113 protein-coding genes and 4 tRNA genes (2 of these 117 cut by a window edge) are annotated in these 114,140 nt (G+C 63.4%); 32 read left to right on the top strand and 85 right to left on the bottom strand.

Features of this window, described 5'->3' with window-relative positions:
• The 21 genes from nuoL to CFR80_RS02610 form a co-directional block, all read right to left on the bottom strand.
• On the bottom strand, positions 1-1,911 hold the 5' portion of the coding sequence (gene nuoL, locus CFR80_RS02710; RefSeq protein WP_010512948.1) for an NADH-quinone oxidoreductase subunit L. 27 nt of this gene lie to the left of the window's left edge; the window shows 1,911 of its 1,938 coding nt (coding positions 1-1,911); it begins with the start codon at positions 1,909-1,911; its stop codon lies off the left edge, out of view.
• Between the two features lie 5 nt (positions 1,912-1,916).
• A complete protein-coding gene (gene nuoK, locus CFR80_RS02705) occupies positions 1,917-2,240 on the bottom strand; it encodes an NADH-quinone oxidoreductase subunit NuoK (RefSeq protein WP_010506353.1) in 324 nt (107 codons plus the stop codon).
• Entirely contained in the window at positions 2,233-3,006 is a 774-nt protein-coding gene (locus CFR80_RS02700) for an NADH-quinone oxidoreductase subunit J (RefSeq protein ID WP_110507070.1), read from the bottom strand. Before CFR80_RS02700 ends, nuoK begins: the two co-directional genes overlap by 8 nt.
• A 78-nt stretch (positions 3,007-3,084) precedes the next feature.
• Positions 3,085-3,573, bottom strand: coding sequence for an NADH-quinone oxidoreductase subunit NuoI (gene nuoI, locus CFR80_RS02695; RefSeq protein WP_010512946.1), 489 nt, complete (start codon positions 3,571-3,573; stop codon positions 3,085-3,087).
• On the bottom strand, positions 3,573-4,595 hold the full coding sequence (gene nuoH / locus CFR80_RS02690; protein ID WP_010512945.1) for an NADH-quinone oxidoreductase subunit NuoH: 1,023 nt from the start codon (positions 4,593-4,595) through the stop codon (positions 3,573-3,575). Before nuoH ends, nuoI begins: the two co-directional genes overlap by 1 nt.
• A 5-nt stretch (positions 4,596-4,600) precedes the next feature.
• Positions 4,601-6,667 carry an NADH-quinone oxidoreductase subunit NuoG gene (gene nuoG, locus CFR80_RS02685; protein WP_010512943.1) on the bottom strand — a complete coding sequence of 689 codons (2,067 nt, stop codon included), beginning with the start codon at positions 6,665-6,667 and terminating at the stop codon, positions 4,601-4,603.
• Between the two features lie 5 nt (positions 6,668-6,672).
• Complete coding sequence (gene nuoF, locus CFR80_RS02680) at positions 6,673-7,998, bottom strand: NADH-quinone oxidoreductase subunit NuoF (RefSeq protein WP_039734604.1); 1,326 nt, start codon at positions 7,996-7,998, stop codon at positions 6,673-6,675.
• Positions 7,999-8,003: 5 nt separating this feature from the next.
• On the bottom strand, positions 8,004-8,654 hold the full coding sequence (locus tag CFR80_RS02675; protein ID WP_029329215.1) for a complex I 24 kDa subunit family protein: 651 nt from the start codon (positions 8,652-8,654) through the stop codon (positions 8,004-8,006).
• A 5-nt stretch (positions 8,655-8,659) separates the two neighbouring features.
• On the bottom strand, positions 8,660-9,916 hold the full coding sequence (locus CFR80_RS02670) for an NADH-quinone oxidoreductase subunit D (RefSeq protein WP_010512940.1): 1,257 nt from the start codon (positions 9,914-9,916) through the stop codon (positions 8,660-8,662).
• A 7-nt stretch (positions 9,917-9,923) separates the two neighbouring features.
• Positions 9,924-10,598 carry an NADH-quinone oxidoreductase subunit C gene (locus CFR80_RS02665; protein WP_010512939.1) on the bottom strand — a complete coding sequence of 225 codons (675 nt, stop codon included), beginning with the start codon at positions 10,596-10,598 and terminating at the stop codon, positions 9,924-9,926.
• Positions 10,591-11,172, bottom strand: coding sequence for a NuoB/complex I 20 kDa subunit family protein (locus CFR80_RS02660; protein WP_010512938.1), 582 nt, complete (start codon positions 11,170-11,172; stop codon positions 10,591-10,593). Before CFR80_RS02660 ends, CFR80_RS02665 begins: the two co-directional genes overlap by 8 nt.
• Before the next feature lie 23 nt (positions 11,173-11,195).
• Positions 11,196-11,561 (bottom strand): NADH-quinone oxidoreductase subunit A, encoded by a 366-nt coding sequence (locus tag CFR80_RS02655; protein ID WP_010506373.1) that lies wholly within the window; start codon positions 11,559-11,561, stop codon positions 11,196-11,198.
• A 286-nt stretch (positions 11,562-11,847) separates the two neighbouring features.
• A tRNA-Asp gene (locus CFR80_RS02650) sits at positions 11,848-11,924 on the bottom strand.
• A 32-nt stretch (positions 11,925-11,956) separates the two neighbouring features.
• Positions 11,957-12,031: transfer RNA gene (locus tag CFR80_RS02645), tRNA-Val, on the bottom strand.
• 86 nt (positions 12,032-12,117) lie between these two features.
• Complete coding sequence (locus tag CFR80_RS02640) at positions 12,118-12,405, bottom strand: HU family DNA-binding protein (protein ID WP_007399823.1); 288 nt, start codon at positions 12,403-12,405, stop codon at positions 12,118-12,120.
• A gap of 173 nt (positions 12,406-12,578) precedes the next feature.
• Positions 12,579-15,068, bottom strand: a complete 2,490-nt coding sequence (lon, locus tag CFR80_RS02635) for an endopeptidase La (RefSeq protein WP_010512937.1) — start codon at positions 15,066-15,068, stop codon at positions 12,579-12,581.
• Between the two features lie 163 nt (positions 15,069-15,231).
• Positions 15,232-16,491 (bottom strand): ATP-dependent Clp protease ATP-binding subunit ClpX, encoded by a 1,260-nt coding sequence (gene clpX / locus CFR80_RS02630; protein ID WP_010512935.1) that lies wholly within the window; start codon positions 16,489-16,491, stop codon positions 15,232-15,234.
• Between the two features lie 131 nt (positions 16,492-16,622).
• On the bottom strand, positions 16,623-17,258 hold the full coding sequence (locus CFR80_RS02625; RefSeq protein WP_010512934.1) for an ATP-dependent Clp protease proteolytic subunit: 636 nt from the start codon (positions 17,256-17,258) through the stop codon (positions 16,623-16,625).
• A gap of 264 nt (positions 17,259-17,522) precedes the next feature.
• On the bottom strand, positions 17,523-18,860 hold the full coding sequence (gene tig / locus CFR80_RS02620) for a trigger factor (protein ID WP_010512933.1): 1,338 nt from the start codon (positions 18,858-18,860) through the stop codon (positions 17,523-17,525).
• 95 nt (positions 18,861-18,955) lie between these two features.
• Positions 18,956-19,040: transfer RNA gene (locus CFR80_RS02615), tRNA-Leu, on the bottom strand.
• An 80-nt stretch (positions 19,041-19,120) separates the two neighbouring features.
• The gene (locus CFR80_RS02610) at positions 19,121-20,581 is read right to left on the bottom strand and encodes an NAD(P)H-hydrate dehydratase (protein ID WP_010512932.1); all 1,461 of its coding nucleotides are present in this window, start codon (positions 20,579-20,581) and stop codon (positions 19,121-19,123) included.
• Positions 20,582-20,722: 141 nt separating this feature from the next.
• Between CFR80_RS02610 and CFR80_RS02605 the strand changes: the two genes are divergently transcribed.
• The 3 genes from CFR80_RS02605 (at position 20,723) to CFR80_RS02595 (ending at position 24,268) form a co-directional block, all read left to right on the top strand.
• Complete coding sequence (locus CFR80_RS02605; RefSeq protein ID WP_010512931.1) at positions 20,723-21,175, top strand: CopD family protein; 453 nt, start codon at positions 20,723-20,725, stop codon at positions 21,173-21,175.
• Positions 21,176-21,386: 211 nt separating this feature from the next.
• Positions 21,387-22,964, top strand: coding sequence for a DEAD/DEAH box helicase (locus CFR80_RS02600; protein ID WP_010512930.1), 1,578 nt, complete (start codon positions 21,387-21,389; stop codon positions 22,962-22,964).
• 29 nt (positions 22,965-22,993) lie between these two features.
• Positions 22,994-24,268, top strand: a complete 1,275-nt coding sequence (locus CFR80_RS02595) for a class I SAM-dependent RNA methyltransferase (protein WP_110507069.1) — start codon at positions 22,994-22,996, stop codon at positions 24,266-24,268.
• A gap of 99 nt (positions 24,269-24,367) precedes the next feature.
• Here CFR80_RS02595 and CFR80_RS02590 read toward each other — a convergent pair whose 3' ends face one another.
• The 9 genes from CFR80_RS02590 to CFR80_RS02550 form a co-directional block, all read right to left on the bottom strand.
• Positions 24,368-24,745, bottom strand: a complete 378-nt coding sequence (locus tag CFR80_RS02590) for a HesB/IscA family protein (RefSeq protein ID WP_010512928.1) — start codon at positions 24,743-24,745, stop codon at positions 24,368-24,370.
• Positions 24,746-24,766: 21 nt separating this feature from the next.
• Positions 24,767-25,228 carry an SUF system Fe-S cluster assembly protein gene (locus CFR80_RS02585; RefSeq protein ID WP_010512927.1) on the bottom strand — a complete coding sequence of 154 codons (462 nt, stop codon included), beginning with the start codon at positions 25,226-25,228 and terminating at the stop codon, positions 24,767-24,769.
• 7 nt (positions 25,229-25,235) lie between these two features.
• Complete coding sequence (gene sufU / locus CFR80_RS02580) at positions 25,236-25,664, bottom strand: Fe-S cluster assembly sulfur transfer protein SufU (RefSeq protein WP_010512925.1); 429 nt, start codon at positions 25,662-25,664, stop codon at positions 25,236-25,238.
• Positions 25,665-25,678: 14 nt separating this feature from the next.
• Positions 25,679-26,929: an aminotransferase class V-fold PLP-dependent enzyme gene (locus tag CFR80_RS02575; protein ID WP_010512924.1), complete on the bottom strand. Its 1,251-nt coding sequence runs from the start codon at positions 26,927-26,929 to the stop codon at positions 25,679-25,681.
• Positions 26,929-28,203, bottom strand: coding sequence for a Fe-S cluster assembly protein SufD (gene sufD / locus CFR80_RS02570; RefSeq protein ID WP_010512923.1), 1,275 nt, complete (start codon positions 28,201-28,203; stop codon positions 26,929-26,931). The genes CFR80_RS02575 and sufD overlap by 1 nt, the downstream gene beginning before the upstream one ends.
• Positions 28,200-28,973: a Fe-S cluster assembly ATPase SufC gene (gene sufC, locus CFR80_RS02565; protein ID WP_010512922.1), complete on the bottom strand. Its 774-nt coding sequence runs from the start codon at positions 28,971-28,973 to the stop codon at positions 28,200-28,202. Before sufC ends, sufD begins: the two co-directional genes overlap by 4 nt.
• A 15-nt stretch (positions 28,974-28,988) precedes the next feature.
• A complete protein-coding gene (gene sufB, locus CFR80_RS02560) occupies positions 28,989-30,479 on the bottom strand; it encodes a Fe-S cluster assembly protein SufB (protein WP_010512921.1) in 1,491 nt (496 codons plus the stop codon).
• 19 nt (positions 30,480-30,498) lie between these two features.
• Entirely contained in the window at positions 30,499-30,960 is a 462-nt protein-coding gene (locus tag CFR80_RS02555; protein ID WP_010512920.1) for an SUF system Fe-S cluster assembly regulator, read from the bottom strand.
• A 122-nt stretch (positions 30,961-31,082) separates the two neighbouring features.
• Positions 31,083-32,378: a DUF445 domain-containing protein gene (locus tag CFR80_RS02550; protein ID WP_010512919.1), complete on the bottom strand. Its 1,296-nt coding sequence runs from the start codon at positions 32,376-32,378 to the stop codon at positions 31,083-31,085.
• Positions 32,379-32,531: 153 nt separating this feature from the next.
• Here CFR80_RS02550 and CFR80_RS02545 point away from each other — a divergent pair, with 153 nt between their 5' ends.
• Positions 32,532-35,336 carry a phosphoenolpyruvate carboxylase gene (locus CFR80_RS02545; RefSeq protein ID WP_010512918.1) on the top strand — a complete coding sequence of 935 codons (2,805 nt, stop codon included), beginning with the start codon at positions 32,532-32,534 and terminating at the stop codon, positions 35,334-35,336.
• The gene (locus tag CFR80_RS02540; protein ID WP_110507068.1) at positions 35,317-36,189 is read left to right on the top strand and encodes an MBL fold metallo-hydrolase; all 873 of its coding nucleotides are present in this window, start codon (positions 35,317-35,319) and stop codon (positions 36,187-36,189) included. Before CFR80_RS02545 ends, CFR80_RS02540 begins: the two co-directional genes overlap by 20 nt.
• 472 nt (positions 36,190-36,661) lie before the next feature.
• Here the strand turns inward: CFR80_RS02540 and fusA are convergent, their stop codons facing one another.
• The 4 genes from fusA to CFR80_RS02520 all read right to left on the bottom strand — a co-directional run bounded on the left by fusA (position 36,662) and on the right by CFR80_RS02520 (position 41,652).
• Positions 36,662-38,749, bottom strand: a complete 2,088-nt coding sequence (gene fusA, locus CFR80_RS02535; protein WP_010512915.1) for an elongation factor G — start codon at positions 38,747-38,749, stop codon at positions 36,662-36,664.
• 214 nt (positions 38,750-38,963) lie between these two features.
• Positions 38,964-39,263 carry a 50S ribosomal protein L28 gene (rpmB, locus tag CFR80_RS02530; protein WP_010512914.1) on the bottom strand — a complete coding sequence of 100 codons (300 nt, stop codon included), beginning with the start codon at positions 39,261-39,263 and terminating at the stop codon, positions 38,964-38,966.
• Positions 39,264-39,444: 181 nt separating this feature from the next.
• On the bottom strand, positions 39,445-39,711 hold the full coding sequence (locus CFR80_RS02525; protein WP_010512913.1) for a hypothetical protein: 267 nt from the start codon (positions 39,709-39,711) through the stop codon (positions 39,445-39,447).
• 99 nt (positions 39,712-39,810) lie between these two features.
• A complete protein-coding gene (locus CFR80_RS02520) occupies positions 39,811-41,652 on the bottom strand; it encodes an ABCB family ABC transporter ATP-binding protein/permease (RefSeq protein WP_010512912.1) in 1,842 nt (613 codons plus the stop codon).
• 111 nt (positions 41,653-41,763) lie between these two features.
• On the opposite strand from CFR80_RS02520, the gene CFR80_RS02515 reads away from it, so the two are divergent.
• The 3 genes from CFR80_RS02515 to CFR80_RS02505 are packed head-to-tail and all read left to right on the top strand — an operon-like array spanning position 41,764 to position 45,918.
• Positions 41,764-42,615: an NUDIX hydrolase gene (locus CFR80_RS02515; RefSeq protein ID WP_029329211.1), complete on the top strand. Its 852-nt coding sequence runs from the start codon at positions 41,764-41,766 to the stop codon at positions 42,613-42,615.
• Positions 42,616-42,641: 26 nt separating this feature from the next.
• Positions 42,642-44,723, top strand: coding sequence for a S9 family peptidase (locus CFR80_RS02510; RefSeq protein WP_010512910.1), 2,082 nt, complete (start codon positions 42,642-42,644; stop codon positions 44,721-44,723).
• Positions 44,724-44,763: 40 nt separating this feature from the next.
• Positions 44,764-45,918, top strand: a complete 1,155-nt coding sequence (locus tag CFR80_RS02505; protein ID WP_029329210.1) for an AI-2E family transporter — start codon at positions 44,764-44,766, stop codon at positions 45,916-45,918.
• Between the two features lie 93 nt (positions 45,919-46,011).
• Here CFR80_RS02505 and CFR80_RS02500 read toward each other — a convergent pair.
• The 7 genes from CFR80_RS02500 to CFR80_RS02470 form a co-directional block, all read right to left on the bottom strand.
• Positions 46,012-46,085: transfer RNA gene (locus tag CFR80_RS02500), tRNA-Pro, on the bottom strand.
• 84 nt (positions 46,086-46,169) lie between these two features.
• The gene (locus CFR80_RS02495; RefSeq protein ID WP_010512908.1) at positions 46,170-46,952 is read right to left on the bottom strand and encodes a MerR family transcriptional regulator; all 783 of its coding nucleotides are present in this window, start codon (positions 46,950-46,952) and stop codon (positions 46,170-46,172) included.
• Complete coding sequence (locus tag CFR80_RS02490) at positions 46,949-47,272, bottom strand: integration host factor subunit alpha (RefSeq protein ID WP_010512906.1); 324 nt, start codon at positions 47,270-47,272, stop codon at positions 46,949-46,951. Before CFR80_RS02490 ends, CFR80_RS02495 begins: the two co-directional genes overlap by 4 nt.
• Before the next feature lie 99 nt (positions 47,273-47,371).
• A complete protein-coding gene (locus CFR80_RS02485; RefSeq protein ID WP_048855713.1) occupies positions 47,372-48,343 on the bottom strand; it encodes a beta-ketoacyl-ACP synthase III in 972 nt (323 codons plus the stop codon).
• Between the two features lie 81 nt (positions 48,344-48,424).
• Positions 48,425-49,516 carry a phosphate acyltransferase PlsX gene (plsX, locus tag CFR80_RS02480; RefSeq protein ID WP_110507067.1) on the bottom strand — a complete coding sequence of 364 codons (1,092 nt, stop codon included), beginning with the start codon at positions 49,514-49,516 and terminating at the stop codon, positions 48,425-48,427.
• Positions 49,517-49,682: 166 nt separating this feature from the next.
• Positions 49,683-49,886, bottom strand: a complete 204-nt coding sequence (gene rpmF, locus CFR80_RS02475; protein ID WP_010506434.1) for a 50S ribosomal protein L32 — start codon at positions 49,884-49,886, stop codon at positions 49,683-49,685.
• Positions 49,887-50,059: 173 nt separating this feature from the next.
• Entirely contained in the window at positions 50,060-50,590 is a 531-nt protein-coding gene (locus CFR80_RS02470; protein WP_110507066.1) for a YceD family protein, read from the bottom strand.
• 189 nt (positions 50,591-50,779) lie between these two features.
• Here CFR80_RS02470 and CFR80_RS02465 point away from each other — a divergent pair, with 189 nt between their 5' ends.
• A complete protein-coding gene (locus CFR80_RS02465; RefSeq protein WP_029329209.1) occupies positions 50,780-51,349 on the top strand; it encodes an outer membrane protein assembly factor BamE in 570 nt (189 codons plus the stop codon).
• 26 nt (positions 51,350-51,375) lie between these two features.
• Here CFR80_RS02465 and CFR80_RS02460 read toward each other — a convergent pair whose 3' ends face one another.
• Both CFR80_RS02460 and rpsU read right to left on the bottom strand, forming a co-directional pair.
• Positions 51,376-52,773 (bottom strand): sensor histidine kinase, encoded by a 1,398-nt coding sequence (locus CFR80_RS02460; protein ID WP_010512901.1) that lies wholly within the window; start codon positions 52,771-52,773, stop codon positions 51,376-51,378.
• A gap of 92 nt (positions 52,774-52,865) precedes the next feature.
• The gene (gene rpsU, locus CFR80_RS02455; RefSeq protein ID WP_010506446.1) at positions 52,866-53,069 is read right to left on the bottom strand and encodes a 30S ribosomal protein S21; all 204 of its coding nucleotides are present in this window, start codon (positions 53,067-53,069) and stop codon (positions 52,866-52,868) included.
• A gap of 239 nt (positions 53,070-53,308) precedes the next feature.
• Here rpsU and def point away from each other — a divergent pair, with 239 nt between their 5' ends.
• The 4 genes from def to CFR80_RS02435 are packed head-to-tail and all read left to right on the top strand — an operon-like array spanning position 53,309 to position 55,755.
• On the top strand, positions 53,309-53,839 hold the full coding sequence (def, locus tag CFR80_RS02450; protein ID WP_010512899.1) for a peptide deformylase: 531 nt from the start codon (positions 53,309-53,311) through the stop codon (positions 53,837-53,839).
• Positions 53,836-54,459 (top strand): COQ9 family protein, encoded by a 624-nt coding sequence (locus CFR80_RS02445; protein WP_010512898.1) that lies wholly within the window; start codon positions 53,836-53,838, stop codon positions 54,457-54,459. The genes def and CFR80_RS02445 overlap by 4 nt, the downstream gene beginning before the upstream one ends.
• A gap of 16 nt (positions 54,460-54,475) precedes the next feature.
• Complete coding sequence (locus CFR80_RS02440; protein WP_232275511.1) at positions 54,476-55,021, top strand: MarR family winged helix-turn-helix transcriptional regulator; 546 nt, start codon at positions 54,476-54,478, stop codon at positions 55,019-55,021.
• Positions 55,018-55,755, top strand: coding sequence for a response regulator (locus tag CFR80_RS02435; protein ID WP_010512896.1), 738 nt, complete (start codon positions 55,018-55,020; stop codon positions 55,753-55,755). Before CFR80_RS02440 ends, CFR80_RS02435 begins: the two co-directional genes overlap by 4 nt.
• Positions 55,756-55,935: 180 nt before the next feature.
• Here the strand turns inward: CFR80_RS02435 and leuB are convergent, their stop codons facing one another.
• The 16 genes from leuB to ispH all read right to left on the bottom strand — a co-directional run bounded on the left by leuB (position 55,936) and on the right by ispH (position 70,250).
• Entirely contained in the window at positions 55,936-57,054 is a 1,119-nt protein-coding gene (gene leuB, locus CFR80_RS02430) for a 3-isopropylmalate dehydrogenase (protein WP_010512895.1), read from the bottom strand.
• Between the two features lie 60 nt (positions 57,055-57,114).
• Positions 57,115-57,738: a 3-isopropylmalate dehydratase small subunit gene (gene leuD, locus CFR80_RS02425; RefSeq protein WP_110507065.1), complete on the bottom strand. Its 624-nt coding sequence runs from the start codon at positions 57,736-57,738 to the stop codon at positions 57,115-57,117.
• 2 nt (positions 57,739-57,740) lie between these two features.
• Positions 57,741-59,144: a 3-isopropylmalate dehydratase large subunit gene (leuC, locus tag CFR80_RS02420; RefSeq protein WP_010512892.1), complete on the bottom strand. Its 1,404-nt coding sequence runs from the start codon at positions 59,142-59,144 to the stop codon at positions 57,741-57,743.
• A gap of 139 nt (positions 59,145-59,283) precedes the next feature.
• A complete protein-coding gene (rplS, locus tag CFR80_RS02415; RefSeq protein ID WP_048855707.1) occupies positions 59,284-59,679 on the bottom strand; it encodes a 50S ribosomal protein L19 in 396 nt (131 codons plus the stop codon).
• A 31-nt stretch (positions 59,680-59,710) separates the two neighbouring features.
• Positions 59,711-60,457: a tRNA (guanosine(37)-N1)-methyltransferase TrmD gene (trmD, locus tag CFR80_RS02410; RefSeq protein WP_010512890.1), complete on the bottom strand. Its 747-nt coding sequence runs from the start codon at positions 60,455-60,457 to the stop codon at positions 59,711-59,713.
• Positions 60,454-61,005: a ribosome maturation factor RimM gene (gene rimM, locus CFR80_RS02405; RefSeq protein WP_110507064.1), complete on the bottom strand. Its 552-nt coding sequence runs from the start codon at positions 61,003-61,005 to the stop codon at positions 60,454-60,456. Before rimM ends, trmD begins: the two co-directional genes overlap by 4 nt.
• A 45-nt stretch (positions 61,006-61,050) precedes the next feature.
• A complete protein-coding gene (gene rpsP / locus CFR80_RS02400) occupies positions 61,051-61,395 on the bottom strand; it encodes a 30S ribosomal protein S16 (protein WP_010506467.1) in 345 nt (114 codons plus the stop codon).
• A gap of 58 nt (positions 61,396-61,453) precedes the next feature.
• Complete coding sequence (gene ffh / locus CFR80_RS02395; RefSeq protein ID WP_010512888.1) at positions 61,454-62,848, bottom strand: signal recognition particle protein; 1,395 nt, start codon at positions 62,846-62,848, stop codon at positions 61,454-61,456.
• A gap of 189 nt (positions 62,849-63,037) precedes the next feature.
• A complete protein-coding gene (locus CFR80_RS02390; RefSeq protein ID WP_010512887.1) occupies positions 63,038-63,559 on the bottom strand; it encodes a periplasmic heavy metal sensor in 522 nt (173 codons plus the stop codon).
• A gap of 143 nt (positions 63,560-63,702) precedes the next feature.
• Positions 63,703-64,488, bottom strand: coding sequence for a phosphate ABC transporter ATP-binding protein PstB (gene pstB, locus CFR80_RS02385; RefSeq protein WP_010512886.1), 786 nt, complete (start codon positions 64,486-64,488; stop codon positions 63,703-63,705).
• Positions 64,485-65,396 (bottom strand): phosphate ABC transporter permease PstA, encoded by a 912-nt coding sequence (gene pstA / locus CFR80_RS02380; protein ID WP_048855705.1) that lies wholly within the window; start codon positions 65,394-65,396, stop codon positions 64,485-64,487. The genes pstB and pstA overlap by 4 nt, the downstream gene beginning before the upstream one ends.
• Positions 65,397-66,359, bottom strand: a complete 963-nt coding sequence (pstC, locus tag CFR80_RS02375; RefSeq protein ID WP_010512884.1) for a phosphate ABC transporter permease subunit PstC — start codon at positions 66,357-66,359, stop codon at positions 65,397-65,399.
• A gap of 179 nt (positions 66,360-66,538) precedes the next feature.
• Positions 66,539-67,444: a nucleoside hydrolase gene (locus CFR80_RS02370; protein WP_010512883.1), complete on the bottom strand. Its 906-nt coding sequence runs from the start codon at positions 67,442-67,444 to the stop codon at positions 66,539-66,541.
• Between the two features lie 322 nt (positions 67,445-67,766).
• Entirely contained in the window at positions 67,767-68,267 is a 501-nt protein-coding gene (rnhA, locus tag CFR80_RS02365) for a ribonuclease HI (protein WP_010512882.1), read from the bottom strand.
• Entirely contained in the window at positions 68,267-69,235 is a 969-nt protein-coding gene (locus CFR80_RS02360) for a homoserine kinase (protein ID WP_010512881.1), read from the bottom strand. The genes rnhA and CFR80_RS02360 overlap by 1 nt, the downstream gene beginning before the upstream one ends.
• Positions 69,236-69,248: 13 nt before the next feature.
• On the bottom strand, positions 69,249-70,250 hold the full coding sequence (gene ispH / locus CFR80_RS02355; protein ID WP_010512880.1) for a 4-hydroxy-3-methylbut-2-enyl diphosphate reductase: 1,002 nt from the start codon (positions 70,248-70,250) through the stop codon (positions 69,249-69,251).
• A 250-nt stretch (positions 70,251-70,500) separates the two neighbouring features.
• Here ispH and CFR80_RS02350 point away from each other — a divergent pair, with 250 nt between their 5' ends.
• The 4 genes from CFR80_RS02350 (at position 70,501) to CFR80_RS02335 (ending at position 75,112) form a co-directional block, all read left to right on the top strand.
• A complete protein-coding gene (locus CFR80_RS02350) occupies positions 70,501-71,079 on the top strand; it encodes a hypothetical protein (RefSeq protein WP_010512879.1) in 579 nt (192 codons plus the stop codon).
• 9 nt (positions 71,080-71,088) lie between these two features.
• A complete protein-coding gene (locus tag CFR80_RS02345) occupies positions 71,089-73,026 on the top strand; it encodes an OPT family oligopeptide transporter (RefSeq protein WP_010512877.1) in 1,938 nt (645 codons plus the stop codon).
• Between the two features lie 62 nt (positions 73,027-73,088).
• The gene (locus CFR80_RS02340) at positions 73,089-74,762 is read left to right on the top strand and encodes a M3 family oligoendopeptidase (RefSeq protein WP_029329204.1); all 1,674 of its coding nucleotides are present in this window, start codon (positions 73,089-73,091) and stop codon (positions 74,760-74,762) included.
• Positions 74,763-74,818: 56 nt separating this feature from the next.
• A complete protein-coding gene (locus CFR80_RS02335; protein ID WP_010512875.1) occupies positions 74,819-75,112 on the top strand; it encodes a hypothetical protein in 294 nt (97 codons plus the stop codon).
• Here the strand turns inward: CFR80_RS02335 and CFR80_RS02330 are convergent.
• Both CFR80_RS02330 and CFR80_RS02325 read right to left on the bottom strand, forming a co-directional pair.
• Complete coding sequence (locus CFR80_RS02330) at positions 75,107-76,057, bottom strand: SAM-dependent methyltransferase (protein ID WP_010512874.1); 951 nt, start codon at positions 76,055-76,057, stop codon at positions 75,107-75,109. The genes CFR80_RS02335 and CFR80_RS02330 overlap by 6 nt on opposite strands.
• Complete coding sequence (locus CFR80_RS02325; RefSeq protein WP_010512873.1) at positions 76,054-76,431, bottom strand: DUF423 domain-containing protein; 378 nt, start codon at positions 76,429-76,431, stop codon at positions 76,054-76,056. The genes CFR80_RS02330 and CFR80_RS02325 overlap by 4 nt, the downstream gene beginning before the upstream one ends.
• A gap of 549 nt (positions 76,432-76,980) precedes the next feature.
• Here CFR80_RS02325 and CFR80_RS02320 point away from each other — a divergent pair.
• Together CFR80_RS02320 and CFR80_RS02315 are read left to right on the top strand one after the other, a co-directional pair.
• Positions 76,981-77,547, top strand: coding sequence for a DUF4142 domain-containing protein (locus CFR80_RS02320; RefSeq protein ID WP_010512872.1), 567 nt, complete (start codon positions 76,981-76,983; stop codon positions 77,545-77,547).
• Positions 77,548-77,592: 45 nt separating this feature from the next.
• The gene (locus tag CFR80_RS02315) at positions 77,593-78,165 is read left to right on the top strand and encodes a cob(I)yrinic acid a,c-diamide adenosyltransferase (protein ID WP_110507063.1); all 573 of its coding nucleotides are present in this window, start codon (positions 77,593-77,595) and stop codon (positions 78,163-78,165) included.
• Positions 78,166-78,183: 18 nt separating this feature from the next.
• Here CFR80_RS02315 and CFR80_RS02310 read toward each other — a convergent pair whose 3' ends face one another.
• A complete protein-coding gene (locus CFR80_RS02310; RefSeq protein ID WP_010512868.1) occupies positions 78,184-78,750 on the bottom strand; it encodes a gluconokinase in 567 nt (188 codons plus the stop codon).
• 426 nt (positions 78,751-79,176) lie between these two features.
• Here CFR80_RS02310 and CFR80_RS02305 point away from each other — a divergent pair, with 426 nt between their 5' ends.
• Both CFR80_RS02305 and CFR80_RS02300 read left to right on the top strand, forming a co-directional pair.
• The gene (locus CFR80_RS02305) at positions 79,177-79,842 is read left to right on the top strand and encodes a hypothetical protein (RefSeq protein ID WP_010512867.1); all 666 of its coding nucleotides are present in this window, start codon (positions 79,177-79,179) and stop codon (positions 79,840-79,842) included.
• A gap of 15 nt (positions 79,843-79,857) precedes the next feature.
• A complete protein-coding gene (locus CFR80_RS02300) occupies positions 79,858-80,337 on the top strand; it encodes a hypothetical protein (protein ID WP_010512866.1) in 480 nt (159 codons plus the stop codon).
• A 16-nt stretch (positions 80,338-80,353) separates the two neighbouring features.
• Here the strand turns inward: CFR80_RS02300 and CFR80_RS02295 are convergent, their stop codons facing one another.
• The 3 genes from CFR80_RS02295 to gluQRS all read right to left on the bottom strand — a co-directional run bounded on the left by CFR80_RS02295 (position 80,354) and on the right by gluQRS (position 83,728).
• Positions 80,354-81,580: a pyridoxal phosphate-dependent aminotransferase gene (locus CFR80_RS02295; protein WP_010512865.1), complete on the bottom strand. Its 1,227-nt coding sequence runs from the start codon at positions 81,578-81,580 to the stop codon at positions 80,354-80,356.
• A 4-nt stretch (positions 81,581-81,584) separates the two neighbouring features.
• Positions 81,585-82,787 (bottom strand): pyridoxal phosphate-dependent aminotransferase, encoded by a 1,203-nt coding sequence (locus CFR80_RS02290; protein ID WP_010512864.1) that lies wholly within the window; start codon positions 82,785-82,787, stop codon positions 81,585-81,587.
• 62 nt (positions 82,788-82,849) lie between these two features.
• A complete protein-coding gene (gene gluQRS, locus CFR80_RS02285; RefSeq protein WP_010512863.1) occupies positions 82,850-83,728 on the bottom strand; it encodes a tRNA glutamyl-Q(34) synthetase GluQRS in 879 nt (292 codons plus the stop codon).
• A gap of 221 nt (positions 83,729-83,949) precedes the next feature.
• Here gluQRS and CFR80_RS02280 point away from each other — a divergent pair, with 221 nt between their 5' ends.
• Positions 83,950-84,510, top strand: coding sequence for an HNH endonuclease (locus CFR80_RS02280; protein ID WP_010512862.1), 561 nt, complete (start codon positions 83,950-83,952; stop codon positions 84,508-84,510).
• Positions 84,511-84,537: 27 nt separating this feature from the next.
• Here CFR80_RS02280 and CFR80_RS02275 read toward each other — a convergent pair whose 3' ends face one another.
• Positions 84,538-84,852 (bottom strand): hypothetical protein, encoded by a 315-nt coding sequence (locus CFR80_RS02275; RefSeq protein ID WP_010512860.1) that lies wholly within the window; start codon positions 84,850-84,852, stop codon positions 84,538-84,540.
• Positions 84,853-85,238: 386 nt separating this feature from the next.
• Here CFR80_RS02275 and hpnR point away from each other — a divergent pair, with 386 nt between their 5' ends.
• Together hpnR and CFR80_RS02265 are read left to right on the top strand one after the other, a co-directional pair.
• Entirely contained in the window at positions 85,239-86,783 is a 1,545-nt protein-coding gene (gene hpnR, locus CFR80_RS02270; RefSeq protein ID WP_010512859.1) for a hopanoid C-3 methylase HpnR, read from the top strand.
• Between the two features lie 499 nt (positions 86,784-87,282).
• Positions 87,283-87,492: a heavy-metal-associated domain-containing protein gene (locus CFR80_RS02265; RefSeq protein ID WP_029329201.1), complete on the top strand. Its 210-nt coding sequence runs from the start codon at positions 87,283-87,285 to the stop codon at positions 87,490-87,492.
• Between the two features lie 128 nt (positions 87,493-87,620).
• Here the strand turns inward: CFR80_RS02265 and CFR80_RS02260 are convergent, their stop codons facing one another.
• The 11 genes from CFR80_RS02260 to CFR80_RS02210 form a co-directional block, all read right to left on the bottom strand.
• Complete coding sequence (locus CFR80_RS02260) at positions 87,621-88,064, bottom strand: SufE family protein (RefSeq protein WP_010512857.1); 444 nt, start codon at positions 88,062-88,064, stop codon at positions 87,621-87,623.
• 101 nt (positions 88,065-88,165) lie between these two features.
• Entirely contained in the window at positions 88,166-89,479 is a 1,314-nt protein-coding gene (gene hslU / locus CFR80_RS02255; protein ID WP_010512856.1) for an ATP-dependent protease ATPase subunit HslU, read from the bottom strand.
• Complete coding sequence (gene hslV / locus CFR80_RS02250; protein ID WP_010512855.1) at positions 89,479-90,072, bottom strand: ATP-dependent protease subunit HslV; 594 nt, start codon at positions 90,070-90,072, stop codon at positions 89,479-89,481. The genes hslU and hslV overlap by 1 nt, the downstream gene beginning before the upstream one ends.
• Before the next feature lie 66 nt (positions 90,073-90,138).
• Positions 90,139-92,106: a response regulator gene (locus CFR80_RS02245; protein ID WP_010512853.1), complete on the bottom strand. Its 1,968-nt coding sequence runs from the start codon at positions 92,104-92,106 to the stop codon at positions 90,139-90,141.
• Between the two features lie 36 nt (positions 92,107-92,142).
• Positions 92,143-94,014, bottom strand: a complete 1,872-nt coding sequence (locus CFR80_RS02240; protein ID WP_010512852.1) for a response regulator — start codon at positions 94,012-94,014, stop codon at positions 92,143-92,145.
• Positions 94,015-94,024: 10 nt separating this feature from the next.
• Positions 94,025-95,116: a chemotaxis-specific protein-glutamate methyltransferase CheB gene (gene cheB / locus CFR80_RS02235; protein WP_010512851.1), complete on the bottom strand. Its 1,092-nt coding sequence runs from the start codon at positions 95,114-95,116 to the stop codon at positions 94,025-94,027.
• On the bottom strand, positions 95,113-97,239 hold the full coding sequence (locus CFR80_RS02230) for an ATP-binding response regulator (RefSeq protein WP_010512850.1): 2,127 nt from the start codon (positions 97,237-97,239) through the stop codon (positions 95,113-95,115). Before CFR80_RS02230 ends, cheB begins: the two co-directional genes overlap by 4 nt.
• Positions 97,240-97,249: 10 nt before the next feature.
• On the bottom strand, positions 97,250-98,932 hold the full coding sequence (locus tag CFR80_RS02225; protein ID WP_010512849.1) for a methyl-accepting chemotaxis protein: 1,683 nt from the start codon (positions 98,930-98,932) through the stop codon (positions 97,250-97,252).
• Positions 98,933-98,938: 6 nt separating this feature from the next.
• Positions 98,939-99,475 (bottom strand): chemotaxis protein CheW, encoded by a 537-nt coding sequence (locus CFR80_RS02220; protein WP_010512848.1) that lies wholly within the window; start codon positions 99,473-99,475, stop codon positions 98,939-98,941.
• The gene (locus CFR80_RS02215) at positions 99,475-100,851 is read right to left on the bottom strand and encodes a CheR family methyltransferase (RefSeq protein WP_010512847.1); all 1,377 of its coding nucleotides are present in this window, start codon (positions 100,849-100,851) and stop codon (positions 99,475-99,477) included. The genes CFR80_RS02220 and CFR80_RS02215 overlap by 1 nt, the downstream gene beginning before the upstream one ends.
• A complete protein-coding gene (locus CFR80_RS02210; RefSeq protein ID WP_232275509.1) occupies positions 100,848-101,507 on the bottom strand; it encodes a chemotaxis protein CheW in 660 nt (219 codons plus the stop codon). The genes CFR80_RS02215 and CFR80_RS02210 overlap by 4 nt, the downstream gene beginning before the upstream one ends.
• 84 nt (positions 101,508-101,591) lie before the next feature.
• Between CFR80_RS02210 and CFR80_RS02205 the strand changes: the two genes are divergently transcribed.
• From CFR80_RS02205 to CFR80_RS02185, 5 genes are all read left to right on the top strand, one after another.
• The gene (locus CFR80_RS02205) at positions 101,592-101,996 is read left to right on the top strand and encodes a hypothetical protein (protein WP_010512844.1); all 405 of its coding nucleotides are present in this window, start codon (positions 101,592-101,594) and stop codon (positions 101,994-101,996) included.
• 20 nt (positions 101,997-102,016) lie between these two features.
• Positions 102,017-102,688, top strand: coding sequence for a cell division ATP-binding protein FtsE (locus CFR80_RS02200; protein ID WP_010512843.1), 672 nt, complete (start codon positions 102,017-102,019; stop codon positions 102,686-102,688).
• A complete protein-coding gene (locus tag CFR80_RS02195) occupies positions 102,688-103,614 on the top strand; it encodes a cell division protein FtsX (protein WP_010512842.1) in 927 nt (308 codons plus the stop codon). The genes CFR80_RS02200 and CFR80_RS02195 overlap by 1 nt, the downstream gene beginning before the upstream one ends.
• Positions 103,593-104,282, top strand: a complete 690-nt coding sequence (locus tag CFR80_RS02190; RefSeq protein WP_010512841.1) for a YdcF family protein — start codon at positions 103,593-103,595, stop codon at positions 104,280-104,282. Before CFR80_RS02195 ends, CFR80_RS02190 begins: the two co-directional genes overlap by 22 nt.
• 79 nt (positions 104,283-104,361) lie before the next feature.
• The gene (locus tag CFR80_RS02185) at positions 104,362-105,108 is read left to right on the top strand and encodes a lysophospholipid acyltransferase family protein (RefSeq protein ID WP_010512840.1); all 747 of its coding nucleotides are present in this window, start codon (positions 104,362-104,364) and stop codon (positions 105,106-105,108) included.
• Positions 105,109-105,282: 174 nt separating this feature from the next.
• Here CFR80_RS02185 and phaR read toward each other — a convergent pair whose 3' ends face one another.
• Positions 105,283-105,828 (bottom strand): polyhydroxyalkanoate synthesis repressor PhaR, encoded by a 546-nt coding sequence (gene phaR / locus CFR80_RS02180; protein ID WP_010512839.1) that lies wholly within the window; start codon positions 105,826-105,828, stop codon positions 105,283-105,285.
• A 429-nt stretch (positions 105,829-106,257) separates the two neighbouring features.
• Positions 106,258-106,989, bottom strand: a complete 732-nt coding sequence (gene gloB, locus CFR80_RS02175; protein ID WP_010512837.1) for a hydroxyacylglutathione hydrolase — start codon at positions 106,987-106,989, stop codon at positions 106,258-106,260.
• Positions 106,990-107,087: 98 nt separating this feature from the next.
• Between gloB and CFR80_RS02170 the strand changes: the two genes are divergently transcribed.
• The 3 genes from CFR80_RS02170 to CFR80_RS02160 are packed head-to-tail and all read left to right on the top strand — an operon-like array spanning position 107,088 to position 109,416.
• A complete protein-coding gene (locus CFR80_RS02170) occupies positions 107,088-107,840 on the top strand; it encodes a methyltransferase domain-containing protein (RefSeq protein ID WP_050017489.1) in 753 nt (250 codons plus the stop codon).
• A gap of 34 nt (positions 107,841-107,874) precedes the next feature.
• Entirely contained in the window at positions 107,875-108,552 is a 678-nt protein-coding gene (locus CFR80_RS02165) for a phosphatidylserine decarboxylase (RefSeq protein ID WP_010512835.1), read from the top strand.
• A gap of 6 nt (positions 108,553-108,558) precedes the next feature.
• Entirely contained in the window at positions 108,559-109,416 is an 858-nt protein-coding gene (locus CFR80_RS02160; protein ID WP_181418152.1) for a CDP-alcohol phosphatidyltransferase family protein, read from the top strand.
• A 22-nt stretch (positions 109,417-109,438) separates the two neighbouring features.
• On the opposite strand, the gene CFR80_RS02155 is transcribed toward CFR80_RS02160, so the two are convergent.
• The 6 genes in view from CFR80_RS02155 to CFR80_RS02130 are tightly spaced (at most 9 nt apart) and all read right to left on the bottom strand, a layout consistent with a single transcriptional unit that may run on beyond the window.
• Positions 109,439-109,888, bottom strand: coding sequence for an NADH-quinone oxidoreductase subunit B family protein (locus CFR80_RS02155; protein ID WP_010512833.1), 450 nt, complete (start codon positions 109,886-109,888; stop codon positions 109,439-109,441).
• A 9-nt stretch (positions 109,889-109,897) separates the two neighbouring features.
• Positions 109,898-111,364, bottom strand: a complete 1,467-nt coding sequence (locus tag CFR80_RS02150; RefSeq protein ID WP_010512832.1) for an NADH-quinone oxidoreductase subunit D-related protein — start codon at positions 111,362-111,364, stop codon at positions 109,898-109,900.
• Complete coding sequence (locus CFR80_RS02145; RefSeq protein WP_010512830.1) at positions 111,361-112,431, bottom strand: hypothetical protein; 1,071 nt, start codon at positions 112,429-112,431, stop codon at positions 111,361-111,363. Before CFR80_RS02145 ends, CFR80_RS02150 begins: the two co-directional genes overlap by 4 nt.
• Positions 112,428-112,973 carry a hypothetical protein gene (locus tag CFR80_RS02140; protein WP_010512829.1) on the bottom strand — a complete coding sequence of 182 codons (546 nt, stop codon included), beginning with the start codon at positions 112,971-112,973 and terminating at the stop codon, positions 112,428-112,430. The genes CFR80_RS02145 and CFR80_RS02140 overlap by 4 nt, the downstream gene beginning before the upstream one ends.
• A gap of 2 nt (positions 112,974-112,975) precedes the next feature.
• On the bottom strand, positions 112,976-113,944 hold the full coding sequence (locus CFR80_RS02135) for a hypothetical protein (RefSeq protein WP_010512828.1): 969 nt from the start codon (positions 113,942-113,944) through the stop codon (positions 112,976-112,978).
• A gap of 4 nt (positions 113,945-113,948) precedes the next feature.
• A protein-coding gene (locus CFR80_RS02130; RefSeq protein WP_232275507.1) for a hypothetical protein crosses the window boundary here: on the bottom strand, positions 113,949-114,140 show its final stretch. Its footprint extends 1,545 nt past the window's final position; the window shows 192 of its 1,737 coding nt (coding positions 1,546-1,737); the start codon falls outside the window, past its right edge — the gene reads right to left on this strand; the stop codon is at positions 113,949-113,951.

Below are 114,140 nucleotides of genomic sequence, written 5' to 3'. Positions count from 1 at the left end.
CAGTACCACCAGCCCGATCAGCATGGAAAAGGCATAGACGGCCATGGACCCGGTCTGGATGCGCACGGCCTGCCCCGCGCTGCCTGCGGTCAGGCGGGCCAGCCCTTCGGGTATGCCCTCGACCACGTCCTCATCCACGCCCTTCCACAACAGGCGCGCAATCGCGCGATAGGGACGGATGATGGCCACGTCATACAGTTCGTCGAAATACCATTTGTTCAGCAGGAACAGGTAAAGCGGACGCAGGCTGCGTGCGAGAGCCGCTGGAATGCCGGGGCTTGCGATATAGCAGACATAGGCCACGACAATGCCGAATACGGCGGCGAATGTCGGCACCAGCGCGATGAAGCCGGGCGTCTGTTCAAGGCGTTCAATCACGTCATGGCCGGGAATGGCGGCAATCGCCCCATTCCAGAACGCGGCCTGATGGCTACCGATATAGAATGGCGCCAGCACCACGCCCGCAACCACCGCGCCAACCGACAGCAGCCCCACCGGCACCAGCATGGATGCCGGGCTTTCATGCGCGCCGTCATGCAGGTGCGCATCCCGTGGCGTGCCGTGGAACACAAGGAAGATCAGGCGCCAGCTATACAGCGCGGTCAGGAATGCGGTCACACACCCCATGACCCAGCCATAATGGGCCATGCCGCTGTCCGACATCCATGCGGCCTCGAGGATCGCATCCTTCGACCAGTACCCGGCGAACGGAAAGATACCCGCCAGCGCAAGGCTGCCAATCCACATGGCAGCATAGGTGAAGGGGATCTTCCGCCACAGCCCGCCCATGCGGAACATGTCCTGCTCATCATGCACGGCATGGATCACGCAGCCCGCGCCAAGGAACAGAAGCGCCTTGAAGAACGCATGCGTGGTCAGGTGGAACATTGACGCCTGATACGCCCCCACGCCAACGGCCACGAACATGTAGCCAAGCTGCGAACAGGTGGAATAGGCAATGGTGCGCTTGATGTCAGGCTGGACCAGCCCCACGGTTGCGGCAAAGAAGCTTGTAGTGCCGCCCACCAGCACGATCAGGTCGCGCGTGACGGGTGCAAGGCTGACCAGCGGCGACATGCGCACCATAAGGAAGATGCCCGCCGTCACCATGGTCGCCGCGTGGATCAGGGCGGAGACCGGGGTCGGCCCCTCCATCGCATCGGGCAGCCACGTATGCAGGAACAGCTGCGCCGACTTGCCCATGGCCCCGATGAACAGCAGCGTCGCGATGACTTCAAACAGCGGATGCGTGCCAAACAGCACGAACGTATCATTCACATGGTAGGGGATGGCGGCGAAAATATCGTCATACGACACGCTGCCCAGCCGGATGAAGACCAGCGAGATACCGACAAGGAAGAACAGGTCCGCCACGCGGTTGACCACGAACGCCTTGATGGCGGCGGCACAGGCCGATGGCCGGTCATACCAGTAGCCAATCAGCAGGTAACTCGCCAGGCCTACCCCTTCCCAGCCGAAGAACAGCTGCAGCAGGTTGTCCGATGTCACCAGCATGAGCATCGCGAACGTGAACAGCGACAGGTAGGAAAAGAAGCGGTACACCGGCCGCGCCTCATGCGCCATGTAGCCCACGCTGTACACATGCACCAGCAGGGACACCACCGTGACCATGGCCACCACGCTGACCGACAGCATGTCCATGCGCAGCTGCCAGTCGGCCCGGAAGCCGGCGGCATGGATCCAGTCGGCCACGGGCACGACAAACGTGCCCACGTCGCCCATCTCGAACCCCAGCACGCCAATGGCCGACAGTGCTGCGCAGGTCATGAGCGCAATGGTGGTGAACCGCGCCGCGTTATCACCCATGAGGTGCCCGAAACAGCCCGCCACCAGGAAGCCGATCAGGGGCGCGAACACCGCCACTTCAAAAAGGAAGGATGCCGTCTGCATTTCCCTTACCCCTTCATCATCGTGATATCATCGACTTCGATCGAGCCGCGATTACGGAAATAGACCGTGACAATGGCCAGCCCGATGGCGGATTCCGCCGCCGCGATGGTCAGTACGAACAGCGTCATCACCTGCCCCGACAGGTCGCCGGTGGCAGCTGAAAACGCCACGAAATTGATGTTGGCCGACAGCAGGATCAGTTCGATCGACATCAGGATGATGATGACGTTCTTTCGGTTCACGAAAATACCGAACACGCCCAGCACCAGCAGGATCGCGCCAATGCTCAGGTATGGCGCCAGGCCAATGCCCTCAATCGCGCTATGCATCGTCCTGTCCTTTCGTACCTGCCGCGGGGGGAATGATCACCAGCGCGGTCTGTGTTTCTTCTTCCTCTCCCTGTTCACGCCACGCTTCGGTGCCATAGCTGCCGGGCACCGACGCCACGTCATATGACGTGTGCGGGCGCAGGAAACCGCCCTGCGCCGCCACCCCCGCGCCCAGCGGAACCTGCAGCATTTCCAGACTGTCGGCCGGCGTGCGGTCGTGCTGTCGGTCGATGTCCTGCCGGCGTCCGGTGGGCCGGTCACGCAGCGTCAGCACGATCGCGCCGATCATGGCCACCAGCAGCACCAGCGCGCAGGACTGGAACAGGAAGATGTAATGAGTGTACAGCACGTCCCCCAGTGCCGCGGTATTGGTGCGCTCGGGCGAGGACGGGACAAGGTGTCTGATCTGACCTATGTTGGAGGCCACCCGCCAGTGGGTGAACGCCATGATCAGTTCAACCAGCAGCACGCCGCCAACCACGCCGCCAATGGGCGCATAGCGCTGCACGCCCTCACGCATCTGCGCGAAATTGACATCCAGCATCATGACCACGAACAGGAACAGCACCGCGACGGCGCCGACATAGACAATCACCAGCGTCATGGCGAGGAATTCGGCCCCCGCAATCAGGAACAGCCCCGCCGCGTTGAAGAACGCAAGGATCAGGAACAGCACCGAATGCACGGGGTTGCGCGCGCACACCACCATGGTGGCGGACAGGACCAGCACCGCCGCAAAGACGTAAAAGACAATCTGGGTCATCATGGGTGAGCTTCCTGCCGCATGGATGTTTCCTCCTGCTGGCATGGCGGGGGCGGCCTGCGCCGCATCCGCCGTGCGGTGTCAGCGGTACGGGGCATCAAGCTCGAGCCTGCGGGCGAGAACGCTTTCCCAGCGGTCGCCATTGGCCAGGAGCTTGTCCTTGTTGTACATAAGTTCTTCGCGCGTTTCGGTCGCGAACTCATAATTCGGGCCTTCGACAATCGCATCGACCGGGCAGGCTTCCTCGCACAGGCCGCAATAGATGCACTTGGTCATGTCAATGTCGTAACGCGTGGTCCGGCGCGAGCCGTCATCACGCGGTTCGGCCTCGATGGTGATGGCTTCGGCGGGACATGTCGCCTCGCACAGCTTGCACGCAATGCAGCGCTCCTCCCCGTTGGGGTAACGGCGCAGCGCGTGTTCGCCACGGAAACGCGGTGACAGCACGCCCTTTTCATAAGGGTAATTGATCGTGGCCTTCGGCTTGAAAAACGCCTTCAGTGTCACGCTCATGCCCGTCACCAGTTCGGACAGAAGCATGGACCGGGCGGCTTTGCTTAAGGTACCCATCAGCCTGCTCCTCCGGGCAGAAGGCCCGTTACCATCAGGAACCCCGCGCTCAGCACCATCCACGCCAGCGAGAACGGCAGGAATACCTTCCACCCCAGCCGCATGAGCTGGTCATAGCGATAGCGGGGAAATGTCGCGCGCACCCAGATGAACACGAACAGGCAGAACAGGATCTTCGCGATCAGCCACAGCGGCCCCGGTATCCACGTAAAGGGCGCGATCCCCAGCGGCGGCAGCCATCCCCCCAGGAACAGGATGCTGACCATGCCCGACATAAGGAACATGTTCGCGTATTCCCCCAGGAAGAACAGGCCAAACGCCAGTGCGGAATATTCGACGAAGAAGCCTGCCACCAGTTCGCTTTCGCCTTCCGGCAGGTCAAATGGCGCGCGGTTGGTCTCGGCCAGGGCCGAGATGAAAAACACGATGAACATCGGGAACATGGGCAGGCAGAACCACACATTGCGCTGCGCCAGCACAATGTCATTGAGATTGAGGCTACCCACCGCCAGCAGGACCGACACGATCACCAGCCCGATGGATACTTCATACGACACCATCTGCGCGGCAGAGCGCAGGCCGCCAAGGAAGGCGTATTTTGAGTTGGACGCCCACCCCGCGATCAGGATGCCGTAAACACCCAGCGAGGAAATCGCGAGCAGGTACAGCACGCCCACATTGATGTTGGCGATAGCCAGCCCGTTACCCGTCGGGATTACCGCCCACGCCACCATGGCCAGCGAAAACGTCAGGAATGGCGCGAACAGGAACAGCATCCTGTTCGCACCCGACGGGATCACCGTTTCCTTCGTCAGCATCTTGATCGCGTCGGCAAAGGCCTGCAGCACGCCGAACGGACCGTTCACGTTCGGCCCCTTGCGCAACTGCATGGCGGCCATCACCTTGCGTTCGGCCAGTGTCAGGTACGCAACCCCCAGCAGCAGCGGCACCAGCACCGCCAGCGTTTCCAGCACGATCAGCAGAAGCTGGCCAGGCGTGGTGTGAAAGAAGAAATCTGCCATCTTGCCTACTCCGCCGCCTCGATTGCGGGATGCACGTAAATCCCCGAACAGGTTTCCATGGTGGGACTGGCGCGACACACGGCATGGGTCAGGTAATAATCGGCAATGACCGGGCGGAACGGGTCGCTGGACACGGACACCGGCCCCGCCTGTGGCGCGGTGGTGTCTGTCGTGCCGTGGCGCACCCACGCCGGTTGCCCGAATACGGGATTGGCCCGCGCCATGCGTGCACGCAGGGCCTCCAGCGTGTCATAGGGCAGCTTGCGTCCCGCCACTTCGGAAAACGCCCGCAGGATGCGCCAGTCTTCCCGCGCGTCACCGGGCGGCATGATGGCACGGAAGGCTTCCTGCACCCGCCCTTCGGTATTGGTGTAGGTCCCCGGCTTTTCGGCATACAGCGTGCCGGGCAGGATCACATCCGCCCGCGCGGCCCCCGCGTCGCCATGATGTCCCTGATAGATGACAAATGTTTCCGGGCCGATACGGTCGGTCGCGAATTCATCCGCGCCCAGCAGCCACAGCACATCCACCCCGCCATCCAGCATGCCGGCCACGTCACGCCCCCCGGTTCCGGGGACAAGGCCAAGGTCCAGTCCCGCAACCCGGCTGGCGGCCGTATGCAGGACATTGAAGCCGTGCCAGCCGGCGGTGATCGCCCCCACCTGCACCGCCAGGTCCCAGCATGCCTTTGCAATTGCCTGTCCATCGGGGCGGGTCAGTGCGCCGTGACCGACAATGACCATGGGGTTTTTCGCGTTTTTCAGCACATCGGCGAACGGCAGTTCACCTGCGGCCAGCTTCGCCAGCGTGTCCGGCCCCTCGCCCAGGACCGTGGCAGCATAGGTCGGGTCGGCATTGGGCGCGCCGATCATGGCGATGGGAAAGCCACCCCGTCCGGCAGCAAGGAAGCGCTTGCGGATGCGGGCATTCAGCACCGGGGCTTCCTGCCGCGGAATGGTGCCTACGATCAGCAGCGCGTCCGCATCCTCGATGCCGGTAATGCCGCTGTTGAACGTATAGAAGTCGCGGCGCGACGTATCGTATTTCGCCCCGTCCTGACGGCAGTCGATATTGCTGGACCCCAGTGTTTCCATAAGATCCTTCAGCGCCATCATGCTTTCGGCATCGCACATGTCGCCCGCGATCGCGCCAATGCGCTCCCCCGGTACGTTTTTCAGCCGCGTGGCGATGGTGGAAAAGGCATCCTGCCAGCTTGCGGGCTGGAGCCTGCCGTCCACCCGCCCCCATGGCCGGTCAAGGCGACGGCGGCGGAAGCCATCGACCACGAACCGGCCCTTGTCCGACAGCCATTCCTCGTTCACCTCGTCATTGATGCGCGGCACGATGCGCAGCACCGCCGCCCCACGGGCATGCATGACGATATTGGTTCCCACCGCGTCACAGACATCGATCGAGTCCGTGCGCCTGAGTTCCCATGACCGGGCGGTAAAGGCGTAGGGCTGCGATGTCAGTGCGCCCACGGGGCAGATGTCAATCAGGTTGCCCGACAGTTCGGATGTCAGGGCCTTTTCAACATAATTGGTGATTTCCAGGTTTTCACCGCGCGAAACCCCGCCCAGTTCGGGCACGCCCGCGATTTCGGTCGAAAACCGGATGCAGCGCGTGCACTGGATGCAGCGCGTCATGACCGTCTTGACCAGCGGGCCGAGATATTTGTCGGTCACCGCCCGCTTGTTTTCACGGTAGCGGGAATGGTCCGCGCCATAGCCGAATGCCTGATCCTGCAGGTCGCATTCACCGCCCTGGTCACAGATGGGACAGTCCAGCGGGTGGTTGATCAGCAGGAATTCCATCACCGCGCGGCGGGCGCGGCGCACGACTTCGGTATCGGTGAAGATATGCATCCCCTCCCCGATGGGGAAGCCGCAGGACGCTACCGGCTTGCGCCCGCCCGATACCTCGACCAGGCACATCCGGCAGTTCCCCGCCACCGACAGGCGTTCATGATAACAGAAACGCGGGATTTCCTTACCCGCCGCCTCGCACGCCTGAAGGGCGGAGGAACCTGCGGGCACTTCGACCGGAAGACCGTCAACGGTTACTTTTACCACTGTTCCTACTCCGCAGCTTCAACCAGGCCCGCAGGCACCTGCACGGGCCGCGTGCCGCCATGGGCGGCCTTGTAGGCATGGATGCGTTCTTCCATGACCGGACGGAACCGGCGGATCAGCCCCTGTATCGGCCATGCCGCCGCATCACCCAGTGCGCAGATGGTGTGTCCCTCTACCTGCCGGGTGACCTGTTCGAGCATGTCGATTTCCTCGATCTCGGCGCGACCTTCGACCATGCGTTCCATGATACGCATCATCCATCCCGTGCCCTCGCGGCACGGCGTGCACTGGCCACAGCTTTCATGTTTGAAGAATTTCGAGAACCGGGCGATCGCCGCGATGATGTCGGTGGATTTGTCCATCACGATCATGCAGCCGGTGCCAAGGCCGGAGCCTTCGGCGCGCAGGCTGTCGTAATCCATCAGAACGGTGTCGCACACATCGCGCGGCAGCATGGGCACCGAACAGCCACCGGGGATGACCGCCAGCAGGTTGTCCCACCCGCCCCGCACACCGCCGCCATGCTTTTCGATCAGATCCTTCATGGGGACGCCCAGCTCTTCTTCAAACACGCACGGCGTGTTGACGTGGCCCGATATGGCCATAAGCTTGGTGCCTGCGTTGTTGGGCCGCCCCAGCCCCGAAAACCATGCCGCCCCCCGCCGCAGGATGGTGGCGGAAACGGCAATGCTTTCGACATTGTTGACCGTGGTGGGGCAGCCATACAGACCCATCGCCGCCGGGAAAGGCGGCTTCATGCGCGGCTGGCCCTTCTTGCCCTCCAGGCTTTCCAGCAGGGCGGTTTCCTCGCCGCATATGTAGGCACCGGCACCGCGATGGATGTAGAAGTCGAAATCCCAGCCCGACCCGCAGGCGTTCTTTCCGATCAGGCCGGCTTCATACGCCTCGTCAATGGCGTGCTGAAGGTGCATGGCCTCGTTATAGAACTCACCACGGATGTAGATGTAGGCCGCATGCGCGCCCATGGCGAAGGATGCGATCAGCGCGCTTTCCACCAGCTTGTGCGGGTCGTGGCGCAGGATTTCGCGGTCCTTGCAGGTCCCCGGTTCCGACTCATCGCCATTGATGACGAGGTAATGCGGCCGGCCGTCATTCTTCTTGGGCATGAACGACCATTTGACCCCGGTGGGGAAACCGGCCCCCCCGCGCCCACGCAGGCCGGATGCCTTCATCTCGGCAATGATGGCGTCCGGCCCGCGCGCCAGTATGTCGGCCGTACCGTTCCAGTCGCCACGGGCACGGGCGCCAGCCAGCCGCCAGTCATTCTGGCCATACAGGTTGGTGAAGATGCGGTCCTTGTCCTGCAGCATGATCCTTACCCCTGCCCCTGCGGCTTGTGCGTCGCGTCATCCACCAGCACCCTGCGCCCACCGGCGGGGGCGGAGTTCAGACGATCGATGGTGGGGCCGGGCGTGGGGCGTTCACCACGTTTCAGCGCCTCGATCAGTTCTTCCGTGCGCGGGCCATCCAGATCCTCGTAATAATCATCATCAACCTGCAGGATCGGGGCGTTGGCGCAGGCGCCAAGGCATTCGACCTCCGTCAGGGTGAACAGGCCGTCGGCGCTGGTCTCTCCAAACGCCCGGATGCCCGTTGCCGCCTTGCACGCCGCCGTCACGTCATCCGACCCGCGCAGCCAGCACGACGTGGTGGTGCAGACCTGCAGGTGGTACCGGCCGATCGGCTTCGTATTGAACATGAGGTAGAAGGTCGCGACCTCGTAAACACGGATCGGGGCCATTTCCAGCCGCGCGGCCACCACATCCATGGCCACGCGGGGGATCCATGCGCTGCCGGTCTGGCGGCCCATCTGCTTCTGCACGACATACAGCAGCGGCAGCACGCCGCTTGCCTTGCGTTCAGGCGGATACTTGGCAAGGATGGTCGCGATCTGCTGTTCGCTCTCGGAATCAAATTCGAACCGGGTCGGTTCCGCGCCTTCGGGCGCGCTGGGCTGGACGGACATGTCGGTCACCTGTCAATCTCACCAAATACCAGGTCGAGCGACCCGATAATGGCCACGGCATCCGCCAGCATGTGCCGGCGCGACATCTCGTCGATTGCCTGGAGATGGGAAAAACCCGTGGGCCGGATCTTGCAGCGATACGGCCGGTTGCTGCCATCGGCCACCAGATACACGCCGAACTCGCCCTTGGGGGTTTCGGTCACGGTGTAGGTGGCGCCCGGCGGGACGTGATAGCCTTCGGTAAACAGCTTGAAGTGATGGATCAGTGCTTCCATCGACCGCTTCATTTCGCGGCGCGGCGGCGGCGTGATCTTGTGGTCACGCACCTTCACCGGGCCGGGGCGGATCTGTTCAAGGCACTGGTTGATGATGCGCACGCTTTCGCGCATCTCCGCCACGCGGATGAGGTAACGGTCGTAACAGTCGCCCTGACGGCCCACGGGCACGTTGAACTCGACCTTGTCGTAATTGTCATAGGGCTGGCTGCGGCGCAGGTCCCACGGCACGCCCGAGGCACGCAGGCACGGACCGCTGAAGCCCCAGGCCAGGGCCTGTTCGGTGGTGAAGACGCCAATGCCCACCGTGCGCTGTTTCCAGATGCGGTTGCTGGTCAGCAGCGATTCAAGGTCGTCAATCCATTTGGGGAAGGTACGCGCCCAGTCGGCAATGCGCTCCTCCAGCCCGGCAGGCAGGTCACGCGCCACGCCACCGGGGCGGACGTAATTGGCATGGAACCGCGCGCCGGATGCGGCTTCATAGAACTCGATCAGCTTTTCGCGTTCCTCATATCCCCACAACGCGGGCGTCAGCGCGCCGCAGTCCAGCCCGAAGGAGGTCAGATTGAGGATATGATTCAGGATCCGCGTGATCTCGGCAAACATGACCCGTATCCACTTGGCGCGTTCCGGGGCCTCGATATTCAGCAGCTTTTCTACTGCCAGCGCGAAGGCCTGCTCCTCGCACATCGGCGAGACGTAATCGAGGCGATCGAAATACGGCAGCGCCTTGGGATACGTCTTGTATTCGATCAGCTTTTCCGTGCCGCGATGCAGCAGGCCGACATGCGGAATGGCCCGGGCGACGACCTCGCCCTCCATTTCCAGCACCAGCCGCAGCACGCCGTGGGCGGATGGATGCTGTGGCCCGAAATTCAGTGCGTGAGAATCAATTTCCACCACATGGCGCTTCACCTCTCCATCCGTATCTTCGGGCAGAAGGCTGTCGGGGATATCCGTATCACTACGAAGGGTTACGTCGCTCATCTGTCGCCTATCCCTGTCGTTTCATGTCCTGGCGGTCGGCATGCGCCTTTTCGTCACCCGGCAGGGTCAAGATGCCTTCCCATGGGGATTCGAAATCGAAATTGCGGAAATCCTGCACCAGATCGACCGGCTCATAGACCACCTGCCGCCGGTCCTCGTCGTAGCGAAGCTCGACATAACCGGTCAGCGGGAAATCCTTGCGCAGCGGATGCCCTTCAAAACCGTAATCGGTCAGGATGCGTCGCAGGTCCGGCTGATCGGTAAACAGCACGCCGAACAGGTCGTAGCATTCGCGTTCCCACCATGTGGCCGCAGGCCACAGCTGGTGGACGGACGGCACGGGAGATGTTTCATCCGTCGTCACGATCACGCGGATGCGGTGGTTATGGGTAACGGACAGCAGGTTGTAGACCACGTCGAACCGTTCGGCCCGGTCGGGAAAGTCCACGCCGCAGATATCCATGACCTGCTGGCAGGCATAACGCGGATCATCACGCAGCATGGTCATGAGATCGAGCAGACGATGCCGCGTGGTGCGTACCACCAGTTCGCCCTTCTCGATCCCTGCCGAGATGATGCCCGGCACGGCCGTGGACAGGCGAAAGGCAATGGCGCCCAGCGGGCCTGACACGGCGCGCGGTCCGGCCACGGCAACGGGGGGAGTGTTTGCGGGATCAGCCACGGCGGATTGTCCCTGTCCTGCGAATTTTCTTCTGCAGTTGCAGAATGCCGTAAATCAGCGCCTCTGCCGTGGGGGGGCAGCCGGGGACATATACATCCACCGGCACGATGCGGTCGCACCCGCGCACCACTGAATAGGAATAATGGTAATACCCGCCACCATTGGCGCATGACCCCATGGAGATGACCCAGCGCGGCTCGGCCATCTGGTCGTATACCCGGCGCAGGGCGGGCGCCATCTTGTTGGTCAGCGTGCCGGCGACGATCATCACGTCCGACTGGCGCGGCGACCCACGCGGGATGATGCCCATGCGATCCAGGTCGTAACGCGGCATATAGGCATGGATCATTTCCACCGCGCAGCATGCCAGCCCGAAGGACATGGGCCACAGGCTGCCGGTGCGGCCCCAGTTCACCAGCTTGTCCAGACTTGCGACTACAAAGCCCTTTTCGGTGATTTCACCGGTAATGCCCTTGATCACCGCATCCTGCTGCGGTCCCGGCGGCAGCATTTCGCGGTTCCATGCAATGCTGTCCGCGGGCCGGTCCGGCCCGGATGTATCGTTGGTGCCCATTGGCGCGCCTCCCCTTGTCATGTTCAATCCCAGTCCAGCGCGCCCTTGCTCCATTCATAGATGAAGCCAACCACCAGAACGCCCAGGAAGCCCATCATGGACGCGAACCCGAACCACCCGATCCGTGACAGGCTGACAGCCCACGGGAAGAGGAATGCGACCTCCAGGTCGAAAATGATGAACAGGATCGCGACCAGGTAGAACCGCACGTCAAAACGATGACGTGCATTGTCGAATGCCTCGAAACCACATTCATATGCGGACGTTTTCTCGGCGTAGGGCTTCTGGTGCCCAAACAGCAGCGAACTGCCCAGCATCGCCCCTGCGATCACCACTGCAATGCAACCGAATATAAGTACGGGCAAATAATCAGCGATAACGGAATGCATCTTCCGTGTTCCCAACCTGTTAATACGCCACCGGGTGTCTTTATCGACTTATCTCTGGCTTTCAGGATGCTAGACCCAACATGGTGCAGGGAACAGTTACTTAACCGTGTTCTTGGGTGAACATTACTGTGAGGACATGTTCCAGGGCATTTACGTCAACATCACGTGATCATTACTTTAATGGCACGAATTGTTGTTGTCATTTTTCCGTGTAGGAAACGGGCACAAAAAAAACGCCAGCGCGGCTGCGTCTGGCGTGGTAGGGATATGATAAATTGTGCCGTAATGGCGCGAGTGACGGGGCTCGAACCCGCGACCTCCGGCGTGACAGGCCGGCGCTCTAACCAACTGAGCTACACCCGCGTGGTGCATGTTCCCACAGGCATGGAAACATATGGTGGGCGATGACGGGATCGAACCGCCGACCCTCTCGGTGTAAACGAGATGCTCTACCGCTAAGCTAATCGCCCGCGACCCTACTAAGCGATTGCAAAAAAAGGGGCAACCCAAAAAATGGATTGCCCCTTCTTTTTTTGTCCGGAAAAAACAGCCAGCCTTACTTGCTGACGGCTTCCTTCAGGTTCTTGCCCGGCTTGAAACGCACGGACGTGGAAGCCGGAATGTCCAGCGGCTCACCCGTGCGGGGGTTGCGCCCCTTGGCCGCCTTGCGGGTGGCGGTCACGAACGTACCAAAACCAACCAGACGGACTTCCTGCTTGCTTGCCAGCGCCTTTTCGATCGCACCGAAAACCGCATCAACCACTTCGCCAGCCTTTGCCTTGGCCAGATCGGCTTCCTCGGCTACCGCAGCGACGAGTTCCTGCTTGTTAAGTGGCTTCTCCATTTTACGCCTTTCTTTGTACTGTGCGCCTACGCAATCATTCAAAAGTCGCGCCGCATTTCTGCACGCACTATGCCGCTGTTTTTTCTCACGTCAACCGACAGAATTCGGGGAATGACAGAGAAATTCCGTCATTCCCCCCCATCATGACATTTTTGCGACCCTGCGCGCCCTGACTAATGCGTCAGCGCGGGGGCTGCCGTGCCTTCCGTGGCGCCGGAAGTTACCGGTTCCGTCCACTCGATCGGTTCGGGCTTGCGGACCAGCGCCTGCCCGATCACCTCATCCACATGCGAGACCGGAAGGATGGTCAGCGCCCTGGTCACGACTTCGGGAATGTCCACCAGGTCCTTCTCGTTATCCTTGGGGATGAAGATGGTGGTCAGCCCCGCCCGGTGGGCCGCCAGCAGCTTCTCCTTCAGGCCACCGATTGGCAGCACACGCCCGCGCAGGGTGATTTCCCCCGTCATGCCCACGTCACGGCGCACGGGAATGCCCGTCATGACGCTGACGATGGATGTCGCCATGGCGATACCGGCCGAAGGGCCATCCTTGGGCGTGGCCCCTTCGGGCACATGCACGTGCAGGTCACGCTTTTCAAACAGGTCGGGGCTGATGCCAAAGGTCACGGCGCGACTGCGGACATAGGACAGCGCCGCCGCGACGCTTTCCTTCATCACATCGCCCAGCTTGCCGGTCAGCTTGATGTTCCCCTTGCCGGGCACCATCACACTTTCGATGGTCAGGATCTCTCCTCCCACCTCGGTCCATGCCAGCCCGGTCACGACTCCGACCATGTCTTCCGACTCGGTCTCGCCATGGCGGAAACGCTTCACGCCTGCGTATTTCTCAAGGTTCTCAGCCGTGATTTCCACGGTCTTGGCCTTGCCCGTCACGATTTCCGTCACGGCCTTGCGCGCCAGGGTCGCGATCTCGCGCTCCAGGTTACGCACGCCCGCTTCACGGGTGTAGCTGCGAATCAGTTCCCGCAGCGCATCATCGGTCACCGACCATTCGCCCGGCTTCAGATTATTCGCCGCCGTCTGCTTGGACAGCAGGTGACGCTTGGCGATCTCGACCTTTTCATCTTCCGTGTAACCGGACAGACGGATGATCTCCATGCGGTCCAGCAAAGGCTGGGGCATGTTCAGGCTGTTGGCCGTGGTGATGAACATCACATCCGACAGGTCGTAATCGACCTCCAGATAATGATCACCAAAAGTTGAATTCTGTTCCGGGTCCAGCACTTCCAGCAGCGCTGAAGACGGATCACCACGCCAGTCGGCACCGAGCTTGTCGATTTCATCAAGCAGGAACAGCGGATTCGAGGTCTTGGCCTTCTTCATCCCCTGAATGATCTTGCCGGGCATGGAACCGATATAGGTTCGACGGTGGCCGCGGATTTCGGCTTCGTCGCGCATGCCGCCCAACGACATGCGGACATACTGACGCCCCGTCGCCTTGGCAATGGACTTGGCCAGCGAGGTCTTGCCTACGCCGGGCGGTCCCACCAGACACAGGATCGGCCCCTTCAGCTTCTGCGCGCGACTCTGCACCGCCAGATATTCGATGATGCGTTCCTTAACCTTCTCCAGACCATAATGATCGGTATCCAGCACCTTCTGGGCTTCGGACAGGTCATGGCGCACCTTGGAGCGCTTTTTCCACGGGATGCCCAGAATCCAGTCGAGATAATTGCGCACCACCGTCGATTCAGCGGACATCGGGCTCATGCTCCGCAGCTTCTTCAGCTCGGCCACAGCCTTCTCGCGCGCTTCCTTGCTCAGCTTGGTCTTGGCGATCTTTTCCTCAAGCTCGGCGGTCTCGTCCTTGCCGTCCTCGCCTTCGCCCAGTTCCTTCTGGATCGCCTTGAGCTGCTCGTTCAGGTAGTACTCGCGCTGCGTCTTTTCCATCTGCCGCTTCACGCGGTTACGGATACGCTTTTCCACCTGCAGTACGCCGATTTCGGCTTCCATATGCGCGAAAACCCGCTCCAGACGCGCATTCACGTCCTGGATCTCGAGGATTTCCTGCTTTTCGGGAATCTTCAGGTTCAGATGGCTGGCAATGGTATCCGCCAGCTTCGACAGGTCATCAATCTGGTTAAGAGAGACCAGCACCTCTGGCGCGATCTTCTTGTTCAGCTTGATATACTGCTCGAACTGACCGATCAGCGTGCGGCCGATGGCCTCGGCTTCCTTGCCATCGGTTTCCTGCTCCGGCACGTCCTCGATCTCGGCCTCGAAATGGCCGTCAACCTCATGCAGGGCGGTAATGTGGGCGCGGCGGCCACCTTCGACCAGCACCTTGACCGTGCCATCGGGCAGCTTGAGCAACTGCAGGATGGTGGACACGGTGCCATAGCGATAGATGTCGTCGGGCGCGGGGTCATCCTGCGCCGCATTCTTCTGCGCGACCAGCAGGATCTGCTTGTCGCTGCGGGTCACGGCTTCCAGCGCACGCACGGATTTTTCACGTCCCACGAACAGCGGCACGATCATATGCGGGAAAACAACGATATCGCGCAGCGGCAGCACGGCGATCGTGTCGTGTGCGCTGGTTGTTTCTTCCGTTTCGTGCTTGGCCACGGGCGGATTGGCTACCATGTTGTTATCCGTCGTTTCCGTCCCCTCGGGCACGGGGTTCAGCCTGTCAATTTCAGACATGTTGTTTTTTTGACCTCCTGTATGGACGATCCCGGATGGGCACCCGAACATTGCGGCCTGCCCATCCGTCGCGCCGCATATGCGACAACTTCACTTCATGTTGTCACGACGCGCCATCATCACAAGTCCGGTGATGGCATTTCGGCGAAAACCGGCCCTGCCGTCAGGCAGACTGTTCGGCGGGCTCGTTTTTCCCATACACATAGACAGGCTGCGCCTTGCCTTCGGCCACTTCCTTGTTGACCACGATTTCCTCGACATTTTTCAGGCCGGGAAGCTCGAACATGGTCGACAGCAGGATGCTTTCCAGAATGGCGCGCAGGCCACGTGCCCCCGTCCTCCGCGCAATGGCACGCTGGGCCACCTGGCGCAGGGCGTCCTCGGTAAAGGTCAGCTGCACGTCTTCCATCTGGAACAGACGGGCATACTGCTTGACCAGCGCGTTCTTGGGCTTGGTCAGGATCTCGATCAGGGCTGCCTCATCCAGATCCTCCAGCGTCGCGACAACGGGCAGACGGCCGATGAATTCCGGTATCAGGCCGAATTTCAGCAGGTCCTCGGGCTCCACATCGCGCAGCACGGCACCCATGCGGCGTTCGTCCGGCGACTGCACATCCGCGCCGAAGCCGATGCCCGACCCCTTGCCACGCGCGCTGATGATCTTGTCCAGCCCGGCAAACGCACCACCGCAGATGAACAGCATGTTGGTGGTATCGACCTGCAAAAATTCCTGCTGCGGATGCTTGCGCCCGCCCTGCGGCGGCACTGATGCAACGGTGCCTTCCATGATCTTCAGCAGCGCCTGCTGCACGCCTTCGCCACTGACGTCGCGGGTGATGGAGGGATTGTCCGACTTGCGCGAAATCTTGTCGATCTCATCAATGTAGACAATGCCGCGCTGCGCCTTTTCCACGTTGTAATCCGCGGCCTGCAGCAGCTTGAGGATGATGTTTTCCACATCCTCGCCCACGTAGCCGGCTTCGGTCAGGGTTGTTGCGTCAGCCATGGTAAAAGGTACGTCAAGAATACGGGCCAGCGTCTGCGCCAGCAGCGTCTTGCCCGAACCGGTCGGCCCGATCAGCATGATGTTGGATTTTGCGATCTCGACATCATTGTTCTTCTGGGCGTGGGCCAGGCGCTTGTAGTGGTTATGCACCGCGACCGACAGCACCTTCTTCGCATGGGCCTGGCCAATGACATAGTCATCCAGGATCTTGCAGATTTCCCGCGGTGTCGGCACGCCATCGCGCGATTTGACCAGATGCGTCTTGTGTTCCTCACGGATGATATCCATGCACAATTCGACGCATTCATCGCAAATGAACACGGTGGGACCGGCGATCAGTTTGCGGACCTCGTGCTGCGACTTGCCGCAGAACGAGCAGTAAAGCGTATTTTTGGAATCGCCGGATTTGTTATTCATAACCGCTCCTATTCCCACGCGGGGGAACTTCTCCATACCTTGCGGCCGGGTGGTACCGCCCCGGCACACCGCAGGTGATTTTCACCCACAGTGGCAGGAAGCGCGCCCGTATGCGCGCTTCCTTATGCAGATTACTCCGCAGGTTTTGATGCAACGTTACGACGGACCACTTCATCCACAATCCCGAATGCCTGCGCTTCTTCCGCCGACATGTAGCTGTCGCGTTCCAGCTTCTGCTCGATTTCCTCAAGCGTGCGGCCGGTATGCTCCTTGTAGATCTCGTTCAGGCGCTTGCGGATGGTCAGGATTTCCTGCGCCTGGATTTCGATGTCGCTGGCCTGTCCCTGCGCACCGCCAGAGGGCTGATGCACCATGACGCGGGAGTTCGGGAGCGCGAATCGTCGTCCCTTTTCCCCACCGGCCAGCAGCAGCGACCCCATGGACGCGGCCTGCCCGATGCACACGGTGCTGACGGGGCAGCGGATGTACTGCATGGTGTCATAAATCGCCAGCCCCGCCGACACCACGCCACCCGGGCTGTTGATGTAGAACGAGATTTCCTTGGTCGGGTTCACGCTTTCCAGATAAAGCAGCTGCGCCGACACAAGGGCTGAAACCTGATCATAGACAGGCCCGGTCAGAAAGATGATCCGTTCCTGCAGAAGGCGGGAATAGATGTCGAATGCCCGTTCCCCGCGGGAGGTCTGCTCCACCACCATGGGCACCAGAGCGTTATTGAAGATCTCTACGGGATCCCGATCCCTCATAGCCATATTCCCGATCCTGAAAAGCAAGGGCCCACCCCGCGCACGGCTGGCGGCAAATGATGCGCGGACAGCACGGACGCAGCCGGACCCTTCCCGGTTACTTATGACAAAATAGAGACAAACACGCCAGATACCACCCCACCCGCGTCATTTTGCCATGAACGGGGGTGACAAACTGTGCGTACTCACCTGTCCGCAAACACATACGGCGCACGGAAGTCCCCTTCCGCGCGCCGTATGCGCCATCTATGCCGCGAAAGCGGATCAGACGTCAGCTTCCGGCATTTCGGCCAGTTCTTCCGGCGTCACGTCCTTGTCCTCGACCTTCGCCAGCTCGACAATGTAGTCGATGACCTTGTTTTCGAAGATCGGGCCACGCAGGCCATCAACAGCCTGCGGGTTCTTGGAGAAGTACTCGAACACGGCCTGTTCCTGACCGGGATAGCGCGAGGCTTCGGCGCGAACCGCGTGCACGATTTCTTCCTGCGTCACGGTGATGTTGTTCACGCGACCGATTTCCGCCAGCAGAAGGCCCAGCTTCACGCGGCGTTCGGCAATCTTGCGATAGTCGGCGCGCAGCGTGTCCTCGTCCTTGTCCTTGTCTTCCTCATCCAGGCGACCGGCCTTGCGGTCTTCCTCGATGCGGTTCCAGATCTGGGAGAACTCGGCATCGACCATGCCTGGAGGGGCTTCGAAATCGGTCTTTTCAGCCAGCTTGTCCAGCAGTTCGCGCTTCAGGCGCAGGCGGGACAACTGTTCGTATTCCTGACCAACCTGCTTGCTGATCAGTTCACGCACCTGTTCCAGCCCGTCGAAGCCGAGCTTCTTGGCCAGTTCATCATCAATCTTGGCCTCGACCGGACGGCGGAGTTCCTTGAGCTTGATGTCGAAGGTGGCTTCCTTGCCCGCAAGGTGTTCCGCGCCGTAATCGGCGGGGAAGGTCACGGTGATCACCTTTTCGTCACCGACCTTCATGCCTTCGATCTGCTCGGCGAAACCGGGAATGAAGCCCGCGCCGCCCAGTTCGACACTCACGTCATCGGCGGAACCGCCTTCGAACGCCGTACCGTCGACCTTGCCCACGAAGTCGACCACGGCCACGTCGCCGGTGGCGGCGGGACGGTCTTCCTCAACCTTCTCGAACTCACGCTGGCGGCTTGCGATTTCATTCAGCGCCTTGTCCACGGTCTCGGCGTTCACCTCGGACTTGAGGCGCACGAGCGACAGGTCGGACAGGTCGGGGATGGTGATTTCGGGCAGGACCTCGAATTCGACCGTGAACTTCAGGTCTTCCTTGCTGCCCGGCTCGCTGCCGGAAACCAGGTCAACCTTGGGCTGCATGGCCGGGCGCAGGCCGCGCTCATCCAGCAGGGTGCGGGTTGCTTCGCTGACAACCTGCTCCAGGACCTCGCCCTGAACAGATTCGCCAAAACGCTGCTGAAGGATGCTCATCGGCACCTTCCCGGGGCGGAAGCCCGGCAGCTTCATGGACTGTCCAACTTCTTTCAGGCGCGCGGTGCGCTTGCTCTCGATTTCCGCAGCAGGCACCGTAACGGTGAACCCGCGCTTCAGGCCATCGGAAAGCGTTTCAGTAACCTGCATCTGCCAGGCCATCCTCTCGGTCAGAACGTGTCAAAGAACGCAATAGGCCGGTCTGGCCACCACGTCTGCTCGCATAACGCGACTTGCCGGCATCTTGGTACGGGCGGAGGGACTTGAACCCCCACGACTTGCGTCACCAGAACCTAAATCTGGCGTGTCTGCCAATTCCACCACGCCCGCACTGTGCCCAGGCTGTAAGCGCGGGGCTTTAGCGCACCATTGGCCATGGGGCAATATCCCACGCGGCCCGAATGGCGTTTTCAGCCGAAAACTTTTTGCGCGGCAGCCTCCGCCCGTGCCCGTGCCGCGCCCAGGTGGCGGTCAAAATCCTCGGCGATCGGCCATTCCCCGGCATGCAGGGCGGCATCGCCATGCATCCACACCCCTGCGCAGGCCGCATCCCAGCGTGGCATGCCCGCCGCCAGCAGGGCCGCGATGATTCCCGTCAGCGTATCGCCCGACCCTGCCGTGCCCAGCATGGGGGTGGCGTGGCTGTTGATCGCCACACGCCCGTCGGGACTGGCGATGATGGTGTCCGGCCCCTTCATGACGGCAACGGCCCCCGTGCGCACCGCTGCCTGCCGTGCCGCCGCCACACGGTCCGCGCCGGGCTTGCCGAACACGCGCGAGAACTCACCGATATGCGGGGTGATGATGGCTGCCCCCTTCAGCCGATCGGGCTGGCCTGCCGCCATGGTGAACGCCCCGGCGTCGGCGATCACGTCGCGGCCCGCACGCACCAGCGCGGGGAAGGTCGCCGCCACCTCATCCACCGACAGGCCGGGACCGCAGACCCATACATGCCTGCGCGAATCCTGCAGCAGCACGTCCAGCGCGCCGGAATCCACGATCAGCCCCGGCGGCGCGGTCATGCGGTAGACCTCCGCACCGTCACCCACGGCCAGCCGCACCAGCCCCGCGCCCGCCGCCCGCGCACCCGCCGCCGACAGCCGGGCCGCACCGGGCATTTCGCGCCCGCCACATATACTGACAACGCCGCGGCTGTATTTGTAACTGGTCGGCCCACAGGCGGGCGTGCGCCACAGGCCCGGCGCGTTATGCCAGGTGCGAATCGGCACCGACGCCACCGCGTCCTCCCCAATGCCGATATCCGCCAGCATGGTCCGGCCACACAGCGTATGGCCGGGCAGCAGCAGGTGCCCCGGCTTGAGCCTGCAGAACGTGACCGTCATCTCCACCTGGGGCGCGTATCCCCGGACCGCGCCGGTCGCGCCGTCCACGCCCGTTGGCATGTCGATCGCCACCACACGGGGGGCAGCCTTCAGCACGCAGGCCACGTCCGGGCCGATATCCCGGCTCAGCCCCGCGCCGAAAACCGCATCGACCACCAGATCGAAGCGGGCGGCATTCTCAGGCGTGAACGCCACGACCGGCCCACGCCACAACGCGGCCGCGGCAGCCGCGTCCCCGCCGGGATGCGGAGGCGCCATGGCCGCAACCGAGACCGGCCACCCTTCCTCCGCCAGCCTGCGCGCGGTCACATACCCGTCACCACCGTTGTTGCCCGGACCACACAGCACCAACACGCGGCATGGGCGCATGTGCCGGCGGATGGCGCGGGCCACGGCCCGGCCCGCGTTTTCCATAAGCGTCGCGACCGGCACATGGCGCGCGGCGGCGGCATCGATGTGCCCCATTTCATCGGGCGTGGGCAGCAGCAGGTGGCGTGCGGCCATATGTGCTGTTTCATCCATGGTCATGATGTCCTTACCCCTTTCGGCAACTTTGGCTGCGTGAGTGGCCTTGCGCATGATACAGGAATGGGGAAACAAGCATTCCGGATCCTGTCCCGTGGCACGGATTGTTCTTTCTTTATCCATCTACCCCCGCAAGGAGGCGTCATGTCCTATTCCATAGTCTGGAGCCTTGTGCTCGCACTCCACATAACCGGCATGGCGGCCTGGGTTGGCGGCATGATCTATGCGGCCTTCGTGCTCAAGCCCAGCCTCGGCCTGCTGGACGGAACGCAGCGCGCCTCCGTCCACCTGCAGACGCTCGGCCGCTTCTTCCGTATCGTATGGCATACCATGCCGACGGTGCTGATTACGGGGTGGCTCCTGATTTATCACGATGGCGGGTTTGCGGTGGTGCCATGGCCGATCAACCTCATGCAGCTGTTCGGGCTGATCATGGCGGGCATATTCGCCCGTATCTATTTCGGCCCCTACCAGAAGGCGCGCCGGGCACTGCGCCCGCAGCAGGGCACGTTCGACTCGATCCGCTCGCTGGTCATGCTCAACACCGGCATCGGCGTGCTGACCATCATCTGTGGCTGCCTGGCCCATCCATTCTGAAATCAGGGAGAAACCCCTCACGTCCCCTTGATTTCCGTTGCAAATATGGGTAGGCACGGGGAATGTGGCACATCAGGGTTTCCAACCCCGACATGCCGCACTCCCCTTCCCTGCATTGCTGCAGGTACATCAGGGACGGCAGCCTGATACAGCGCGACACGGTGGCAATCGGACGGGGCCATATTCATCTGCTGATACGTTCGAGAGTAATTTGAGCGCCAAAAAAACGTCCTCCGCCCCGGCCCGCTCCGCAAAGAAGGCGGCAGCCCCAGCCCCCGCCGCCAGCACGGACGGGGTCGCCCCTACTGACACCCCCGCACCTGCAGATACCGCGGAACAGGAAGCACAGCCCCTGTTTTCGGAACTCGGCCTGTCCGAGCCCATCCAGCAGGCCATTGATGAGATGGGATACCGTCATCCCACCCCCATCCAGGCGCAGGCCATTCCGTATGTGCTGATGGGCCGCGACGTCCTTGGCGTTGCGCAGACCGGGACCGGCAAGACCGCGTCCTTTACCCTGCCCATGCTGGAAATTCTGTCGGGGTCGCGGGCACGCGCACGGATGCCGCGTTCGCTCATCCTTGAGCCGACGCGTGAACTGGCACTGCAGGTCGCGGAAAATTTCGTCAATTACGGCAAGCACCTCAAGCTGACCCATGCGCTGCTGATCGGCGGCGAAAGCATGGCGGAACAGAAGGAAGTGCTGAACCGTGGCGTTGACGTGCTGATCGCCACCCCGGGGCGGCTGATCGACCTGTTTGAACGCGGCGGCCTGCTGCTGACCCAGACCCGGCTGCTGGTGATCGATGAAGCGGACCGCATGCTGGACATGGGCTTCATCCCCGATATCGAGAAGATCGTGGCCATGCTGTCGCCGCTGCGGCAGACCATGTTCTTTTCCGCCACCATGGCGCCGGAAATCCGCAGGCTTGCGGACATGTTCCTGCGCAACCCCAAGGAAATCACGGTCAGCCGCCCCTCCTCCGTCGCCTCGACGATCGAGACGGGGCTGGCCATTGTCGACGCCAAGGAAAAGCGCCGCGCACTGCGCAAGCTGCTGCGTGCGTCGGACATGCAGAACGCCATCGTGTTCTGCAACCGCAAGCGCGATGTCGATGTACTGTGCAAATCCTTGGTCAAGCATGGATTTTCGGCAGGCCCGCTGCATGGCGACCTCGCCCAGTCGCTGCGATTTTCGACACTTGAGGCGTTCAAGAGTGGCGAACTGAAGATCCTGGTCTGTTCCGATATCGCAGCGCGCGGAATCGACATTGGCGGCCTGTCGCATGTGTTCAATTTCGACGTGCCGTTCCATGCCGAGGATTACGTCCACCGAATCGGCCGCACCGGTCGCGCGGGCCGCACCGGCCATGCCTACACGCTGGCCACGCCAGATGAGGAGGCACTTGTCATGGCAATCGAGAAACTGACGGGCAAGCCCATTCCCCGAATCGAAATCCCCGGCGTGGAAACGCTGGACTGGTCGGAAGAACCCCGCACGGGCAATGGCCGCCGCAAGTCCACCCGCAAACCCGCCGCCGCAACCGAGCCGCCTGCCGCAACCCCGGCTGCCCCCACGGCCACGACCGGGGACGCGCCCGCACCGCGCAAATCGCGCCGGTCGCAGGGGGGCACGGCAGGGTCGTCTGCCACCCAGCCTTCCACGCGTCGCGAGTCCGGGCTGCTGCCGTCGGCCCCCGACCAGCCGGTTACCGGTTTTGGCAATGATGTCCCGGCCTTCATGCAGTTGCCGCGCCGGGAAAAGTCCGTCATCCCAGCGGACGAATAGGCACGCAGCCAGCAGGCGATAAACAGGGAATGGAGAACGCGGTGACGAATGCCATCCGGGTGGTGGCACTCGGCAATGATGGGGATGGCATGGCCCAGACCCCACAGGGACGGATATTCGTGCCCGGCACGGTACCGGGTGATGAAATCCTGCTGGCGGCCCAAAATGGCACGCACGGCACGCTTGATCGCATTGTGGTGCCCGGTGCCGACCGCGTGGATGCCCCCTGCCATCTGTTCGGTGCCTGTGGCGGGTGCCGGCTTCAGGACATGGCGCTCCCTGCCCTGCTGGAATGGAAAACCGGTCGCGTGACCGAAACCCTGCAACGGGCGAGGTTTGATCCCATTCCCGCCCTGCAGGCCCATCAGGTCAGCCCGCATGGCAGGCGCCGGGTCGATCTGGCCTTCCGCCGGGCCGAAAAGCAGATCGTGCTGGGGCTGCATCGCCGCCGTGGCGATGTGGTCGACATGAGCGAATGCACATTGCTCGACCCCACGCTGTTTGCCCTGCTGCCCCCCCTGCGCGCCATGCTGCATTCGCTTCCGGCCGTGCGTGCAGGCGGTGACATCCAGATCAACCTGCTGGATAGCGGCCCCGACCTGCTGATTACGATGGACGGCACGCCAGACGCCAACGACCGGCGCATTCTGGCGCAGTTTGGCAAAAAGCATGGCATCCCCCGCATTTCCCTGCAGGGACGGCCACCGGAAACGCTGGCGCTGACCGGCCCGGTCTTCCATCATTTTGATGACGTGCGTGTCGTTCCACCACCGGGTGCGTTCCTGCAGCCCGCACGGGCGGGTGAGGCCTTTATCAAGTCAGCCGTTCTGGCGGGTCTGCCACGCAAGGGGCTGAAGGCGGGCATAATCGAATTATATGCAGGTTGTGGCACGCTTTCCTTCTCACTGGCTGAACACGCGAAGGTCCATGCCTATGACGGTGATCGTGCGGCCCTTGCCTGCCTGAAGCAGGCCAGCGGCGGCACGCGCGTCCTGCCCGCGCTGCGTGACCTGAACCGGCAGCCGGTCATGGCGACCGACCTGGCCAAGGCTGCGGCAGTGGTACTGGACCCACCCCATGCCGGGGCCGGTGCGCAGATTGCCCAGATCGCGGCGGGCAGGCCGCCATGCGTCATTTATGTCAGCTGCAACCCTGCGGCCATGCTGCGGGATCTGACGCCATTACGTGACGCAGGCTACCGTCTGGCCAGTGTCACGGTCATTGATCAGTTTCTGTGGTCAGCAGAGGTCGAATCCGTGTGCGTGCTGACCCTGCCGGGGGCAAGCCGCCGTAACCGGCGGTAAACCTGCAAAAGGTTTTGGTGAAGCTGTTTTCAGAAAGCTTCAGGGAACGCCACCTTCAAAAAAGCGGCACCCAGAAACTTCTGTCTGTTCATCGATACGTCAGACGTGGAAGCTTTCCCCACACCCGCAGCGCCCCTTTTCATTGGGATTGCTGAAGGTGAAACCTGACTCAAGCTGCTTGACTTCATAGTCCATGACCGACCCGATCAGGAACAGTGTTGCCTTGCGGTCCACCAGCAGGGTCACCCCCTTGTCCACCACCACTTCATCACCCGGCCCGGCCTGCTCGACAAAGCTCATGTCATAGGCATGACCCGAGCAGCCTTTGGTCGAGACGGCAATACGCAGCAGGTGTCCGGCGTGGTTGGTCTGGTACAGTTTTTCCAGCCGCTGCGCCGCCCGGTCCGTCAGGGTCATGAGTGGCGGCAGGGCACGGCGCGGCGCGGCAGTTGTGGTCGTGGCGTTTTGTTCAGTCATGGCACGTTCCCCTTGCTGGGTTCAGAACATGTTCAGGGCAAGACGCGCATCTTCGCTCATGCGCGACATGTCCCATGGCGGCTCCCACACGATTTCAACCGTGGCGGTGGTAACCGTATCGATCTTTTCCACTGCTTCCTTGACCTGCGCGGGCAGTTCCTGCGCACTGGGGCAGTTGGGGGCTGTCAGCGTCATCTCGACCTTGACCGATCCATCATCATGCAGGTCGATGGCGTAAATCAGGCCGAGTTCGTAGATATTGACCGGAATTTCCGGGTCATACACCGTAGCGATTGCGGCGATGACCGTCTCCTCATCGGGTACGCTGGCATCCTTCGGGGGATCAGCGGGCTTTTCCCCGTCCGGCGTCCATGTCGATACGGGTTCCGCGTGCGGGGTGGGCGTTCCCTCGACCTCAAGGGAGAAATGCCCGGCTCCCTCTGCCATGCCGATGGCAGGCTCTACCTGATTTTTCTCGTCCATGAGACCTTCACCTGTCTTTATCATCATTGAGCATCTCGATCAGTGCCGACCACGGCAGCATCGCGCAGCGGATACGTGAGCGATGCCGGTGCAATGGCGCAAAAACCGAAAGGTCGCCCAAACCCTCCGGGGCGATACCTGTTTCAACGGTCGTCACAAGTTCGGCATGCAACTGGCTGACATGCGCGGGCTTCTGCCCCGTTACCCGTTCGGCCATGAGGTCGGCAGAGGCTGCACAGATCGCACATCCCCGCGTTTCATGCCGTACTGCCGCAATCCGTCCCTGCGCATCGACACTGGCCTGCAGCTTCACCCGGTCACCACACAGGGGGTTTGATCCTTCCCCATGCCTGTCCGCGCCTGTCAGTGGACCAGCGTAACGCGGCGTCCTGGCCCGTTCCAGCACTACGGTGCGATACAGATCATCCTGCGCCATGCCCACTTACGCCATCAGACAAAAAAGCCGCGGATCTGTTCCAGCGTGGCGGCCAGGAAGTCGATTTCCTCCGGCGTGGTGTAAATACCGAAGCTGGCACGCGCCGTGGCCGTAACCCCCAACCTGTGCATCAGCGGCTCGGCACAATGGTGGCCGGCCCGCACCGCGATCCCGTTGCGGTCCAGAAGGGTGGCGATATCATGCGGATGGACATCGTCCATTGTGAATGAAATCACCCCGCCCCGGTCTGGCGCGGTCCCGATCACCTTCAGTCCGCTGACATTGCCCAGAGCCTTCAGCGCATGGGCCGTCAGGGCTTCCTCGTGCGCACCAATCGCATCGAAGCCGATGGATTCGATATAGGCAAGGGCTGCACCCAATCCAATGGTCTCGATAATGGCGGGGGTGCCTGCCTCGAACTTGTGCGGGACACTGGCCCATGTCGAGCGTTCGAACGATACGGTGGAAATCATGTCACCGCCGCCAAGAAAAGGCGGCATGGCATCAAGGATCTCGCGTCGTGCCCACAGCACACCAATGCCGGTCGGACCATACAGCTTGTGGCCGGTCACGACATAGAAATCGGCATCCAGTGCACGTACGTCCACCCGGCGATGGACGGCAAGCTGGCTGCCATCGAACAGCACCTTCGCCCCGGCTGCATGCGCCATGTCGGCAATGGCGCGGGCATCGGTGATCGTGCCCAGTACATTGGACATATGGGTGATCGCCACCAGCGCCACCCGTCCGTCGGACAGGTTGCGCTCCAGCGCGTCCATATCCAGCGCGCCGTCATCGGTAATGGGCGTCACGCGCAGTTCGACACCCGTGCGGTCCCGCAGCATCTGCCACGGCACGAGGTTGGCATGGTGTTCCATTTCGGACACCAGCACCACCTGCCCCGGCTTCAGCAGCGAACCGAAGGAATGGGCGACAAGGTTTATCGCCTCGGTGCTGTTGCGGGTGAAAATGATTTCCTCCCGCGCACCGGCGCCAAGAAAGGCCGCTACCTGATCGCGAACGGCTTCGTACGCTTCCGTCGTGCGTTCGCTCATCCAGTACAGGCCACGGTGGATATTGGCATACTGGGTGCGCATGGTGTCCGCCATGGCATCAATGACCTGCCGTGGCTTCTGCGCCGAAGCCGCACTGTCCAGAAACACAAGGTCCTTGCCATGCACCTTCTGCGACAGGATCGGGAAATCGGCCCGGATCCGGCGCAGGCTGCCCGCGATATCCGTGGGGCCGGTGACAGTCTGGTCCATTATGCGACCTCCCGCGTCCACCATGCCTCTACGGCAAGGTTCAGGCTGTCCTTCAGCCGCTGGTCATCAATCTGATCCACGACATCATGCAGGAAGGCGCGGATCAGGATGGACCGCGCGGTCGCATCCGGGATGCCACGGCTACGCAGATAGAACAGCTGGTCATCATCCAGCGCGCCAACGGTGGCGCCATGGCTGCACTTCACGTCATCGGCGTAGATTTCCAGTTCCGGCTTCGCGTCGATTTCCGCGCCGTCAGACAGCAGAAGCGCCTGGTTCATCTGGTAGCCATCGGTCTTCTGGGCAATCCGCTCGACAAGGATCTTGCCCTGAAACACCCCGCGCGCCTGATCGGACAGGACGTTCTTGATCGTCTGGCGTGATACGCAGTCCGGGGCGGCATGGGTAATCACGCTGGTCAGGTCGCCATGCTGGTGGCCGGACAGAAGCTGCGCGCCGTTGACATGCACGCTGGCCCCCGCCTGCGTCAGTCCGGCATGGACTTCATGCCGTGACAGGCTGGCCCCCAGCGTGAGCGTGAAGCTGTCATACACGCCCCCCGCGGCAACGCGGGCATGGCTGACCGCCAGATGCACCGCCTGTTTGCCTTCCGCCTGGATGCGGGCGTGCGACAGGTAACCCTGTTGCGCAACGGCAATGTCATAAAGCGGATTGTGCAGATACTGCCCACGACCGACCGACGCATCCAGCAGCGCCAGCCTGCCCCCCGTTTCCACCACAATGCGGTGGCGCGGGTGAAAGGACACCGGCGCGGCCTCCTGCGTCATGCCGATGCTGACCAGCAGCAGGCAGCCCGCATCCACGCCTTCCGGCACGACCAGTTCCAGCCCGTCGCGCGCAAGGACGGTATTCAGCGCGGTGGTGACATCCCCCGCCGGGTCGATCCCGTCATCAGGCAGCGTGCCTGCGGCCAGCGTCGAAATCTTGACGCCCGTGGGCAGTCGCGACCGGCCGACATCGAAATATCCGTTCACGAACACGACACGGCTGGCAGCCGCGCCAAGGCCGGAAATGGTCTCGACTTCCGCCAGCAGGGTATCGACGGCGCTGCCATCCACCGCCTGCGGCGCGGCTGCGAACGGCACATCGGCCAGCGCGCGCAGGGATGTGTATTTCCACGCTTCCACCCCCGCACGCGGCAGGCCGGCATGGCGCAGGAAATCAGCGGCTTTCTGCCGCTGTGCATTGGCCTTTACGTCACCCCGGTCGAGAAAGGCAGCAGCGTTGACCCCGACCGGTGCAATGGCGTTCACGCCGCCTCCGACAGGAACTGGGCGTAACCCTGCGCCTCAAGCTGCTTGGCCAGTTCGGGACCACCACTGTGGATGATCCGGCCCTTCGCCATGACATGGATGCGGTCGGGCACGATATAATCCAGCAGCCGCTGGTGATGGGTGATGACCAGCGCCGAGAAATCGGGGGAGCGCAGGGAGTTCACCCCTTCGGCCACGATGCGCAGGGCATCGATGTCCAGCCCGCTGTCCGTTTCGTCCAGAATGGCGAAGGACGGCTGGAGCATGCGCATCTGCAGTACTTCGTTGCGCTTCTTCTCCCCGCCCGAAAAGCCGACATTGACGTTGCGCTTGAGCATCTCGTCCGACATGGACAGATGCTTCGTCTCCTTGCGCACGGCCTTGAGGAAGGCCACGGCGTCCAGTTCCTCCTGCCCGCGCGCGCGGCGCACGGCGTTAACGGCGGTGCGCAGGAAGTTGGCATTGTTCACACCCGGCAGTTCAACCGGTGTCTGGAACGCAAGGAACAGGCCGAGGGCCGCGCGCTCTTCGGGTTCCAGCGCCAGCAGGTCCTGCCCCCTGAAGGTGGCGGAACCGGCGGTCACTTCATAATCCTCACGCCCCGCCAGCACGTAGGACAGGGTGGACTTGCCCGAACCGTTCGGCCCCATGATGGCGTGCACCTCGCCCGCGGGAATTTCCAGGTCAACGCCACGGAGGATGTCCTTGTGGGTCTCCCCGTCCGAAATACGGGCGCACAGGCCATTGATGCTTACGAATTGCTTGCTCACGTCTTTCAATCCCTGTTAGCCCACGCTGCCTTCTAGGCTGATCTGCAGAAGCTTCTGTGCTTCCACCGCGAATTCCATCGGCAGTTCCTTCAGAACGTCCTTGCAGAACCCGTTCACGATCAGACCCACCGCATCTTCTTCCGACAGGCCGCGCTGGCGGCAGTAGAACAGCTGGTCTTCTGATATCTTGGATGTCGTTGCCTCATGCTCCACGCGCGCGGACATGTTGCGGCTTTCGATATAGGGCACGGTATGCGCCCCGCACCGATCCCCGATCAGCAGGCTGTCGCACTGGGTGAAGTTACGGCTGCCCGATGCCTTGGGCATCATGCGCACCAGCCCGCGATAGGTGCTGTCGGACTGGCCCGCGCTGATGGTCTTGGCGATGATGGTCGAACGCGTATTGCGCCCGATATGGATCATCTTCGTGCCGGTATCAGCCTGCTGATGGTTGTTGGTCACGGCGACGGAATAGAATTCGCCCACCGATCCCTCACCCTGCAGGATGCATGACGGGTATTTCCACGTAATGGCCGAGCCGGTTTCCACCTGCGTCCATGAAATTTTGGACCGCGCGCCACGGCACGCGCCGCGCTTGGTCACGAAGTTGTAGATGCCGCCCTTCCCGTTTTCATCGCCGGGGTACCAGTTCTGCACGGTGGAATACTTGATCGAGGCATCTTCCATCGCCACCAGTTCCACCACGGCGGCATGAAGCTGGTTTTCATCGCGCATGGGCGCGGTGCAGCCTTCAAGGTAGGAAACCGAAGCCCCGTCCTCCACCACGATCAGGGTCCGCTCGAACTGCCCCGTATTGCGGGCATTGATGCGGAAATAGGTGGACAGTTCCATCGGGCAGCGCACGCCCCTGGGCACGAACACGAAAGAACCATCAGTGAACACGGCAGCATTCAGCGCAGCATAGAAATTGTCCGTCACCGGCACCACGCTGCCCAGGTATTTGCGCACCAGTTCGGGATGTTCCTGCACCGCTTCGGAAATGGGGCAGAAGATCACGCCCGCTTCCTGCAGCGTCTTGCGGAAGGTGGTGGCGACGGACACGCTGTCGAACACGGCGTCAACCGCGACCGGTGCGCGTGCCTCCTGTCCTTCGGGCACTTCCACGCCTGCCAGCATCGCCTGCTCATGCAGCGGGATGCCCAGCTTCTCATACGTACGCAGCAGTTCGGGGTCGACTTCCTCCAGCGACTTGGGGCCGGGCTTCTTGCGCGGGGCGGCGTAGTAATGCACGTCCTGATAGTCGATGGGCGGATAATGGACCTTGGCCCATGTCGGCTCACGCATTTCCAGCCATGACCGGTACGCCTTCAGCCGCCATTCCAGCAGCCATTCCGGTTCGTTCTTGCGCGTGGAGATCAGCCGGATCGTATCTTCATTCAGGCCCTTGGGCGCGATATCCATTTCGATATCGGTCTCGAACCCCCATTTATAGGTGTTCTGGCCCAGGGTTTCGACCGTCTTGCGGGTTTCGGCTACTGCCGGCATGTGTCTTTCCTCCCCTGTTTCAGGCCGTGGCCGCGGGCCCGCCGGGCATGGACGGCGCCTGCAGGCCGCCCAGTCTGTCAATGACTGTATGGTTTTTCATGTCCGCCAGCGTAATGGCGGACAGGGCGTTGCGGATGGCAGCGTTGACCATGTCCCACTGGCCACCCAGGCCACAGGTGGAACGGGCGTCACAATCCCCGCCATCCACGCATGTCGTCAGCGATATGGGGCCGTCGATCGCCTGGATCACGGATGCGATCGAGATTTCCTCCAGCGGGTGGGCAAGCCTGTAGCCGCCACGCGCCCCGCGCTGCGAGGTCACGATGCCCTGTGTCGCCAGAATCTTGAGCACCTTGGCCACGGTGGGTTCGGGGATGCCCGTCGAACGCGACAGGACAGGCGAGGTCGTGACCTCGTTCTTCTGCCCCAGCCGGACCAGAGCCACGACGGCATAATCGGTCAGTTTCGACAGTTTCAGCATTCCGCTCTCCCGTCCGTTCCGGTGGCCATGGCTAATTGGACCGGAACAGTACTGTTTCCTGAAGTTTCAGATGGGCTACCAGCCGCGCGTCGTCAAGTCCAATCGTACCCTGCGGTCATGCCTTATCCGATCCCGGTTCCGAATATCAGCTGTAATAGCACGGACAGCCCACACCCGGCCAGAAACCCGACCAGCGTGCCATTCAGCCTGATATACTGCAGATCCTTGCCAACCCGCAGTTCCAGGCGGTCGCTCAGGCTTTCTGCATCCCAGCCATTCACGACCGAGTAAATAAAACGCGACATGCGGTCCCGCAGGAAGGGCAGGCTGCCCATGATCATGCCGCGCGCGCCATCCTCGACCCGTTTGCGCATGCTGGCGTCATGATACATCTGGTCCGCCAGACGCTGCAGCGCATCACGCACGAGCGAGGACAGCCACCCGGTGTCCCCCTTGCTCATGTCCTCCTCGATCAGGCGACGCAGGCGGCGCCAGACGTCGCTGCTCCATCCGCGCACGCTGTCGTGCGTCAGCACGCCCATCACGGCGTCCGTAATTTCGCGCCGGCGCACGGGGTCCTGCTCGATACGGTCGATCTCGGTGCGGACCCACGTGGTGAATCCCTCACGCAATTCTGAATTCTGCGGGTCGATCCGGTCCAGTTCCTGTCCCGCCGCCAGAAGCACCTTGGTCGCGATCGACCCGCCAATGGCCCAGCCCAGTACGCGACCACCCTGTTCGCGCACGCGTTCCTCGATCATCATGCGCAGGGCGGGTTCCTTGGCCTTGATCCCCTCTTTCAGCCGCGACAGCAGGAATGACAGCACTTCCTGATGGCAGTCCCCTTCCACCATCGCACGCAGGCTGCGAGTCACGACGGGGGCGATTTCCTCCCCCCCCAGCAGGGTCGGCAGCAGACGGGCGATGGCGGAACTGGCCCGCCCGTCCTCCAGCCGGTCCAGCACGTGCGGCACGGACCCCAGCACGGCGCGGTTGACCATGTCCAGCGTCTCCGGCTCCTGCAGTATGTTGCCGATGATGGAGGGCAGGTCGATGCGGCTGAACGCGGCCGCGACTTCCTGTTCCGTGAACACGTTGGTCGAGACGAACCGCCCCAGCGCCTGCGCCAGGCGCTCCTTCTGCGCGGGCAGGATGGCGGTATGCGGAATCGGCAGGCCCATGGGCCTGCGGAACAGCGCGGTCACGGCAAACCAGTCGGCAAGGCCGCCCACGACCCCGGCCTTGGTGCCCGAACGCAGGATTTCCAGCCACGGACGTTCCGCAAGCCAGCCCATCTGCGGCAGGGCGTACCCCGCGACCGTAAGTCCCGCCATGACTGCCAGCAGGCCGGTCGCAGACCGCTTGTGACGTTGCAGCGTACGCCGCGCGTCCTGATCCGTTTGTGGAATACCGTTCATGAAGTCCTTGATACCATTGTCTCCCCTCCAGCCCAAGCAACACTCGGTGTAACGCGCCAAATAGGCGTGAATATGCCATGGTGGACATTGCGGCCCGCCGCCGAACATGGGATTTGGGGAAACCATGACGTTTTTTCATGACAGGACAACACGATGACCGAAGCCGCCGCGCGGACTGTCTCTGACCTGCTGCACCAGGCGGAGCGACTGATTACCAGCCATGACGAGACCGCAACCGGCAGCCCGGTCATGGCGCTGGCGCGTCAGATCGGCCGGCAGATGGCCGGTGGCACCCTGTCGATGGACACGGTGGAGGAAATCGTGCGCCTGCTGCGCGACCGGGCCTTTGCCGGGCGCGCGCACCATATCGCCGCCTATCTGGACGGCCCCGAGGACGGGGCGGTGGCCACGCGCATGCGTGACGTCGCCCGTCGCATCGTACAGCCGGACCCCGATGACAGCCCCGTGCCCATCGCCCGCTTCCGCGCCGCGATCGAACGCAGCCGCTTCGCCGCCGTGTTTACCGCGCACCCCACATTCGCGCTGGCCAACCCGGTATACGAGGCGCTGGCGGACCTTGCCTCCGCCAATCCTGCCACGGCCCCGGCGCACGTGCCCGCCTTCCTGACCCACCGCCGCGTGGGACCGCCCACGCTGGATGAGGAGTTCACGCTGGCGACGCAGGCCATCCTGCGCGGGCGCAACGCGCTGGACCGGCTGAACACCATCCTGCTGTCCGAAGCGCGGACCCACTGGCCGCAGCTGTGGGCCACGCTGGCGCCGCGTCCCATCATCATGACCAGTTGGGTCGGCTACGATACCGACGGGCGCACCGATATCGGGTGGTGGGACACGCTGCGCCTGCGGCTGCGCATGAAGCAAATGCAGCTTGCCCGCCTGCATGACCAGATCGAACCCGTGACAAGCTGCGCCAACGACCTGCTGCCCCGCATCCAGACCGCGCTGGACACCGTGGCCGCCCAGATCGCCGCCTGCCCCACCGGGCCGGAACCCGAGGCGGTGTCCCGCTTTGCCGATGTGCTGATCACCCGCAGCGCCGATGCGCTGACCAGCACCAACGACCTGAACGCCGCCTTCAGCGAAGCGATCGACGCCGCCGCCCCTGATGACAAGATGGCGCTGGTCGTGGCGCGCGCGGGCTTCATGGCGCATGGCCTGTCGGCGGCGCATACGCATACGCGCCTGAACGCGACACAGCTGCATAACATCGCCCGCCAGCGTCTGGGCATTACCGACAACCCCGACATCCCGGCCCAGCGCCGCGCGCTGATCAGCCGCATGAACGAAGCGCTGGAAACCGTGACCCCGATCGAGATCGACTTCGGATCGCTGCTGATGGAACAGGCCAGCGCGGGACGGCTGATGATGACGGTGCGCCAGATCCTGCGCCACATCGACCGCACCAGCCCCATCCGCTTCCTGATTGCCGAGACCGAGACCGGCTACACCCTGCTGACCGCGCTATGGCTGGCGCGGTTGTACGGGGTGGAGGACATGATCGAGATCTCGCCCCTGTTCGAGACGCAGGAAGCACTGGAAAACGGCGAGCAGATCATGGAGGAGGCCCTGCGCTCCCCCCACTGGCGCGCCTACCTGCAGCGCACGCGCAAGCTCAGCCTGCAGTTCGGCTTTTCCGACTCCGGGCGGTATGTGGGCCAGCTGGCCGCGACCTACCTGATCGAACGGCTGCGCATCAAGGTATGCGACCTGCTGCGCAAGTGGGACCTGGCGTTTGTGGAGGTCATCTTGTTCGACACCCACGGCGAAAGCATTGGCCGTGGCGCGCACCCCTACCGGCTGGCGGACCGTTTCGACTACCTTTCCCCGCCGCATGCCCGCGCGCGCTTCACCCGTGCAGGGATCCAGATGCGCGAGGAAACGGCCTTTCAGGGCGGGGACGGCTACCTTCTGTTCGGCACGCAGACACTGGCGGATGCCACCGTCAGCATCATTGCCGAACATGCCTTCGCCACCACCACGCTGGACCGCGACCCGGTTTATGACGAACCCGATTTTTCGGCCGATTTCTTCGCCACCATCGCCAATGGCATGACCGGGCTGGTGGAAGACCCTGGCTACGCTGCCCTTCTGGGCGCGTTCGGGCCATCGCTGATCGACAAGACCGGATCGCGCCCGTCCGCGCGACAGAGCGACGCGGCATCGACCGTGACCCGCATCAAGCACCCCAGCCAGCTTCGCGCCATTCCCAACAACGCCATCCTGCAGCAGCTTGCATGGTGCGCGAACACATTGCAGGGGCTGGGCACGGCGGCGGCGCGCCATCCCGAAACGTTCGAGAAATATCTGGCTGAAAGCCCCCGTTTCCGTCGCGCCATGGACTTTGCCGCCCACGGGCTGGCCCATTCCGATCACGGCGTGCTGCGTGGTGTCATCCGGCTGCTGGACCCCGATATGTGGCTGGAACGCGCCACCACGCAGAAGGACCCGGCCCGGCAGGAAGCCTGCCTGTCGCTTATGCACGGGCTGGAAAACCTTGATTTCTGGGCCAGCACGCAGGCCATGTTCCGGCGTATCCAGTCCGATCACCTCGCACTGCGCCGCGCATGGCCGGATGCCCCGCGCATGCAGCCCGATGAACTGCTGCTGCATGCCATCCGCATCGCGATCATCGAGCAGATCTGGATGCTGTCCACGCGCGTGCCCTATTTCTCACCCCGGCATGCGTTTTCGCGTGATGTGCTGACGCTGAAGGTGCTGTGCCTGGAAATCCCCGGCGTGCTGGCGGAACTGGAACAGATCTTCCCCTACCGTTCGGACGGCAGCTTCGACCTTGATTTCCATGAACCGCACGGCCCCCGGCAGGAAGGCACCTATCACCGCGAATATACCGAGATTTTCGAGCCGATGCAGCGACTGTTCCAGATGGTGCGCGAAATCAGCACCGGGGTGATGCACCATGTCGGCGCCTTTGGCTAATCCCCCCAGGACGTCGCGCAACGGGTGGCGGATCAGTGAACCGCCCCCGCCCTATGGCGTGGCGTTAGCCCAGACCCCCGCCATACGGCGGGTCGTGGCGAACAATCCCGGCCCCATGACCGGTAATGGCACCAACAGCTGGCTGGTGGACCATGCCGGGGGGTGCGTGGTCATTGACCCCGGCAGCGCGGACCCGGCCCATCTTGACGCACTGGTGGCGGCTGCGGGGGATCGTCCCGTGACCCACATCATCCTGACCCATACCCATCGTGACCACCTTGAAGGGGCGCGACCGCTGGGGGCACGGCTGGGCATTCCGGTCTGCGGCTTTCATGCCAGCGCGGAACCGGCCTTCACCCCCGATACCGGACTGCGGGACAAAGATGAAATTGCGGGACTGAGGGTGCTGTACACGCCGGGGCACGCCAGCGATCACATCTGCCTGGAGACGGCAGATGGCATCATCTTCACCGGGGACCATGTCATGGGATGGTCCACCACCATGATGCCCCCTGCCCCGCATGGGTCGGTCCAGCAGTTCCTGGACAGCATGGACTACCTGTTGCAACGCGACGCCCACCTGCTGCTGCCAGCGCACGGCCCGGCGATACCGCATGTGAAAGCCTGTATCGAGGGACTGGTCGCCCACCGCCGTGCACGCGAAGAGAGCATCCTGGCGCTGCTGCCGGTGGGACCGCGCACGCTGGATGACATTGTGGACAGCATGTACCACAACCTGCGTCCCGGCCTGCGCCGGGCAGCGCGACTGAACCTGCATGCCCATCTGGAAAAGCTGGAGCATGATGGCCGCGTCCGCCATCTGGCGGACAGGTGGATGAAGATCATCGCCTGATCGTCTTTCCCGGCGCCACATCACCCGAACGGGCCGGGCCCCATCCGTCACCTGAACGACGAACCCATCTGGCGGAATACTGCTGTCAGGCAGCGGAAACCGTTCCCCTGCCCGTTCACGCCATCTGCGTATCGTCCGTCACCGCTGCGGGAGAGCGCGGCCATCGTATAACTGCGGGAAACGTCAGCACCGTTCATGACACGCCGCAATGCCCGAAACCGTTCGGCTGTCCATGAACGTTCGATCAGATTGAGTCATCTACAGCCCCGCAGGGCAGTTACCGGCTTCCGGTCCGACACAAAAAAACCGTGCTGAACGACACGCGCGCATGCCATGGAGCCACCGACTTTCCTTACATACATCTGACGACACCATCCAACCGCATATTTTCTGCTTCCTGCGGGCAGGCACAAAAAAAACCGGCCCCCTTTCGGAAGGCCGGTTTCCTTTTGATGCTCTCTTTCGAGAAAGATCAGGCGGACTTCGCCATGATCTCTTCCGCAACGTTGCGGGGCACCGGATCGTAGTGGTGGAACTGCATCGTGAAGGATGCACGGCCCTTGGTCATCGAACGCAGGTGCGAGATGTAGCCGAACATTTCCTTCAGCGGCACCATTGCACGGACCATGACCGTCGAACCGGAGGTTTCCTGGCTCTGGATCATGCCACGACGACGGTTGAGGTCACCCACCACGTCACCAACATGATCGTTCGGGGTGGTCACTTCCACATCCATGATCGGCTCGAGAATGACCGGACCGGCCTTCTTCATGCCTTCACGGAAGCAGGCCTTTGCCGCGATTTCGAACGCCAGCGCCGAGGAGTCGACGTCATGGTACTTACCGTCCAGCAGCGTGAACTTGAAGTCCACCGTGGGGAAGCCAGCCAGCACGCCGGTCGAAGCCTGCGCCTGAATACCCTTGTCCACCGCCGGAATGTATTCCTTCGGCACCGAACCACCGACGACCTTGTTCTCGAAGGAGATGCCTTCGTTACGCTCGACCGGCGCGAACTCGATCTTCACTTCGGCGAACTGACCCGAACCACCCGACTGCTTCTTGTGGGTATAGGTTTCGGTGTGCGCCTGGGTGATGGTTTCGCGATACGCAACCTGCGGCGCGCCGATGTTCGCATCCACGCCATATTCACGACGCAGGCGGTCGATGATGATGTCGAGGTGCAGTTCGCCCATGCCGGACAGGATGGTCTGGCCGGTTTCCTGATCGGTCTTCAGACGCAGCGAGGGATCTTCACCGGACAGTTTCTGCAGCGCCAGCGTCATCTTCTCGACCGCATCCTTCGTCTTCGGCTCGACGGAGATGTCGATGACCGGGATCGGGAAGCTCATGCGTTCCAGCACGACCGGATCAGACGAATCGGCCAGCGTATCACCCGTCTGCGTGTCCTTCAGGCCCACGAAGGCAGCGATGTCACCAGCGTGCACTTCCTTCAGTTCCTCACGCTTGTCAGCGTGCATCTGGAAGATACGACCGATACGTTCCTTGTGGCCCTTCGTGGTGTTCAGCACGGTGTCACCGGTGCGCAGGACGCCACGATAGACGCGCACGAAGGTCAGCGTGCCATACTTGTCGTTGATGATCTTGAAGGCCAGGCCGGCAAACTTGCCATCCGGATCAACCGGGATGATCGGCAGCTTGTTTTCGTCAACTTCCTCATCTTCCGGCGGGGCGATGCGGATGCCTTCCACGTCGTCCGGCGCGGGCAGGAAGTCGATGACGGCGTCAAGCAGGGGCTGCACGCCCTTGTTCTTGAACGCGGTGCCGCACAGCACGGGACGGAAATCACCCTTGATGGTGCCCTTCTTGATGCAGCGCTTCAGCGTCGCAACGTCCACGTCGCCCTTGTCGAAGTATTCTTCCATCGCCGCGTCATCAACGGACAGCGCGGTGTCCAGAAGGTTCTGGCGCGCTTCGGCGGCCTTTTCCTTCAGGTCGTCGGGGATTTCCTCGTAATGGAACTTCGCACCCAGCTCACCACCTTCCCAGACGATGGCGCGCATCTCGATCAGGTCGACCACACCGACGAAGTTTTCTTCGGCGCCGATGGGCAGCTGCAGCGGGATCGCGACGATGTCCAGCTTCTCCTTCAGGGTGCTGAAGGCGTAGTAGAAGTCGGCGCCGGTACGGTCCAGCTTGTTGATGAAGATGATGCGGGGCACGTTGTAGCGGTCAGCCAGACGCCAGTTGGTCTCGGACTGCGGCTGCACGCCGGCCACGCCTTCGATGATGAAGATCGCGCCATCGAGCACACGCAGCGAACGGTTGACTTCGATGTTGAAGTCAATGTGGCCCGGGGTGTCGATGATGTTGATGCGGTGGCCTTCCCACTCACACGTCACGGCAGCCGAGGTGATCGTGATGCCGCGCTCACGCTCCTGCGCCATGTAGTCGGTGGTGGTGTTGCCCTCGTGCACCTCACCGATCTTATGGGACACACCGGTGTAGTACAGGATACGCTCGGTGGTGGTGGTCTTGCCGGCATCGATGTGCGCGGTAATACCGATATTGCGAATCAGGGACAGATCAGACTTGGCGGACACGGGGGAACCTCCACAAGACAACACGGGCGCGAACGGGAACCCTTCCCTTTCGCGCCTGCCGGAACCGTAAGCTGCTTCCGCCCTCAGTCTCTTTCAACATGGACGACGCAGACCGGCACAGCGGAACAATGCACCAGACCTCAGTCAGGCTTTATCTACGACAGACGGGCCGCCACCACCCCGCATGCGGGGCGGCGGACGGCCCGGTCGCGTATCAGGCGACTGCGGCCTTCTTTTCCTGAACGCGCAGGATGCGGCGCTTCACCGTCAGGGCTTCCGGCGTCAGCTTGCGGTTCGGGGTGGACAGCAGGAACGAGTCCAGGCCGCCATTGTGCTCGACCGTGCGGATGCCGTTGGTGGTCATGCGCATGGGAACCGCCGTGCCGAGGATATCGGACAGCAGGGAGGTTTCCTGCAGGTTGGGCAGGAAGCGGCGACGGGACTTGTTGTTGGCGTGGCTGACGTTGTTGCCCGTCAGCACGCCCTTGCCTGTGATCTGGCAGCGGCGAGACATTTTATCATCCTCGGATATAGCTGTGGCCGAGGCATAAATGCCCGGCAAGGATCGTCTAGATTAGGCGCGGCTTATCGCCAAACCACCGCCAACAGTCAAGATGCATAAGCATGATTCGGCGTTTTTTGTCCGGCATGGGGGGCAAAGCGTGACTTTTCGCCCCCACTTTCCCCCTGCTGGCTCAACCTGCCTTCTGGTCGTGGTCGGGGTGCAGTTCGCCCGCCTGCACGCTGTGCAGCGCGTTTTCCAGCATGGCCTGCATGGTCTCGCGCCCCATGGTGCGCGACAGCAGCCCCAGTGACCCGCCCAGCAGCGCGGAGGCAATGGCCACCGGCGGCAGGTTTTCACCCAGCATGTATTCGATGGCCTTGTCCACCACCGCGCCGCAATGGCTCAGTTCGGGGGGGATCGCGTCCCCTTCGGGGGGCTGGTTGTTCGTGTCCGTCATGTCACGGCTCCTTCTAGCGTTCTTCCTGATATGTACTTCCTTGCCGCCGCTGACCAGTGCGGGACGGGCATGCACACACCATTATTGCGTGGGGGCGGATCAGGCCCCGGCGGCGTCTTCCTCGGCCTGTATCGCCCACATTTCGGCATACAGGCCGCCGCGTTCCAGCAGGGCGCGGTGGGTACCGCGCTCCAGTATCCGCCCCTGCCCCATCACAAGGATTTCATCCACATCGACAATGGTGGACAGCCGGTGGGCGATGATGATGGTCGTGCGGTTGGCGGCCACCGTATGCAGGGCGGTCTGGATGTCCTGCTCGGTGCGGGTATCGAGCGCGCTCGTCGCCTCATCCAGCAGCAGGACACGAGGATTCTTCAGGATGGTGCGCGCGATCGCCACGCGCTGCTTTTCACCCCCCGACAGCTTCAGCCCGCGTTCGCCCACCCGGGTGGCGTAGCCTTCGGGCAGGGTCATGATGAAATCATGGATGCAGGCCAGTTTCGCCGCCTGCTCCACCTCCGCCTGCGTGGCGCCCAGGCGGCCATAGGCGATGTTGTAGCCGATCGTATCATTGAACAGGATGGTGTCCTGCGGCACGACGCCCACGGCCCCGCGCAGGGCCGCCTGCGAATAATCACGTATGTCATGCCCGTCGATCAGGATCCGGCCCGATGTCACGTCATAGAACCGGAACAGCAGGCGGCTGATCGTGGACTTGCCCGCCCCCGTCGGCCCGACAATGGCCACCCTGTGGCCCGCAGGGACATGGAAGCTGATCCCGCGCAGGATCTCGCGGTCGGGGCGGTAGCTGAAATGCACGTCCTCGAAACGGATGTCGGCCGCAGGTGCTTCATCCAGCCGCGCGGGCAGGTCCAGCGCGTCCCTGGCATCGGTAATGTCGGCCTGTTCATCCATCAGGGCGAACATGTGTTCAAGGTCCACCAGCGAATTGCGCAGCGAGGAATACACGCTGCCCAGGAAGTTCAGCGGCAGGTAAAGCTGCATGAGATAGGTGTTGACCAGCACGAAATGCCCCACCGTCATGCGCCCTGCCTCCACATCTCGCCCGGCCATGAGCATGACGATGATCAGGGCCGTGGCGATGATCGCGGCCTGTCCGAAATTGAGCCCGTTGAGCGAGATCTGGGTACGGACGGCAGCGGTCTCGTAGCGTCGCTGGGCGTCCTCGTAGCGCCTGCGTTCGTGTTCCTCATTGCCGAAATACTTGACCGTCTCGTAATTCAGCAGGCTGTCCAGCGCCTTCCAGCTTGCTTCGCTGTTGATGTCGTTCATCTGGCGCCGCAGCCCGATCCGCCACGACGTGAACTTGATGGTGAACAGCACGTACGCCGCCACCGCCACCAGCATCACCACCGCGTACCGCCAGTCGAACAGCCGCCAGATCACGACAATGACCATCAACGCCTCGATCAGGGTCGGCGCCACGTTGAACACCCCCACACGCAGCAGGGTCTCGATCGCTTCCGTCCCGCGTGCGATCGCCCGCGTCACTCCACCCGACTGGCGGTTGAGGTGAAAACGCAGCGAAAGCTGGTGCATGTGCGTGAAGCTGCGCATGGCCGCGATCCGGCTTATGCGGTAGCGCAGCGGGGCAAACAGCGCATCACGCAGTTCCCCCAGTCCCGCCGCCGCCATGCGCAGCAGGCCGTACCCCACGATCAGCACCAGCGGCATCATGGCTGCCCGCCCCGCCGCAGGCTGCAGGGCGTCGATCACCCGGCTGTAGGCATAGGGCACGCCAATGGTGGCGACCTTGGCCGCGATCAGCAGGATGCATACGCCCACCACCCGCAGGCGTGTGCGCGGGTCATGCCGGGGCCACAGATAGGGCAGAAGGCCGCGCAGGGTCGCGGCGGCGGAACGTTCCGGCGGGTCATGCCGGGTCTTGTCGGAAACAGCCATATGAACGCCATGTGGCATACGTTACGGGTTTTGCAACCCATATCTCCCGCCATTGCGGGACATCCGGAGGATTGTCAGCCCATGGGGCAGCCGGTATGCCAGCCATGGCCCGAAGGACAGGGATGGATCATGTCACGTAACCTCGATGGTTTTTTTCGTCATATCGCCGCCTGCAACACGGCGGTGCTGCCCGGCGGGCGGCTGGAATTCCGGCTGGGCACGCAGCCCGCCGGATGGGTGCAGCCCGACCTGCTGCCGGTCCTGCTGCGCCATGGCATGACGCATGCGGGACACGTCGTCACGCTGCCCGACCCCGCCCGGCTGGAACAGGTGGGCGAGGCCATGGCCCGCGAAGGTGCCTACCGCTCCCACCACGAACTGTTTGACGTCTGGACCGACATGGCCCTGCCGCCCGTGGCACGCATTGACCGCGGGGCGCTGCCGCTGTTTGGCCTTATGGCGGCGGGCGTGCACCTTAACGGACTTGTACGGCGGCCTGATGGGCTGCACCTGTGGATCGCGCGGCGGTCAATGACCAAACGCCTCGACCCCGGCAAGCTGGACCATCTGGTTGCAGGCGGCATCCCGGCGGGCCACACGGCGGCACAGGCCCTGATCAAGGAAGCGGCGGAGGAAGCCAGCCTGCCGCCCGAACTGGTGGCCCATGCCCGTGCCACGGCGGACATCCGCTACGCGCTGGACCGGCCCGAGGGGCTGCGCCGTGACGTGCTGCACTGTTTCGAACTGGAACTGCCAGCCAATTTCGTCCCCACCCCCGCCGATGGGGAGGTGGAGGAATTCCGCCTGATCCCGCTGGAGGAGGCCTATGCGCTGGTCCGCGATACCGATGAGTTCAAGTTCAACGTGAACCTTGTGCTGATCGACCTGTTCCTGCGCACGGGCATGATCGATCCTGCCACCCCCGAAGGCCAGCGCCTGCGCCGCGGCCTGACGGGCTGGCACGCCCCGAAACCCGACTGAGCCACCGCCCGCGCAAGGACCATGCGATGACCCTTCCCCCCGTTGCCCGCAAGATACCCCGCACCATCACGCAGCTTGGCCGCACGCGTCAGGATGAATATGCGTGGATGAAGGACGACAACTGGCAGAACGTGCTGCGCGATCCCTCCTTGCTGCGTCCTGACATTGCCGAACACCTGCGTGCGGAAAACGCCTATACGCAGTCCGTCCTGTCGGGCACGGACACGCTGCAGGAACAGCTTGTAGCGGAAATGAAGGGCCGGATACAGCCTGACGATACCTATCCCGCCGTCCCCCACGGGCCATTCTTCTACCAGACCGGCTATGCCCCTGGCGCGCAGTATCCCGTCTACACACGCTACCCCGTGGGCCAGCCACAGGCGGAAGAGGTACTGCTGGATGTCAACGCGGCGGCCAGCGGTCATGACTATTACGCCGTCGCCACCACCAGCCACAGCCCCGACCATGCCCTGTTCGCCTATGCCGAGGACACGCAGGGGTCCGAAATCTATCGCATCCACCTCCGCCGCCTCGCCAGTACGGACGCAACCGCCCTGCCCCCCGTGGACAACTGCAGCGGGGCCTTTGTCTTTTCTCCCGACAGCAGCTTCCTGTTCTGGGTCTGGCGGGATGAACATGGCCGCCCGGCCCGGGTCTATCGCCGCCGCATCGGGGAGGATACGGATACGCTGGTATACGAAGAACCTGACCCAGGTTTCTTCGTGGGCGTGGACGCGACGCGTTCGGGTGGCTGGATCATCATTTCCACTGGCAACCACGATACATCCGAATCCTGGCTGGTTCCCGGCCACGACCCGAAGGCCGCACCCGCCTGCGCTGCCCCGCGCCAGACCGGGCTGATGTACGGACTGTACCATCAGGGCGACCACTTCATCATCCTGACCAATGCCGATGGCGCATATGACTTCAAGATCATGACCACGCCCGACAGCGCGCCGGGGCGCGAGAACTGGCGTGACCTGATCGGGCATGAACCGGGTCGCTACATTACTGACTGCATGGTCTGGTCGGGCCATATTGCATGGCGGGAACGACGGGATGCGAACACGCGCATCGTCATTCGCGACCTTGACGGCCACACCCATGCGCTGGAGCCGGATGAGGCCGCCTATGACCTGACATTCGCAGGCGGCTATGAATACGACACGACCGAACTGCGCTATATTTACCAGTCCCCCACCACGCCACGGCAGTGGCATGCACAGGACATGATGACGTGCGCGGACCGCCTGCTCAAGCAGCAGTCCGTTCCCTCGGGCCATGATCCGGCGCAGTACCGCTGCTGGCGCCTGAGCGCGCAGGCGCCGGATGGCGAGCAGGTGCCCGTCACCGTGCTGGGGCGCCATGATACCCCCATAGACGGCTCCGCCCCGCTGCTGCTGTATGGTTACGGATCATATGGTCACGCGATTGACCCGGTCTTCTCCACCCGCGTGCTCAGCCTTGTGGACCGGGGATGGTTCTATGCCATTGCCCATGTGCGCGGCGGGTCGGAAAAGGGGTGGAACTGGTTCCTGGGCGGTCGGGGACGCAACAAGCCCAATACCTTCAGCGATTTCATCGCCTGTGCCACATCCCTGACCGATGCGGGCTTCGGCGCGCCGGGCCGGATCGTGGCGGACGGCCGGTCGGCTGGCGGTATGGTAATGGGCGCAATCGCCAACATGCGGCCCGACCTGTTCGCAGGCATCGTCGCGGTAGTACCGTTCGTGGATGAACTGAATACCATGTCCGACGACACCCTGCCCCTGACACCGCCGGAATGGCCCGAATGGGGCAATCCGCTGGAAGACGCGGATGCCTATGACCTGATCGCCAGCTATGCCGCGTATGAACAGGTGGCCCCCCGCGCCTATCCCGCCATCCTGGCCATGGGCGGCCTGACCGATCCGCGTGTCACCTACTGGGAACCGGCGAAATGGGTTGCCCGCCTGCGGGATAACAACCGGTCGGACCGGCCCATCATGCTGCGCACGAACATGGAAGCAGGACACCGCGGGGCGACAGGCCGGTTCGATTCCCTGAAAGAAGCCGCCCTGATTCACGCTTTTGCCCTATGGGCCGTTGAAACGACGCCGCCGACATAGGATTAATGTCTTTGCTGACACGAGCCCGTTTTCCAGAGGAATGACCATGACGGATCCCTACAACGCGGATCAGGATCAGGCAGGCACCCCCATGCCGGGCCGCCGCGTGGATCCTGCATCCACGATGCAAACCTTCCGGTCATTCAGCGCAACCCAGCGCACGCAGCGCATGGCGCGCGCGGGGCTGGCACTGTTTTTCGTGCTGCTGGCGCTGTACACCGTACGCGGGTTCCTGCCATCGCTGATCTGGGGCTGCATATTCGCCATCGCGTCATGGCCGCTTTATGTGCGTGCCCGCACGCGGTGGCATTCGCGTGCCCACCGCACGCTGCTGCCTGTCGTGTTCACGCTGGCGATCGCCCTTATTTTCCTGGGGCCACTGGCCCTGTTCGGACTTGAGGCGGGACGCGAGGCAGAAAGCGTGCTCAGGTTGCTTAATGATGCGCGGCATTCGGGCATTCCCCTTCCGCCATGGGTCAGTCACCTGCCCTATGGGCGGCAGACAGTCGAGGCATGGTGGAACGATCACCTGAAAAACCCTGCCGATGTGTCCGCCCTTCTCGGGTCGATGAATATCGGGCAGAGCATGAAGGTCACCCAGCAGCTTGGATCACAGGTGCTGCATCGGGTGCTGCTGTTCACCTTTGCCATCCTGACACTGTTTTTCCTGCTCAAGGACGGGGATTCGGTCATCCGCCAGTCCCTGAACGTCTCCCGTCGCGCCTTTGGCAAAAGGGGCGAACGGATTGCATTACAGATTATCGCATCCGTCCATGGTTCGGTATCGGGGCTGGTACTGGTGGGAATTGGCGAAGGCATGCTGATGGGCCTTGCCTATCTGGTCGCAGGTGCGCCCCACCCCTTCCTGTTTGGCGTGATAACCGCCATTGCGGCCATGATCCCCTTCTGCGCCCTGATCGCCATCAGCGCCGTCGCCCTGATGCTGGTGATCAATACCGGGGCGGTGCTGACGGCCATTGCCATCATCCTGTTCGGGATTGCCGTGATCCTGCTGGCGGACCACCTGGTGCGCCCTGCCCTGATTGGCGGAGCAACCCAGCTTCCCTTCCTGTGGGTGCTGACCGGCATTCTGGGCGGCGCGGAAAGCTGGAACCTGCTGGGACTATTTGTCGGGCCTGCCATCATGGCAGTGCTGCACATGCTGTGGCTGAACTGGAGCCGCGCACGGTACTGACGCACAGGCGAACGGAAGATACAAAAAAAGCACCTGGTTTCAGGTGCTTCAATCGTGGCGATCGCCCATAATTTTTTATCGCAGACAGGGATATCGGGCAGGCGGGATTCGAACCCACGACCCCCAGTCCCCCAGACTGATGCGCTACCAGGCTGCGCTACTGCCCGCCTGTCTGCGATGCGCAGGGTGTAGCAGGCCAGTTAGGGGACGGCAAGCCACGATATGCGCAAAAATGAAAAAAACCGGATAAATCAGACAGGCACCATCTCACGCAGGGCCTGCAGTTCCACCAGCACGCCACGCAGGCTTTCACGCAGCATGGCGTTTTCCCCCTGCAGGCGTTCCAGTTCGATCATGACGATCTGCTCAAGCGGCATTTCGTCTTCATCCGTCGCATCGTCATCCGACATCGCAGCATCTTCGGACGCAGCAGCGATCGGGGGCGCGTCATCCACCGGTGCCGTATCCTGCGAGACTTCATGAACCGGGGCAGCGGCGTCCGGCACCTGTATGGTCCCGACAGTTTCTTCGATAATCGTGACCTGTTCGACAGTCATGGTCGCCGGGGGCGCGTGCTCCGGCTGCGCCGGGGTGTCTCCGGCGACAGGTTCTTCCCCCTGTGCCTGCTCTACCGGCGGAACCGGCGTGACCGGTATCTCTGCCGCGACATGCGCAGGGGCGACTTCCGGCGCGACCGGGGCCGCGGGTGCGGCATCGATCACGGGTGAAGGTTCCGCAGCCAGGGCCGCGTCCTGCCCCAGTTCCGCCTGCGCCTGCGCAACAGACAGCTTACGGACATACAGCAGGTCGGCAATCCGCCGCAGCACCGCGATATCATGCGGGCGATAGTACCGCCGTCCACCCTGCCCCCGCAGCGGACGCAACTGCGGGAAACGGGATTCCCACATGCGCATGACATGCTGGGCCAGCCCGAGTTCACGCGCGACCTCGTAAATGGGCAGGCTGTCCGTATCCGGCTGCGTCATGGCCTGCGTTGACACGGTTTCGGCTGGCGCTTCGTGCTGCGTGCTCATTCATCGTCTCCTTCCGGCGGGCCTTCCCCACCGGACTGTCCATTGACATGGGCACGAAGCAGCTGGCTGGGGCGAAACACCAGAACAGAACGCGGAAGAATCGGCACTTCCACCCCTGTTTTCGGGTTACGGCCCGTGCGCTGCCCCTTCTGCCGGACAGAGAACGTGCCAAACCCGCTTATTTTCAAGGTATCGCCGGTTTCAAGTGTCCGTGCCATCCGTTCCAGAATATCTTCCAGAATATCGGCGGATTCATGGCGGGACAGCCCGACCTGATCATATATCTGTTCTGCCAGAGTGGCGCGTGTCACGGTGCTCATGCGTAAACGTTATGCATGAGCGCCATCATCGTCAATTGAATGTATTCAGTGCGCAGGCGGTTTATTGCGCATCCATTTCAATGTGGTACCGAAACGACATTACAGCCGCGCCAGTGCCGAACCCCATGTCAGTCCGCCACCCAGCGCTTCCATCAGCACAAGGTCACCCTTACGTATGCGCCCGTCCCGCACGGCTTCGTTCAGCGCCAGGGGAATGGATGCGGCCGATGTATTGGCATGCCGGTCCACCGTCACCACCACCCGTTCCGCCGGCAGCGCAAGCTTGCGCGCCACGCCGTCAATGATGCGCAGGTTGGCCTGATGCGGCACAAGCCAGTTCACATCCGCATGGCTCAGGTTATTCGCCGCCAGCGCCTCATCAACCGAAGCGGATAGCTTGCCCACCGCATGACGGAACACATCGCGCCCCTGCATGCGCAAATGGGCGGGCCTGTCATGCTGCCCCGTGGCGCCATCGACATACAGCAGGTCGCCATACTGCCCGTCCGAATGCAGGTGGGTGGACAGGATGCCCGCATCCCCGTCATCCGGTCCGGCGGCGGTCAGGAAGGCAGCCCCGGCACCGTCACCAAACAGCACGCATGTTCCACGGTCCGACCAGTCGAGGATACGCGAATAGACTTCGCTGCCGATCACCAGCGCTGAACGGGCCTGGCCGCTGCGAATCAGCGAATCGGCCATGGACAGCGCATAGATGAAGCCCGAGCATGCTGCTGCAAGGTCAAAGCCGAATCCGGACGTCATGCCCAGTTCGGCCTGCACGCGCACGGCGGTCGAGGGGAATGCCTGATCAGGCGTGCTGGTCGCGACAATGATGGCGTCAACATCGTCTGGTGCTGCACCAGCGTAATCCAGCGCCCGGCGCGCGGCCTGCGCCGCCATGGAAACGGCGGTATCGTTTTCACCGGCGATATGGCGTTGGCCGATGCCGGTACGCCCCCGGATCCATTCATCGGATGTATCGAGCCGGGACGCCAGTTCATCATTGGTCACGATCCGCTCGGGCAGGTAACCACCGAATCCGGACAGAAGCGAGCGTTTCGCCGTCATGCCTGTTTTTCCACCAATATCATCTCACATGCACGGGTGGGATCAGCCATGGCAGCCTGCCCCATACCGGATGTTACAGGGTCAGGATGCAGCCACCGCCTGCTGCGGGTCTGGGGTCACCTTGACGGATGTCAGGTTTTCCATATGCGCAAGGCGGTCACGTATGCCATCCGTAAAGCGGTGCATGACCATGTCCATTGCCACATCGACCGCAGCGGCGAACCCTTCGGCATCCGTGCCGCCATGTGACTTGACCACAACACCATTCAGGCCGACGAACACCGCACCATTGTACCGGCGCGGGTCCAGCCATTCCTTCATCCGCTCCAGTCCCGGACGGACCAGCAGATAACCGATCCGGCCCAGCAGGCTGGACGTAAAGACCTGCCGCAGGAGGGTGAACGCCATCTTCAGCGCGCCTTCCCCGGTTTTCAGGGCCACGTTGCCGGTAAAGCCGTCGGTCACCACCACGTCGGTCGTACCCGCCGTAATGTCATGACCTTCGACAAAGCCGTGGAACTGTCCGGCCAGCGCGCTGCCCCGCAGCACTTCGGCCGCCTGGCGCAGGCGTTCATCGCCCTTCAGTTCTTCCGACCCGACATTCAGCAGTCCGATCGTCGGTGCGGGCAGGCCCAACACCGCCTTGGCGAAGGCTTCGCCCATGACGGCGAATTCCACAAGGTTGCGCCAGTCGCACGATACGTTCGCGCCGAGGTCGAGCATGACCACGTCGCCGCGTGTCGTGGGGCTGAGTGCCGCCATGGCCGGGCGGCTTATGCCGGGGAGTGTCTTGACCACGATCTTGGCCAGCGCCAGCATCGCCCCGCTGTTCCCGGCGGATACGACACCCTGCGCGGCCCCTTTGGCCACCGCGTCCATGGCCAGCCGCATGGAGGAATCGCGCACGCGCAACGCCGCCGTGGGCTTCATGTCCATGGGAATTGCCGAACCGGCCGGAAGGATTGTGCAGATGGCGGCCGCGCGTGGATGGCGGCTCAGAAGGCCGGACAACTTTGCCTCATCCCCCACCAGAAGAATCCTGGCCGAAGGATGTCGGTCTGCCGCAATCGCCAGTCCGGCCACCACAACTTCCGGACCACCATCCCCACCCATGCCATCTATGGCCAGGGTATAGGACCCAGTCTCGGAAAAGGAGGAACCTGTCTCGCTCATGCTCGTCTTGTGCCGGGTAAGGAAGGAACGCGCAAGATCGGGGACGTACACTTTGGCATGTCCCCGCCCCAGCGCGACCCGGACAGGACGGCCTCAGGCACGCCCATCGGCGCAGTCCATGCGAACTGCGCCTTTGCCGGGTAATGACGCCAGCAGCGTCCTGTTATCAGGCGCGGACCGCCGTCTTCAGTGCCTTGCCGGCAGATGCGACTTCACGGCCGTCATAATGTCCGCAGTGGCTGCAGACGTGATGCGGGCGCTTCAGTTCGCCACAGTTGGAGCATTCCGCATGTGCCGGAACGCTGAGTGCCGCGTGGCTGCGGCGCATGCCACGACGGGACGGCGAGGTTTTTCTCTTGGGTACAGCCATGGGCCTGGGCCCCTCCGATCTGGATCACAACCGGCAGGCACACCATCGTGGCGATACACCGGTCAGTTATCAATAATTGAGGGGGGCGCTCTAACAGATCATTTGCACTTGCGCAAGTGATGATGCGCAAGACGCAAAAACCCGCGCCCCCCGTTCCTGCCCCTTCCTTTGCGTCAGTTCTGCTTTTTTTTCAACTCGGCCAGAGCGGAAAAAGGCTGCCTGCGCACGGTTTCTTCGGGTTCGGCGTCTTCACTGCCCGCAAATTCGGCCGGAATCTCGCATCCCGGCTTGTGCGGGTACGGATCCAGCGCCAGCGAAAGCTCTTCCACCGCAAGTTCGCCAAGGTCGATGCTGTCGCGGTCATAGGGGACTTCATCGATGGAAAAGGGATCGATTTCATCATCCTCGCGGAAACGCTCCGCGGGGATGCAGCGCACGGTGAACGATTCCGCCAGCACGTCCTCGAACGCCTCCAGGCTTACGACACATTCCTGTGTCACATGCGCGGTCAGCCAGCCTTCGGCCAGTACCTCCCCATCCTGTCCCGGCGCTAGCCGGTACCGGCAGGACAGGTCGCGCAGGCCGGGTATCCCGAACCGGCGGGCCAGCCTGCGGCATTCCTCATCCGATGCCTCGACCACCGTTTCCATGCCACGGGCCGGGATGCGGCCCACGGCAAGCGGGCGGGAAAATTCTGCATCCATTCATACTACTCCTGCGCGTCTGTTCACGGGGCCTGCACCCTGGTGCCCGCCTGTGTGGAAATATGGCCCTGTCTTTCGTGTTTTTCCACCGCCGGGACGATCTGTGATTGACTTCATTTTCCCAATCGGGCACCGGAAAGACGAACCGCTTTTTACGCCATGCCCTTATTTCAGGATATTTTCCGGACCATGAGGTCACCACAGGACACTCCGCCCCGTTCGCGTTCATTACGCCTGTTTTCATGCGCTGTCATCGGGGCAGGAATTGCGCTGTCGGGGTGTTCGGTCTTCAAGCCCAGCACCATCCAGCGTGGCTCCCTGGTGGAAGCGGATGATTACAACAAACTGAAAATTGGCGAGACCACGCGCTCCGACGTGATGGATGCGATGGGTTCCCCCACCGGGCGTGCCACATTCGATGACAATACATGGCTGTATGTCTCCATGAAGCAGGTCATCGTCCCGATCAGCTTCCCCCGCGTGCGCAGGCAGGAAGTGGTGGTGCTGACGTTTGACCAGGACGGCATCCTGCGCAACCTGCGTACCCTGCACAAGGATGACGCCCGCTACGTCTCCATGGCGCCGGGCAAGACCCCCACGCCGGGCACCAAGATCAACATCATGCAGCAGATCCTGGGCAATGTGGGCCGTTACAACCCCCTCAGCCAGATGAGCAGCACCTACGGCGGCAGCACCGGCCCGATGAACAGCATGAACGGCGGCCCCGGCCATGGCGGGTCGGGCAACACCCTGCCCTGATCATCTGGCCTGACCTGCCGCCCCCTTCAGGTCGGCAGGACAATCCTGACCCGTGCGCCGCCCAGCGGCCCGGCCTCCAGACCGATATGGCCGCCATGGGCGTGAATGATGTCGCGCGCGATCGCAAGTCCAAGCCCGGTCCCACCTTCATTGCCGCTTTCGAACGGACGGAACACGCTTTCGCGCCGCGATTCCTCCACGCCACACCCGTTGTCATCGATATACAGGAAGACTTCCCTGCGCCCGCGCTCGGCTGACAGTTCGATATAGGTCGCATGCCTGCGGGCATTTTCCACCACATTGTTCAGGACACGACGCAGCGCGTTGCCCCGCCCGGTTACGGTCAGATCCGGGGGCGTGATGGCACCGGTCCCGGCCCGCGCGCCCATCCGGCGCAGGGCGATTACGATTTCATCGAACAGGTCCTCCACGCGGATCGTGGCAGGCTTCTCCGCCCCCTCCCCCCGCGCGAAGGACAGATATCCCTCGATCATATGCTCCATTTCCACGATATCCCCGATCATGTCGGCAATATCGGGCTGCAGGTCGGCAGCGTTGACCATGCCCGTACGCGGCAGCATGGCCAGTGACAGGCGCAGCCGTGTCAGTGGCGTGCGCAGGTCATGCGATACACCGGCCAGAACGGTCGTGCGCTGTTCCACAAAACGATTGATACGGTCACGCATGCGGTTGAAGGCAATCGCCGCCTTGCGGATTTCCTGCGCGCCCTCGGGCACGATGGGCACGGTGTCGCGCCCCAGTCCGAACAGTTGCGCCGCCCGTGCCAGCCTGCGGATGGCCCGCACCTGGTTGCGCATGAACAGTGCCGCGATCAGAAACAGTACCAGCGCACTGCCCGACGCCCACGCCACGAACAGCCATACAGGCGCCACGTCCAGCCGTTTGCGCGGGGCCACAACCTGCAGCACTCCGATGGGTGTCTGCACGCCAATCACCACGCGATGACGTGCCTGCTTCCAGTCCACGAAAGTGGGCCAGCGCACGGTCGCCCGCAGGTCACGCACCAGGTCGTCATCGATGGGGCCAAGCACATGGTTGGACCCGCTGCGGTTCAGGCTTGCGCCTTCGTGCAATGTCATCACCAGGCCGGAGCGGCGGCCGGCATCTTCCAGTATCCATCGCCGGTCGGCGGGGGATGGGTAGCGTTCCAGCAGGTCCAGCGTCAGGGAAATGGTGGTGGCCATGTCACCCGACAGGCGGCGGGAGACGATCTGCAGGTAATTCCCGTAAAACAGTTCCAGCGAAATGGCCTGCGTGGCCAGCATGGGAATGAACCCGATCAGCAGCATACGCCCCAGCAGGGACCGCGGCAGGATCCGGCGGATCAAACGCTCACGTAGCCTGCGCCATCCCTGTGCCGGGGGCGGCATGTTTTCGGTAAGGGGCGACGACTCCATATCCATGGCTTTACCCTGACTGCGGACACAAAAAAACCGGCTCCCCTGCAGGTGCCGGCTTTTTTGCGGGTCAGACCCGAATTCCGATAACGGAGGGCTTAGAAGCCTTCACGCTCCAGACGCTTGCGCTCCATCTTGCGGGCACGACGCACGGCTTCGGCAGCCTCACGCGCCTTGCGCTCTGACGGCTTTTCATAATGACGACGCAGCTTCATTTCACGGAAGATGCCTTCGCGCTGCATTTTCTTCTTGAGGGCCTTGAGGGCCTGATCAACATTGTTGTCACGAACGAGAACCTGCACTGGGTCGTCAACTCCTGATCTGCCATCCGGTATGGATGATCCATGAAACTGAAACTTGGGGAACGTCCGCCCGAGGCCATTCCCTTCGTGCGATTCCCAAACGGGCCGCACCTATATCACACTCGCGCCCGGCAACACAAATCATTCCCGCTTCCGGGAACAAATGATTTTCGTGCTCCGCTTTGCGCGCCTGTGCTGTCATATACATGTTCCCCGAAACAGGAAGGGTGTTTGTGTCCATGACGCTGCTCAAGATCGCCCGCATGGGCCATCCGGTGCTTCTTCAGCCGGCACAGCCGGTTGCCGACCCGCAGGCCCCCGCCATCCGCACGCTGGTGGCCGACATGATCGAAACCATGCTGGACGCGGGTGGCGTGGGACTGGCCGCCCCGCAGGTGCACCAGGGGCTGCGGCTGTTCGTCTATCGCGTGCCCGCCACCCGCAGCAGCGGCGAGGACGATCCACCCCGCCTGCCCGCGGCCCTGATCAATCCGGTGCTGGAACCGGTGGATGATGAAATGGTTGACCGGATGGAAGGCTGCCTGTCCATTCCCGGCCTGCGCGGGTGGGTGCCGCGGTACCGCCGCATCGCCTGGCGCGGCACGAATGCGGACGGGCAGGAAACCCATGGCATTGCATCAGGCTTTTTGGCCAATGTATTCCAGCATGAATACGATCACCTGAACGGAATCCTCTACCCCATGCGTATGACCGACCTTGGCCGCATGGGATTTGATAGCGAAATGGCACGTTACGGAGAGCGCCCATGAATCTTTCAGCACTGGTTGCCGCCGCGACATCCGCGCTGGAACCGCCCGCGCTCCAGAACTCACCACAGGGTGACGCGCTACTGCGCCGCTTTCTGGCGGACCCGCGCGCGGGCAGCCAGCCATGGACGACCGCCCTGCTGCGCCAGTGCGCGGGAGAAGACGCGGACCTGCTGTTCCCCGACGGCATGGCGCAGGTGGCCGAATCGTGTTTTGACCTCATGGACCGGGACATGCTGGCGGCGACCAACAGCTTCCGCAGCCGCAAGATCAGCCGCCGCGTCCGCGCCGCCGTAATGTTCCGGCTGGACCACGCCGCCCCGCACCGCGCCGCCATACGGCAGGCGCTGGCGGTGCTGATGGTGCCGACCCATGCCCGCGTCCTCGCCCGCACGCTGGGCCGCAGCGTGAACGCAATCTGGCAGGCGGCGGGGGATACCTCCACCGGGTTCACCTATGTCACCAAGCGCATGACACTCAGCGGTGTCTATATATCCACCCTGCTGTTCTGGCTGACACGCGGGGGCAATCCTGCCTCGGTCGAGGAATTCCTTGACCGTCGCCTGTCGGAAATCGGGCGCATCACCCGGCTGCGCAACCGGCTGACCGGGCGTATCGCCTGATCCGGACCAGCCTGACGTGACACCCCCTGTCCGCTCCCCATCCGCCCGTCACGCGTCTGCTGGCGCGGGGGTGGAACTGCTGTTCCTGCGCGACGAGGACATGCGCCAGGCGCAGGATCTGCTCATGCTTGCCTGCCGATCGTTTACGGCCATCATAGACGACGCGCTGCATGCGCATGGGCTGGGGCATGCGCATTACCGCATTATGCAGGCCATAGCACTCCAGCCCGGCATGGCGGTGGGGGCGCTGCTGGATACGCTGGGCATTACCAAGCAGAGCATGAGCCGCGCACTGGGCGAACTGCTGTCCATGGACCTTGTGCGGCAGGAAACGGCGGCACAGGACAGGCGGCGGCGGCAGCTGCACCTGACCACGCGGGGAAGCGAGATTGAAAACCATCTGTTTTCCCTGCAACGTGAGGTTCTGCTGCGTGTGTACCGCAACGCGGGCGGCAAGGCTGTGGACGGCTTTCGCCGCGTCATGCACGGGCTGATAGACGAATCGGATGCCCCCGGCGTATCCACCGATGCCCTTCACCACCCCGACCGGAGTTCCCCATGATCCAGACGGCCTGCGACTCCTCCCTGCCCCACGACAGCATGATCGTGGATGCACATGTGGTGGTCGTGGATGATGATCCCCGCCTGCGCCGCCTGCTGCAGCGTTACCTGAGCGAGCAGGGATTCCGTGTCAGCGCGGCGTCCTCCGCGCAGGAGGCGCGGCAGGTCCTGGGCTTCATGCAGCCTGATGCGCTGGTGCTGGACATTACCATGCCGGGGGAAAACGGGCTGGAACTGACCCGCGAACTGCGGCGGGAGAAGCTGCATTTCCCCATCCTGCTGCTGACCGCGCGCGGTGAGCCGGAAGACCGGATCATCGGGCTGGAGGCCGGGGCCGATGACTATCTGGCCAAACCATTTGAACCGCGCGAACTGCTGCTGCGGCTCAAGGCGCACCTGCGCCGTTTCGTCCCGCCTGCCCCCAGCAGCAACCTGCGGATCGTGCGGCTGGGGGAACTGGAATTCGACCCGGTGCGGGGCCTGCTGTCCAACGCGCAGGGAATCGTGCACCTGACGGGCGGCGAATCGGCATTGCTGTCGGTTCTTGCCCGCCACCCCAACGAAATCCTGTCACGTACCGACATCGCAACCACGCTGGATATGGAAGAAATCGGGGAACGCGCAGTGGATGTGCAGGTCACCCGCCTGCGCCGCCGGATCGAACCCGACCCGCGTGAGCCACGATTCCTGCAGACGGTGCGCGGCAAGGGCTATGTGCTGAAACCCGGCCTGTAAGCGAAAGTTTATGGATGCCACCTTTTTTTAGGAAGGTGGCGCCTTCCGAAGCTTTTTAAAAAAAGCTTCACCAAAAACTTCTGTCTGTTTTGCGGAGCACTAACAGCCCCGGAATCAAAAACGGGCTAGCATGAATATCATGTCAGCCCGTTTCGACAGTCATGCAATAATCTGGACAGGTCAGGCCGTCTTGTTCAGCTTGTCCAGTTCGGCCACCACGGCTTCGCCCATTCCAGCAGTGTTCACTTCCGTCCTGCCCGCGCTCATGATGTCCGGCGTGCGCAGTCCCCTGTCCAGCACATTGGACACCGCCGCCTCGATCATTGCGGCATCTTCCTGCATATCGAACGAATACCGCAGCAGCATGGCAAACGAGAGGATCTGCGCCAGCGGGTTCGCCTTGCCCTGCCCCGCGATATCGGGCGCGCTGCCATGGATCGGTTCATACAGCGCGGGCGTGCGGCCATCCTCGCCCTTTGCGCCCAGTGTGGCCGAAGGCAGCATGCCAAGGCTGCCGGTCAGCATGGAAGCAAGGTCGGACAGCAAATCACCAAACAGGTTGCCCGTCACGATCACATCAAACTGCCGCGGGTTGCGCACCATCTGCATGGCGCAGTTATCAGCCAGCATGTGGCTCAGTTCGACATCACTGTATTCCCGGTCATGTAGCGCGGTCACCACCTCTTTCCACAGCAGGCCGCTTTCCATCACGTTGCACTTTTCGACCGAGCACACGCGGTTGTCACGCTTACGCGCCAGGTCGAAGGCGACGCGGGCCACGCGTTCGATTTCCGCCGTGGTATAGACTTCGGTATTGATGCCGCGACGCGACCCGTCGGGCAGGGTTTCGATCCCGCGCGGGGTACCGAAATAGATCCCGCCCACCGTCTCGCGCACGATCATGATGTCCAGGCCACGAATGACATCGGGCTTGAGCGTGCTGGCATCCACCAGCGAGTCGAACACCTTGGCCGGGCGCAGGTTGGCGAACAGGCCCAGTTCCTGACGCAGATTCAGGATCGCGATTTCGGGCCGGCGGTCAAACCCGGCCGATGCCCATTTCGGGTCACCCACCGAACCGAACAGGACCGCGTCCGCTGCGCGTGCGGCATCAATCACCTGCTGCGTGATCGGCTGGCCATGCACCGCCAGCGACGCGCCGCCCACCAGATCCTCACTGATATCGAAACGGATACCACGCGCCTGCGCCATCCAGTCCATGATGCGCCGGGCCTCCCGCATGATTTCGGGGCCGATGCCATCGCCAGGCAGGATCAGGAGCTTCTTGGGTGCGGACATGACGTTTCCCATCCGGATAATCTGTTTTATGAACGGTCTGCTGAGATGCGGCGCGCGCCCTCAGTCAAGGACGATATGCGGGATCCACGGCTGTGCTTTCGCACGGCGCTGCTCAAAGGTGGTGATCGCCTTTTCATGCTGCAGCGTCTGGCCAATATCATCCAGCCCTTCCAGCAGCAGCTGCCTGCGCAGCGGATCGACATCAAAGGGCACTTCCTGCCCGTCAGGGCGGACAATGACCTGCCGCGCCAGATCAACCGTCAGGCGGGAATTGGCGCCCTGACGGGCCTCCTCCATCAACTGCGTGCACACGTCACGCGGCAGGGCGATGGGCAGGATGCCATTCTTGAAACAGTTGTTGTTGAAAATATCGGCAAATGACGGCGCGATCACGCAGCGGATACCAAAATCCAGCAGCGCCCACGGCGCATGCTCACGCGACGACCCGCAGCCAAGGTTGTCATAGGTGATCAGGATCTCGGCCTTGCGGTATGGTTCCTGATTCAGCACGAAATCAGGGTTTTCCGTGCCATCGGGCCGGTAGCGCATGCTGTCAAACGCATGCACGCCCAGACCCGAACGCTTGGTGGTCTTGAGGAACCGCGCCGGAATGATCTTGTCAGTATCGATGTTCTCTTCCGGTAGGGGGGCGGCGACGGCCGTAAGGACGGTGAATTTATCCATTGTCAGATCAGCTCCCGCACATCAGTCAGGGTTCCGGTCACGGCAGCGGCAGCGGCCATGGCGGGGGACAGCAGGTGCGTACGACCGCCGGGGCCCTGCCTGCCCTCGAAATTACGATTGGAGGTGGATGCGCAGCGCTGCCCTGGCGTCAGCCGGTCGGGATTCATGCCAAGGCACATCGAACACCCGGCCTCACGCCATTCAAACCCGGCCTCAAGGAATACCTTGTCCAGCCCTTCCTCTTCCGCCTGCGCCTTCACGATGCCCGAACCGGGCACGATCATCGCCCGCACGCCCGGCGCGACCTTGCGGCCTGCGGCAATGCTGGCAGCAGCGCGCAGGTCCTCGATCCTGCTGTTGGTGCACGATCCGATGAACACGACATCGACCGGCGTACCCGCGATCTTCTGCCCGGCTTCCAGCCCCATGTAGTCCAGCATGCGCTGCATCTGCGCGCGCCGCGACGGATCGGCTTCACTGGCCGGATCAGGCACGTTTCCGGTCACGGGAATGACGGTTTCAGGGCTGGTGCCCCATGTCAGCACGGGCGTGATATCTTCCGCGCGCAGTTCCACCACACGGTCGTAATGGGCCCCTTCGTCGGATGCCAGCGTCTTCCAGTAGGCAACAGCTTCGTCGAACGCCTCGCCCTTGGGCGCGAAGGGACGGCCACGGACATATTCGAACGTGGTCTCGTCAGGCGCGACCAGTCCCGCGCGGGCGCCTGCCTCGATCGACATGTTGCAGATCGTCATGCGGCCTGCCATGTCGAGGTCACGGATGGCGGACCCCGCGAATTCGATCACATGTCCCGTGCCGCCCGCCGTCCCGATATGGCCAATGATCGCCAGCATGATGTCCTTGGCGGTCACGCCGGGGCCGACCTGCCCCTCAACCACGACCTTCATGTTCTTTGCAGGCTTCTGCAGGATGGTCTGGGTTGCCATCACATGCTCGACCTCGGACGTGCCGATACCGAACGCCAGTGCCCCCAGCGCACCGTGGGTGGAGGTGTGGCTGTCACCACACACGATGGTCATGCCCGGCAGCGAGATGCCCTGCTCCGGCCCGACAACGTGCACGATGCCCTGACGCGCGGACAGCAGCGGAAAATACGGCACGCCGAATTCCCTGACGTTGCGTTCCAGCGTCTCGATCTGGTTGCGGCTGTCGGCTTCCTCGATCGGCAGGGTGCGGTCGGAAGTGGGCACGTTGTGGTCCACCACCGCGATCGTCGCATCGGGGTGACGCAGGCGGCGGCCGCTCAGGCGCAGCCCTTCGAACGCCTGCGGGCTGGTGACTTCATGCACAAGGTGCCGGTCGATGTAGAGGATGGCCGTCTTGTCCGGAAGGGTTTCGACCACATGGCTGTCCCATATCTTGTCGAACAATGTGCGCGGGGCCATCTTGATATTCCTCTCCCGGACGGAAACAGGCCGCCATCACGCGCAGGATACGCACGCAACGGGCAGCCACGAATTCTTGCATGAAAACGGTTCGCCCGTTTCCACCATGCTGGCGGGAAACGGGCGAAGGATCAGCGTATTACTCGGCTGCGGCGGTGGCTGCAGGTGCTGCAACCTCACGCTTGCGCTCGGCAATACGGGCGGACTTGCCGCGACGGCCGCGCAGGTAATACAGCTTCGCGCGACGGACCACGCCGCGACGGACAACCGTGATGTCCGCAATGGTGGGGGAATACAGCGGGAACACACGCTCCACGCCTTCACCGTTGGAAATCTTGCGCACGGTGAAGTTGCTGTTCAGGCCCTTGTTGGAGCGGGCGATCACAACGCCTTCGTAGTTCTGCACGCGCTTGCGGGTGCCTTCGACCACTTCCACGCCGACGCGCACGGTGTCACCCGGTGCGAATTCCGGCACGGCGCGGATGGCGGTCAGGCGGGCGATCTCTTCCGCCTCATACTTCTGGATGATGTTCATGATCCGGTCCTCGTTCGATAGGATTTCATGTTCAGTTCAGCCGGTCCGCATCGGCACGGGGGCCTGCGGTCCGGGAAATGTCTTGACCCGTACCCGCCTGGTAGGCGGCCCACAGGTCCGGCCGACGCGCCTGCGTCACCGTCTCGGATGCCGCGCGTCGCCATTTCGCGATCGCGGCATGATGACCGGACAGCAGGACTTCGGGCACGTCGCGCCCGTCCCATTGTGCCGGCTTGGTATAAAGCGGATATTCAAGCAGACCGTCGGAAAAGCTTTCCTCGACAGCACTTTCGCCCGATCCCATCACGCCCGGCAGCAGCCGCACGCAGGCATCCAGCAGCACGGTCGCCGCAACTTCCCCGCCCGACAGGACATAATCCCCTATCGAGACCTGTTCGGCACCCGAGGCTTCGAGCACACGCTCGTCCACCCCTTCGTACCGCCCACACAGCACCACGACACCCGGACCCGCCGCATACCGACGGATATCCGCCTGCATCAGCCGCCGTCCACGCGGCGTGGGATAGACCAGCGGTCGTCCCGCAAGGTCAATATCGGCAATCGCGCTCGCTACGACATCGGGGCGCATGACCATGCCTGCCCCGCCGCCAAACGGCGTATCATCCACAACCCGATGCCGCCCCAACCCGTAGTCGCGCATGTCACGCGCCTCCACCGACCAGATACCACGCTCCAGCGCGCGTCCGGCCAGTGAATGCCCCAAGGTACCCGGGAACATGTCGGGAAACAGCGTCAGTGCCGTCGCCTGCCACGTCATGGTGCGTCCCCCTGCCCTGCGGTGCCAGGAAAGCATTCGATGGGAACCTCGATCTCATCTGGCTGGCAGATGGCGATCCATCCCGCGCCGACATTTACCACCGGCACGCAGCCTTCGGTAAATGGCAGCAGGATGTTGCCACCCGGGCCATCGATTTCAAGGCTGGTGCCCGCGCCGTAGTCATGCACGGCAGCCACGCGGCCAACCACACGGTCCGTGCCCTGTTCGCGCGCTTCAAGCCCGACCAGATCAGCGAAATAGAATTCGTCCTCATCCGGTTCGGGCAAGCTGGCGCGCGGCACGTACAGCTTGCGGTTGACCATCTGCTGGGCGGCTTCGCGGCTGTCAATGGCATGGCCCGCCGCGTCATGCAGCCGTGCGATGCCGTTGCCATGCCATGACAGCCGCCACGGGCGACCAAGGTCATCGACCAGCCCGTCATAGGTGGCCAGATCCTCCGCCACGGCGGTGTAGCTGTGCACGTGCACCAGCCCCCGCACGCCATGCGGACGACCCACCACACCCATCAGGACATGATCGCGGTTCATGGGATGACTGCCTGCCTTTCCTGCCTGTCTATCGCGCCAGCAACCTTACGCTGCGGCTGCTTCAGCAGCGGCAGCGGCACGTTCCTGCGCACGCTTCTTGGGCGCGGACTTCTTGGGCTGCTCGTTCCAGGTCGGCTTCGGCGCCAGACCTGCGTTACCCAGGAAACGGGCCACGCGGTCGGTCGGCAGCGCGCCGTTGGACAGCCAGTGGGTGATGCGCTCGGCAACCAGACGCACGCGGTCGGCGTGGTCGGACGGCAGCATCGGGTTGTAGGAACCAACGCGCTCGATGAAGCGGCCATCACGCGGGGAACGGCTGTCAGCCACGACGATGTGGTAGTAGGGACGCTTCTTCGCACCGGCGCGGGCGAGACGGATCTTGAGGCTCATTTAAGACTTCTCCAGACAGAAAAAAGACAAAAGAGAAAACGGAAACGACGTTATGGGATCAGCCGAACGGCGGACGCCCGCCGCCACCGGGGGGGCGCCCCCCATTGGGCATGAGGGCTGACAGGCCCTGACGCATCAGGCCCTTCACCCCCAATTTGCTGAACCGCTTCATCATGGAGGCCATCGCGTCATACTGTTTGAGCAGACGGTTGATCTCCTGCACGGTCGTGCCCGACCCGGCGGCAATGCGCTTCTTGCGAGACGCCTTGATGATGGAGGGCGTACGCCGCTCCTTGCGGGTCATGGATGAAATGATGGCCTGATGGCGCTTGAGGACGGAGGTATCAAGTTCCTTGTCCCCCAGCGCATCCTTCAGCTTGCCCATGCCGGGCAGCATGCCGAGGATACCGGAAATCGAGCCCATCTTGTTGATCTGGCGGATCTGCGCCGCGTAATCGTCAAGATCGAACTTGCCCTGCATCATCTTGAGGGCAAGCTTCTCGCTTTCCTCATGATCCAGGGTATCGGCAGCCTTTTCCACCAGGCCTGCGATATCGCCCAGGCCAAGGATACGGCCGGCCACGCGCTCGGGATGGAATTCCTCCAGCGCGTCCAGCTTTTCACCCGAACCGGTCAGCTTGATCGGCGCGCCCGTGATCGCGCGCATGGACAGGGCCGCGCCACCGCGGGCATCGCCATCCATACGGGTCATGACAACGCCGGTCACGCCCACGGCCTCGTTAAAGGCCTTGGCAGTATTGACCGCGTCCTGCCCGGTCATGGCATCGACCACCAGCAGGGTTTCGGCGGGATCGGTCTCGGCACGGATGGCGCGGACCTCGTCCATCAGCGCCTCGTCGATCGACAGGCGACCGGCGGTATCGAGGATGACGATGTCATACCCCTCACGCCGTCCCGTATCCATCGCACGCTGTGCGATCTGGACCGGGGCCTGCCCCGCGATGATCGGAAGCGACGCCACACCCGCGCGTTCAGCCAGCTGCGCCAGTTGCAACTGGGCCGCGGGGCGCTGGGTATCAAGGCTGGCCAGCAGCACTTTCTTGCGTTCACGCTGCGCCAGACGGCGCGCGATCTTGCCCGATGTGGTGGTCTTGCCCGATCCCTGCAGGCCGACCATCAGGATCGGCACGGGCGGGGCCGCGTTCAGGTTGAGGGGAACAGCGCCCGCGCCGCCCAGTGCGTCGATCAGCGCATCATTGACGATCTTGGCGACGGCCTGACCGGGGGAGATGCTGTCCAGCACCTCGTGCCCCACAGCGCGTTCACGGACCTTATTGACGAAATCCTTGACGACAGGCAGCGCCACGTCGGCATCCAGCATGGCCAGACGCACCTCGCGCATGGCTTCCGTAACATCGGCTTCCGACAGGGCTCCGCGCTTGGCGAGGCCATCGAACACACCGGAAAGCTTGCCTGACAGGGTTTCGAACAACGTATTTCCCCAAAAGAGGACGCGCCACTGCGCGAACCCTCGCGAAGTGACGTGCCTGATTGTTGGTGGGATTTATCCCCTGCCCCCAGCCATGTCAAGCATTACGGGACAGGCATAAAAAAACGGCTGCCCGGACATGCCGGGCAGCCGCCTTCTGACCCTCAGCCTGCATGAAGCAGGCAGGGCGTCTTACTTCTTGGCATCTTCGGGCGCCGGCGGGGCCGTCAGCGCACGCAGCTGCTCATGCAGGCTGGCAACCTTGTCCTGCGTGTCACGGATCTGGTTCAGCTGGTCCGTGGTCAGGATGTCATGGATGCGGATGGCCGTCTGCAGGCGACCGGCTTCATGCTGCTGATGAATCGCGGTGATCTGCTGCTGAAGGCTGACGATCTGGGCTTCATCAACCTTGCCCGGCACGACCAGCAGGTCCTGGATCTGCTTGTGGAGCTGGTGCTCCTTTTCCATGTCGGCACGGAAGTCAGGATGGCTGTCCTGCAGGATGGCCTTCAGCTTCTTGTGCTGCGCGGAGGTCAGCTGCACGTTCCCCAGGAACGGCATGCCGAAACCGCCGGGGCCACCCGGACCACCCATCATGCCACAGCCACCCGGCGGCGGGGGGGGAGCATGGTGGTGCGCGGCGACGGCCTGACCGGAGAAACCTGCAGCCATACCGCCAACGATCGTGGCGGCCAGAATCATTTTCTTCATCATGGGGACCTAGTCTACTCCTGTTATAACTTACCTTCTACCCTGCATGGCGCGCGGTCATCATGCAAGGCCTGTAAGCGTAACGCTACACCAGCGGAGGTGTTCAATGTGTGCAAACCTTGCTACAAAATGTAAGGCATGCGGCCCTATCCGAAACGGCCCGTGATGTAATCCTGCGTGCGATTCTCGCGCGGGGCGGTAAACATGCGGTCGGCGCTGTCCACTTCCACCACTTCCCCCATATAGAAAAAGGCCACCTGATCGGCGCAGCGCGCGGCCTGCTGCAGGTTGTGGGTCACGATGGCGATGGTGAAATCCGCCTTCAGTTCATCCAGAAGTTCCTCGATCCGGGCGGTGGACACGGGATCGAGCGCACTGGTCGGTTCATCAAGCAGGACGACTTCGGGCCGGGTCGCGATGGTCCGTGCGATGCACAGGCGCTGCTGCTGCCCGCCCGACAGCGCGGCCGCCGAATCGTGCAGCCTGTCGCGTACCTCGGGCCACAGGGCGACGCGCTTGAGCACATCCTCGACCCGCGCATCCATGGCGGCACGGTCAAGGCGTTCATGCAGCCGCACGCCAAAGGCGATGTTGTCATAGATCGACATGGGGAACGGCGTGGGCTTCTGGAACACCATGCCCACCCGTGCCCGCAGCACGTTCAGGTTCACCTTCGGGCCGAGAATGTTGCAGCCGTCAAAAATGACTTCCCCCGTCGCGCGCTGGCCGGGATAGAGGTCATACATGCGGTTGAGGACGCGCAGCAGCGTGGACTTGCCACACCCGGACGGGCCGATCATGCCCGTCACCTGCCCCTGCGGGAAATCGATCGAGATATTCTTGAGCGCATGGTTCGCGCCATAATAGAAATCGAGGTTACGCACCGAAATCGCGGCTGGCACCGGCTGTTTTTCCGCCACTGTCATGTTCATTTCCTGTTACGTCCCAGCCCCAGCCGCACGGTTATGTTGATCATAAGGATGCCTGCCGTAATCAGCAGCGCCCCGGTCCACGCCAGCGCGGTCCAGTCTTCATACGCCGCGCCGGCATACTGGTAGATGGTCACCGGCAGGCTGGCCATGGGTGCGGCAGGGGATACCGACCAGTTCATGTTGCCAAGCGAGGTAAACAGCAGGGGCGCCGTTTCGCCCGATACACGGGCAAGGGCCAGCAGGATGCCCGTCGCCACCCCGTCACGCGCGGCGCGCAGGCAGACAAACAGGATGACCCGCCACCGTGGCGCGCCCAGCGCGATCGCCGCCTCACGCATGGACAGCGGCACCAGGCGCAGCATGTCCTCGGTGGTGCGCACCACGACCGGCACCACCAGCATGGACAGCGCCAGCGCCCCCGCCATGCCGGAAAAATGCCCCGTCGGCACCACCACGATCATATAGATGAACAGCCCCACCAGAATGGACGGCGCGGACAGCAGCAGGTCGGATACGAACCGGACCAGATTGATGAACCGCCCGTCCGTGGCCGTAAATTCCGCAAGGTAGATCCCGACCAGCAGCCCCACCGGCGCACCGATCAGCACGGCCAGCCCGGTCTGGATCAGGCTGCCCACGATGGCATTGGCAAGGCCGCCCCCCTGCCCCGGCGGCAGGGTGACATGCACGAACGTAACCCAGCGCAGCCCACCCAGCCCGTTGCGCACCAGCACGAACAGGATGGAAAACAGCATGAGCAGCACAAGAACCGTGGCAAGCCAGCACAGGCCCGTCGCCACCCGGTCCACCATGCGCCGGCGCATATCGGACAGGCTGTTGCCCTGCCACCGGCCGGAAGCACATGGCGCGGCAGTCGCCACGGCTGTCGTGTTCTCGCGGCCGGCCATCTATCGACCCGCCGCCCGGGTGCGCAGCAGCAGCCGCGAACAGACCAGTGTTCCAAGTGAAATCAGCATAAGCAGGAAACCCGCGGCCATCAGCGACGAAAACTTGAGACTTCCCATAGCACTTTCGGGAAATTCCAGCGCGATCAGCGATGCAATGGTATTACCGGGCGAAAACAGCGACCAGCCAATATGGTTTGCGTTGCCGATGACGAACGTGATCGCCATTGTCTCCCCCAGTGCACGACCCAGCCCCAGCATGATCCCCCCCACCACGGATGTGCGTGACCAGGGCAGGATGATGCGGCGCACTACTTCCCACCGCGTCATGCCCAGCCCATAGGCACTTTCCTTCAGCACGGCGGGCATGGACAGGAACACGTCACGCATGACGGCGGAAATGAACGGCGTGATCATGACCGCCAGGATCATGCCACCCGTCAGGAAGCCGGTGCCATAGGGCGCGCCACGGAACAGCGGGCCGATGCCCGGCACGCGCCCCAGCGTATGGCCGGCGAATGGTTCCACGTAATGCGCCATGAAGGGCACCAGCACGGCAAAGCCCCACATGCCGAAAATAATGGACGGCACCGCCGCCAGAAGCTGGATAAGCGTGCCGATGACACCGGCAATGCGGGCCGAAGCAATTTCCGTCAGCCAGACTGCAATGCCGAAAGCCAGCGGCACCGCCAGCGCAACGGCCAGCAGGGCCGTGACCAGCGTGCCGAATACGGGGGCAGCAGCGCCAAAATGCTGGGTAACGGGATTCCACGCCTTGTCCACGATGAAGGCTGGGCCAAACGTCGCGAACGCACCGCGCGCGCCCCACGCCATGACGGCCACCATTCCCCCCAGCCCCAGCAGGATCAGGGCGGCGGCGCAACGCACAATGGTGGCGAATACGGCGTCACCGTTTCCCCTCACCACCCCCGTCAGGGCTGAAGGGGATGTTGCAGACCGATCCATACAGAAGACCTCCGCGCCGCCACACGCTTCACTGTTCTCAACACTCGCGCCCACGGACGCACCGGAATGCGGGGACCAATACTGGACGGAGCGGCGGTTCTGCAACCGTCATGATCGCCTGCGGCCCAAGTTTGCACCAGATCGTTGTATTTTTGTGCAATTCCGATGGTCCGCGCCGGTCATGCCTGCACGCTCAGCAACAGGTCACGCAGCACACCACGCCCCGCATCAACCGACATGCGGTCGAGCAGCAGCACGTTGGGCTGCACGCCCGGCGGCCCCATGCGCCGCGCCACGGTCATGCCACGGGTAAACGCCCCTCGGCATTCCACATCGACATGCGCCATATGCCCGCTGAAAATTCCCGGGCTGAGCAGCGCCAGCAGCGGGGCCACCGCACGCAGCGAAACATCCACCCCGCTGCCCCGCGCGCCCCCGTTGCGTGCCGCCACCAGTTCCGCATGCACCCGCCCCGCGATCGAGGCCGGCACGCGCCCCATCGGTTCAAGCTGTTCCATCCACACCGCATCCGCCTTCAGGCGCGCCGTGCAGTCCAACGGCACGAGGGTGACGGGCACGCCCGCCGCCAGCACCGTGGCCGCCGCTTCCGGATCGGCCGCAATGTTGCGTTCGGCTACTGCCGTGGCGTCGCCATGCACGTAAAACGCCCCGCCATCCACAATCACCCCGTGCAGGTGCGCGCCGATATCGGGCGCCTGCACCAGTGCAAGGGCCAGCGTGGTCAGCGGACCGGAACAGCAGATGCTCACACTGTCCGCAGGACAGGCACGCACGGCCTGCACCAGATGCAGCGCCCCCAGACCGTCCTGCCCCGTGGGCAGGTCGCTGCCCACGCCCCCGTCCCGCACCATCGGGCCGGGACAGCCCGCATGCACCGCCACGTCCTCCAGCCCATACTGGTCCAACAGGTCGCGGGCATGCGCCAGCGCCACCTCGACCTCGGTTGCCCTGCCGCTGAACAGCACCAGCACCGGACGCACATGGTCTGGTACCTGCAGCGCCGCCAGCAGGGTCGCCATTCCCTGCGCGCCGGGTATCAGGTCAAGAATGATGGGGCGTGTCATGAGCATCCGTCCTGCGTTGGGTTGCGCGATTACCGATCGTGGTGACGCGTTACAACAGTTCCGTCAACATCCACATATCGCGACTGTCATTACAGGATCACGGACCTGCCGCCCGCCCACATGGGACGTGGGGCGGGAAACGGGACCAGCCCCGCCCCGGCAGGCCGGTTCAGAACCGACTGCCAACAGGAACGGCAAAGGCCCTCATGGCCGTCTTTTTTTTCAAAAAACAGGGCGTCCGGTGAAGCTTTTTGAAAATAGCTTCACCAGAAACGTCCTGGCAGGGATCGCCGCGCAGCCATGACAGGCAGACCAGCGCGCCTCATTTCCCGCGCTTGGGATAGGGAATGCCCATCGCATCGCGCGCGGCAGTGGCAAGCTGGTCAACGCGTTCGTTATTCACGTCACCGGAATGGCCACGGACCCATTTCCATTCGATGTCATGCTTCGCGCTGACATCCAGCAGCCGCCGCCACAGATCCATGTTCGCCACCGGATCCCCGGATGCATTGCGCCACTTGCGCCGCACCCAGCCCGTGCTCCACCGCGTTATGCCATTGCGCACGTATTCGCTGTCGGTATGCAGCACGATGCGGCAGGGGCGTTTTAACGCCTCCAGCGCCTCGGCGGCGGCGGTCAGTTCCATGCGGTTATTGGTGGTTTCTGCCTCGCCACCCGACAGTTCGCGTTCCTGTCCCCGATAACACAGCAATGCGCCCCAGCCACCGGGGCCGGGGTTGGGTTTGCACCCTCCATCGGTCCAGATCTCCACCAGGTCGGTGGCGGTGGCCGCGTTTTCAGCAGGGGCCATGTCCTCGTTCATCACAGGAATCCTTCATCCATGCGGGACGCGAAGAATTCCATGCGCGCCAGGTAATCCAGCGGGTCCTTGCGCGTTACCAGCGCATCCGCGGGGGTGTTGATCCAGTCATACAGCCGCGTGAGCGTGAAGCGGATGGCCGCTCCCGTGGCAAGGGTAGCCAGGGCCACATCCTCCGCATCCTCCAGCGGGCGGACGTGGCGGTAGGCATCCACCATGGCGCGGGCGCGGGCGGGCACGAAACGGATGTCGTCATCAAAGCACCAGGCATTGATGGTAATCGCCAGATCGTAGGCGTACCAGTCCGTGCAGGCGAAATAGAAATCGATGATGCCCGACAGCCGGCCATCACGGAAAAAGACATTGTCGGGAAACAGGTCGGCATGGATCTGTCCACGCGGCAGGGACGGGTTGTTGCCTGTGCCGGGCCATGCAGGCAGCACGCGGGCCAGCGTCTCCCCGATCGTGCGCACAAGGCCGGAGCGGACGTCGTCCCCCCGCGCCCGACATGCCTGCAGCAGGTCCGTCCATGCCTGAGGCCCCATGGAATTGGGACGTTCGGCAACGTAGCCTTCCCCCAGCAGGTGCAGCCGCGCCAGCGCATCCCCCACCTGCGCGCACATGTCCACGCTGACCTGCCGCGACCAGCCGCCGGGCAGGAAGGTGGTGATGGCGGCAGGACGCCCGCACAGCGTGCGCAGCGTGCGCCCCTGCCGGTCGGCAACCGGCAGCGGGCACGACAGGCCATGCCGGGCCAGATACTGCATGAGCCCGAGGAACCATGGCAGTTCATCCGGGTTTACCCGACGTTCGTACAACGTCAGGATAAAGGCGGCCTGTGTGGTCTTCAGCAGGAAATTGCTGTTTTCCACACCCTCCGCAATGCCGTGGCAGGCGACGGGCCTGCCGATGTCATAGCCTTCCAGAAACGCAGCCAGCGCATCTTCCGGCACTTCGGTATAGACTGCCATGTAACGGTACGGTTCAGCCCAGTGGCGCCGGCAGGCGGAAGGCCACGTTTTCTTCCTTGACGGTGATTTCCTCGATCTCAAGCGTGAACCGCTTGGCAAGGGCCGCCACCATTTCCTGCACCAGCGATTCCGGCGCGGACGCGCCCGCCGTGATCCCCAGCGTGCCGACACCGTCCAGCGCCGACCAGTCCAGCGCGTTCAGGCGCGGCACCAGCAGCGCGCGCGGTGCGCCCGACCGTTCGGCCACTTCACGCAGGCGCTGGGAATTGGAGGAGTTGGGCGAACCGATCACGATCACCAGGTCACAGCCCGGCGCGATCGCCTTGACCGCTTCCTGCCGGTTGGTGGTGGCGTAGCAGATGTCCTCGCGCCGCGGCCCCTCGATCAGGGGAAAGCGATCACGCAGGATGTCCACGATTTCCGCCGTATCATCGACCGAAAGGGTGGTCTGGGTAATGAATGCCAGGCGCGAGGGATCGGCCGGCTGGACGGTGCGCGCTTCCTCGGCGTCATTGATCAGGGTGACCGCGCCGGGGGGAAGCTGGCCCATCGTGCCGACCACTTCGGGGTGGCCCGCATGCCCGATCATGAGGATGTGGCGGCTTTCCGGTCCGCCATCGGCAAAGTGGCGCTCGGCCTCGCGGTGGACCTTGGACACCAGCGGGCATGTCGCATCCAGATACAGCAGGTTGCGACGCATGGCTTCGGCCGGCACGGTCTTGGGCACGCCGTGGGCGGAAAACACGACCTGGCCATCGGCGGGGACTTCATCAAGTTCCTCGACAAAGATCGCGCCCTGCGCTTCCAGCGCCTCGACAACAGTGCGGTTATGGACGATTTCGTGCCGGACGTAGACCGGCGCGCCATAACGGCGGATTGCTTCTTCCACCACACGGATGGCGCGATCGACACCGGCGCAGAACCCGCGCGGGCCAGCCAGCAGTACTTTCAGGACACGGGGCGCCGCCTCGGTGGGGGCGGTATTATCGGGCGTATGAATCATCTGGTCGGGCATGGTGTTCCCCAAACATCCGGCGGGCGGTATAGGATACGGGCCGCGATCTGCTACAGTTCCGGCGCCGGTATCCCGTGCGATGGTCCGGCCCTACGCAAACCGCGGCAATGGCGCAAGCCATTTTCCCGTTGATCCTAACGTACTGTGCCATGTCTGTCCTCCCCCGTCGCCCTGCCACCGTCGCGTTGTTCCCCGGCCACACCCCGCAGGGCGGGATTCTGTCCACCCCTGACCAACCCGGAATACCCGCATGATTCCTGCCTTCCCGCTGTCGCGCCTGTCACGACGCGCCCTGAAATTCTGCATGATGGGCGCCGTTCCCCTGCTGGTGGCCTGTTCAAGCGAATCCGATTCGATCGATTTCGCCCCTGCCTGCCCCGTGGTGGAGATCCCCGGAGAGGCCGCCGACTATTACCAGTATTCCGGCAACGACCATGACGTGACCCACCTTGTCGCGCGCGCCAGCCTGACACGCGTGGTCGGATCGTGCGAAGCGGGCGAGCACCGCAGCGTCATGACCAACATGAAAATCGGGCTGCATGTGGAACGCGGCCCGGCGTCGAACGTGAATTTCGTCAACATCCCGTATTTCGTCGCCGTGGTGTTCAACGGCGAGATCAAGAGCAAGAAGGAATTCGTGGCCCACGTGTCGTTTGACGACGGGCGCATGCAGGACCTGACCCATACGCGCAACATTCCCATCACCCTGCCGGTGTCGCGGCATGTCCACAGCGACCAGTACCATATCGAGATCGGCTTCCAGCTGACCAAGGCGCAGCTTGACTTCAACCGCGCGCACCTGGTCATGCCAACCTTCCACAAGATGTAAGGGGCCGCCTTGGCCGGACATTCCCCACGGGCCGAACTGACATGGCGCGGCATCGTGATCGGTGCGCTGATCACCGTCGTTTTCACCGCATCCAACGTCTATCTGGGGCTGCGGGTCGGACTGACCATTGCCACCTCCATTCCCGCCGCCGTCATTTCCATGGCGGTGCTGCGGCTGATGGGCGGGGGAACGATCCTTGAAAACAACCTGGTGCAGACGCAGGCCTCCGCCGCGGGCACGCTGGCCTGCGTGTTCGCCAGCCTGCCCGCGCTGGTCATGGCCGGGGTGTGGCAGCACTTTCCGTTTATCATGACGGCTGCCCTTACGGCCGCGGGCGGCATGACGGGAGTACTGTTCACCATCCCGCTACGCCGGGTCATGCTGGCGGACCCGGTCCTGCCCTTTCCCGAAGGAGTGGCAGCAGCCGAAATCCTGCGCGCGGGTGCGGCAGCCGAGGACCGGGGCGGCATCCGCGCGCTGCTGAATGGCGGCATGCTGGCCGCTGCCCTGACATTCGCCTCCACCGGGCTGCGCGTGCTGGGGGATGGCATGACGGCGACTGCCGTATGGGGCATGTCGGCCTTCCGCTTTTCGGCTGGGTTTTCGCCCGCGCTGCTGGGCGCGGGCTATCTGGTCGGGCTGGAAGGCGGCATCGCGATGCTGCTGGGTGCGATACTGACATGGGAAGTCGTCATTCCCGTCATGGCCCATGTCCAGCCCAATCCGACGGGCCTGCCCGCCGGTGCGTTCGCCACCAGCCTGTGGAAGGACAGGGCCCGCTTCATTGGCGTGGGGCTGATCGGGATTGCCGCCATATGGACGGTGGTGCGCATGGGCCGTCCGCTGCTGGACAGCGTGCGTGCGCTGCTGGACCGCACACAGGATGCGGACAACGCCGCCCCCACCGAAACCGACCTGTCGCCCCGCGCCATGCGCATGGTCGCGGGGGGCGCGCTGCTGGTGATCGGCAGCCTGTTTTTCGTATTCGCCCATGCCTCCGTAGGTGCCCTGCCCGCACTGGCGGCCACGGGGGCTGGACTGGCATGCTGCGTGGGTGTCGGGCTGTTCGTTGCGGCGGCGTGCGGTTACATGGCGGGGCTGGTGGGATCGTCCTCATCCCCCATTTCCGGTGTCATCATCCTTGCCGCGATGGGCCTGTCCTGTGTGTTCGTGGTGCTGCGCGCACTGGGGCTGTTCGCGGGCACCGAAGGCCTGCAGTTCGCCATCGGCTTCTGCCTGTATGCCCTGACCGCCATCACCGCATCCGCCGCAATCGCCAATGACAACCTGCAGGACCTGAAAACCGGCCGGATGGTCGGGGCCACGCCGTGGAAGCAGGAAGCCGTCCTGCTGATCGGTTGCGTGACCGGGGCGGTCATCATTCCGCCGGTGCTAAACGTGCTGTACCAGACCTATGGCTTCGTGGGGGCGATGCCACATGCCGGCATGGACGCGACCCGCGCGCTGGCGGCCCCGCAGCCTGCGCTGCTGCTGCTGATCACATCGGGCATTTTCCTGCACCAGCTTGACTGGAACATGCTGCTGGCTGGCATGGGGGCAGGATGCGCGCTGATCGGGGTCGATGCCTGCCTGCGCCGCACCGGGCGCGGGGCGCTGCCGCCGCTGGCGGTGGGGGTTGGCATCTACCTGCCCATGAGCGTTTCGGTCACGCTGGCCATTGGCGCGATACTTGGCCATGTCGTCACCCGCCTGAATGGCGGGGCGGGCCGCCATCAGGGCACCATGATCGCATCGGGCCTGATCGTCGGGGAAAGCCTGATGGGGGTGATGCTGGCCAGCCTGTCCGCGCTGAGCGGACGCGACAGCCCGCTTTCGCTGCTGCCCCCCGGCATGGATGCGACAGCGACCAGCATTGCGGGACTGGCGGCGTTCTGCGTGCTGTGCATCTGGTTCTGCGCGATGCAGTTGCGTCAGCCACGCAGATAGCACGCCAGATAATCGGGGATGGGCATGGACGCAGGAAAGGTTTCCGTGGCACCCTGTCCCGCATGTTCCGCCATTTTGACAGCCTTGATTTCCCCCGCCCCACCCGCGACGCGCTCGGGCTGCGTTTTGGTCAGGTCTCGACCCTGCTGGACCAGGGCAACGTGCCGGACGCCGCCCGCCTGTTCGACACGATCCGCCGCGATTATGAAAGCTGGTCCGCACTGGTTGACCTGCGTTTCGCGCAGGACACCACCAGCCCCGACGCCCGTGCCGACCGCGATTATGCCGATGCCCTGACGCCGCATGTCACGGCGCATGAAGTTGCGCTGAAGCGCAGGCTGCTGGAATATCCCGACCCGACGGCGGTAGCCCGGGTGGTCACACCGCATACGCTGGAACTGTGGCGGACCGACATCACCACCTTCGACCCGCGCATTGCTGATGCGCTGGAGGAAGAAGCCCGGCTGAGTGGCGAATACACCGCCCTTCTGGCCAGTGCGCGCGTGGAAATTGACGGCACCCACGTCAACCTGTCCGGCCTGGCCCCGTATGCCGAAAGCACGGACCGCGCCATGCGCCACGAGGCCGAGCGCGTCAGGTGGGCGTTTTTTCAACAGAACGCCACGCGCCTCGACACCCTGTTTGACCAGATGGTGCGCCTGCGCCACGGCATGGCGGAAACGCTGGGATATGACACCTATATCCCGCTGGCATACCGCCGCATGCGCCGGGTTGATTATGGTCCTGCGGATGTCGCGCGCTTCCGTGCCGAGGTGCATGAACACGTCGTCCCGCTGGTCCATGACATCCTGCGCAGGCGGTGCGCGGCAATGGGGTGGGACGCCGTGTATTCATGGGATGAACCCCTGATCGACCCGAAGGGCAACCCGCGCCCGGCAGGCGACCATGACGTACTGCTGGCGCGCGCGCAGACCATGTTTGACCGCATGGGGGGCGATCTAGGCCCGTTTTTCGGACAGATGCGCGATGGCGGCTACCTGGACCTGGTCAACCGCCCCGGCAAGGCGGGGGGCGGGTTCTGCACGTCCTTCCCTACGGTGGGCATGCCGTTCATCTTTGCCAATTTCAACGGCACGCAGCATGACATCAACGTTTTCACCCATGAAATGGGCCACGCCTACCAGAACTGGAAAAGCCGCAGCCTGCCCGCCGTTGACCTGCTGTGGCCGACCATGGACGGGGCCGAAATCAATTCCATGGCGCTGGAATTCCTGACATGGCCCCATATCGACCTGATGGTGGAACCGGGACAGGGTGAGCGGTTCCGGCAAATGCACCTGATCTCTTCCCTGTCGTTCCTCCCGTATGGGGTATGCGTCGATCACTTCCAGACCGAAATCTACGCCAACCCCGGCATGACACCCGCGGAACGCCACGCCACATGGCGCAGGCTGGAACAGCATTACCTGCCGTGGCGCAACTATGGCGGCCTGTCGCACCCGGCCATGGGGGGGCGGTGGCAGGCGCAGGGGCATATCTACCGCTCGCCCTTCTATTACATTGATTACGCGCTGGCGCTGTGCTGCGCGATGCAGTTCTGGATCCGCAGCCGCACGGACATGGATGGCGCATTGCAGGCCTATGTCACGCTGTGCGCGCAGGGTGGGGCGCAACCCTTTACCCGGCTGGTCCGTTCAGCAGGGCTGAAGTCACCCTTCCAGCCGGGCACGCTGGCTGATGTGGTCCGCACGGCGCGCGATATCCTGAACGCCTGATACCGGATGCAGGCCCCGCATGAGGGGTGGCCCGCCATTTTCATCAAGGGGAAGCCATGTCTTCCAACCCGCCCCCGACCATTACCCGGACCGTGTGCAAGACGCTGGCGGTGCTTGTGCTGACCGGGCTGTTCATGCTCAGCCTGCGTTTCAGCGCCACCGTGGCGGGTGCAGTGGACCGCATTGCCGGGACTGGCATGTGGCTGGCCCTGTACCGTCTGGCCGGGGCGAATGACGCAACCGAACAGGAACGCCTGATCGTGATGGCCGTGGCCCTTGTGTGCTGCCTGCTGGCGATCGGGGTAGTGGAAGTGGCGGACAGGCTGATCAGCCGCCGCTCCTCCTCATGACGGATCGCGCTGCCAGAAAAACGTCAGTTCGTGCTTGTTGTGCCACAGGTGCAGCACGCGACCACCGGGAATGGCAGCAAAGTCATCCGCCGTTTCATGATCGGTTTCACCCTGAAACTTGATGGTCATGACAATGCGCGCCGCGCGGCCCGAGGCAATCCACCGCCGCGCCAGCGCCAGAAGGCGTGCGGGATAGGCGATGATATCGGAAAACAGCCAGTCCACGGGATCGCAGCTTTCCGGGTCCAGTCCGAACGCGCTTTCGTACCGGCACGTCACATTGGGCAATCCCGCCACGTTTTCGGCAAGGGGCGAGCGGTCGATGGCGGTGACATGCGCCCCGCAAGCGGCTGCAACCCATGTCCACCCGCCGGGACAGGCCCCAAGGTCAAGGCAGTTTTCCCCCGCCACCGGCCAACGCCCCAGACGTAGCAGCGCCTCCCACAGTTTGAGATAGGCGCGCGAAGGCGGGTCGGTGCGGTTTTCGACAAACGGGACCTCGCCATTCACGAAAGGCGAGGACTTGGTGCGCGACAGCAGCAGCCGGTCGGCAGACAGTAGCGTCCACGCCCCCAGATGGGCATGAGGCGCGGCTGCGGGAAAGGTAAATGGCCGGGGGCGCACGGGTGGCAGGGCATCGGTCACCAGTGCGCTGCGACGGTGCAGCGTGGGCGCATATCCAGCCCAGTTGCGCTGGATCGCCCGCATGATGCGCGCCGCCCCCTTGATGGAGGGGACCGCATGTTCCTCCGGCGCATCCCAGATATCCAGTGCCCACAGGCAGGGCACGGGCGGCAGGGCGGACAGCGCCAGCCGTCCGTGCCAGCACAGATCTCCCGCCCCGCGCCGGGCAAGTTCCTGCGCCACGATGTCCTCAAACCCCGGCGGCGCCAGATAGGCGCTGCGCACCGGCCATGGCGGCGGTGTGATATCCGTTGTGATCATGACCGCATGACCCCCACGGCCAGAAGCAGCCACGCCAGCATGAGCATGCTGCCCCCCGTGGGCGCGACCGGACCGGGATGAATGCCCCAGAATGCCGTCAACGCGACGCCCGTGCTGAACAGGACGGTGCCCACCGCCATAAGGCAGCCGGAAACCGACACCAGCACCCTGCATCCCTGCTGGATCATCAGAACCGAGATGCCGATAATGGCCAGCGCGTGCCACATCTGCATCTGTATGGCCTGACGGGCCATCTCACGTCCCCCTTCGGCGAAGAAACGGTCAGGCAGATGTGCGGTCAGTGCGCCCCCCATGACACCGGAAAACGCGGCCAGCGCCGCAAAACATAACAGGAACCTGACAACTGTAGGCATTCTTCGGGACATCCGCAAAACAGGGTGACAACCCGCATCGGCCGCGGGCGGGCCACCCTACTCCGCGCATGGGCCCATCGTATAGGCCACGCCTGCGGGAAGCTGTCGTGAAGGCACGTTTTCATGAAATTCCATTCATGCGGACATGCATCCATAATGCACGCCTTCTGCCCTAATGCTTACTGAAACCAAATCATTACTGCTGGAACAGGGAAGTTGCATACTGATTCCGTCCCATGACAATAACATTACTTCAAAAATAGAAATATACCACCCTGTTGTGCGAGAAAATGAAACCGGAACGATCCTGAAAAAGATTAATTTCATTTATTTATACGAAAATTTATTTTTTATTTTTCTCCAATATCGCATATTTATTACTCATTCCTAAAGTTACATTCATTCCCCGCCACACAAAACCATGCCGGACAATTATGGCGACAGGGTCATGCGTCCCGCATGGCCGCTTTGTCTGCCCTCTCAAAGCTGATAAACCGGGGTGACGTTCAGTAAAACGGCCTGAATTTCACACGTTAGGAAGACGACAACATGAAACAATACGCAGTCTGGTTCCTTTGCGCATCTGTCAGCCTTCTTCCTGTCGCAGCCATGGCACGTCCCGCCCCGGCTCCAGCCCCCGCGGCGGCAACAGCGGCGGAACCGACCCTGCCGCCGCTGACGGAATCAGATTCCACGTTTGCGGAAAACGTATCCGCGCTGAACACGTTCGAGATGACCATTTCAAAAATGGCCACAACCCAGGCCAAACGTCCGAAATTACAGGAATTCGCTGAAAAATCGCTGAAAATGCACACAACGAACCAGACCACCCTGGCAGCCATGACGCTGAAGCACGGACTGGAACTGCACAAGGACATGAGCCCGGATGAAGAACAGGTCGCAAATGACCTGAAAACCCAGAACGGGGGCAAATTCGACCGCACCTACCTTGATCTGGAGGCACAGGCGGCAAGCGATGCGCTGGCCATGTTCCAGAACGAGGCGGAATCCGCCTCCGACCCGGAACTGAAGGCCTACGCCTCTTCCACGGCGGATACGCTTCAGGCCCATCTAAAGGAGGCCATGAAGCTGGGGGCAAACAAGCCCTCCCGCTAAGCGCGACCACAGGGCAGGACACCGGATTTACAGGCAGGATCATTCATGGCCATTCGCATCGACCGGATCGTGACACGCGGCGGGGACAGGGGGCAGACCGCACTGGGCAATGGGGAGCGCGTACCCAAGGATTCGGCGCGGATTGAAGCCCTTGGCGCGCTGGATGAAGCCAATGCGGTCATCGGCCTGCTGCGCGGCGCCCTGCCTGCGGGCCGCAACGCCACGTTCATCGCCTGGATACAGGGGCTGCTGTTTGATATTGGCGGCGCGGTCTGCATACCCGCCAGCCCGCCACGCCCGCTTGCCCATGCCGCCGCGGCCCTGAAGGCCATGGAAACCGAAATCGAACGCCTGCGCACCGATATCCCGCCACTACGCAGCTTCATCCTGCCTGGCGGCACGCCCGCGGCCGCCCATGCCCATCTGGCGCGTACCGTCGTGCGGCGCGCAGAACGGCGACTGGCCACACTGGCGCGTGGGGAAGATATCGGCACGGACATTCCCGCCTGCATGAACCGGCTGTCGGATTACCTGTTCGTGCTGGGCCGCCACCTGAATGACAATGGAAAGGCCGACCTGACATGGGCACCCGCCACGCCCCCGCCCGATCCTGCCTGACCGGGCGGGCGGAGCGGATCACTCCGGCAGGGTGGACAGGTGGGCGCAGGCCTGTTCCGCCAGATGATCCTGCCGGGCGTTGACATCCAGTTCCATGACCACTTCATCGTCCATGTCCGGCTCCTCCAGCGTGTCAAACTGGCTGTCCAGCATGGCGACCGGCATGAAATGCCCGGTCCGCTGCCGCAGGCGGGGGGCGATGTCTTCCTTGCTGCCCTTGAGGTAGACAAAACAGACATCATGGCTGCCACCGCTGATACGCTCGCGATACATCCGCTTGAGCGATGAGCAGGTCACGATCCCGCACTGGCCCGCATCCCCCCATGCACGCACCTGCTGCGCGATGCAGTCCAGCCAGGGGGCGCGGTCTTCATCCGTCAGGGGGATGCCGTTACTCATCTTGGCGATATTGTGCGCAGGATGCAGGTCATCGCCCTCGATCACCGGCCAGCCCAGACGTTCCGCCATAAGCTGGGCCACGGTACTCTTGCCGCAGCCCGAAACCCCCATGACGATCAGCACACATGGCCGGCCCGCCTGCCTGAGCCTGCGGGAAAGGGAAACCAAAGCTGTCTGCTGGTCCATGTCACACATTCCGTATCCTGTCGGATATTATCATGAAAACCCATATCGGTCCTTTTATCTGGACCAATCGACAGCCTGAACGCAAGAGAGCGACCGCCGTTGCGCTACATGGCCGCGGAATACAAGGCGAAATTCTTATGCAATAATTCTTGGATCAATAGAGATCTTTAGATAATTTTATTTGTTTTATTTTATTTATTATATTATTATAGTATAATTATACTTGAGGAATATCTTCCCATAATAAATATAATGTTATTTTGTTATATTATTCTTTATACCCTTGCGCGACAGGGGGATAAGGAATTATATGATCCTTCAATCACCTAAAAACAGGCACCATTGGTAGACTGGTTGTAGGAAAATATTCTTAAATATAATTTCAGCCACACCACGCTGGTGCATTGAGTTATCGAGAGTTTTGCTGTGTCATCATATAACGATTTTCTTTCCTTCCCGAAAGAAGAAGACCAGAATGCCAATCGGGAAGAAGTAAATGAATCCGCGTTCCGGCAGGCCCTTGAGCGACTGGGAAAGGGCAAGCCGTCGCCCCGTGGCGCAGGCAGCGGCAAGATGGCGGCAAACAAGCCACGTCCGGCCCGTCAGGCCGACCCCACGCAGCGCCGGCGCAAATTCGTGCAGGATGGCGATGTCCGGGTTGAACATCACTCCCTTGCCACAGGCCGCGCGACACCGCGCGCAATCCATGCGCAGCAGGATGACCGCAGCGAAATTGAACAGCTGCGCCACAAGGTCCAGTTTGAACAGAAGTTGCGCGAACAGGCCGAACTGCGCCTGTCGGAAGCACAGGCACATATCCGTTCCCTGACCACGCGCATTGGCCATGCCGATGTCATCGCGGCGGAACACAAAAGCAGACTGGCCGCACAGGACGCTGAATTACTGAGCGTGCGCGCCGAACTGTACAATGCCAATGAAGAAAACAGCCACCTGCATGAAGAACTGAACCGCCTGAAGGCAAAACAGCGCACGGCGGAACCCCGCACAGCCGCCGTCCAGCCGCCAGCCACCGCACCGGATGACGCAACCCCGGCGGATGAACCCGAACCCGTCAAGTGGTGGCTGCGGTAATCACGGCACGCATACATGAGCGCGTCGGACCCCCAGCATAATCCGGCAGCACGGCAGCGTCAGGTCGGGCTTGTCATTGTCGCGACCTGCACCACCGCCAGCCTGGCGATACTGGTACTGCTGCCGCTGGTCAGCGGGCTGGTGAACCTGCTGCGCGATATACTCGGCGTGCTGATCCTGCCCTTTTCGTTCATGTTCGGCCTTGGCGGGGAACAGGGTCAGTCCCCGGCCCTGCTGCGCCTGCTGTCGGACATGGGTACGCAGACACAGGCGCATCCCCTGCGGCTGGGTGGGGCGGCCATTCTGGAACTGGCGGCCGTCTTCCTGTTTGTCATTGCGGAACGGCTGGGCGGCCGCACGGGTTACATGGGGGCATGCGTTGCATCCGCCGGGGCGATCGGCCTGTCGGGGCTGCCGCTGGCAATGCCGCTGCTGCCCGCCATCGTGACGGAGGGGGTGTTCCTGCTCTGCCCCCCCTCGCCCGACCCGGACTGACCACGGTCACGACGCGTCAGGTCAGGCCATCGACAAACCGCGCGATCCGCGCACAGCTTTCCTTCAGGATATCGTCGCTGGTGGCGTATGACAGCCGCAGGTATGGTCCCTGCCCGAAGGCCGAGCCATGCACCACCGCCACGTGCTGTTCCATCAGCAGGGCAATGGCAAAATCCTGATCCGTTTCCAGCCGCTGCCCACCTGCCGAAACACGGCCCATGCATCCTGCAATGCCGGGATAGGCATAAAATGCCCCATGCGGCATGGCGCAGGTCAGCCCCGGTATGGCGCGCAGGGTCGAAACCACCATTTCCCGCCTGCGGGCATAGACCGCGCACATCTGCGCGATAATGTCCGCCGGACCATCAAGTGCCGCCGCCGCCGCCGCCTGGCTTATGGAACAGATACCCGATGTGGCGCTGCCCTGTATGGCCGTCATGGCGCGGATCAGGGGCGTGGGACCACCCACGTACCCCACACGCCATCCGGTCATGGCATAGGCTTTTGACACGCCGTTCAGCGTCAGGATGCGCCCCTTGAGATCGGGAGCCACGGCGGCAAGGGAGTGGTGCTGCAGCCCGTCATACAGCAGGTGTTCGTATATCTCATCTGACAGGACATGAACGTGGGGATGACGGCGCAGCACCTCGGCCACGGCTTCAAGATCGGCCTGCCCCATCGTCCCGCCCGTGGGATTGTTGGGGAAATTGAGGACAAGCCACTTGGTGCGTGGCGTGATTGCCGCTTCCAGCGCCTGTGCCATCAGGCGGAAGCCATCGGCTTCATGACAGTCGGCATAGACCGGGGTGCCCCCGAACATCTGCACGATCAGCGGATAGCTGACCCAGTACGGGCGGGGAATGACCACTTCATCGCCTGGCTGCACCGTCGCCATGAACGCGTTGAAAATGACCTGCTTGCCGCCGTTGGACACCATGATTTCGGCAGGGGCGTAATCCAGCGCGTTTTCACGTGCGAATTTGCGCGCGATGGCTGCCTTCAGCGCGGGCGTGCCATCAACAGGCGGGTATTTCGTCTGCCCGTCCAGTGCGGCGCGGTGTGCTGCCTCGATCACCGCGGCGGGGGTGGGAAAATCCGGTTCCCCCAACGCAAGGGAGAGCACTTTCTCCCCCTTGGCCCGCAGGTTGCGCGCGCGCTGGGCCATGGCGATGGTGGCCGGTACCGTCAGGCGCTCCATCCGCTGTGCAAACAGCGAATGGGTCTGGGCCGCATCCATATTCATCCCCTTACCGCAACCCGGCGCAGAAACGCTGGATACGCAGGCAGGCTTCGCGCAGGCTGTCGGTATCAGTGGCGTAGGAAATGCGGAAATGTCCCGCGAACATGAACGCGCTGCCATGCACGGCGGCCACGCCTTCCTCATCCAGCAGGGCGGTGACGAACGCTTCGTCGGTATCAATCAGCGTCCCGCCCGCGCTGGTCTTGCCCAGGCAGCCGACAAGCGACGGAAAGACATAGAACGCCCCCTCCGGCACGGGGCAGTGCAGGCCAGCAGCCTCGTTCAGCATGCTGACCACAAGGTCACGCCGCGCCTGGTATGTGCTGACCATGGTGCCAATGAAATCCTGCGGCCCGGTCAGGGCTTCCACCGCGGCCGCCTGGCTGATCGAACACGGGCCGGATGTGGACTGGCTCTGCAATTTGTTCATCGCACGCGTCATCTGCACCGGGGCGGCAGAATAGCCGATACGCCAGCCGGTCATGGCATAGGCCTTCGACACACCGTTCATGGTGATCGTGCGATCGCGCAGGCGGGGTTCCACCTCCACCACCGTGGGGGCGCGGAAGCCGTCATAGACCAGCTTGTTGTAAATATCGTCGGTCAGGATCCACACATTGGGATGACGCAGCAGCACATCGCACAGGCCACGCATTTCCTCGGCGGAATAGGCGGCACCTGTCGGGTTGTTGGGGGAATTGAGCAGCAGCCAGCGGGTACGCGGCGTAATCGCGGCTTCCAGTTCGGCAGGCTGGAGCTTGAAGCCGTTTTCCACGCTACATGGTACGATAACCGGCGTGCCTTCGGCCAGCGAGACGATATCGGGATACGACACCCAGCACGGCGCGGGGATGATGGCCTCGTCCCCCGGATTGATGGTCGCCACCATGGCGTTATAGATGATCTGCTTGCCACCGTTAGAGACGATCACCTCATCCCACGTGTAGTCCAGACCGCTGTCAGTGCGGAAACGTTCGGCAATCGCCCGGCGCAGGGCGGGCGTGCCCGCGACATCGGTGTATTTGGTCTCACCTGCGGCAATGGCCTGCATGGCCGCCTTCTTGATGGTATCGGGGGTGTCGAAATCCGGCTCACCGGCGGAAAGGCTGATAATGTCCTTTCCCGCCGCCTTGAGTGCACGCGCCTTGGTTGAGATGGCGATCGTCTGACTGGGGCTGATCCGGTCCAGCCGGGCGGCGGTAAGATCCATGATATCAATATCCATCAACAGTGAAAAATATCCGGCATACTGCCGGGCAACGGGCGCGTAGCCTAGTGCGAACACGCTGCCGTGGAAACAGCAGATATGTGATCGGGCTGGCCCGCGGCGGCACATACCTGCCGTGGCGTCATACCCGCCGCGCGCATCGCGCGGATGGACAGTGCACCATCGCGCTTGGCCAGCCGCCTGCCGGTGTCATCACATAACAGGGGATGGTGGCTGTAACACGGCGCGGGCCAACCCATGACATGCTGCAGCAGCCGGTGCAGCGACGTGGCCGCCAGCAGGTCTTCTCCCCGTGTCACCAGGGTTACGCCCTGCAACGCATCATCATGCGTGACACACAGGTGATAGGACGCGGGCACGTCCTTACGCGACAGCACCACGTCCCCGAACTGCTGCGGGTGGCATGCACGCGGGCCGTGGCCCAGTTCATGCCACGTCAGATCCTGCGCGCCGGGCAGCTTCATCGCCGCACCCATATTCAGCCGCATCGCGTGGGGCACGCCCGCTGCCAGCATGTCCGCCCGCCGAACGGGGTCCATGTGGCGGCAGGTGCCGGGATAGACCAGCGTGCCATCAGGGGCGTGGTGGGGCGCGCTGGCGGCTTCCGCAATATCGCGCCGCGTGCAGAAACACGGATACAGCAGCCCACGTGCGCGCAGGCTGTCCAGAACACGGTGATAGTCCGGCATATGCCGTGACTGCCGGCGCACCGGCTGTGGCCATGACAGGCCAAGCCAGGCGAGATCGGTGTACATATCCGTAATGAATTCAGTTCGGCAGCGGACCGTATCGATATCTTCCACCCGCAGAAGGAAGGTGCCACCCGACTCCGCAGCGTACCGCCAGCCATGCAGGGCCGATGCGACATGTCCAAGGTGCAGGTGCCCGGTGGGGCTGGGGGCGAAACGGGTGGTGACTGCCATTATCGAACCATATCAGGAAGATACCGGAAAAAATCACGGCTTTCCTGTTTTCCTGTGTGCATGAGGCGTGGCCGGCGGCCCCACGGGCATGGGTTGCCACGCCATGCGGGGTCTGCAATAGATTCTACAGTTACCTGACGACGACGCACACCCCAGGCGTTCGCTTCGCTACAGAGTTACGCCTGAACACCGTGCGCCGGCATTCGGAAAGGAATGCGTCCGTGCCCTGTGACAGTCAATACCTGCCTGCCCTGGTCCTGAATGCTGATTTCAGGCCCCTTTCCTACTTCCCGCTTTCCCTGTGGTCATGGCAGGACGCCATCCGCGCCGTCTGGCTGGACCGCGTATCGGTACTGAGCGAATATGACACCGTCGTACGCTCCCCCACCCACAGCCTGCGCCTGCCCAGCGTCATCGCGCTGAAGGACTATATCCCGTCCGCCCGCAAGCCCGCCTTCACCCGCTTCAACGTCTTCCTGCGGGACAATTTTTCCTGCCAGTACTGCAACACCCGCTTCCCGACACAGGAACTGACCTTCGACCACGTCATTCCCCGCAGCCGGGGTGGCCGTACCAGCTGGGAAAACGTGGTGACGGCATGCAGTCCATGCAACCTGATCAAGGGGTCGTACATGCCACACCAGATCCGCATGTATCCCGCCAGTACCCCCGCACGGCCCACCAGCCGCAGGCTGCAGGAAAACGGCCGCGCCTTCCCCCCCAACTACCTGCATGAGAGCTGGCGCGATTATCTGTACTGGGATACCGAACTGGAAAACTGAACGGATCGGGGCACAGGCCCCGACACGTTATTTTGTATAGCTGTATCCGTATTCATCCGCCATCTTCTGCAGGTCGGGCGCGCCACGCAGCTTCAGCGGCAGCGGCTGGGGATGCTTGTGGTTCTTGCTGAAAACGAAGTTGTGGTCGCTCATGCGCTGGCAGGTATTCGCCGCGATGGGAAAGCTGAGCTGCATCGTGGTGCCCATCTGCTCACGCAGGCACTTCACGTCACTTTCGAAAGGCTTGCGGCCGATTTCAGCGGTACACCCGCACATCATGACCACGCCACATGCCAGCAGCCCGAGGCGGGCAGACATTTTTTCCACGATTTTCAGATTCATTTCGACCCCGTCGCTTAAGCGGAGCCGACACTGCCACGAAAGCGCAGGCTGCGATAGGGGACATGAAGGCCGCCCAGCCCCTGTCCCGTCCATAATGCATAGGTCCCCTTCCGACAGAGCCGGACATGAAGAAAAAACATATCTGACCATGGAATATGACAAAGGGCATACAGGCATTAGCTGTATGCATAGGTGATATTACCGTGAATTGGATGACAGATCACACTTATATTGCCACCCTCTGTCATTATTCTTATTTTTTCTAAATCGTGTCTGATATATAAAAAATACAAATACAGCATTGGTCCGGCTGTAAATTTGTGACCGGATTGCGTATGCACTGGCGTGCTGTGACACCGTCCCCATCGATGCCCTGAGGTAAAAGAATGAGATTACTGGCCGTCCATCCAAGCTCGCTCATGTACACGAAGGTCTTCCTGCGTCTTGAACCGCTGGGGCTGGAACTGGTTGCCGGTGCCGCGCGCAACAAGGGACATGAGGTGGAAATCATCGACCTGCAGGTCGAGAAGCATCCCGATTACTGGGAACGCATCGAGCGATTCCGTCCGCACGCCATCTGCTTTTCCGGCAACTACCTGGCCAACGTCCCCGAGATCATTGACCTGTGCAAGGAAACGCGTCGGCGCCTGCCCAACGTGTTCCTGTTCATCGGGGGACATTCGATCTCGTTCATTGCGCGTGACGTGCTTGCGCTGTCCGACGGGGCCATCAACTGCGTGCTGAAGGGCGAAGGCGACGCCACCGTCGGCCTGCTGCTTGAGGCATGGGAACAGGGCAAGGATCTGCTGACCGTGCCCGGCGTCGTCACCATGGAAGGGGACGGCCCGCCGCCGATCTTCATCGAATCCCTTGATGAGGTCCGCCCCGCGCGTGACCTGCTGCGCCACCGCCGCAAGTACTTCATCGGCACGCTGGACCCCGCCGCCTCCATCGAATTCGCCCGTGGCTGCCCGTGGGACTGCACGTTCTGCAGCGCATGGACCTTCTACGGCCGGTCCTACCGCACCGCCAGCGCCAAGGTGATTGGTGAGGAACTGCAGGAAATCAAGGAACCCGGCATCTTCATCGTCGATGACGTCGCCTTCGTCCATGCCGAGCACGGCATGGCCATTGCCGATGAAATCAAGCGCCGTAACATCCAGAAGGAATATTACCTCGAGACCCGCGCCGATGTGCTCATGCGCAACAAGGAAGTGTTCGCGGTCTGGAAGGAAATCGGCCTGAGCTACATCTTCATCGGGCTGGAAGCGGTCGATGCGGAAGGGCTGAAGCGGTTCCGCAAGCGCGTGTCGATGGACCGCAATTTCGAGGCGCTGGAATATGCCCGTTCGCTGGACCTGATCGTGGCGATCAACCTGATTGCCGATCCGTCATGGGACCGCGAACGTTTCGAGGTGATCCGCCAGTGGTGCCTGGAAATCCCGGATATCGTGAACATCTCGGTCACCACCCCCTACCCCGGCACGGAAATCTGGGAAAGCGAGTCCCGCAAGCTGACCACGCGCGACTACCGCCTGTTTGACATCCAGCACGCGGTCATGCCCACCACGCTGCCGCTGCGTGAGTTCTATGAAGAACTGGTCAAGACCCAGCAGATCCTGAACAACAAGCATCTGGGCTGGAGCGCGATCAAGGATACGCTGGGCATTGCCCTGCGCCTTGCGCTGCGTGGACAGACCAACTTCCTGACCATGATCTGGAAGTTTAACTCCGTCTTCAATCCCGAACTACAGATGGCCGACCATGCGCAGAAGCCGGAATATGAAATGCCGCTGAAGCCGGAAGGCACCGATCAGAAGGTTGATCGCAAGACACTGTATGTTCACGGTCCCGCCGGCCGCAAGTCGCGCAAGCTGGATGATGCAACAGAAAAATTCGTTGATGAAACCCGTATGAGCACGGTGGACTGATCCCCGCACCACTACGGTTACTGACTGACGACAAAAGGCCGGTTGCGCATGCACCGGCCTTTTCTGTATTCGCCATCCAGCCCTGTCATCACGACTCATGCCGCATACGTACCGGCCAGGAAGGCACGGATTCCTCGGCAGCAGGCAGAGATGCTTCCTGCCGTCCCGGAATACTCCGGTTCCGCACCATTCCATGCAACCCGGGCGGTTCTGCCTGCCTTTCATACGCACGTATCCGGCGGAGAAGATAAGGTGACACACGGGATTATAGATACCCGGCAGGCCTCTGTTTTCAGAAAATCACCCGGACACCAATTTTATTACATTCGATAATGCCGCATCATGCCCGACCAAGGGGAACGAACCGCGCCAGCCTTCCCTGCCTTCATGAAAAAAGGAGACAATGGCGCATGGGGGTCTAATCTGGTGTAATCAGATCAGTTCTCAACCACAGGCACCCATACACAGGCTGCCAGCAGGTGATAAAGGCGATCGGATCATGGAAAAAATAACATTGAACATAAGCGGCATGACCTGCGACGGATGTGCATCCAAGGTCGTGCATGCACTCGAAAGCGTGGACGGCGTCTCAATGGTCGAAGTCTCGCTGGAACAGGGCAAGGCCTTCGTCACGTATGACAGCCGCACCACCAACCTCGATGATCTGTTCGCTGCGGTTGACGATGCAGGCTTTGACGCAGGTTACTGATCCGCATGGGCAGGCATGACCGCCTGCCCCTGTCCTTATCCCTGTGTATGGGAAAAGCCGTTTTTGATAAATTGTTCCGAAATGCCACCTTTTTTGAAAAAAGGCGGCCCCGAAAACCGGTAATCCTATTAACCGCCCATGTCGGCGGCAGCCTTGCGTATGGCCTGCGCCATGGCTTCCACCCCGTTGCCCCGGTTGGTGGACAGTGCCTGCACCAGCCCGAGGTCGCGCAGGAATTTGGGGTCCGTATTCAGGATCTCGTCCCGGCTGCGGCCGGAATATACCCGCAGCAGCAGCGCAACCAGCCCCGATACGATTGCCGCATCCGACGCACCAGCCAGATATAGCAGTCCGTCACGCGGCTGCACTTCCATCCAGACCTGGCTCTGGCATCCCGGCACACGGTGGGCATCGTCCTGCCATTCGGGGGGGAATGGCGGCAGCTTGCGCCCCAGTTCGATGATGTACTGGTAGCGCTGCATCCAGTCATCGAACAGGGCCAGTTCCTCACCAATCTCCGCAATGGCATCGGCGGCGGTATCGTCCTCGGGCTTTACGAAGGGATCGGTCATCATCTTTCCTGTTACGCGGGGGCCATGACGGCCCGGAAAACGGAGCTGAACGCAAAAGGCCGCACCCTGCGGCGCGGCCCCTGCAGCAGGCGGGTACTGCCCTACAGGATAAAGCGGCTCAGATCACCCTTACGGGCCAGGGGGGCCACACGGTTCTGGACATCCTCGGCCGTGATCACCACATCTTCCCCGCTCCGGTCGGCGGCAGTGAAGGATACATCCTCCAGCAGGCGCTCCAGAACGGTGGCCAGACGCCGCGCGCCGATATTCTCCACCCGTTCATTGATATCGGCCGCCAGTTCCGCCAGCGCATCGATCGCGCCATCGGTAAAGGACAGCGTCACTTTTTCCGTACCCAGCAGGGCGACGTACTGCTGTAGCAGCGAATGCTCCGGCTCGGTCAGGATCCGGCGCAGGTCATCACGCGTCAGCGATGCCAGTTCCACGCGGATGGGCAGACGTCCCTGCAGTTCGGGCAGCAGGTCGGACGGCTTGGCGATATGGAACGCGCCCGATGCGATGAACAGGATATGGTCCGTGCGCACGGGGCCGTATTTGGTGGAAACGGTCGTCCCCTCGATCAGGGGCAGCAGGTCACGCTGCACCCCTTCGCGCGAAACGTCGCCCCCACGCGATCCCCCTTCGGATGCACGTGCGCAGACCTTGTCGATTTCATCAAGGAAGACGATGCCATGATCCTGCGCGTGGGCCACGGCTTCACGCGTCAGGGTTTCGGTATCCAGCATCTTGTCCGCTTCCTGCCGGGTCAGGGCGGCACGGGCCGCTGCCACCGTCATGCGCTTCTGCTGCGGCATGCGGTTCATGAAGCCCTTCATCATGTCGGAAAAATTGATGACGGCGCCGGGCGTCATGTTCGGCATGTCGGATGGCGACGGATTGCCCCCTTCGGCAATCGAGATCTCGACTTCCTTGTTTTCCAGTTCACCCGCACGCAGCATCCGGCGGAACTTGTTGCGGGTTTCCGATGATGCCCCTTCGCCCACCAGCGCATTGAGCAGGATGTCCTCGGCCGCCTGTTCGGCGTTCTTTTCCACATCCTTGCGCCGCAGGTCGCGCAGCATGTTGATCGATGCCTCGACCAGATCGCGCACGATGCTCTCCACGTCGCGGCCGACGTAACCGACCTCGGTGAACTTGGTCGCCTCGACCTTCAGGAAAGGTGCCTGCGCCAGCTTGGCCAGACGGCGCGCGATCTCGGTCTTGCCGCAGCCGGTCGGCCCGATCATCAGGATGTTCTTGGGCACGACCTCGTCACGCATTGCATCGGTCAGCTGCGCGCGCCGCCAGCGGTTGCGCAGCGCAATGGCCACGGCGCGTTTCGCATCGGCCTGCCCGATAATATAGCGATCGAGTTCGGCCACGATCTCCCGCGGGGAATGATTGGGTATTTCCATTACGCCGCTCCGTCCTGCGTATCCGCGCCCAGTGTTTCCACAATGACGGAATGATTGGTGTAAACACAGATGTCACCGGCGATCTTCATCGACCGCCGCGCGATATCCACCGCTGACAGCCCCTCGATCCCCAGCAGCGCGCGGGCGGCCGACAGCGCGTAATTTCCGCCCGATCCGATGGCGATGATACCGTCCTCGGGTTCCAGCACGTCGCCATTGCCCGTCAGGGTGAAGGAGCGTTCCGCGTCCGCCACGGCCATCATCGCCTCCAGCCTGCGCAGGTAGCGGTCCGTACGCCAGTCCTTCGCCAGCTCCACGCAGGCGCGTTCCAGCTGGTTGGGATAGCGTTCCAGCTTGTTTTCCAGCCGCTCCAGCAGGGTGAAGGCATCCGCCGTGGCCCCGGCGAAACCGGCCAGTATCTGTCCGGTGGGGCCGATGCGGCGCACCTTGCGGGCATTCCCCTTGATCACGGTGGCGCCCAGCGTCACCTGCCCATCGCCCGCCATGGCCACCTGGCCGTCGCGGCGGACACATAAAATGGTCGTTCCATGCCACCCGACAGGGTCATGGGGAGATGAATGATATTCTTGCATATCAATAGAAATAAAACGTTCTCACGCCAGCACAAGGGGCAAGGCCTCACGCCCTGCCCCGCGCGGTCATGTCGCCTGCGGGGCGCGGTTCATGATCCGGTCCATATGGGCGGCCAGATCCGCACGGGTAAAGGGTTTATGCATGACGTTGGCGCTGCCCGCCGGCAGCGCCCCGGCATTGGCGTAGCCCGTCAGGTACAGCACCCTCAGGCCCGGCCGCAGCGCCTGCAGGTGATGGACGGTCTCCATCCCCCCCATGCCAGGCATCATCACATCCATGATGACAAGGTCGATCGGTCCCAGCCCCTGCTCCATGGCCTGCACGGCGGCGGCACCACTGGCATATTCATGCACGTCATGCCCGCGTGCGCGCAGGAAGCCCGCCGTCACCGCGCGCACGCCCGGTTCATCATCCACCACCATGACATGCAGCGCATGCTGGCCCGCCCCCTGTCCCGCGGTTGCCGTCGTGGCCGGGGCCGGGGCGCCGGTGGCATTGCCGTCCCCCTGCACCGGCAGGCACAGGTCAACGCGCGTGCCCTCACCCGGTCTGCTGCGCACCTGGACTTCCCCGCCGACATGACGGATGAAGCCATAGATCATGGACAGGCCGAGCCCTGTGCCGCGACCGACATCCTTGGTGGTGAAAAAGGGTTCGAACACGCGGGCCAGCGTCTCGGGCGACATGCCGACACCCTGGTCGGTCACTGAAACCATGACATATTCCCCCGGCACGAGATTCGTCCCCGGCACGATTTCCCTGACCCGCTTCAGCGCAGTGGACACCTTGATCAGCCCCCCTTCGGGCATAGCGTCAACGGCGTTGATGCACAGGTTGAGCACCGCGAGTTCCAGTTGCCCCGCATCGGTGCAGACCGGCGGCAGCATGCCGTCGGACGCCGCCGTATCCACCACGATGGCGCATGGCGCGCCGCCGCTTTTTCCCTGCCGGGACACCACCGTCTGCGCCAGCAGGTCGTTCATGCCATGCAACAGGGCGTTCACGTCCACGGGTTCCAGGCTAAGGTCGCGCGGACGGCTGAAATTGAGCAGCCTGCGTGTCAGCGACGCCCCACGCTGTGCCGCCGCGGATGCATTGTCCAGCAGGCGCGCCATCGGCCCCGTTTCCGGTCCCATGTCACGCACCAGTTCAAGCGACCCCAGAACCGCGGTCAGAAGGTTGTTGAAGTCATGCGCGATGCCACCGGCCAGCGTGCCCAGCGCCTGCATCTTTTCCGCCTGGCGCAGGCGGGCGGCCATTTCCTGCTGGCGGGTAATGTCACGGTTGATCACGACGGAACAGGCCGACCCGTCGCCCAGTGCGCCCAACACGACGCGCGTGATCTCGCGCCACCGCCCCTGCACGCCGCCACGGATATGGGCAGGCAGTTCGACAACTTCCTCGTCGCGCCCTTCATCATGCAACCGTTCATGCGCCGCGCGGATCAGGGGCAGCAGGTCCGCATCGCACAGTTCCTGTTCCGTGCGGCCAAGGCAGTCCGCAATGTTGCGGCCATAGAAATCCGCGGCCTGCTGGTTGATACGGATAAAGCGGCCCTGCGCGTCCATGAACCCCAGCCCCGAGCGCAGGTTGTCCAGCAGGCCGTGCAGCAGCATGCGCTCGGTGCGCAGTTCGCGTTCCAGCCTGTGGTAATCGGCAGCCTGCACGATCATGGCGCGCAGGGCGTCGGGATCCCACGGTTTGTGGGAATAGAATGAAATACGCCCCTGGTTCAGCGCCGCCGCGACGGCACCGATATCGGCATATCCCGTCAGCAGGATGGCCTGTGCGTCGCTATGTTCGCGCGCGCGCGCCAGCATGACATCGCCCCCCATCTCGGGCATGCGCTGGTCGGATACGATCACATCCACATCGTTGCGGGCCGACAGGATATTCAGCGCCTCGGTCGGTGATGTGGTGGACAGGACGGTAAAGGTATCCTCCAGCAGGTCCGTAAGGGCCACAAGGATCTCGGCTTCGTCATCCACCAGCAGGACAACAGGGCGCGGTGGCGTCGCGGGGACGGTATTCATTGGGCTGCAGCTCCCTGCACGGAGGTTATGACACGCTTACTCGGCGCGCGTGATGGACGAAGGATGGACAGACGGGGATGGCCCGCCCTCACCTGCCGGCCCGGCGTTCCAGGGCACGGAAATGGTGAAACGCGCGCCCCCCTGTGGGGCACGGCCAACCGACAGGCTGCCATGGTGGGCCTGCACCACGCTGTAGGCGATCGCAAGCCCCAGCCCGGTTCCTGCCCCCACCGGCTTGGTGGTGAAAAACGGCTCGAAAATGCGCTCCTGCACGTCGGGCGCGATACCGGGGCCGCTATCGGTAATGACAAAGACATAACTGTCCTGTCCCTCCCCATTATGGGAGAGGAAGGTATGGATCTCGATTTCCCCTTCCGCGATCCCGCCACGGACAGACATATCATCAGGCTGGGCGGCAAGAATTGCATCCGCCGCATTGCTGATAATATTCATGATGACCTGATTGAGCAGCGCCGCCTGGCAGTACAGCCGGTCCGGAGCTTCGTAACGGCGCCTGACCATGATGCCGCTGCCCAGCTTCTGCGTCAGCAGCGCCATGACGGTTTCCAGCGCCTCGGGCACATCAATCAGCTGGAACAACCCTTCATCCAGTCGCGAGAATTTGCGCAGATTCAGCACAAGGTTCTGGATGCGCCGCAACCCCATGTTCATGGACCCCACCCGGTCGCGGCATTTGTTCAGGATCGCGGCCCGGCTGTCATGGTCGGGATCGGCGCAGCTGGCTTCCATGCCGATCACGCGGTCCAGCCCGCGTGCCACCGTGTCCTTGTGCGCCAGGATGAAGGCCAAGGGATTGTTGATTTCATGTGCAATGCCCGCCACCAGTTCACCCAGTGACGCCATCTTGGCCGTCTGCACCAGCTTGCCCTGTGTCTCGATCAGCTTGCGGTTGGCATCGGCCAGTTCACGATTGGCCTGCTCCAGCGCCTCGGCCAGGGACGCTTTCGAGGCAATGGCCGCCGCTTCCGCCCGCGCGCTCTTGACCGCGATTTCACGTGCCTGCCGCTCGACCTCGATCCGGCGCACGTCATCCTGCAGAAGCTTGCGGCGCACCAGCACGCGGATACGCAGCGCCAGCGCCGCAGGCCCCACATCGCGCGAGACAAGGTCGTCTATCCCCGCCTCGAACACCCGTGCCGAAAACTCCTTCGCGTCGGGACGCGGGGCGCCATCCACGCCCAGGATGCGCGGCGGCACGTTACCCGACAGCAGATCTTCCTGCCGCCATTCGTCCAGCCTGCGGCAGACCTCCAGCCCGTCGAACTCCCGGCACGCCAGGTCGATCACCACGCAGTCAGGCACATGGTCGGGGTCATGCAGCAGGGACGGCTCCAGCCGGGCGGGATCGGGGCACAGGGTCACGATATGCCCGTCACGCCGCAACTGGTCGATCAGTTCGGGCACCGCGCGCCGGTGGGCGGGTTCGGGGGCGATGACCATGATCCGCGCGCGGCGGAACACGCGCTGCGGCAGGAGCGAGGGGGCATGGGCCGCATGTTCGCGCAGCAGCGCGCGGATACGGAAGACGATCAGCGCAGGATCGGACGATTTGGGGATATAGGCATCCGCCCCGCTTTCCAGCCCTTCGCGTTCCAGCCCCGGCTCGATCCCCTCCGTCAGGATCAGGACGGGAATCGTGCGCGTCACCGCGTTCATGCGCAGCTGGCGCGCCAGCTGCCCGCCATTCATGCCCGGCAGGTGATAATCGGCGATCACCAGCCCCGGCAGTCGTTCATCAAGGGTATCGAGCGCATCCTCCCCGCTGGCCACGCGGTGAACATGAAAACCGTGGCTTTCCAGCATGCGGCGGATACGCAGGGCCTGCGTGTCCGAATCCTCCACCAGCAGCAGGGTATCGGTATGGTCCTCTCGATCAGTCAGCGGCATCGGGGTGTCATTATCCTGCTAGGGGGCCTGTGGAAGGGATCTGGCCACCCGCCATGATCCGGAAGATATGCGGGGCGATCTCGTGCATCGGCAGGCTTATGCACGCAGCCCCCGCGCGTTCGGCAGCGCCGGGCATGCCGTGGATGACCGCCGTGCTGCGATCCTCCACAATGGTGTAGCCGCCGGCGGCACGGATGCGGCCCAGCCCGTCCACACCGTCCTCGCCCATGCCGGTCAGCAGCACGCCAAGACTGTCCGCGCCGAACACCCTTGCGACGGAGGAAAACAGCACGTCAGCCGATGGCCGCTGCCCCTGCACCGGCGCGTCATCATGCAGGAGCACATCCCCGCGCGGGCCGACGGTCATGTGCCGGTTGCCCGGCGCCACCAGCACCCGGCCCCGTTCCAGCTTCATGCCGTGCTGCGCCAGCATGACCGGCAGGGCGACATGCTGGTCCAGCCACGCTGCGAACCCTTCCATGAAGGGCTGCCCCATATGCTGCACCAGCACCACCGGCAGCGCGAAATCCGCCGGCAGGTCCCCCAGCACGCGGGCGAAGGCCGTCGGCCCCCCGGTGGAGGCCGCAAGTGCCAGGATGCGTGGGCGGATATCAAGCGGGCGCGCCCACATGCCCTTGTGCCGGAAGGGCTCGGCCTGCAGCAGGCGGCGGCGGATCACGGGCACCTGGCTCATGATATACAGCTGTGTCGCGATCCCCTGCGCCACGGCGGCCCCGGCTTCACCCGACAGGCCCTGCGGCTTCTCGATCACCGACAGCGCGCCCGAACGCAGCGCGTTCATGGACACCTGCGTCGCCTGCGCGCCGACCGTGTCACTGACAATCACGATGGGGGTAGGGAAATGCGCCATGATCTGCCGCGTGGCTTCCAGCCCGTCCATGCCGGGCAGGCAGATATCCATGGAAATCACATCCGGGCGCAGGCGGGGAACAAGGCGCAGCGCCTCCTCCGCCGTTTCCACGGCTTCCAGCAGCTCCAGCCGCGGGTCGCCCGCCACCACGCGCATCAGCAGGTGCCGCAGGACCGCCGAATCCTCCACAATCAGCACCCGGCGCGGCGCAAGGGGCGTCACATCGTTCACAACAGCCCCTTTATGGTATCGATCAGTTCACCCTGATCGAATTTCTGCTTGGTCAGGTAGGCACGCGCACCACCTTCCATACCCCGGCGCACGTCATCCCCATCATCTCGCGATGTCATGAGGACAACGGGGATGTCCGACAGGTGCGGATCAGCCTGCATGGCCGCCAGCAGCGCAAACCCGTCCATGCGCGGCATCTCGACATCCGTCACCACCACATCCACATGCCGCGAGGACTGCTGGAGCATCGCCAGCGCCTCCTCCCCATCCACCGCAAGGCAGACATCGTAACCATGGGACTGCAATATGGTTTTCTGCAGTGTCCGTGTCGTGATTGAATCGTCCACCACCATGACCAGCGGCGCATGGCGCACGGCCACCACGGGGGCGGCTTCATCCACGTCACTGAAGCATACCCCCGCCCCATTGCCGCGCAGCCGCCAGCGCGCGAACAGCCGGTCGGGGCTGAGAATGAAGACCGGCTGGTCCTCGCGCTGCCAGGCAATGCCGGGCACCAGTTCACTATCCAGCCCCACGGCGGTGGCATCCGATACCAGCAGCGCGCGCACATCCACCATGCGTTCCACCGCAAAGCCGCAGCGCACGCCATCGACCTCCATCACCACCACGCTGACCGCGCCATCACGCACGGGCAGCGGAGCGTTTTCATCCCCGACGAAGGCGCGCAGCGGCACAAGCGGCACAAGATCCTCGGCCTGTCCGTCGCCGTGCGCATGTTCCGGCTGCGTGCCGTCGGAACGGTGCGGCACCACGGCAAAGGGCGCACCATTGAGCAGCCTGATCCCGTCACGCCGCACCCGCAGCAGGTGACGGATCACCCGACCGGGCAGACCCAGCGCCTGCCCGGCGTTTTCCACCAGCAGCACGGTGCGCTGGCGCTGGGACACCGGCACCGTCAGGGTCACGGTCGTGCCCGCGGGCTGGCGCTGTTCCATGCGCACGGTGCCGTGCAGGGCGCGCGCCGCCTCCGCCACCACCGACAGCCCGACCCCGCGCCCGGCCAGCGTATCCGCCTGCCCACGCGTGGAAAAACCCGGTTCGAACACGCGCGCCAGCAACTGCCGCGCCTCCAGCGGCGCATCGGCATGGACCAGCCCCTGCCCTGCCGCCCGCGCGGCAATGGCCTGCAGGTCGGGGCCACGCCCGTCATCACTGACCGCAACCTGCAGCCGCACCCCGGTCAGGGTGACGGCAATGGTGATGTTCAGCCGTTCTGACTTGCCTTCCTTCAGCCGCTGGGCACGGGTTTCATGCCCGTGTACGATGGCGTTGCGCACCAGGTGGACCACCGGATCGCGCAGGGCCTGCATCACCCGGCGTTCGGTCTGGACCTCCATGCCATACATGTGCACGTCCACCCCGGCATCCGGTCCCCCATGTTCGCGCGCGATGCGCCGGGCCATGGCGGCCAGGGATCCAAACACGCTTTCGGCAGGCACAAGGGTGACGGCGTGGACTTCCTCCCCCAGGCGCAGCAATGCGCGGTCGATCTGCCCGGACATGAGTTCACGTTCACGCCCCACCGTCATGAGCTTGCGCGTCATCCGCGCGAATTCGGCCACGGGGTCGGCACGCATGCGTTCAGGGGCATGCATGACCGCACGCGATTCATCGAGCAGGTCCATGACCTGCGCCCACAGCCGTTCATGCCGTTCGGCCACGGACATGAGATCATGCACCGCCGAGGCCAGCGCATCGAGCCGCGCGACGGGCACCTGCACATAGGCAGGGTTTTCCGTCGCGGTAGCGGATGCCGTCGTTTCCTCATCTGCCGGGCGGACCTCACCATCCGCCGGGGCGGATGTCATGAGCAGGTCCACCTCATCCAGCGTGTCGGTAATGGCCTTCAGGTCTGCCGCATCCGGCAGGGCACGGGCCGCCAGCAGCGCCGACAGGCGGTTTTCCAGCGCGTGGGCCACCCCTTCGACCGTTGGCAGTTCGACCGCGCGCGCCGCCCCCTTGAGCGAGTGGACGCGCCGGAAGATTTCCGCCAGTCCCTGCGCATCGGGGCAGCCGGCGGCCACGATGCCCCGGATTGCACGCAGGTGGTCACGGTATTCCGCGTCAAATACCGCCAGAAGTTCGTCCCGAAGGTTGTCCACGGCCCGGCCGTCAGGTCCGGTAACGCGCGGAAATGGTCAGAAGCTGTTTCGACAGCTTGCCAAGGTTGCTGGCCGAGACCTCAAGGTTGCGCGTGCCCGCCGATGTCTGCTGGCTGGCCTGACGGATGCTCTGCAGCGCGGTCATGACCTGCTCGATGCCGATCTGCTGCTGGTTGGTGGACGCCACGATCTGCTGGAAGGCATGCACCCCTTCCTCGATCCCGCCGGTCATGCGTTCGATGGTGCGGTAGGCGATGTCGGTCCGCTCCTTGCCCGCCGAAACACGCTTGACCGCCTCCTCCGTCAGCATGACCGAAGTGTTGATGCCGCGCTGGATGTCACCCAGTATGGCGCGCACGTTCTGCGTCGCATCGCGCGACTGGTCGGCCAGGATCTTCATTTCCGCCGCGACCACGGCAAACGACCGCCCGTGCTCACCCGCTGCCGCCGCCTCGATCGCGGCATTCAGCGCCAGCAGGTGGGAGCGTTCGGACAGGTCATTGACCGAGGCGATGATTTCGCTGATCGCCTCGGTCCGTTCGGACAGGGCGACGATGTTCGACGCCACGGCTTCGGCCCCGTCATGGGTGTGGGCCATGGCGCGGGCGGTTTCTTCCACCGCTTCCAGCCCGCTTGCGGAACTGTGGACGATCACCTCCGCCGAGGAAATGACCTCTCTCGCGCGCTTGCTGATCTGGGCGCCGGAATGGGTGATTTCATCCACCGTCGCAGCCGTTTCCTGCACTGCGGCGAACTGTTCTTCCACGCTTGCTGCCTGCTGCTGGGTGGAGGCGCGGATTTCGGCCACGGCGGCGTCAAGGTTCTGCGTGACTTCCCCGCTCTGCCGCGCGATTTCACGCAGGCCGTCGATCATGCGGTTCAGCCCGGCCGCAAGGCGGGCGACCTCGTCACGGTCCTCGCCCATCCCGCCGACCTTGGCGCGGGTGGCAAGGTCGCCCTGCCCCACGCGTTCCATGACATGCATGATGGACGAAATCGGTTCCATGATCGACCGTCGCGTCCAGAAGGTCACGATCAGTGCGACGACAACCGCGCCCCCCATGCCGATGGCCAGCGACCGGCGGCTGTAATCATACGATGCCGCCCCCTGCGTTTCGGCCACCTGCACCCCATGGTCCAGCAGGGACGCAGCCCGCCCCACCAGCAGGTCGATCGACTGTTCGCGGCTGTCGATACGCGATGCCTGTTCGCGCACGCCCGCATCATTCCCCGCCCGTATGGCCTGGAACAGCATGGCGGCGCCGTGCGTATCCATCTGGAACTGCGTGGAAATATCACGCAGCTGGCTGGCGACGGTATTGAACATCTCGCGCTGGTCATCGCTGCGCGCCAGCCTGCCGGCCTCTTCCGCGCGCGACAGCACGCCCGCCAGCAGGCTGTCCGCCCCGCGCGCCTTTTCATCCCATCCGGCAATGGCGTCTTCCAGCACGGCGGGGGCGGTTTCGAAATCATGCGCGTAATAATGCGCAAGGATGGCAAGCCTGCGGGCGACAAGGTCGTTTTCGTTGGCGCGGATATGCGTCAGTTCACGGTAGACCGACAGGTCGCGGGTGACGATGATCGTCATTTCATCACGCACCTCCCGTATCTGTCCCAGTGCGTAAATGCCCAGCGAAACCATCAGCAGGACACCGACCATGAAGCCGAACAGCAGGCGATTGGCGATTGTCACGGTACTTCACACTCCGACATAACGGGAAGAAAACAGACGCGCGGGATCAATGACCGTCAGGCTGCGCCCATCGGGCAGGCTGGCCTGGGGAAAACCCGAAGGGGTCAGTGGCGTGGGGGTGCCCGCTATTTCCGCCGTGCCCAACGCCGCACTGGCCAGTAGCGCGATGCGCCCCAGCGGTATACTGGACACCGAACGCAGCAGCAGCATCACCCCCGGCTGTTCCAGTGGCGCGCCACCCAGCAGGATGGACAGGTCAAACACGGTATAGAGGTCGCCCTGGTATCCATGCACCCCGCGCACGCCGGGCGGGCAGTCGGGCCTGCGGGGCATGTCGCTCCAGACCGGGTCGGTCACGCGCAGCACGGCATGCAGGTCCACACCGCAGGCCTGTCCCGCGAGGTCGAGCATGACCAGCAGCCGTCCCGCCGTACCATCCGCCTGTCCCTGCCCGCGCGCGGCCATGATGCGCGCACGTTCATGCAGGACCCGCCGGGCGAAGGCCTCCCTGCCCGCGGGTGGGGTCATGTCCGCATGCGTCATCAGGATGTCACCTGCGCATCATGCCGCAGTGCCGGTCCCTCGGCAGCCTGCCGGGCAAGGCGCAGCAGGCCGCCTGCCGTCATGCCATCCCCGTCGGGCAGGACCATATCGGGCGGGCAGCGACGGACGAGGTCGATCATCTGCTGGCGCATGCGGTTTGCCTCCACCCATCCGCCCGCATCTTCCAGCAGGCGGGCAAGGTAGCAGCGCGCCATGACATGGTCGCGGGCCAGATAGATGACCCTGCGGAACGATTCCTCGGCCTGCAGCAGGCAGCCTTCGCCCCATGCCAGTACGGCGGACAGGAAATGGATGCGGGTATCCATGGGGTAACGCGCCAGATGGTCACGGCACATCCGCATGGCACGAGCGACCTGCCCCCCATCTGCAACACGGCGGATTTCCGCAGCAACGGATGCGCTGTTCCCGGCTGGCACGGGCACAAGGGCGCGCGCGACCGGCCTGCGCCGCGGCAGTACGGGCACCCCGGCGCACGCGTCCTGTCGTCCCCCGCCCGAAGCCGGTGCGCGGAACGCGAGCGTGCCCGGCAGGCGCACGGTTTCAAGGCAGGGTGCGAAGTTGGACACCGGTTCCGAATGCCCCAGCAGGATCCAGCCTTCGGGCGAAAGCCGCGACGCCATGGCGCGCACCAGCGCCTGTGCCTGTGCCTGCGCGAAATAGATCAGCACGTTGCGGCACAGGATCAGGTCGAAAGGTCCCGCAGGCCCGCCATCGGGCCGCAGCAGGTCCAGCACGTTGCTGTACCGGAAGCGGACCATGCGGCGATAGCATTCATGCAGCCGCCAGATACGGGGACTGACCGGGGTGAACCAGGCCGCCCGCTGTGCCGGGACGATATCGCGCAGGGTCCATGCGCTGAATTCCGCCAGCCGGGCCTGTTCCAGCGCGCGGGTGCTGATATCCGTGCCCAGGATTTCGACATGCCAGTCAGCAGCATTCTGGCCCGCCTCCTCAAGCAGGCGGGTCAGCAGGATGGCGATGGAATAGGGTTCCGCCCCGTTGGAACAGCCAATGCTCCACACCCGCAGGTGCCGCGTGGCCGCTGCCCGGTGTATCAGCTGCGGCACAATGGTCCGTTCAAGGGCGGCGAACTGCTCGGCATACCGGAAGAAAAATGTCTCGCCTATGGTAATGGCGGATTCCAGTTCCCGCCATTCCCTGTCGCCCCGCGCGCCGTCGGACAGCAGGGCAAGATAGTCATGGCATGTCCGGCAGCCATGCAGCGCCATGCGTGCGCCCACCACCTGTTCCAGCAGATCGGCCTTGTCCACGTAATAATGCAGCCCCGTGCGCCGGGTCACGGCATTGAGCAGCCGCCGCAGGCCGGCGGGCGGAAAGGCGACAGGTTCCATCATGAATGACGTTCCCCTTCATCACCCGCCGCCATCGGGGGATCGGGGGCGTCCAGTCCGGCCCACAGGGCGGCGCGCGCACGGGTACGTTCCATCAGATTGTCCAGCCGCATGCGTTCATCATCATTGATGATGTCGGTCATGCGCAGCATGAATGCAATGCCACCATCCGCAAGTTCCAGTTCCCGGCCCGCCTCCCCGGCCTGCGCCGCGTCACCGTCGGGCATGGCGGATACAGGGGGGGCGGGCTGGGCGACCTCGCACACCGCATCCACCAGCAGGGCCACGCTCCCCCCGCCGGGCAGATTGCACAGCAGCAGCGGACAGTACAGCAGATCCACCGGCTGGCGCACTGCCTGCGCGCGGACACCCAGCAGCACCCCAAGGTCAATCACCACCACTATGGCCGCCCCCAGCCGGAACCAGCCCGATACATGCGGCAGCGCAACGGCCACCGGCATGAGTTCGGGCACGGGCATGCATTCCCTGACCACAAGCCCGGCAGGCAGACCGTACTGCCGCGTGCCCACACGGAAGATCATGACGGAGGGCCGCATGACCCGACCCGATCCATATCCGTTATCGTGCTGTGACGTGGCGTGATCCATTGCGATGGCGCGACCTGCTGTTTCCCATATGCACAAGGCAGAAGTTTGCATTTAATACAAGCCATCGCTACCTCGGTCTGGAATGCGTTTCCAACAATCCGGGGAAACGGCCCCCATGAGCGGAGTCTTGTTTTAATGGACAGTCACTTTTCCAACCAGCAGCAGGACCGCATGCCGGTGTCCGGCGCCACCATGGGTGGGGTGAACGTGCCGCGCATCGTGCGGGTGGCGGTCTGGTCGGTGTTCTACTTCCTGTTCTATCTGGTGCAGCAGGTATCCGAACTGGTCGCCCCGCTGGTGCTGATCCTGGGCATCGGGTGGAGCGCGCTGCCCCACGTCATCGGGATCGTCAACGGCGCCGCGGGCAACGATCCGCAGACGCGGGACATGATCGCGCATGTCGCCCATTCCATTCCTGACCATCTGGAGGTGGGGTCGCACCTGCTGACCCCGTCCTCGCTGGTGTTTGACGGGCTGCTGCTCATGGCTGCGGCGGCGCTGTGCGCGACGCTGTCCACCATCGCCGCACGCACCATGTAAAGACCGAAAGGTCCGCCCGCATGTTCCGCCTGCATGATGTCAGCTACGCCTATGGCGGCAATCGCGCCGGGGTGGCTGCCCTGTCGCATATCAGCCTTGATGTGGCGCAGGGCGAATTCCGCTGGCTGCTTGGCCCGTCGGGCGCGGGCAAGTCATCACTGCTGTCCATCCTGTCGCTGGAGGTGCAGGCCAGCGCCGGCATGGTGGAAATACTGGGCGTGCCGGTCATGCAGGCACGGCGCAGCAACCTTGCCCGCCTGCGCCGGCGCATCGGGACGGTATGGCAGGATTTCCGTCTGCTGCCGGACCTGAGCGTATTTGACAATGTCGCCCTCCCGCTGCGCCTGCAGCACCGCGCGGAGGACGAGATCGCCCATGAGGTCCACGCCATCATGAAATGGGTCGGACTGGAGAACCGTCTGGACGCGCGTCCGCTGCAACTGTCGGGGGGCGAACAGCAGCGGGTCGCGATCGCGCGCGCGGTCATCTACCGCCCTGCCCTGCTGCTGGCGGATGAACCGACCAACGCGCTGGATGAACGGCAGGCAGGGCGTCTCATGGCCATGTTCCACCGGCTGGCGGAACTGGGCACGACCATTGTGGTGGCCACCCATAACGACGCCATCGTGGAAAAATACCCAGCCCCCGCCATTGAACTGGCGCATGGCCATCTGGTGCGGGATTACCGCTGATGGCCCGCAGGCGTTACCATGACGGGCTGGCCCTGCATCAGGCACTGCCGGGGCAGTTCCTGCCCTTCCTTGTCGCGGCCATGTCCTTTCTTGCGGCACTCGCGCTGGCGGGGGGGATCGCGGCGCACGGCCTGTCGCAGCGCTGGACCCATGGCGCGGGTGCCGTAACGACCGTGCAGGTGCCCGGCCCCGATGACCCGGCGGCCGGCTCGGGCACACGTATCGCGGCGGTGCAGGACATTGTGGCCCATGCCCCCGGCGTCGCCACGGCGCACAGGCTGAGCGATGCGGAACTGCGCGCCCTGCTGGCCCCATGGATCGAACAGACCGGGGATTCATCCCTGCCGCTACCCGCCGTGATCGAGGTGCATACTGTGCCAGGGCAGGATCCGATGCCCCCCCTCCTGCCCCGGCTTGAAGCCGTCGCGCCGGGGGTGCTGGTGGAACATGACAGTGTCTGGAGCGACCGGCTGGCCGCACTGGCCGCCAGCCTGCAGGCCTGCGCGCTGCTGGCCGTGCTGATTGTCATGACAGTGGCGGTCTGCGTGGTCATGGCCGCAACGCGGGCGGGCCTGCAGACCCGGCGGCAGGCCATTGCGCTGATCCACTCGCTGGGTGCGATGGACAGCTATATTGCCGGGCGCTTCGCATCGCGCGTGGGGCTGCTGGCGCTGGTTGGGGGGCTGGGGGGCAGTATCGCGGCCCTGCCCATGCTGCTGGCCATGTCACATCTGGCTGCTCCCTTTTCCGCCATGACCGATGCGCAGGCCGTAGCCCCCATGGACTGGCGCAATCCCCGTGCATGGGCGGACATCGTGCCGCACGCGCTGTTATGGATGCTGCTGGCGCTGCCGCCCGCCGCCGGGATCACGGGCTGGGTTACCACGCAACTGACCGTGCGGGCATGGCTGCGCCGCCTGCCATGACCCCCACGCCGTCCACAAACCGGGCACGCCCGTCGCTATACCGATGGCTGGCGGGCGCGGGCATGCTGGCGGCGCTGCTGGCATGGCTGGGTGGACTGGCGTGGTTTATCCATGACGCCATGCGCGCGCCCACGCGGCCGCCACATGTAGACGGGATCGTGGCATTGACAGGGGGACAGGGAAGGATCGACGAATCCCTGCACCTGCTGGCACAGGGGGATGCCGACCGGCTGCTGATTTCGGGCGTGGACCTGCATGCCACGCTGGGGGATTTCCTGCGCCATCAGGCCCGGCCCGTACCCCTGACCCTGTGGACGCATACGACGCTGGGCCACAGCGCCACATCCACGCTGGGCAACGCAGACGAAACGGCGGAGTGGGTGCGCGCTTACCATATCCGCAGCCTGGTCGTGGTGACGGCGGGCTATCACATCCGCCGCGCCATGCTGGAAATTTCGCGCACGGTGCCCGATGTGCGGCTGTATGGATACCCGATCCGTTCCCCCGCGCTGCGCCACCTGCTGCATCCCGCCACCATGCGGCTTATGGTGACGGAATATGACAAGTGGCTGCTGGCCTGCCTGAATGTCGCGCGCCTGACGCGCCCGCTGCACGGCCTGATCAACCACGCTGACACCCGGCCCGGCGCCCCCCCGGTCATGGGCTGAACATCGACGTGCCGCTTGTCCTCACCTTAGTTTTCTGGTGTTAGGAAAAGCCAATCCCACACTGCCGGACCCGTTCGTGATGACATTGCTGCGCGCGCTTGCCTTCAACCTGTATTTCCTGCTGCTGACCATCGTGATGGGAATTCTGGCCTTTCCCATCCGCCTGTTCGCACCGGGCCGCGCGCTGGCCTATGCGAAGGTATGGACTGGACTGACCCTGCGCGGGCTGCAGCGTATCTGCGGGATCAGCATACAGGTCAGCGGCATGGAACACCTGCCGCCGGGGCCGTGCCTGCTGGCGTGCCAGCACCAGTCGGAATTCGATACGCTGGTCTGGATGAACCTGGTACCCCGCCCGACCTATGTCATGAAACGTGAACTTGAACGCATACCGCTGGTCGGCCCCATGCTACGGCTGAGCGGCATGATCCCGGTGGACCGGGATGGCAAGGCAAAGGCCCTGCGTGCCCTGCTGGCCGCAACGGATGACGCGGTGACCGACCGGCGCCAGATCATCATCTTTCCCGAAGGCACGCGCACGGCACCGGGCGCGCCCATCAGCCTGCAACCGGGCATTGCCGCGCTATCGACCCATACCGGCCTGCCGGTCATTCCCGTGGCAACCGACGCGGGCCTGTACTGGAAACCCGGCAGCCTGATGAAACATCCGGGCACGATCCACATTGTCGTGGGCGCGCCCCTGCCCGCAGGGCTACGCCGCGCGCAACTGCTACCTGCCATCGCTCAGGCATGGCAGAACCTGTGCGCAACCCATGGCCTGCCGGTTCCCGCATTACGGGAGCCCCAGAAGGAGACTTCAGAATAGGTCGGTGCCATCTTTTTTCCAAAAGGACGGCATTCGCTGAAGCTTTTTGGAAAATACCACACCCAAACCGGCTTTCGATTTCAGGGGCAGGGTCCGGCAATGGTCCACGATCGAAGAAAGAACAACCGGATGGATGCCGATCATCAGGAGGGGGATAAAGCGCGCCGTTGCAACCTATGTGCCCGGGGTGCCGTCCCGCCCTTCATCATCCAGACGGGCCTGTAATGCAGCCACCTGCTGGCGCAAATCCATGATTTCCTGCAGCAGGTTTTCCACCGTCCGGTTTCCTGTCCGCTCCACGGCATACAGGGATGTGAACAGGGACATGGCCTGCCGCACCACGGCGGCATTTTCCTGTCCCAGCCCATCCAGCCCGTCGGGCGTCACGCCGCCCGGCGGACGATCCATGAATTCGGTCATCATGCGTTCCAGGTAATCCGATACCTCGCCCTGCATGCTGTCACCATAACAGCGGATAAGCTGCCGCAGGAAGGCTACCGGCAGCATGGCACGGCCGCGGGTTTCCTCTTCCAGCATGACCTGCGCCAGCACGCCACGGGTTATGTCATCGCCCGTGCGGGCATCCAGAATGACGAAGGCCCGGTCCTGCTTGACCATATCCATAAGGTTTTCAAGCGTGATGTAGGCCGACAGATCGGTATCGTACAGCCGCCGATTGGCATATTTCTTGATGATCACCGGGACAGAAGAGACCGACAAATGCCTTACCTTTCGCATGGATCAGGGGCACGTTACCCCGATGGGCCATGTCGCCGCCCAACAGATGACGACTGCACTGGCCATGCACCGCGCATGCAGGCCAGTCAATGAAGTGTTCCGGGCCCACATGCCCGGTTCTGGCAGGGCATCCATGCCCCATCCCCGCGGCGCGATGGTCAGTCCTCCCCGCCCTGACCGCCAGATCCCTGCATTATGTCATAATACGGTTTCCCGCCATGCGTCGGATCATTAATCATGTTTCCAGGTGGGAAAAACAATCCTGCCGTGCCAGCGGTGACAGAACGCCACCAGAAAGTGTCCGCAGAACATTCGGATACCCATAAGATAAGGTCTGGTGACGCTTTTTCAAAAAAGCGCCACCTGGAGCCTTCTGTTATCTTTATCAATCAATTGCATTCACGTGCCCTATCAGAAACTGTCTTTTTCCTTTCGCAGCAGGCCAAGGGCCGTGGCATCCGCCGCGCGCAGGAAGGGATTGGTCTGGCGTTCCACCGACAGCGGAACCGGCAGCGTGGGCAGGCCCCTGCGCCGCAAATCCGCCACCTGTGCCGCGCGTACCTTCAGCGCGGCATTGTCCGGATCAACATGCAGGGCAAAACGCGCATTCGACTGGGTATATTCATGCCCACAGCATATCAGCGTGTCATCCGGCAGGGCCCTGATGCGGGCCAGGCTGGCGTACATCTCGGCGGGCGTGCCCTCGAACAGGCGTCCACACCCCATGCTGAACAGCGTATCACCACAGAACAGGGCCGGTCCGTCGGGAAAATAATACGAGACCTCACCCGCTGTATGGCCCGGGGTTGCCAGTACCTCCGCACGGGTATGTCCCAGCGCCACGACATCCCCATCGCGCACCGCGACATCAAGGCGCGGCAGACGGGCGGCCTCGGCTGCGGGTCCCACGATTTTCGCACCATATCGCTGGCGCAGGGCATCGGCCGCCGCGATATGGTCGGTATGGTGATGGGTCAGGAAAATCAGGTCCAGCCTGCCTCCCGCCGCATCGATTGCGTGGATCAGCGGGGCTTCCTGCGCCGGATCGACCATGGCGGCGGCCCCCGTCGCCACATCATGCACGAACCAGGCGTAATTGTCCGACAGGATGGGAATCGGCTTTATGGAAAGCTTCTGTGTCATGACTGTCCTCGACATTTCCATTGCATGGGCCCGACCATCCGGCATGACGTGATGGCCGGGGCGATGGGGTGTGCTAGTGTGTACCAATGCCAGCGAACATGCACACCGCCGCCAGCTTCTATGCCACCCGCCGGGGCCAGGTGGCCGCGCGCCTGCTGTGCCAGCGCATGGCCGCCATCTGGCCCGACGGCACGTCGGGGCACACGCTTGGCCTTGGGTACGCGCACCCCTTCCTGCCATTATGGGACCGGCCCAACAGGCCGTGCGTGTCCGCGCGGCTGGATACCCACGTTACCCGTGACGCACAGCCATGGCAGGGACGCGACTGTATCGTAAATGGCACGCACCTGCCATTCGATGACCTGCAGTTCGACCGGATCGTGATGATCCATGCGCTGGAGGTCAGCGAGGACAAGAACAGCCTGTTGCGACAGGTCTGGAAGGTCCTGAAGGATGACGGGCGACTGCTGCTGGTCGTGCCCAACCGGGCGGGACTGTGGGCGCATGCCGACAATTCCCCCTTCGGGCAGGGCACGCCGTTTTCGCGCCGACAGATCAGCCGCTGGCTGGCCGATGCCTGTTTCCGGGCGGAACGCCATGAAGATGCGCTGTACGCCCCACCCGCGGGGCCATGCCCGGCTGCCCCTCTGGGCATGGTGGAATGGACGGGGCGCAACCTGTTCCCCCGTCTGGGCGGTGTCTGCATGATCGAGGCGGTCAAGGACATTTACGCCGCCGTGCCCACCCGTCCCGCGACACTGGTGCCCGCGGGGCTGCGCCTGCGGCCGGCACGAATCTTTTCACGCAATGCGACATCCCGTCGGCAACCACGGGACATGCAGAATACTTGACCATTTTTACTGAAATCTTCATGAACATTATCCCATGTCGCTGATTCAATCCCTCAAGCTTGTCATTGCACCGCCGCACCCGGCCGCGCGCCCCTTTCTCCTTGCATCGGGGGCCGGGGCCATCATCGGTCGGCTACTGCCGTTCCGGGTGACCAGATGGCTTGGTACAGCCAGTGGCCTGTTCTTCGGCTTCTGCCTGTATTTCTTCCGTGACCCCGAACGCGTCACCCCGGCCGAGCCAAACGTGGCGGTTGCCCCGGCGGACGGGCATGTCGTCTCGATCGAGAAAGTGGCCCCGCCGCCGGAACTGGACATGGGGGATGCGCCGGTCTGGCGTATCGCCACCTTCCTGTCTGTTCTGGACGTGCATGTGAACCGCATGCCGGTCGCGGGCACCGTGACGAAAATCGCCTACCATGCCGGGCAGTTCCTGAACGCCAGCCTGGACAAGGCATCCGAACTGAACGAGCGCAATGCGCTGCGCGTGACGCTGAAGGATGGCCGCCAGGTTGCCGTGGTCCAGATTGCGGGGCTGATCGCGCGCCGTATCCTGTGCGATGCGGAAGAAGGCATGCAGTACGAAACCGGCGAACGCTTCGGGCTGATCCGCTTCGGCTCACGCACCGACCTGTACCTGCCGCCCGATGTCACGCCACTGGTGGAAGTCGGCCAGACCATGATTGGCGGCGAAACCGTGATGGCGCGGCTTTAAGCGGGCATGGCCACCCCGCCGACACGCCGTATCCGACGGTTGAAAAAACGCCAGCGCCCCCGCGTGCGGGGCCTGTCGTTCAACCGGATGATCCCAAACCTCATGACCATGCTGGGCCTGTGCGCGGGCCTGACGGGCATGCGATTCGGGCTGGAAGGACGCTTTGGCAGTGCTGCGACCGCGCTGCTGATCGCCGCCTGCATTGATGGGCTGGACGGACGAATCGCACGCCTGCTACGCGGCACCAGTCGCTTTGGCGCGGAATTCGACAGCCTGTCGGATTTCCTGTGCTTTGGCGTAGCCCCCGCCTTTGTCCTGTACCTGTGGGCACTGCATGAAGGCGGGCGGTTTGGCTACATCCCGTGCATCATGTTCACGGTCTGCATGGCGCTGCGCCTGGCGCGCTTCAATGCCAGCCTGGATGACGACGCCAACCAGCCCAAATACGCCAGCAACTTCTTCACCGGCGTTCCCGCCCCGGCGGGCGCGGGGCTGGCGCTGTTTCCGCTGTTTCTCGGGCTGGAAGCGCAGCACCTGCACTGTGACTGGCTGTATGAACTGACGCGCGCCCCGCTCCTGCCCGCGCTGACGCTCAGCGGCACGGCCTTCCTGCTGGTGTCGACCCTGCCGGTCTGGTCGTTCAAGAACTTCAAGGTCCCCTCGCCCATGATCCTCCCCACCATGCTGGGCACGGGGGCCTATGCCGCCGTTCTGGTGGCCGAACCGTGGGGCGCGCTGGCGGCGGCGGGGATCATCTACATCCTGCTGCTTCCCATGAGCAGGCGGAGCTTCCACCGCCTGCGCCGCGAAGCCGAGGCATTGCAGGAAAGCGACGACCCGCCCGCAACCGTCCCTTCGACCTGAACACCCTGCCTGGTCCCTTCCGTCAGGTCGCCTCCCCTTCGCCCTGCGTGCGCCAGCGGATCAGGGCATCAAGGACTTCCGCAGGCGATGGCGGGCATCCGGGCAGCAGCAGGCTGGCGCGCGCACGGCCGCCCACCCCGCCCAGAACCGCATAACCGGGCGCAAATATTCCCCCATCCACCGCGCAGTCCCCCACCGCGGCCAGCAGGCGCGTGCCTGGCATGGCCTGCCATGCCAGTTCGACAACCGGGGCCATATCCACCGTCAGGCTGCCCGTCACCAGCAGCAGCCCCGCCTGTCGCGGTGTAGAGACAAAACGGATATCGGAATGTCCTTCCACCAGGGCGCGCGACAGGCTGCGCAGTTCAATCGCACAGCCCGCGCAGCCCCCGGTTTCCATGTGAAAGATATCCAGCGGCACCATGCGCGGCAGCACGGCACCCTCCGGCCAGAACAGGTTCAGATACGCCATGGCCCCACCCTACAGATCCGCGCCCGCAGCCGACAGGCCAAGCGATGTCAGGATCAGCGGCACGTCCTCATACACCGCGCCGGACAATATGCCGGGCAGCGCCTGAAACAGTAGCAGGGACGCGTCACCACACCACCATGCCGCCACACGGCCATGCGCCAACCTGACCCAGTGCCAGACAGGCCCGGTGGGGCCTTCCACGCAGCCCATACCTTCTCCTGACCCATGCACGTCATATCCGGCGGGCATGCTGACGGCCGCGCCATCGAACGTGGACAGGATGTCAACGGCCATTTCCACCTCATGCAGGCGCATGGCCAGACGGTCAGCCACATCGCCCCCCGTGCCCTCCCGCCCTGCGGACCGTGACACATACGGCCGCAGGTCGCCTTCAACGCCAGACGCCCGGCCCACACAGCCCGCAATGCCCCACCTGCGGGCGACATCCGCCGGCACGATACCCCGCCCGCGCGCCTGCATGGCCATGCCACGCGGCCGCCAGAACAGGTGGCGCAACGTGGCGCAGCCCGTCCGCAGTTCCGTCAGGACCTCCATGGGAATGGATACGGTCCGTCCCGCGTCGCCCGCAGGCGGCAGCACGTCAAACAGCAGGCGACTGCCACAGCCCTCCCGGCAGGCCTGCCGCACACGCTCCAGCAGGGTTGCGGCCAGAATGGCAAAACGTCCATCGGCCAGCAGTTCCGCCGCCGTGGCCAGCGTGTCCAGATGGATCGCAATGCGTTCCAGTTCGCTTACGAACATGGCCGCATCATCCATATCCGCGCCTGCATGTTCCCCTGCAGCCCCCAGTGCGCGGGCAAAGGCCACCTGATGGGCCACCGTAACCGTTGCATCGATCCGGGCGACCAGTCGGGCTGCCTGCGCCACCGTGGCACCACGCATGCGCGCGCACAGGCCACGATGGGCGTAACCCATACGGGTGCGGACCTGCATGATCCGTTCCCCCGGCAGGCCCAGACGCAGGTGGAAGGGAGACTGGAAATCCCCCTCCGCCGGGCCATACCCCACAACGGTGCCCCCGGCCTGCACCATGGCGGCATCATCGGTGAATTCCACGCCTTCGGGTGGTGCAGGCGCGGGCGGTGGCCGGTCATGCAGGGGCCATGTTACCGGCCACCGCCCCTGATCCAGCCATGGGGCGCTGTCTGTCGCCCCCATGCCCTCGATTCCCCACAGGTCCTGCGTGATGCGTTCATAAGCCGCCGCCCCGGCCCGTACGGGGGACAGGGCAAGGTAGCGCCCGTCCATGACCGCGACACTGGCCAGCAGGGGACGTGTCCCCTCCATGAACAGGGCATGTACCTGCACCCCATCCGACCACAGGCCCAGCAGCGGCAGGGTGGAATGGCGCAGGTTTTCCACCATGTCGCGCCACGTCCCACCGTCCAGCACGAAACGCCCGGCACAGGCCGAGGGCATCCCGCTGCGGATCAGGTCCGGCACCTGCGCAGTCATGATCCCCTCCCCACCCGGTACGCAACAGTGGCAAGCACCGCGCACCCGATCACCAGCAATAACGTCGCCTGTACCCATGGCCGCCCGCCATGGCCTGCCCGACCACGCGCCGCCAGCATCGGCCACAGGCTGGCACCGGCTGCAAACGCCACGGGGGCCATGGTGCCCATTTCCCCGACCAGCACGAGCCCCGCCGCCATGCCGGGCAGGAAGGGCGGCCACGTCATGTATCCCTCCGGCAGAGCATCCGATAACGGCATGCAGGCCATGACCAGCAGGCAGGCAGCCAGTGGTAGCCCCCCCATGCCGCCATCCGGCAGGCCCGCAGCCAGCACGGCCCAACCAGCCCAGTACCCCCCGCCAGAGATGCGTTCCCGACGTGACAGGACCACCCATGACAGGCACACACATCCCATGAAGGTCAGGACAGGCAGCAGGACCGGCCACATCCCCCCCGCCCGCGCCACGACCGGCAGAACGGCCAGAATTTCCATATTCCATCCCGGCCCGGCCTGCCCCGGCCGACCCATGATGGCACAGGCCAGCAGCAGCCCGCCCACCAGCAGGATCGCCCCGGCCTGATCCTGCATGTGCCCCCATCCCGCCTGCAACACGAACAGGCCCCCCTGCGCCATCAGCAACCCGCACAGTTCCATGCGCAGAACCTGCCAGCCGTCCTGTTCCAGCCCCCGCGGGCCAATCGCCAGCGCCAGACGGGCCACAAGCCCGCAGCCCAGAAACAGCCCAAGCAGGTCACACCGCCCGAAAGCGATGGCAAGGGCGGCAATGCCCGACAGGAAAAAAGGCAACACGGCCGCCCCGCGCGATGCGTTGCCCGGTTCGTGCCGCGCCCCGAAAACCCACACGCATAATGCCAGCGCGGGCGCCGTTTCCATCATGCACCCCGCCACATCGCCCGACAGACCACCAGCCACGCCGCACAGCACCAGAAACAGCACCGCCAGAAGCACGCGCAACGCCTGTGTCGCTCCGGTCGCCAGCAGGGCGGTCAATGCCAGCGCCAGCCAGCCGCCCAGCAGGCTGGCATAAAGGGAAAGCGACATCATTCCCCCCCTCCATGCACGCGCGGCGCCGCGGCCAGCAGGACATTCAGCCCGATCGCCGCGACAATCACCTCCCCCATGACCAGCAGGTCATCCGTGCGTGCCGCCAGCAGCATGACGCCGTCCAGCCCACAGGCCAGCCCCGCGCACAACGCGACCGGGCCGCGCGCGATACACGCGCTCCATGCACCACACAGGATGGCGGCCAGACCCGTCATGCCCATAAGGCGCGCCGTCATGCCGTCCTGCGATCCCTGCATGATGACCTGTGTCAGCACCGCGACACAGGCCAGACCACCGGCAAGCCGCAGGCCGCTACGTTCGCGCCGGGCCGCGGGAATATGCAGCATCTGCACGCCCAGCAGCCCGAACAGGGCTGCAAGCCCCACGGCCATGACGCAGGCCAGCCCGACCCGCCCCTGCACCCAGCGCGACAGGCACACGCATGCCGCCGTGCACACCGCATGCCAGACCGGACCGCCGCCCCGCTCCCCCGACGTCGAGAGCGAGAGAATGACCAGCACCCCCAAAAGCAGTACAAGCATGCTCAGCCCATCCCCCGCCCGGCAAACAGCAGCACCCCGGCCATGATGGCGCATAACAGCGCAAGACCGCCCCGCCAGCCCGCATGCCGCTGCCCCGACACCACGAAAACCCGTATCGCCGCAACACACCCGCAGGCCAGCAGCATATGCGCCACCCACAGCGCGACCGCCACCAGCATGGGCACCAGCACCCCCGAACGGGGCAGGATGTCGGGCTCCGCAATTCCTTCAGGCCAGATCAGGTCACGCGCCAGCATCATCCACACTACCGCCAGCAGGTCGCGCGCATACTGGGCCACGGCGCGATCGGGGCCGGCAAGGTCCTCCAGCATGGCCGAAAACAGCCTTGATGTCGTTCCGTCCCCCTCCCCGACCGCCCCCAGCACCAGCGCACCGGCAACCAGCGCCAGCGGCACGCGCACAAGGTTCATGTCCGCCACATGCGCCTGCCGCACCAGTCCCGCCAGCGTGCCATCAGGCAGGCACATGCCCAGCACCGTGCAGGCCAGCAGCATGACCGGCTGGATCATGATCCCCCCCGCCACGGCCCGCAGCCCCGCATGCCCCGGTCGCGCCAGCCCCGGCGCAAGGGCCGCCACCACCAGCGCAAGAAAGGCCATTTCCAGCAATCCGCCGATAATCAGCACATCCGACAGGTCCCCCCCGGGCATGCCGATGGAAAAGGACGGCACCAGTAGCGTCGCCCCCATGCCCGCCGCCAGCGCCAGCCATGGGGCAACCGCCGTCACCTGCGCGCCCGCAGCCGACCGCACGCCCACCTGCCGCCATGCATGCAGCAGCACGCGCCAGTGCGCGGTCGGGTCCGGCAGGCGGCGTTCCCCTTCCATCACCGCCGCCATCCAGCGCAGCAGGCCGATCCATACCGGCGCGCCCAGCAGGACCAGCGCCATATGACAGCCCGCAAGCAGGAGGGCCTGCATCCGCGCGGCCAGCATGAATGACGTCATCATGCCGCTATCCATGCCATGCAATGAATATGAGTGCCGCCACGCACGCCATGACCATCATCACCGGCGCGGACACCGTCATGCCACCCTGGCGCATGTCGCCCACATATTGCGCCAGCAGGGGCCATACCCGCGCGCCACGCCGCCGCAGGCGCACGTAATCGCGCATGAGCCGCCTGCGCACCACGACCGTTCCCAC

Origin of the sequence: Komagataeibacter oboediens (assembly GCF_003207815.1) — a bacterium.
Taxonomy (GTDB): Bacteria; Pseudomonadota; Alphaproteobacteria; order Acetobacterales; family Acetobacteraceae; genus Komagataeibacter; species Komagataeibacter oboediens.
Note: the sequence above shows the minus strand (reverse complement) of the source record. Positions and strands in the feature narration are given on the sequence as shown.

What these genes read in the sequence shown, in the direction of transcription:
- CFR80_RS02295 (WP_010512865.1), bottom strand. Translation starts at nt 81,580, where the DNA reads ATGAATATGGATGCGGCCCAGACCCATTCGCTGTTTGCACAGCGGATG.
- rnhA (WP_010512882.1), bottom strand. Translation starts at nt 68,267, where the DNA reads ATGAACGAGGACATGGCCCCTGCTGAAAACGCGGCCACCGCCACCGAC.
- gloB (WP_010512837.1), bottom strand. Translation starts at nt 106,989, where the DNA reads ATGACACAGAAGCTTTCCATAAAGCCGATTCCCATCCTGTCGGACAAT.
- CFR80_RS02215 (WP_010512847.1), bottom strand. Translation starts at nt 100,851, where the DNA reads ATGATGGAACCTGTCGCCTTTCCGCCCGCCGGCCTGCGGCGGCTGCTC.
- clpX (WP_010512935.1), bottom strand. Translation starts at nt 16,491, where the DNA reads ATGAATAACAAATCCGGCGATTCCAAAAATACGCTTTACTGCTCGTTC.
- CFR80_RS02310 (WP_010512868.1), bottom strand. Translation starts at nt 78,750, where the DNA reads ATGGACCAGCAGACAGCTTTGGTTTCCCTTTCCCGCAGGCTCAGGCAG.
- hslV (WP_010512855.1), bottom strand. Translation starts at nt 90,072, where the DNA reads ATGCAAGAATATCATTCATCTCCCCATGACCCTGTCGGGTGGCATGGA.
- CFR80_RS02220 (WP_010512848.1), bottom strand. Translation starts at nt 99,475, where the DNA reads ATGACGCATGCGGACATGACCCCACCCGCGGGCAGGGAGGCCTTCGCC.
- CFR80_RS02390 (WP_010512887.1), bottom strand. Translation starts at nt 63,559, where the DNA reads ATGATGAAGAAAATGATTCTGGCCGCCACGATCGTTGGCGGTATGGCT.
- nuoI (WP_010512946.1), bottom strand. Translation starts at nt 3,573, where the DNA reads ATGGGTACCTTAAGCAAAGCCGCCCGGTCCATGCTTCTGTCCGAACTG.
- sufU (WP_010512925.1), bottom strand. Translation starts at nt 25,664, where the DNA reads ATGGCGCAGGATGATCTGTATCGCACCGTAGTGCTGGAACGGGCCAGG.
- CFR80_RS02320 (WP_010512872.1), top strand. Translation starts at nt 76,981, where the DNA reads ATGAAACAATACGCAGTCTGGTTCCTTTGCGCATCTGTCAGCCTTCTT.
- hslU (WP_010512856.1), bottom strand. Translation starts at nt 89,479, where the DNA reads ATGGAAATACCCAATCATTCCCCGCGGGAGATCGTGGCCGAACTCGAT.
- CFR80_RS02465 (WP_029329209.1), top strand. Translation starts at nt 50,780, where the DNA reads ATGAGGTCACCACAGGACACTCCGCCCCGTTCGCGTTCATTACGCCTG.
- CFR80_RS02155 (WP_010512833.1), bottom strand. Translation starts at nt 109,888, where the DNA reads ATGGCGTATCTGAACCTGTTCTGGCCGGAGGGTGCCGTGCTGCCGCGC.
- CFR80_RS02640 (WP_007399823.1), bottom strand. Translation starts at nt 12,405, where the DNA reads ATGGAGAAGCCACTTAACAAGCAGGAACTCGTCGCTGCGGTAGCCGAG.
- nuoF (WP_039734604.1), bottom strand. Translation starts at nt 7,998, where the DNA reads ATGCTGCAGGACAAGGACCGCATCTTCACCAACCTGTATGGCCAGAAT.
- CFR80_RS02495 (WP_010512908.1), bottom strand. Translation starts at nt 46,952, where the DNA reads ATGAGCACGCAGCACGAAGCGCCAGCCGAAACCGTGTCAACGCAGGCC.
- CFR80_RS02360 (WP_010512881.1), bottom strand. Translation starts at nt 69,235, where the DNA reads ATGGCAGTCTATACCGAAGTGCCGGAAGATGCGCTGGCTGCGTTTCTG.
- tig (WP_010512933.1), bottom strand. Translation starts at nt 18,860, where the DNA reads ATGCAGGTTACTGAAACGCTTTCCGATGGCCTGAAGCGCGGGTTCACC.
- pstB (WP_010512886.1), bottom strand. Translation starts at nt 64,488, where the DNA reads ATGAACATGACAGTGGCGGAAAAACAGCCGGTGCCAGCCGCGATTTCG.
- rimM (WP_110507064.1), bottom strand. Translation starts at nt 61,005, where the DNA reads ATGAACCGCGATCATGTCCTGATGGGTGTGGTGGGTCGTCCGCATGGC.
- CFR80_RS02195 (WP_010512842.1), top strand. Translation starts at nt 102,688, where the DNA reads ATGGCCCGCAGGCGTTACCATGACGGGCTGGCCCTGCATCAGGCACTG.
- CFR80_RS02550 (WP_010512919.1), bottom strand. Translation starts at nt 32,378, where the DNA reads ATGAACGGTATTCCACAAACGGATCAGGACGCGCGGCGTACGCTGCAA.
- CFR80_RS02335 (WP_010512875.1), top strand. Translation starts at nt 74,819, where the DNA reads ATGTCTTCCAACCCGCCCCCGACCATTACCCGGACCGTGTGCAAGACG.
- def (WP_010512899.1), top strand. Translation starts at nt 53,309, where the DNA reads ATGACGCTGCTCAAGATCGCCCGCATGGGCCATCCGGTGCTTCTTCAG.
- CFR80_RS02485 (WP_048855713.1), bottom strand. Translation starts at nt 48,343, where the DNA reads ATGACGGCGAAACGCTCGCTTCTGTCCGGATTCGGTGGTTACCTGCCC.
- CFR80_RS02240 (WP_010512852.1), bottom strand. Translation starts at nt 94,014, where the DNA reads ATGCCGCTGACTGATCGAGAGGACCATACCGATACCCTGCTGCTGGTG.
- CFR80_RS02260 (WP_010512857.1), bottom strand. Translation starts at nt 88,064, where the DNA reads ATGACCGATCCCTTCGTAAAGCCCGAGGACGATACCGCCGCCGATGCC.
- CFR80_RS02445 (WP_010512898.1), top strand. Translation starts at nt 53,836, where the DNA reads ATGAATCTTTCAGCACTGGTTGCCGCCGCGACATCCGCGCTGGAACCG.
- CFR80_RS02205 (WP_010512844.1), top strand. Translation starts at nt 101,592, where the DNA reads ATGGACAGTCACTTTTCCAACCAGCAGCAGGACCGCATGCCGGTGTCC.
- CFR80_RS02330 (WP_010512874.1), bottom strand. Translation starts at nt 76,057, where the DNA reads ATGATCACAACGGATATCACACCGCCGCCATGGCCGGTGCGCAGCGCC.
- CFR80_RS02670 (WP_010512940.1), bottom strand. Translation starts at nt 9,916, where the DNA reads ATGAGCGACGTAACCCTTCGTAGTGATACGGATATCCCCGACAGCCTT.
- pstC (WP_010512884.1), bottom strand. Translation starts at nt 66,359, where the DNA reads ATGGATCGGTCTGCAACATCCCCTTCAGCCCTGACGGGGGTGGTGAGG.
- CFR80_RS02350 (WP_010512879.1), top strand. Translation starts at nt 70,501, where the DNA reads ATGATTCCTGCCTTCCCGCTGTCGCGCCTGTCACGACGCGCCCTGAAA.
- CFR80_RS02605 (WP_010512931.1), top strand. Translation starts at nt 20,723, where the DNA reads ATGTCCTATTCCATAGTCTGGAGCCTTGTGCTCGCACTCCACATAACC.
- CFR80_RS02470 (WP_110507066.1), bottom strand. Translation starts at nt 50,590, where the DNA reads ATGGATGCAGAATTTTCCCGCCCGCTTGCCGTGGGCCGCATCCCGGCC.
- CFR80_RS02190 (WP_010512841.1), top strand. Translation starts at nt 103,593, where the DNA reads ATGGCTGCGCCGCCTGCCATGACCCCCACGCCGTCCACAAACCGGGCA.
- CFR80_RS02160 (WP_181418152.1), top strand. Translation starts at nt 108,559, where the DNA reads ATGGCCACCCCGCCGACACGCCGTATCCGACGGTTGAAAAAACGCCAG.
- CFR80_RS02700 (WP_110507070.1), bottom strand. Translation starts at nt 3,006, where the DNA reads ATGATGACCCAGATTGTCTTTTACGTCTTTGCGGCGGTGCTGGTCCTG.
- sufB (WP_010512921.1), bottom strand. Translation starts at nt 30,479, where the DNA reads ATGCCGGCAGTAGCCGAAACCCGCAAGACGGTCGAAACCCTGGGCCAG.
- rpsP (WP_010506467.1), bottom strand. Translation starts at nt 61,395, where the DNA reads ATGAGCCTCAAGATCCGTCTCGCCCGCGCCGGTGCGAAGAAGCGTCCC.
- leuC (WP_010512892.1), bottom strand. Translation starts at nt 59,144, where the DNA reads ATGGCCCCGCGCACATTGTTCGACAAGATATGGGACAGCCATGTGGTC.
- rpmF (WP_010506434.1), bottom strand. Translation starts at nt 49,886, where the DNA reads ATGGCTGTACCCAAGAGAAAAACCTCGCCGTCCCGTCGTGGCATGCGC.
- CFR80_RS02140 (WP_010512829.1), bottom strand. Translation starts at nt 112,973, where the DNA reads ATGCTTGTACTGCTTTTGGGGGTGCTGGTCATTCTCTCGCTCTCGACG.
- CFR80_RS02340 (WP_029329204.1), top strand. Translation starts at nt 73,089, where the DNA reads ATGTTCCGCCATTTTGACAGCCTTGATTTCCCCCGCCCCACCCGCGAC.
- CFR80_RS02555 (WP_010512920.1), bottom strand. Translation starts at nt 30,960, where the DNA reads ATGCTGAAACTGTCGAAACTGACCGATTATGCCGTCGTGGCTCTGGTC.
- CFR80_RS02675 (WP_029329215.1), bottom strand. Translation starts at nt 8,654, where the DNA reads ATGTCCGTCCAGCCCAGCGCGCCCGAAGGCGCGGAACCGACCCGGTTC.
- CFR80_RS02165 (WP_010512835.1), top strand. Translation starts at nt 107,875, where the DNA reads ATGTCGCTGATTCAATCCCTCAAGCTTGTCATTGCACCGCCGCACCCG.
- leuB (WP_010512895.1), bottom strand. Translation starts at nt 57,054, where the DNA reads ATGTCCGCACCCAAGAAGCTCCTGATCCTGCCTGGCGATGGCATCGGC.
- CFR80_RS02545 (WP_010512918.1), top strand. Translation starts at nt 32,532, where the DNA reads ATGACCGAAGCCGCCGCGCGGACTGTCTCTGACCTGCTGCACCAGGCG.
- CFR80_RS02490 (WP_010512906.1), bottom strand. Translation starts at nt 47,272, where the DNA reads ATGAGCACCGTGACACGCGCCACTCTGGCAGAACAGATATATGATCAG.
- CFR80_RS02585 (WP_010512927.1), bottom strand. Translation starts at nt 25,228, where the DNA reads ATGGACGAGAAAAATCAGGTAGAGCCTGCCATCGGCATGGCAGAGGGA.
- nuoH (WP_010512945.1), bottom strand. Translation starts at nt 4,595, where the DNA reads ATGGCAGATTTCTTCTTTCACACCACGCCTGGCCAGCTTCTGCTGATC.
- rpmB (WP_010512914.1), bottom strand. Translation starts at nt 39,263, where the DNA reads ATGTCTCGCCGCTGCCAGATCACAGGCAAGGGCGTGCTGACGGGCAAC.
- CFR80_RS02265 (WP_029329201.1), top strand. Translation starts at nt 87,283, where the DNA reads ATGGAAAAAATAACATTGAACATAAGCGGCATGACCTGCGACGGATGT.
- CFR80_RS02460 (WP_010512901.1), bottom strand. Translation starts at nt 52,773, where the DNA reads ATGGATATGGAGTCGTCGCCCCTTACCGAAAACATGCCGCCCCCGGCA.
- CFR80_RS02370 (WP_010512883.1), bottom strand. Translation starts at nt 67,444, where the DNA reads ATGACACGCCCCATCATTCTTGACCTGATACCCGGCGCGCAGGGAATG.
- gluQRS (WP_010512863.1), bottom strand. Translation starts at nt 83,728, where the DNA reads ATGGCAGTCACCACCCGTTTCGCCCCCAGCCCCACCGGGCACCTGCAC.
- leuD (WP_110507065.1), bottom strand. Translation starts at nt 57,738, where the DNA reads ATGGATAAATTCACCGTCCTTACGGCCGTCGCCGCCCCCCTACCGGAA.
- pstA (WP_048855705.1), bottom strand. Translation starts at nt 65,396, where the DNA reads ATGGCCGGCCGCGAGAACACGACAGCCGTGGCGACTGCCGCGCCATGT.
- CFR80_RS02505 (WP_029329210.1), top strand. Translation starts at nt 44,764, where the DNA reads ATGACCATGACGGATCCCTACAACGCGGATCAGGATCAGGCAGGCACC.
- CFR80_RS02520 (WP_010512912.1), bottom strand. Translation starts at nt 41,652, where the DNA reads ATGCCACATGGCGTTCATATGGCTGTTTCCGACAAGACCCGGCATGAC.
- ispH (WP_010512880.1), bottom strand. Translation starts at nt 70,250, where the DNA reads ATGCCCGACCAGATGATTCATACGCCCGATAATACCGCCCCCACCGAG.
- hpnR (WP_010512859.1), top strand. Translation starts at nt 85,239, where the DNA reads ATGAGATTACTGGCCGTCCATCCAAGCTCGCTCATGTACACGAAGGTC.
- CFR80_RS02540 (WP_110507068.1), top strand. Translation starts at nt 35,317, where the DNA reads ATGTCGGCGCCTTTGGCTAATCCCCCCAGGACGTCGCGCAACGGGTGG.
- CFR80_RS02625 (WP_010512934.1), bottom strand. Translation starts at nt 17,258, where the DNA reads ATGAGGGATCGGGATCCCGTAGAGATCTTCAATAACGCTCTGGTGCCC.
- CFR80_RS02290 (WP_010512864.1), bottom strand. Translation starts at nt 82,787, where the DNA reads ATGGATCTTACCGCCGCCCGGCTGGACCGGATCAGCCCCAGTCAGACG.
- CFR80_RS02170 (WP_050017489.1), top strand. Translation starts at nt 107,088, where the DNA reads ATGCACACCGCCGCCAGCTTCTATGCCACCCGCCGGGGCCAGGTGGCC.
- CFR80_RS02200 (WP_010512843.1), top strand. Translation starts at nt 102,017, where the DNA reads ATGTTCCGCCTGCATGATGTCAGCTACGCCTATGGCGGCAATCGCGCC.
- CFR80_RS02150 (WP_010512832.1), bottom strand. Translation starts at nt 111,364, where the DNA reads ATGACTGCGCAGGTGCCGGACCTGATCCGCAGCGGGATGCCCTCGGCC.
- rplS (WP_048855707.1), bottom strand. Translation starts at nt 59,679, where the DNA reads ATGAACATCATCCAGAAGTATGAGGCGGAAGAGATCGCCCGCCTGACC.
- plsX (WP_110507067.1), bottom strand. Translation starts at nt 49,516, where the DNA reads ATGAGCGAGACAGGTTCCTCCTTTTCCGAGACTGGGTCCTATACCCTG.
- trmD (WP_010512890.1), bottom strand. Translation starts at nt 60,457, where the DNA reads ATGACGTGGCAGGCGACGGCACTGACGCTGTTTCCCGACATGTTCCCG.
- CFR80_RS02210 (WP_232275509.1), bottom strand. Translation starts at nt 101,507, where the DNA reads ATGCAAACTTCTGCCTTGTGCATATGGGAAACAGCAGGTCGCGCCATC.
- CFR80_RS02515 (WP_029329211.1), top strand. Translation starts at nt 41,764, where the DNA reads ATGTCACGTAACCTCGATGGTTTTTTTCGTCATATCGCCGCCTGCAAC.
- CFR80_RS02300 (WP_010512866.1), top strand. Translation starts at nt 79,858, where the DNA reads ATGAGCGCGTCGGACCCCCAGCATAATCCGGCAGCACGGCAGCGTCAG.
- CFR80_RS02315 (WP_110507063.1), top strand. Translation starts at nt 77,593, where the DNA reads ATGGCCATTCGCATCGACCGGATCGTGACACGCGGCGGGGACAGGGGG.
- CFR80_RS02185 (WP_010512840.1), top strand. Translation starts at nt 104,362, where the DNA reads ATGACATTGCTGCGCGCGCTTGCCTTCAACCTGTATTTCCTGCTGCTG.
- CFR80_RS02435 (WP_010512896.1), top strand. Translation starts at nt 55,018, where the DNA reads ATGATCCAGACGGCCTGCGACTCCTCCCTGCCCCACGACAGCATGATC.
- CFR80_RS02325 (WP_010512873.1), bottom strand. Translation starts at nt 76,431, where the DNA reads ATGCCTACAGTTGTCAGGTTCCTGTTATGTTTTGCGGCGCTGGCCGCG.
- CFR80_RS02510 (WP_010512910.1), top strand. Translation starts at nt 42,642, where the DNA reads ATGACCCTTCCCCCCGTTGCCCGCAAGATACCCCGCACCATCACGCAG.
- nuoK (WP_010506353.1), bottom strand. Translation starts at nt 2,240, where the DNA reads ATGCATAGCGCGATTGAGGGCATTGGCCTGGCGCCATACCTGAGCATT.
- CFR80_RS02145 (WP_010512830.1), bottom strand. Translation starts at nt 112,431, where the DNA reads ATGATGTCGCTTTCCCTTTATGCCAGCCTGCTGGGCGGCTGGCTGGCG.
- CFR80_RS02590 (WP_010512928.1), bottom strand. Translation starts at nt 24,745, where the DNA reads ATGACTGAACAAAACGCCACGACCACAACTGCCGCGCCGCGCCGTGCC.
- CFR80_RS02525 (WP_010512913.1), bottom strand. Translation starts at nt 39,711, where the DNA reads ATGACGGACACGAACAACCAGCCCCCCGAAGGGGACGCGATCCCCCCC.
- CFR80_RS02655 (WP_010506373.1), bottom strand. Translation starts at nt 11,561, where the DNA reads ATGCATTCCGTTATCGCTGATTATTTGCCCGTACTTATATTCGGTTGC.
- CFR80_RS02575 (WP_010512924.1), bottom strand. Translation starts at nt 26,929, where the DNA reads ATGGACCAGACTGTCACCGGCCCCACGGATATCGCGGGCAGCCTGCGC.
- lon (WP_010512937.1), bottom strand. Translation starts at nt 15,068, where the DNA reads ATGTCTGAAATTGACAGGCTGAACCCCGTGCCCGAGGGGACGGAAACG.
- CFR80_RS02610 (WP_010512932.1), bottom strand. Translation starts at nt 20,581, where the DNA reads ATGACCATGGATGAAACAGCACATATGGCCGCACGCCACCTGCTGCTG.
- CFR80_RS02245 (WP_010512853.1), bottom strand. Translation starts at nt 92,106, where the DNA reads ATGAATACCGTCCCCGCGACGCCACCGCGCCCTGTTGTCCTGCTGGTG.
- CFR80_RS02660 (WP_010512938.1), bottom strand. Translation starts at nt 11,172, where the DNA reads ATGGGCACCAACGATACATCCGGGCCGGACCGGCCCGCGGACAGCATT.
- CFR80_RS02595 (WP_110507069.1), top strand. Translation starts at nt 22,994, where the DNA reads ATGGAGAACGCGGTGACGAATGCCATCCGGGTGGTGGCACTCGGCAAT.
- CFR80_RS02135 (WP_010512828.1), bottom strand. Translation starts at nt 113,944, where the DNA reads ATGATGACGTCATTCATGCTGGCCGCGCGGATGCAGGCCCTCCTGCTT.
- CFR80_RS02275 (WP_010512860.1), bottom strand. Translation starts at nt 84,852, where the DNA reads ATGAATCTGAAAATCGTGGAAAAAATGTCTGCCCGCCTCGGGCTGCTG.